Annotated in this window: 91 protein-coding genes and 7 pseudogenes (1 of these 98 running past the window's edge); 41 read left to right on the top strand and 57 right to left on the bottom strand. The window is 71.7% G+C overall.

Annotated elements, in window-relative coordinates; all coding sequences use genetic code 11:
* From DDW44_RS00500 to DDW44_RS00490, 3 genes are all read left to right on the top strand, one after another.
* Window positions 1-286: the final stretch of an NAD-dependent formate dehydrogenase gene (locus DDW44_RS00500; protein WP_108905174.1), read on the top strand. Its footprint begins 878 nt before the window's first position; 286 of the gene's 1,164 nt are visible here — the last part of the coding sequence; its start codon lies beyond the left edge, outside the window; its stop codon occupies window positions 284-286.
* A 241-nt stretch (window positions 287-527) separates the two neighbouring features.
* Complete coding sequence (locus DDW44_RS00495) at window positions 528-950, top strand: hypothetical protein (RefSeq protein ID WP_017946964.1); 423 nt, start codon at window positions 528-530, stop codon at window positions 948-950.
* 255 nt (window positions 951-1,205) lie between these two features.
* Window positions 1,206-2,549: a flavin monoamine oxidase family protein gene (locus DDW44_RS00490; RefSeq protein WP_108905173.1), complete on the top strand. Its 1,344-nt coding sequence runs from the start codon at window positions 1,206-1,208 to the stop codon at window positions 2,547-2,549.
* A 409-nt stretch (window positions 2,550-2,958) separates the two neighbouring features.
* On the opposite strand, the gene DDW44_RS00485 is transcribed toward DDW44_RS00490, so the two are convergent.
* The 3 genes from DDW44_RS00485 to DDW44_RS00475 form a co-directional block, all read right to left on the bottom strand.
* Complete coding sequence (locus DDW44_RS00485) at window positions 2,959-3,303, bottom strand: VOC family protein (RefSeq protein ID WP_018890622.1); 345 nt, start codon at window positions 3,301-3,303, stop codon at window positions 2,959-2,961.
* A gap of 302 nt (window positions 3,304-3,605) precedes the next feature.
* Window positions 3,606-4,265, bottom strand: a complete 660-nt coding sequence (locus DDW44_RS00480) for a response regulator (RefSeq protein ID WP_108905172.1) — start codon at window positions 4,263-4,265, stop codon at window positions 3,606-3,608.
* Window positions 4,262-5,452, bottom strand: a complete 1,191-nt coding sequence (locus DDW44_RS00475; RefSeq protein ID WP_240800496.1) for a sensor histidine kinase — start codon at window positions 5,450-5,452, stop codon at window positions 4,262-4,264. Before DDW44_RS00475 ends, DDW44_RS00480 begins: the two co-directional genes overlap by 4 nt.
* 183 nt (window positions 5,453-5,635) lie before the next feature.
* Here DDW44_RS00475 and DDW44_RS00470 point away from each other — a divergent pair, with 183 nt between their 5' ends.
* The 3 genes from DDW44_RS00470 to DDW44_RS00460 all read left to right on the top strand — a co-directional run bounded on the left by DDW44_RS00470 (window position 5,636) and on the right by DDW44_RS00460 (window position 10,274).
* Complete coding sequence (locus DDW44_RS00470; RefSeq protein ID WP_108905171.1) at window positions 5,636-7,876, top strand: MMPL family transporter; 2,241 nt, start codon at window positions 5,636-5,638, stop codon at window positions 7,874-7,876.
* 37 nt (window positions 7,877-7,913) lie between these two features.
* Entirely contained in the window at window positions 7,914-8,933 is a 1,020-nt protein-coding gene (locus DDW44_RS00465) for an NAD(P)-dependent alcohol dehydrogenase (protein ID WP_018890626.1), read from the top strand.
* Window positions 8,934-9,086: 153 nt separating this feature from the next.
* Window positions 9,087-10,274: an amidase gene (locus DDW44_RS00460; protein ID WP_108905170.1), complete on the top strand. Its 1,188-nt coding sequence runs from the start codon at window positions 9,087-9,089 to the stop codon at window positions 10,272-10,274.
* 185 nt (window positions 10,275-10,459) lie between these two features.
* Here DDW44_RS00460 and DDW44_RS00455 read toward each other — a convergent pair whose 3' ends face one another.
* Entirely contained in the window at window positions 10,460-12,013 is a 1,554-nt protein-coding gene (locus DDW44_RS00455; protein WP_244223936.1) for a MauE/DoxX family redox-associated membrane protein, read from the bottom strand.
* Between the two features lie 800 nt (window positions 12,014-12,813).
* Window positions 12,814-13,269: a DUF2000 domain-containing protein gene (locus DDW44_RS00450; RefSeq protein ID WP_108905168.1), complete on the bottom strand. Its 456-nt coding sequence runs from the start codon at window positions 13,267-13,269 to the stop codon at window positions 12,814-12,816.
* Between the two features lie 49 nt (window positions 13,270-13,318).
* On the opposite strand from DDW44_RS00450, the gene DDW44_RS00445 reads away from it, so the two are divergent.
* Window positions 13,319-14,122 (top strand): helix-turn-helix transcriptional regulator, encoded by an 804-nt coding sequence (locus DDW44_RS00445; protein ID WP_108905167.1) that lies wholly within the window; start codon window positions 13,319-13,321, stop codon window positions 14,120-14,122.
* Between the two features lie 183 nt (window positions 14,123-14,305).
* Here DDW44_RS00445 and DDW44_RS00440 read toward each other — a convergent pair whose 3' ends face one another.
* The 4 genes from DDW44_RS00440 to DDW44_RS00425 form a co-directional block, all read right to left on the bottom strand.
* The gene (locus DDW44_RS00440; protein WP_244223935.1) at window positions 14,306-17,014 is read right to left on the bottom strand and encodes a LuxR C-terminal-related transcriptional regulator; all 2,709 of its coding nucleotides are present in this window, start codon (window positions 17,012-17,014) and stop codon (window positions 14,306-14,308) included.
* Between the two features lie 238 nt (window positions 17,015-17,252).
* Complete coding sequence (locus DDW44_RS00435; protein WP_108905166.1) at window positions 17,253-17,840, bottom strand: DUF1349 domain-containing protein; 588 nt, start codon at window positions 17,838-17,840, stop codon at window positions 17,253-17,255.
* Window positions 17,841-18,087: 247 nt separating this feature from the next.
* Complete coding sequence (locus DDW44_RS00430) at window positions 18,088-19,278, bottom strand: aminotransferase-like domain-containing protein (RefSeq protein WP_167455466.1); 1,191 nt, start codon at window positions 19,276-19,278, stop codon at window positions 18,088-18,090.
* Window positions 19,275-19,880: a DUF998 domain-containing protein gene (locus tag DDW44_RS00425; protein WP_108905164.1), complete on the bottom strand. Its 606-nt coding sequence runs from the start codon at window positions 19,878-19,880 to the stop codon at window positions 19,275-19,277. The genes DDW44_RS00430 and DDW44_RS00425 overlap by 4 nt, the downstream gene beginning before the upstream one ends.
* A 343-nt stretch (window positions 19,881-20,223) precedes the next feature.
* Here DDW44_RS00425 and DDW44_RS00420 point away from each other — a divergent pair, with 343 nt between their 5' ends.
* A complete protein-coding gene (locus DDW44_RS00420) occupies window positions 20,224-20,898 on the top strand; it encodes an enoyl-CoA hydratase-related protein (protein WP_017946947.1) in 675 nt (224 codons plus the stop codon).
* Between the two features lie 379 nt (window positions 20,899-21,277).
* Here DDW44_RS00420 and DDW44_RS00415 read toward each other — a convergent pair whose 3' ends face one another.
* Complete coding sequence (locus DDW44_RS00415; RefSeq protein WP_108905163.1) at window positions 21,278-22,219, bottom strand: LysR family transcriptional regulator; 942 nt, start codon at window positions 22,217-22,219, stop codon at window positions 21,278-21,280.
* A 104-nt stretch (window positions 22,220-22,323) separates the two neighbouring features.
* On the opposite strand from DDW44_RS00415, the gene DDW44_RS00410 reads away from it, so the two are divergent.
* The gene (locus DDW44_RS00410) at window positions 22,324-23,241 is read left to right on the top strand and encodes an EamA family transporter (protein ID WP_108905162.1); all 918 of its coding nucleotides are present in this window, start codon (window positions 22,324-22,326) and stop codon (window positions 23,239-23,241) included.
* A gap of 238 nt (window positions 23,242-23,479) precedes the next feature.
* On the opposite strand, the gene DDW44_RS00405 is transcribed toward DDW44_RS00410, so the two are convergent.
* From DDW44_RS00405 to DDW44_RS00400, 3 genes are all read right to left on the bottom strand, one after another.
* Entirely contained in the window at window positions 23,480-24,100 is a 621-nt protein-coding gene (locus DDW44_RS00405) for a LysE family translocator (protein WP_108908688.1), read from the bottom strand.
* Between the two features lie 46 nt (window positions 24,101-24,146).
* Window positions 24,147-24,299, bottom strand: coding sequence for a hypothetical protein (locus DDW44_RS31875; protein WP_167455465.1), 153 nt, complete (start codon window positions 24,297-24,299; stop codon window positions 24,147-24,149).
* Between the two features lie 117 nt (window positions 24,300-24,416).
* Window positions 24,417-25,379, bottom strand: a complete 963-nt coding sequence (locus DDW44_RS00400) for a proline dehydrogenase family protein (RefSeq protein WP_108905161.1) — start codon at window positions 25,377-25,379, stop codon at window positions 24,417-24,419.
* A gap of 132 nt (window positions 25,380-25,511) precedes the next feature.
* Here DDW44_RS00400 and DDW44_RS00395 point away from each other — a divergent pair, with 132 nt between their 5' ends.
* Window positions 25,512-26,510 carry a GlxA family transcriptional regulator gene (locus DDW44_RS00395; protein ID WP_108905160.1) on the top strand — a complete coding sequence of 333 codons (999 nt, stop codon included), beginning with the start codon at window positions 25,512-25,514 and terminating at the stop codon, window positions 26,508-26,510.
* A 193-nt stretch (window positions 26,511-26,703) separates the two neighbouring features.
* Here DDW44_RS00395 and DDW44_RS33125 read toward each other — a convergent pair whose 3' ends face one another.
* Entirely contained in the window at window positions 26,704-29,382 is a 2,679-nt protein-coding gene (locus tag DDW44_RS33125) for an ATP-binding protein (protein ID WP_108905159.1), read from the bottom strand.
* A gap of 330 nt (window positions 29,383-29,712) precedes the next feature.
* On the opposite strand from DDW44_RS33125, the gene DDW44_RS00385 reads away from it, so the two are divergent.
* From DDW44_RS00385 to DDW44_RS00370, 4 genes are all read left to right on the top strand, one after another.
* Window positions 29,713-31,554, top strand: coding sequence for a serine/threonine-protein kinase (locus DDW44_RS00385; protein WP_108905158.1), 1,842 nt, complete (start codon window positions 29,713-29,715; stop codon window positions 31,552-31,554).
* Between the two features lie 14 nt (window positions 31,555-31,568).
* Window positions 31,569-32,315 carry a hypothetical protein gene (locus DDW44_RS00380; RefSeq protein ID WP_244223934.1) on the top strand — a complete coding sequence of 249 codons (747 nt, stop codon included), beginning with the start codon at window positions 31,569-31,571 and terminating at the stop codon, window positions 32,313-32,315.
* Between the two features lie 300 nt (window positions 32,316-32,615).
* A complete protein-coding gene (locus tag DDW44_RS00375) occupies window positions 32,616-33,419 on the top strand; it encodes an SDR family oxidoreductase (RefSeq protein ID WP_108905156.1) in 804 nt (267 codons plus the stop codon).
* 228 nt (window positions 33,420-33,647) lie between these two features.
* Complete coding sequence (locus tag DDW44_RS00370; RefSeq protein ID WP_108905155.1) at window positions 33,648-34,964, top strand: ferredoxin reductase family protein; 1,317 nt, start codon at window positions 33,648-33,650, stop codon at window positions 34,962-34,964.
* A 203-nt stretch (window positions 34,965-35,167) separates the two neighbouring features.
* Here the strand turns inward: DDW44_RS00370 and tatA are convergent, their stop codons facing one another.
* From tatA to DDW44_RS00325, 9 genes are all read right to left on the bottom strand, one after another.
* Entirely contained in the window at window positions 35,168-35,467 is a 300-nt protein-coding gene (gene tatA, locus DDW44_RS00365; RefSeq protein WP_108905154.1) for a Sec-independent protein translocase subunit TatA, read from the bottom strand.
* Window positions 35,468-35,555: 88 nt separating this feature from the next.
* Window positions 35,556-39,569 (bottom strand): hypothetical protein, encoded by a 4,014-nt coding sequence (locus DDW44_RS00360; protein ID WP_108905153.1) that lies wholly within the window; start codon window positions 39,567-39,569, stop codon window positions 35,556-35,558.
* A 1-nt stretch (window position 39,570) separates the two neighbouring features.
* A complete protein-coding gene (locus DDW44_RS00355; RefSeq protein ID WP_244223933.1) occupies window positions 39,571-43,032 on the bottom strand; it encodes a hypothetical protein in 3,462 nt (1,153 codons plus the stop codon).
* Window positions 43,033-43,238: 206 nt separating this feature from the next.
* A complete protein-coding gene (locus DDW44_RS00350) occupies window positions 43,239-43,553 on the bottom strand; it encodes a hypothetical protein (protein ID WP_240800492.1) in 315 nt (104 codons plus the stop codon).
* A 518-nt stretch (window positions 43,554-44,071) separates the two neighbouring features.
* Window positions 44,072-44,557 (bottom strand): hypothetical protein, encoded by a 486-nt coding sequence (locus tag DDW44_RS00345; RefSeq protein ID WP_208648033.1) that lies wholly within the window; start codon window positions 44,555-44,557, stop codon window positions 44,072-44,074.
* Between the two features lie 639 nt (window positions 44,558-45,196).
* Window positions 45,197-46,573 carry an aminotransferase family protein gene (locus DDW44_RS00335; protein WP_108905151.1) on the bottom strand — a complete coding sequence of 459 codons (1,377 nt, stop codon included), beginning with the start codon at window positions 46,571-46,573 and terminating at the stop codon, window positions 45,197-45,199.
* A gap of 78 nt (window positions 46,574-46,651) precedes the next feature.
* Window positions 46,652-46,804, bottom strand: a complete 153-nt coding sequence (locus tag DDW44_RS31870; protein ID WP_017946927.1) for a hypothetical protein — start codon at window positions 46,802-46,804, stop codon at window positions 46,652-46,654.
* A gap of 147 nt (window positions 46,805-46,951) precedes the next feature.
* Window positions 46,952-47,809 (bottom strand): hypothetical protein, encoded by an 858-nt coding sequence (locus DDW44_RS00330; protein WP_108905150.1) that lies wholly within the window; start codon window positions 47,807-47,809, stop codon window positions 46,952-46,954.
* A complete protein-coding gene (locus DDW44_RS00325; protein WP_108905149.1) occupies window positions 47,809-48,660 on the bottom strand; it encodes an MbnB/TglH/ChrH family RiPP precursor modification enzyme in 852 nt (283 codons plus the stop codon). Before DDW44_RS00325 ends, DDW44_RS00330 begins: the two co-directional genes overlap by 1 nt.
* 941 nt (window positions 48,661-49,601) lie before the next feature.
* Here DDW44_RS00325 and lxmK point away from each other — a divergent pair.
* The 6 genes from lxmK (at window position 49,602) to DDW44_RS00300 (ending at window position 56,459) form a co-directional block, all read left to right on the top strand.
* Window positions 49,602-50,633, top strand: a complete 1,032-nt coding sequence (gene lxmK, locus DDW44_RS00320) for a class V lanthionine synthetase subunit LxmK (RefSeq protein ID WP_240800491.1) — start codon at window positions 49,602-49,604, stop codon at window positions 50,631-50,633.
* Window positions 50,633-51,613, top strand: a complete 981-nt coding sequence (locus DDW44_RS00315) for a T3SS effector HopA1 family protein (protein ID WP_208647922.1) — start codon at window positions 50,633-50,635, stop codon at window positions 51,611-51,613. Before lxmK ends, DDW44_RS00315 begins: the two co-directional genes overlap by 1 nt.
* An 86-nt stretch (window positions 51,614-51,699) precedes the next feature.
* On the top strand, window positions 51,700-51,876 hold the full coding sequence (locus DDW44_RS31865; RefSeq protein ID WP_017946921.1) for an LxmA leader domain family RiPP: 177 nt from the start codon (window positions 51,700-51,702) through the stop codon (window positions 51,874-51,876).
* A gap of 442 nt (window positions 51,877-52,318) precedes the next feature.
* A complete protein-coding gene (locus DDW44_RS00310; RefSeq protein ID WP_108905147.1) occupies window positions 52,319-52,966 on the top strand; it encodes a response regulator transcription factor in 648 nt (215 codons plus the stop codon).
* A gap of 532 nt (window positions 52,967-53,498) precedes the next feature.
* Window positions 53,499-54,719, top strand: a complete 1,221-nt coding sequence (locus DDW44_RS00305; protein WP_108905146.1) for a sensor histidine kinase — start codon at window positions 53,499-53,501, stop codon at window positions 54,717-54,719.
* Between the two features lie 453 nt (window positions 54,720-55,172).
* Entirely contained in the window at window positions 55,173-56,459 is a 1,287-nt protein-coding gene (locus DDW44_RS00300; protein ID WP_108905145.1) for an MFS transporter, read from the top strand.
* Between the two features lie 11 nt (window positions 56,460-56,470).
* Here DDW44_RS00300 and DDW44_RS00295 read toward each other — a convergent pair whose 3' ends face one another.
* The 8 genes from DDW44_RS00295 to DDW44_RS00255 all read right to left on the bottom strand — a co-directional run bounded on the left by DDW44_RS00295 (window position 56,471) and on the right by DDW44_RS00255 (window position 65,027).
* On the bottom strand, window positions 56,471-57,082 hold the full coding sequence (locus tag DDW44_RS00295; RefSeq protein WP_017946914.1) for a TetR/AcrR family transcriptional regulator: 612 nt from the start codon (window positions 57,080-57,082) through the stop codon (window positions 56,471-56,473).
* A gap of 141 nt (window positions 57,083-57,223) precedes the next feature.
* Window positions 57,224-58,096, bottom strand: coding sequence for a 3-hydroxybutyryl-CoA dehydrogenase (locus tag DDW44_RS00290; protein WP_108905144.1), 873 nt, complete (start codon window positions 58,094-58,096; stop codon window positions 57,224-57,226).
* 107 nt (window positions 58,097-58,203) lie between these two features.
* The gene (locus DDW44_RS00285; RefSeq protein WP_108905143.1) at window positions 58,204-59,376 is read right to left on the bottom strand and encodes an acyl-CoA dehydrogenase family protein; all 1,173 of its coding nucleotides are present in this window, start codon (window positions 59,374-59,376) and stop codon (window positions 58,204-58,206) included.
* Between the two features lie 41 nt (window positions 59,377-59,417).
* Window positions 59,418-60,590: an acyl-CoA dehydrogenase family protein gene (locus DDW44_RS00280; RefSeq protein ID WP_108905142.1), complete on the bottom strand. Its 1,173-nt coding sequence runs from the start codon at window positions 60,588-60,590 to the stop codon at window positions 59,418-59,420.
* A 149-nt stretch (window positions 60,591-60,739) separates the two neighbouring features.
* Entirely contained in the window at window positions 60,740-62,800 is a 2,061-nt protein-coding gene (locus tag DDW44_RS00270) for an acetate--CoA ligase family protein (RefSeq protein WP_108905140.1), read from the bottom strand.
* 1 nt (window position 62,801) lies between these two features.
* A complete protein-coding gene (locus DDW44_RS00265; RefSeq protein ID WP_018892783.1) occupies window positions 62,802-62,993 on the bottom strand; it encodes a ferredoxin in 192 nt (63 codons plus the stop codon).
* A gap of 127 nt (window positions 62,994-63,120) precedes the next feature.
* Window positions 63,121-64,413 carry an NADH-ubiquinone oxidoreductase-F iron-sulfur binding region domain-containing protein gene (locus DDW44_RS00260; RefSeq protein WP_108905139.1) on the bottom strand — a complete coding sequence of 431 codons (1,293 nt, stop codon included), beginning with the start codon at window positions 64,411-64,413 and terminating at the stop codon, window positions 63,121-63,123.
* Entirely contained in the window at window positions 64,410-65,027 is a 618-nt protein-coding gene (locus DDW44_RS00255) for a hypothetical protein (RefSeq protein WP_108905138.1), read from the bottom strand. The genes DDW44_RS00260 and DDW44_RS00255 overlap by 4 nt, the downstream gene beginning before the upstream one ends.
* 538 nt (window positions 65,028-65,565) lie before the next feature.
* Here DDW44_RS00255 and DDW44_RS00250 point away from each other — a divergent pair.
* The 7 genes from DDW44_RS00250 to DDW44_RS00220 all read left to right on the top strand — a co-directional run bounded on the left by DDW44_RS00250 (window position 65,566) and on the right by DDW44_RS00220 (window position 74,202).
* Window positions 65,566-66,942, top strand: a complete 1,377-nt coding sequence (locus DDW44_RS00250; protein WP_108905137.1) for an aromatic ring-hydroxylating oxygenase subunit alpha — start codon at window positions 65,566-65,568, stop codon at window positions 66,940-66,942.
* Between the two features lie 250 nt (window positions 66,943-67,192).
* Complete coding sequence (locus DDW44_RS00245) at window positions 67,193-68,383, top strand: polyamine ABC transporter substrate-binding protein (protein WP_108905136.1); 1,191 nt, start codon at window positions 67,193-67,195, stop codon at window positions 68,381-68,383.
* A 1-nt stretch (window position 68,384) separates the two neighbouring features.
* Window positions 68,385-69,302: an ABC transporter permease gene (locus tag DDW44_RS00240; protein WP_108905135.1), complete on the top strand. Its 918-nt coding sequence runs from the start codon at window positions 68,385-68,387 to the stop codon at window positions 69,300-69,302.
* Window positions 69,299-70,243 (top strand): ABC transporter permease, encoded by a 945-nt coding sequence (locus tag DDW44_RS00235; protein ID WP_017946904.1) that lies wholly within the window; start codon window positions 69,299-69,301, stop codon window positions 70,241-70,243. Before DDW44_RS00240 ends, DDW44_RS00235 begins: the two co-directional genes overlap by 4 nt.
* 4 nt (window positions 70,244-70,247) lie before the next feature.
* The gene (locus DDW44_RS00230; protein ID WP_108905134.1) at window positions 70,248-71,390 is read left to right on the top strand and encodes an ABC transporter ATP-binding protein; all 1,143 of its coding nucleotides are present in this window, start codon (window positions 70,248-70,250) and stop codon (window positions 71,388-71,390) included.
* A gap of 87 nt (window positions 71,391-71,477) precedes the next feature.
* A complete protein-coding gene (locus DDW44_RS00225) occupies window positions 71,478-72,800 on the top strand; it encodes a flavin monoamine oxidase family protein (RefSeq protein WP_108905133.1) in 1,323 nt (440 codons plus the stop codon).
* A gap of 7 nt (window positions 72,801-72,807) precedes the next feature.
* Window positions 72,808-74,202, top strand: a complete 1,395-nt coding sequence (locus DDW44_RS00220; protein ID WP_108905132.1) for an aldehyde dehydrogenase family protein — start codon at window positions 72,808-72,810, stop codon at window positions 74,200-74,202.
* An 84-nt stretch (window positions 74,203-74,286) separates the two neighbouring features.
* Here the strand turns inward: DDW44_RS00220 and DDW44_RS00215 are convergent, their stop codons facing one another.
* The 12 genes from DDW44_RS00215 to pdxR all read right to left on the bottom strand — a co-directional run bounded on the left by DDW44_RS00215 (window position 74,287) and on the right by pdxR (window position 89,428).
* A complete protein-coding gene (locus tag DDW44_RS00215; RefSeq protein ID WP_108905131.1) occupies window positions 74,287-76,056 on the bottom strand; it encodes a lysyl oxidase family protein in 1,770 nt (589 codons plus the stop codon).
* A gap of 271 nt (window positions 76,057-76,327) precedes the next feature.
* Window positions 76,328-77,011 (bottom strand): formyltransferase family protein, encoded by a 684-nt coding sequence (locus DDW44_RS00210; protein WP_108905130.1) that lies wholly within the window; start codon window positions 77,009-77,011, stop codon window positions 76,328-76,330.
* A complete protein-coding gene (locus tag DDW44_RS00205; RefSeq protein WP_108905129.1) occupies window positions 77,008-80,166 on the bottom strand; it encodes a non-ribosomal peptide synthetase in 3,159 nt (1,052 codons plus the stop codon). The genes DDW44_RS00210 and DDW44_RS00205 overlap by 4 nt, the downstream gene beginning before the upstream one ends.
* 2 nt (window positions 80,167-80,168) lie before the next feature.
* Window positions 80,169-81,203: an NAD-dependent epimerase/dehydratase family protein gene (locus DDW44_RS00200; RefSeq protein WP_240800537.1), complete on the bottom strand. Its 1,035-nt coding sequence runs from the start codon at window positions 81,201-81,203 to the stop codon at window positions 80,169-80,171.
* On the bottom strand, window positions 81,200-83,158 hold the full coding sequence (locus DDW44_RS00195; protein ID WP_108905128.1) for a fatty acid CoA ligase family protein: 1,959 nt from the start codon (window positions 83,156-83,158) through the stop codon (window positions 81,200-81,202). The genes DDW44_RS00200 and DDW44_RS00195 overlap by 4 nt, the downstream gene beginning before the upstream one ends.
* Window positions 83,158-84,105: a beta-ketoacyl-[acyl-carrier-protein] synthase family protein gene (locus DDW44_RS00190; protein WP_240800538.1), complete on the bottom strand. Its 948-nt coding sequence runs from the start codon at window positions 84,103-84,105 to the stop codon at window positions 83,158-83,160. Before DDW44_RS00190 ends, DDW44_RS00195 begins: the two co-directional genes overlap by 1 nt.
* A gap of 2 nt (window positions 84,106-84,107) precedes the next feature.
* Window positions 84,108-85,106, bottom strand: coding sequence for a 3-oxoacyl-ACP synthase III family protein (locus tag DDW44_RS00185; RefSeq protein ID WP_244223932.1), 999 nt, complete (start codon window positions 85,104-85,106; stop codon window positions 84,108-84,110).
* A gap of 76 nt (window positions 85,107-85,182) precedes the next feature.
* Window positions 85,183-85,338, bottom strand: a complete 156-nt coding sequence (locus tag DDW44_RS31860; protein WP_166802783.1) for a hypothetical protein — start codon at window positions 85,336-85,338, stop codon at window positions 85,183-85,185.
* Between the two features lie 622 nt (window positions 85,339-85,960).
* On the bottom strand, window positions 85,961-86,626 hold the full coding sequence (locus DDW44_RS00180) for a TMEM175 family protein (protein WP_244223931.1): 666 nt from the start codon (window positions 86,624-86,626) through the stop codon (window positions 85,961-85,963).
* Between the two features lie 387 nt (window positions 86,627-87,013).
* Complete coding sequence (locus DDW44_RS00175) at window positions 87,014-87,409, bottom strand: toxin Fic (RefSeq protein ID WP_017946892.1); 396 nt, start codon at window positions 87,407-87,409, stop codon at window positions 87,014-87,016.
* Window positions 87,406-87,684, bottom strand: coding sequence for a type II toxin -antitoxin system TacA 1-like antitoxin (locus DDW44_RS00170; RefSeq protein WP_027735072.1), 279 nt, complete (start codon window positions 87,682-87,684; stop codon window positions 87,406-87,408). Before DDW44_RS00170 ends, DDW44_RS00175 begins: the two co-directional genes overlap by 4 nt.
* Before the next feature lie 253 nt (window positions 87,685-87,937).
* Complete coding sequence (gene pdxR, locus DDW44_RS00165; protein ID WP_108905125.1) at window positions 87,938-89,428, bottom strand: MocR-like pyridoxine biosynthesis transcription factor PdxR; 1,491 nt, start codon at window positions 89,426-89,428, stop codon at window positions 87,938-87,940.
* Between the two features lie 28 nt (window positions 89,429-89,456).
* On the opposite strand from pdxR, the gene DDW44_RS00160 reads away from it, so the two are divergent.
* Window positions 89,457-90,329, top strand: a complete 873-nt coding sequence (locus tag DDW44_RS00160; RefSeq protein WP_108905124.1) for a methyltransferase domain-containing protein — start codon at window positions 89,457-89,459, stop codon at window positions 90,327-90,329.
* Between the two features lie 289 nt (window positions 90,330-90,618).
* Here DDW44_RS00160 and DDW44_RS33430 read toward each other — a convergent pair whose 3' ends face one another.
* Window positions 90,619-90,882 (bottom strand): DUF4303 domain-containing protein, encoded by a 264-nt coding sequence (locus tag DDW44_RS33430; protein ID WP_108905123.1) that lies wholly within the window; start codon window positions 90,880-90,882, stop codon window positions 90,619-90,621.
* 102 nt (window positions 90,883-90,984) lie between these two features.
* Between DDW44_RS33430 and DDW44_RS00140 the strand changes: the two genes are divergently transcribed.
* Window positions 90,985-91,419: a hypothetical protein gene (locus DDW44_RS00140; RefSeq protein ID WP_244223930.1), complete on the top strand. Its 435-nt coding sequence runs from the start codon at window positions 90,985-90,987 to the stop codon at window positions 91,417-91,419.
* A gap of 72 nt (window positions 91,420-91,491) precedes the next feature.
* Here the strand turns inward: DDW44_RS00140 and DDW44_RS00135 are convergent.
* Window positions 91,492-91,782 (bottom strand): annotated as a pseudogene (locus tag DDW44_RS00135) (NAD(P)-binding domain-containing protein); the annotation flags it as partial.
* A 173-nt stretch (window positions 91,783-91,955) separates the two neighbouring features.
* On the opposite strand from DDW44_RS00135, the gene DDW44_RS00130 reads away from it, so the two are divergent.
* From DDW44_RS00130 to DDW44_RS00100, 5 genes and pseudogenes are all read left to right on the top strand, one after another.
* On the top strand, window positions 91,956-92,318 hold the full coding sequence (locus DDW44_RS00130) for a hypothetical protein (RefSeq protein ID WP_108905121.1): 363 nt from the start codon (window positions 91,956-91,958) through the stop codon (window positions 92,316-92,318).
* Between the two features lie 7 nt (window positions 92,319-92,325).
* A complete protein-coding gene (locus DDW44_RS00125; RefSeq protein WP_108905120.1) occupies window positions 92,326-95,061 on the top strand; it encodes a substrate-binding domain-containing protein in 2,736 nt (911 codons plus the stop codon).
* Complete coding sequence (locus DDW44_RS00120) at window positions 95,061-96,470, top strand: extracellular solute-binding protein (protein WP_108905119.1); 1,410 nt, start codon at window positions 95,061-95,063, stop codon at window positions 96,468-96,470. Before DDW44_RS00125 ends, DDW44_RS00120 begins: the two co-directional genes overlap by 1 nt.
* Window positions 96,471-96,902: 432 nt before the next feature.
* Window positions 96,903-97,267: pseudogene (locus DDW44_RS00105) on the top strand (transposase); the annotation flags it as partial.
* Window positions 97,268-97,372: 105 nt separating this feature from the next.
* Window positions 97,373-98,626, top strand: coding sequence for an IS256 family transposase (locus DDW44_RS00100; protein WP_244223929.1), 1,254 nt, complete (start codon window positions 97,373-97,375; stop codon window positions 98,624-98,626).
* Here DDW44_RS00100 and DDW44_RS00095 read toward each other — a convergent pair.
* The 5 genes and pseudogenes from DDW44_RS00095 to DDW44_RS00075 all read right to left on the bottom strand — a co-directional run.
* Window positions 98,619-98,859: pseudogene (locus DDW44_RS00095) on the bottom strand (transposase); the annotation flags it as partial. The gene DDW44_RS00100 and the pseudogene DDW44_RS00095 overlap by 8 nt on opposite strands.
* Before the next feature lie 34 nt (window positions 98,860-98,893).
* Window positions 98,894-99,187, bottom strand: a pseudogene (locus DDW44_RS00090) (integrase core domain-containing protein); the annotation flags it as partial.
* Window positions 99,188-99,230: 43 nt separating this feature from the next.
* Entirely contained in the window at window positions 99,231-100,589 is a 1,359-nt protein-coding gene (locus tag DDW44_RS00085; protein ID WP_167455462.1) for an IS30 family transposase, read from the bottom strand.
* A 49-nt stretch (window positions 100,590-100,638) separates the two neighbouring features.
* Window positions 100,639-101,203, bottom strand: a pseudogene (locus tag DDW44_RS00080) (IS3 family transposase); the annotation flags it as partial.
* 32 nt (window positions 101,204-101,235) lie between these two features.
* Window positions 101,236-102,435, bottom strand: a pseudogene (locus tag DDW44_RS00075) (IS256 family transposase); the annotation flags it as partial.
* 112 nt (window positions 102,436-102,547) lie between these two features.
* Between DDW44_RS00075 and DDW44_RS00070 the strand changes: the two are divergent.
* Window positions 102,548-102,859: pseudogene (locus DDW44_RS00070) on the top strand (transposase); the annotation flags it as partial.
* A 35-nt stretch (window positions 102,860-102,894) separates the two neighbouring features.
* Here DDW44_RS00070 and DDW44_RS00065 read toward each other — a convergent pair.
* Window positions 102,895-103,644: an NAD-dependent epimerase/dehydratase family protein gene (locus DDW44_RS00065; protein ID WP_244224175.1), complete on the bottom strand. Its 750-nt coding sequence runs from the start codon at window positions 103,642-103,644 to the stop codon at window positions 102,895-102,897.
* A 449-nt stretch (window positions 103,645-104,093) separates the two neighbouring features.
* On the opposite strand from DDW44_RS00065, the gene DDW44_RS00060 reads away from it, so the two are divergent.
* The gene (locus DDW44_RS00060) at window positions 104,094-106,151 is read left to right on the top strand and encodes an AlbA family DNA-binding domain-containing protein (protein ID WP_167455461.1); all 2,058 of its coding nucleotides are present in this window, start codon (window positions 104,094-104,096) and stop codon (window positions 106,149-106,151) included.
* A 655-nt stretch (window positions 106,152-106,806) separates the two neighbouring features.
* Complete coding sequence (locus DDW44_RS00055; RefSeq protein ID WP_108905114.1) at window positions 106,807-107,349, top strand: hypothetical protein; 543 nt, start codon at window positions 106,807-106,809, stop codon at window positions 107,347-107,349.
* Between the two features lie 179 nt (window positions 107,350-107,528).
* On the opposite strand, the gene DDW44_RS00050 is transcribed toward DDW44_RS00055, so the two are convergent.
* From DDW44_RS00050 to DDW44_RS00040, 3 genes are all read right to left on the bottom strand, one after another.
* Window positions 107,529-107,903 carry a toxin Doc gene (locus DDW44_RS00050; protein ID WP_108905113.1) on the bottom strand — a complete coding sequence of 125 codons (375 nt, stop codon included), beginning with the start codon at window positions 107,901-107,903 and terminating at the stop codon, window positions 107,529-107,531.
* Window positions 107,904-107,906: 3 nt separating this feature from the next.
* Window positions 107,907-108,149 carry a hypothetical protein gene (locus DDW44_RS00045; protein WP_017950107.1) on the bottom strand — a complete coding sequence of 81 codons (243 nt, stop codon included), beginning with the start codon at window positions 108,147-108,149 and terminating at the stop codon, window positions 107,907-107,909.
* 565 nt (window positions 108,150-108,714) lie between these two features.
* Entirely contained in the window at window positions 108,715-109,302 is a 588-nt protein-coding gene (locus DDW44_RS00040; protein ID WP_108905112.1) for a hypothetical protein, read from the bottom strand.
* Window positions 109,303-109,453: 151 nt separating this feature from the next.
* On the opposite strand from DDW44_RS00040, the gene DDW44_RS00035 reads away from it, so the two are divergent.
* Together DDW44_RS00035 and DDW44_RS00030 are read left to right on the top strand one after the other, a co-directional pair.
* Entirely contained in the window at window positions 109,454-110,431 is a 978-nt protein-coding gene (locus tag DDW44_RS00035; RefSeq protein ID WP_167455460.1) for an ATP-binding protein, read from the top strand.
* 177 nt (window positions 110,432-110,608) lie between these two features.
* Window positions 110,609-111,469 carry a hypothetical protein gene (locus DDW44_RS00030; RefSeq protein WP_108905110.1) on the top strand — a complete coding sequence of 287 codons (861 nt, stop codon included), beginning with the start codon at window positions 110,609-110,611 and terminating at the stop codon, window positions 111,467-111,469.
* Between the two features lie 230 nt (window positions 111,470-111,699).
* Here DDW44_RS00030 and DDW44_RS31555 read toward each other — a convergent pair whose 3' ends face one another.
* Entirely contained in the window at window positions 111,700-112,146 is a 447-nt protein-coding gene (locus DDW44_RS31555) for a hypothetical protein (protein WP_146206987.1), read from the bottom strand.
* Window positions 112,147-112,220: 74 nt separating this feature from the next.
* Between DDW44_RS31555 and DDW44_RS00020 the strand changes: the two genes are divergently transcribed.
* On the top strand, window positions 112,221-112,532 hold the full coding sequence (locus tag DDW44_RS00020; protein WP_146206986.1) for a hypothetical protein: 312 nt from the start codon (window positions 112,221-112,223) through the stop codon (window positions 112,530-112,532).
* Window positions 112,533-112,884: 352 nt separating this feature from the next.
* On the opposite strand, the gene DDW44_RS00015 is transcribed toward DDW44_RS00020, so the two are convergent.
* Both DDW44_RS00015 and DDW44_RS00010 read right to left on the bottom strand, forming a co-directional pair.
* Window positions 112,885-113,760: a hypothetical protein gene (locus DDW44_RS00015; protein WP_108905107.1), complete on the bottom strand. Its 876-nt coding sequence runs from the start codon at window positions 113,758-113,760 to the stop codon at window positions 112,885-112,887.
* Window positions 113,760-113,999, bottom strand: a complete 240-nt coding sequence (locus DDW44_RS00010) for a hypothetical protein (RefSeq protein ID WP_108905106.1) — start codon at window positions 113,997-113,999, stop codon at window positions 113,760-113,762. The genes DDW44_RS00015 and DDW44_RS00010 overlap by 1 nt, the downstream gene beginning before the upstream one ends.
* 313 nt (window positions 114,000-114,312) lie before the next feature.
* On the opposite strand from DDW44_RS00010, the gene DDW44_RS31855 reads away from it, so the two are divergent.
* Window positions 114,313-114,726, top strand: a complete 414-nt coding sequence (locus tag DDW44_RS31855) for a hypothetical protein (protein WP_167455459.1) — start codon at window positions 114,313-114,315, stop codon at window positions 114,724-114,726.
* Window positions 114,727-115,343 lie beyond the last annotated feature (617 nt).

The following is a 115,343-nucleotide window of genomic DNA, read 5'->3' as shown; positions in this document are numbered from 1 at the left end:
CGCCGTGGTGCGGGCCCTGGACAGCGGCCGGCTGGCCGGTTACGCGGGTGACGTGTGGTACCCGCAGCCGCCACCACCCGACCACCCCTGGCGCACCATGCCGCACGAGGCGATGACGCCGCACGTGTCCGGTTCGACCCTCTCGGCGCAGGCCCGCTACGCGGCCGGCACCCGGGAGATCCTGGAGTGCTGGTTCGACGGACGCCCCATCCGCCAGGAGTACCTGATCGTCGACGGCGGTGGTCTCGCCGGAACCGGTGCGCAGTCGTACACGGTCGCCGGATAACGAATAGAAGCCGCGGACAACAAATCATCAGCAGATTCCGCGGAGGATCGACGTATGCCGCCGCGATTCCCTGTTCCTGCTGTGAGCGGACTCACGCCGAATTCACTGGACGGATACAAGCAGGGGGCTTTAGCGTCCTTGAATAGTCTGATTTTCGCTATGCGAAGGCACCGGCGCCGCGCATACTGTTTCGCAGGAATAGAAGGCGAAGGAACGCCGGGAAGGTGGATCAGTGAGCAGCATGGACGCCGTGTGGGTACGGGGCGTGAACGGCATTCAGTTGCATCACGTGACCGATCTGCAGGATGCCGGCAGATTTCTCGGCAACGCGGCAATGGCACTGCGCGCCGCACATGTGAGGACGGGCGCCGACCACTACGCCGGACTCGCCACCGAGCTCAAGGCCCTGGTCCAGCGGGTACGGGAGCTGGAGGACGAGGCGCGGTCGCGCATGCACGAACTGCACTCCAGCGACCCCGACCGGTTCGCCCGCTGCCGGGACGGCCACGAGCCGTGGCCCGGAGAGATCCCGGCGGGATTCATCCCGCGCCACACCTGCAAGGACGAGTGCCTGTACCACGACCGCGACGTCCTCGACGCGATCATGCAGTGCACCTGCGGCCGGCCGCCGTGCCAGGCCTGCGAGATCGGCGGACCGCTCTGACGCCCTGACGATCCCCGGAGATTCCGACGCTCCCGGCGTTCGGCGATCCCGGATCGTCGTCCGGAACCCGACGCGGCCCGTGCCGGCTCCCCTTCCCCCGGGGGAGCCGGCACGGGCCGTCGCCGTCAGCGCCGACGCGGGGCCGGCCGGCCTCCCGTGCAGCACCCCGGACCCCGGGCCCCGGAACCAAACGTGTCATGACCCCGTCTTGCAGGCGGCCACGGCTTACGCTGACCGGGAAAGGACCTCCTCGCCATGACGTCACCGGACCACGACCCGGCGCGCCGCCGACTGCTGGGCTCCGCTCTTGCGATGGCCGCCACCGGCGCACTGGCATCCTGTGCGCCGGGCTCCGTGTCCCGGCCCGGCAGACCGCGCACCGTCCCGGATCCGGTGGCCTACCTGCGCACTTCCTGGTCGGCCGACCCCTTCGCCCGCTGCTCCTACTCCTACCTCGCGCCGAGCGGGCTCGGCGCACGGGCACGCGCCGTACTGGCCGCGCCGGTGGCCGAACGCCTGTTCTTCGCCGGTGAGGCGACCTCCTCCGAGGCACCCGCCACCACCCACGGCGCCCTGGAGAGCGGACGGCGGGCGGCCGCTCAAGTCACCGACGTCGCCGAGGAAGGGGAGCGCGTCGCGATCGTCGGGTCCGGATTCGCCGGAATCGGCTGCGCCCGTGCCCTCGTCGACGAGGGCTACCGGGTGACGGTACTGGAAGGCCGGGACCGAGTCGGCGGCCGCGTGTGGACTCGCCGGATAGCCGGAGCGCCGGCGGAGATGGGCGCCTCCTGGATCCACGGTTCCTCGGGCAACGTCCTCACCGGCATCCTCGAGCACACCGGCGACCCCCGCCACACCTTCGACTACGACAACTCCACCGGCGGGAACGACGAAGCGATGCGTGAACTCGCCCGGTACGAAAGGAAGCTGGACGACGTGGAGGACCCGGACGAAGCCACCGTCGCCTCGGTGACACCTCAGCGCCCCTCCGCCGCACTGCGCACCGCGCTCACCATCAACTACCCGCTGGAGTACGCCGCCGAGCCCCGCCAGCTCTCCGTGACGGCCACGCTCGAGGGCCGCAGCCCCGAGGGCCCCGACCTCCTGCTGCCCCTCGGCTACGACCGCCTTCTCGCCCACATCCGCGGCGACATCCCGGTGCGCACCCGGCAGGTCGTCACCGGCATCCGGTACGGGCCGGAGGGGGTGACGGTGGCCCTGCGGGACGGGAGCACCGTGCGGGCGGACCGTGTCGTGGTGACCGTCCCGATCGGGGTCCTCAAGGCCTCGGCGATCGACTTCGAGCCGGCGCTGCCCGACGGCAAGCAGGAGGCCGTCCGCGCACTCGGAGCGGGTCTCCTGGACAAGCTGTGGCTCGCGTTCCCCAGGCCCTTCTGGGACGAGGACGCCGATGTCATCGAATGGTTCGACCCCGACGATCCCGGCCTGTGGTCCTGGTGGGTGAACGGGTACAAGGCCTTCGGCGAGCCCGTACTGCTCGGCCTCAACGGCGGCGACCACGCCCGCCGGCTCGCCGGTGCCGGCGACGAGGAGTGCGTCGCCGGTGCGATGAGAGCCCTGCACCGGATGCACCGTTGACCCGTTGCGCGGGGCCGGCGGTGCCGACTCGGCACGGTGTGCGCCCCGGCTTCCCGCCGCCCCCGGCCCCCTCCGCGGACCGGCGCCGCCGCGCTGCTGACGCCCGCCCGCGGACGGCGCCCGCAGGCGACGACTCCCGCGGACTGCGCCCGCGGGCAAGACGCGTGGCCGGCCCGCCTCTTGCCCGCGGCACCGGCCAGAGCCGCGGGGTGCCCGGTGTCATCGTCCGGGGTCGCCGACCCGGCCCGGAGAGGCGCTCGCCGCGTCCGACGCGTGACCGCCGCGTCCGGTGCGTGATCGTTCGCGTGCTCGCGTGCCGCGGAGGGCAGCCGGGCAGGATCCGGCAGAGTGCCCACGGCGGTGGCGCCACACGGGCCCAGCGGTGGCTGCGGAGCGGGCCGTCGGACGGTCAGCCGGAGCTCAGGCAGAACGGGTGACCGGCGGGGTCGAGGAGCACCCGCCACCGCTCGCCGCCGGGCTGGTGGTCCGGCTTCACCGCGCCGAGCCCCAGCGCCAGCGCCTCGGCCGCATCGAGGTCTTCGACGCGGAAGTCCAGATGGGACTGCTGGGGTACGTCCTGACCGGGCCAGGACGGCGCCCGGTACTCCTCGACCCGCTGGAAACCCAGGTCGCAGCCATCGCCGGTCAAGGCGACGAACTCGGCCGTGCTGAAGGCGATCGGCATACCGGTCAGCTCCTGGTAGAAGCGGGCCAGCACCCCCGGGTCGGAACAGTCCAGCGTGACGCCCCGCATTGTGGCCTTCGGCATCGTGCGCCCCCTCCTCGTCCATGCGCGGTCTCTTCGTCCATGCGCGGTGAGCGGGCCGGCCCTTCGACAGCGCGGCAGCCCCGGACGGCAGGGGCCGGCGTGACCGGCACGGCCGGTTCGCGGACACCGCCCCGAACCGCCGACACGGTACCCATCCCGCTGCCCTCGGCGGTACCGGTTTTCTCCGCGCACGAAGCCGGGCACCGGGGCACCGCCAGGCCGGGCCACCGCCGCGCGCGACGCGGACCGTCACCGCCCGTGGCCGGCCGCCCGGGCGGCGGGAGGGGTCAACCCCCGGCGCGGTTCGTCTCGTAGGCCCACATCGCGATCTCGACGCGGTTGCGGGCGCCGAGCTTGTCCATCAGGCGAGCGACATGGGTCTTGACCGTACTGAGACTGATGTGCAGCTCGGCGGCGATCTCGGCGTTGGTCCGCCCCCGGGCCACCGCGGCGAGTACCGCCTCCTCGCGGTGGGTCAGCGCCTCGACCGGCTGCGGCGGCGCCGTCGAGGCCTCCCCGGTGTGGGCGAACGCCGCGAGCAGACGCGCCGTGATGCTCGGCGCGATCAGCGCGTCCCCGCGCGCCGCCGCATGAACGGCCTGCGCGAGCATGTCGGGTCCGGCGTCCTTGAGGAGGAAGCCGCGGGCGCCCGCCTTGAGGGCGGCGTGGACGTACTCGTCGAGATCGAAGGTGGTGATCACCACCACCGCCGGCGGGTCGGCGGCCCCGCCACCGGTGAGCCGCCGGGTCGCCTCGATGCCGTCGATCCCCGGCATGCGGATGTCGAACAGACAGACCTCGGGGCGCAGCGAGCGGGCGAGTTCGACGGCGCGGTGGCCGTCGGCGGCCTGGCCGACGACCGTGATGCCGGGCTGCGCGTTCAGGATCATGGTGAGCCCGGTCCGTACGATCTCCTGATCGTCGGCGACCACCACACGCACGCTCACGATGCCGATCCGTTCCTCGGAAGCACGGCGGTCACGGTCCATCCGCGGCCGGGGTTCGGGCCGGCGCTGAGCGAACCGCCGAGCAGACCCGCCCGTTCCGCCATCCCCAGGAGACCATAGCCGGGCGAGCTGCCCGACCGCGGGTGAACGGCGTCGCCGTCGTCGCTCACCCGCAGGTGCACCGACTGCTCGCCGGCCGCGACCCGCACCTCGATGCGCGAGGCGTGGCGTGCGTGCCGGCGGGCGTTGGTGACCGACTCCTGAACGAGCCGGTAGACCGCCGTCGACAGCGCGGGAGCGAGACCGGCGACATCACCGGTGATCTCGACGTCGACCGCGGGTCCCGCGCCGACGCCGCGGAGGTCGTGCAGATCGGCGACCAGCGGCAGCGGGGCCAGGCCGGCGCGCTCGTCGGCGCGGCGCAGGACGCGGACCATCGAGCGCATCTCGGCCAGGGTGAGTGACGCCTCCGTCTCGATCACCCGTAGCGCCTCGCCGGCGGCGGCGGGGTCGGTCGCCGACACGGCCAGCCCCGCCTGGGCCCGGATCGCGATGGCCGACACATGGTGGGCGACCGTGTCGTGCAGATCGCGAGCCAGTTGCTCGCGCTCGACCAGTTTGACCTGTTCGAGCTGCCGGGCGCGGGCGTACGCCCGGAACCGCAGCGCCTCGCCCAACGCCATCGAGGCGAAGAGAATGGCCAGCCCGGCGATCGCGTCGCCCGGGCCGGTACTGGTGAGCGGGACCGAGAGCACGGCAGGCACCAGTATCACCGGCAACCCGAGCATCGCCTCGCGCTTCGATCCCCAGCGGAACAGCGCGTAGGGCAGCAGCAGCATGTAGACCATCATGTTGAGCCCTGGCTGCCCGCCGCCCAACACCAGCATCCACACCTGGGTGAACAGCAGCGTGCCGAACGCGATCGCGACCATGAGCAGCGGCTTCGTCCGCCGCCACAGCAGCGTCGGGATGAGGCCGACCCCGACGACCAACGACAGGGCCCGCGACGGGACATCCGGCCGGAGGACCCCCTCCAGCACGGCCGCGGGCACCAGCACCCCGACCAGCGCCCAGTCGCGCCAGCCGGGGCGGGGCGAGGCCGGCGCACTGGTCTCGCCCCACAGGGCGCGGCCCTTGTCCCACAGGGCGCGGGTCTCGCCCCACAGAGCGCGCATGAGGTGTCGCACGCGACCCATCGTAGAGGCCCCCGCGCACCGCCGGATCGGCCGAAAGTACGGCGCCGGCTTCGTGCTTTCGGCGCCGGTTCCCGGCCCCTGGGCCGAGGTGCACGGACAGGGCCGACCGACACCATGGCGAAGCCAGGCGTGCACACCGGCGCCGGGTACACCCATTCACCGAGGAGAAGTGACGTGTCGTCCCTGCTGTTCCGGCTCGGCCGGTTCGCCGCCCGGCACCCCTGGCGCGCGATCGGCGCCTGGGTCCTGGCCGCCGTCGTCGTCATCACCGCCTCGGCGGCGGTCGGCCGCGACCTCGAGGACACCTTCGACGCCCCCGGGCTCGACTCGCAGCGCGCGGTCGAGCTGCTGTCCGCCGCGGGTTCGGGCGATGCCGGACTGACCGCCCGCGTCGCGGCCACACCGCGGGACGCCGGCGTGACGTTCTTCGACAGCCCTGCCGCCCGCCGGGCACTCGCCGACGTCCAGGCCGAGCTCTCCGAACTGCCGGCGGTGCTGGCGGCTTCCGACCCGGCCGGCGGTCTGCGCGACGGGGGGAGAGCGGCCGTGGCCGGGGGCACCGTCTCGCCCGACGGGCGCGTGGCGCTGGTGACCCTGCGGTATCCGGTGCTGGAGAAGCTCGACGCCGGTGATCTGGAGGACCTGAAGGAGGTCGTCGCCGCGCACGCGGACGACACCGTGCTGCGCGTCGAGGCGGGCGGCGATCTGTTCGTCTCCTTCGAGGAACCGGAGACCGGCACCGGTGAGGTGATCGGGCTGCTGGCCGCCGTCGTCATCCTGCTCGTCGCCTTCGGGTCGCTGATCGCCATGGGCCTGCCGATCGGCATGGCGCTCTTCGGCCTGGCCCTGGGCGTGAGCGCCATGCCGCTCGTCACCTACCTGGTGGAGATACCGAGCTGGGCGCCGGTGGTCGCCTCCATGGTCGGACTCGGGGCGGGCATCGACTACGCGCTCTTCCTGGTCACCCGCCATCGCGAGCAGTTGGCCGCCGGGATGGGCGTCGAGGAGTCGGCCGGGCGCGCCGTCGCGACCGCCGGCCAGGCCGTCGTCTTCGCGGGCGGCACGGTGGTCGTCTCGATCATGGGGCTCGCCGTCGCCGGCATTCCCTTCATCGCCGCGGCCGGTATCGCCATCGCCGCCGTGGTGCTCATCATGGTGGCGGCCTCGATCACCCTGCTGCCCGCGTTCCTCGGACTCGCCGGGCACTCGATCGACCGGTTCGGCCTGCCCCGGCGCCGCGCCCCGCGCGACGGCCGCGCCCTGAGCACCCGGCGCCGCTGGCAGCGCTGGGGCGCGCACGTCTCCCGCCACGCCGCCGCCTACGCCGTCGGTACGACGGTGCTCCTGCTCGCGCTGGCCGCGCCCGTGCTCGCGCTGCGCCTGGGCTTCCCCGACGAGGGCACGCTGCCCGCCTCCCGGACCGAGCGGCAGGCGTACGACCTGGTCGCCGAGGGCTTCGGGCCGGGCGCCAACGGCCCGCTCGCCATCGCGGTCGACCTCGGCGGCGACGCCTCGGTGGTCGAGCCGCTCCACGACGCCGTCAGCGGGGACCCGGGGATCGCCTCGGTGGCACCACCGCGGATCGACACCGGCGCGGGCGTGGCCGTGCTCCTGGCCGTGGCGAACACCGCTCCCCAGGACGACGCGACGCGGGAGACGGTCGAGCGGCTGCGCTCCGAGGTCTTCCCCGCGGTGCTCGAGGGCAGCCGGGCCCGCGCCCATGTCGGCGGGCAGACGGCCGCCTTCGCCGACCTCGGTGACCGGGTGAAGGACCGGCTGCTGCTCTTCGTCACCGCGGTGGTCGTGCTGTCGCTGCTGCTGCTGGCGGTGGTGTTCCGCTCGGTTCTGGTGCCACTCAAGGCCGCCGTGCTGAACCTGCTGAGCATCGGCGCGGCGTACGGCGTGCTGGTGATGGTGTTCCAGTGGGGGTGGGGGGCCTCACTGATCGGTCTCGAGTCCTCCGTGCCGATCGTGTCGTTCATTCCGATGTTCATGTTCGCCATCGTGTTCGGGCTGTCGATGGACTACGAGGTGTTCCTGCTGTCCCGGGTGCGCGAGCACTATCTCGCGACCGGCGACAACGACGGCTCCGTGGTGCGCGGTCTGGCCGGAACCGCCCGGGTGATCACCTCGGCCGCGCTCATCATGGTGTCGGTGTTCCTCGGGTTCGTCCTCGGTGAGGATCCGACCACCAAGATGCTGGGACTCGGTCTGGCGACCGCCATCGCCGTCGACGCGACGGTCGTGCGCATGGTGCTCGTCCCCGCCACGATGAAGCTGCTGGGCGATGCCTGCTGGTGGCTTCCGGCGTGGCTCGACCGCCTCCTGCCGTCCCTCGACATCGACGGCGGCACCGCCGGCGACGTCGGCGAAGAAGCGCGCAAGGACCGGGAAGCCACCCTGCCCACCCGCTGAACCCCTCGGCGCGCAACCCGAAGGAAAGGAGAGTGCCATGAAGCCCGTGACCCCCGGAGCACCCGGCACGCCGATGCGAGCGTTCGTCCAACGTGCCTACGGCGCACCCGGCGACGTCCTGCGGCTCGAGGAGGTCGAGCGGCCGGTGGCCGATGACGACGGGGTGCTGGTGCGGGTGCACGCTGCGTCCGCCAACCCCGCCGACTGGCACCTGGTGAGGGGCGAGCCCTATGTCGCGCGGCTCCAGTTGGGCCTGCGCCGGCCGTCGAACCCGGTCCCGGGCTGCGATCTCGCCGGACGGGTCGTGGCCGTGGGAGCCCGTGTGACCACCGTGCGGCCGGGCGACGAGGTGTACGGGTCACCGTTCGGCAGCGGACTGGGCGCCTTCGCCGAGTACGCGTCCGTACCCGAGCGGCAACTGGCCCGCAAGCCGCGGAACCTCACCTTCGAGCAGGCGGCGGCCGTCCCGCTCGCCGCGCAGACCGCCCTGCAGGCGCTGCGCGACCGGGGACGGATCGAGCCGGGGCAACGGGTCCTGATCGCCGGTGCGTCGGGAGGCGTCGGTACCTTCGCCGTGCAGATCGCCAAGGCTCTGGGCGCCGACGTCACCGGTGTGTGCAGCACGCGGAACACCGACCTGGTCCGGTCGATCGGCGCCGACCACGTCATCGACTACACGCACGAGGACTTCACCACGCACGGCCGGCGCTACGACCTGGTGCTGTACCTGGCCGGGACGCAGACCCCGCGGGCCTGCCGCCGGGTCCTCACGCCGAAGGGCACCCTCGTCGTCATCAGCGGAGATGCCGAGGGCCGCTGGGTGGGAGCCGTCGGCCGGATCGCCAGGGCACTCGCGATGTCACCGTTCGTGAGCCAGCGGATGGTGGCCTTCACGATGCGGCCCGAGCGGGCCGATCTGGAGTTCCTGACGGAACTCGTCGAGTCGGGCAGGGTGACGCCGGTGATCGGCGCCACCCGTACGCTGGCTGACGTCCCCGAGACCATCGGCCAGTTGGAAAGCGGACACACGCGAGGCAAGATCGTCATCACCGTCTGAGCCGTCTGAGCCGTCCGGGTCGTACGGGCCGTCTGAGCGGAAGAAGACAGGGCCGGGTCCGGTGGCCGCCGGATCCGGCCCGGCTCACGCCCGGCGGAGAGCGACAGCGGACGGAGCGGCGGGCACTCGCGCCGAAGCCCGAGGAGGACGACGGTGATCGACCCGACCGACTACGCGGCACTGTCCGCCCTGGACATCGCCCGCCGTGTGCGGCGCGGCGAGTTCACGGCCGTGGAGGTCGTCACGGCCGCGCTGGGCGCCATCGGTGAACGCGACGACGAGCTGAACGCGTTCACCGAGGTGTGGACGGAGGAGGCCCTCGACCGTGCCGCCGGCGTCGACGCGCAGCTCGCCCGCGGCGCCCGGCTGCCGCTCGCGGGCGTGCCGATCGGTGTGAAGGCGAGCGAGGGCCCCGGCTCCCACCAGAACAGGCGGCTGGCGGCTGCCGGATGCGTGCCGGTCGGCGCCACCTCGGTGCCGCGTGGTGGCCGGGGCTGGCAGACGTACGGGACGACCGGACGGGGCCCCACCCTCAATCCCCTCGATCCGGCGTGGTCACCCGGCGGCTCCTCGGCGGGGTCGGCAGCCGCCGTCGCGGCCGGCCTCATTCCGCTGGCCAGCGGATCCGACGGCGCAGGATCGGTGCGCATCCCCGCAGCGTGGTGCGGGATCACCGGCTTCAAGCCCACCAACGGCCGACTCCCCGCACGAGACCGAGCGGGCCTGAACTCGCCCGGCGTCCTGGTCCGTGACCCTCGGGACGCCCGCGCCTACCTCGAAGCCGTCGACGAGTCGCCCATGACGGCCTTCCGTTCGCCGTACCCGATGACAGCGACCTGGTCGGCCACTCTGGGATACGCGGACACCGATCCCGCGGTCGCCGCCGTGGCCCGTCGAGCGGCCGAACGGCTCGCCGGCGCGCAGCTCGTCACGCTGGTCGAATGCCCCGATCTCAGGCTTCTCGACCCCGCCCCCGTCTGGACGGCCCTTCGTGACAGGACACCGCTCTCCGGCGACGCAGACAGCGTCACGGCCGTCAACGAGGCGCGGCTGCACGCCTGTTTCGAGCAGGCCGACCTCGTCCTCACGCCGACCACTCCCAACCCACCGCACGGCCACGACGGCCCGGGGCGGCGGATGAGCGTCGCTCTGACGTGGGCATTCAACATCAGCGGACACCCTGCGCTGAGCCTGCCGGCGGGAACCACCGCCCGGGGTGAACCCGTTGGACTCCAGCTCGTGGCCCACCGTCACCGGGATGGACCGCTCCTGGACATCGCCGGCCACGCCACGCGGCTCGGCATCGTCCCGTGCGGCAGGCCCGGCAGCCCACGCACGTAGTCACGCATCCGGCGATGCGGCTCGACCCGCCTGCAGAGGTGCCCGCCGCACAGCAGGAGTTCGTCGTTCCGGATCTCGACTGCCCGCTCACCGTACCCGAGCCGAGACCGAGACCCCGAGCCATGGGGGAGGGGAGGGGACGGGGGCCGGGCGGGGGACGGACGGCACCTCCGGCAGCTTCCCGCTCACGGCCCGGGCGGGTCGATCGCCCGAGGTGTACCGCTGGGACACGCGTCCGGGAAGGTCACCGGGGAACCGATGCTCCGCATGGCGCTCTTGTACTCGGCGACGCCCGGCAACTGCCGTGTCGCCGCGGACCAGATGACCGTAGTGCAGGTGCCGGTGTCGCAGTCGCCGCCGAACGTCAGGAAGTCCTCGCTCTCCACCGACTGGCACCGGCACAGCGCCCGGTGAGGGTCGTGCGGATCGACCCGGCAGGTCACATCGAGGCAGTTCGCCCATCGGGCACGGCCGGTGCAGGTCATCGCGTGCGTTCGGCTGGTGGTGTGCTGCACCGAGAACGTCGAGACCAGCCTGTCGCCCCGCGGCGCTCGCTCGGCACACGAGGTGAACCCGTAGGAGTAGCCGTCCTCGACCACACAGCGGCAGAGGACGACGTTCGGATCGTCCGGCGACGGCTCGCACGCCGCCGAGGTGCACAGCGCGTAGCGCTGGTCGCACAGCCATCCGTCGCCCGACTTGACCTGCTTCGGCTGCTTCCCGGAGGGGGCGATGCCTTTGATGTCCCGGGCCGCAGCGCAGGCCGAGGCGAGAGCGGGTGCCAGAGCCGCCGACGCGAACAGCACCGCCCGCCGCGCGATCGTCGGGCCGCCGGGGGTCCGCAGTGCCTTGCCGACCAGTTCGCCGATCTGCGCCGCGCCGACCGCCGTGGCGGCCAGCACGACCCGTTCGGCGTCGATCAGCACGGCGGAGGGGGTGGCGGTGATCCCGTACTCAGCCGTCACCCTGCGGTCCGGGTCGGCCAGCAGCCTGCGGGGAGCGGCCCCGGGTGCTCCACCTGTGCCGTCCGGCGCGCCGGCCGCGGCGACGGCGCCCGCGCGTTGTGGACCCCCGCTGACAACGGCGATGGTGATGCGTTCGCCGTGGGTCTCCTGCCACCGGGCCACCTGCGGGAGCAAGGCGCTGCAGGCGCCGCAGGCCTGATCGCTGAAGACGAGGAGAAGCGGCCGGTGCGCCGCCAGCAGGCGGTCCATGCTCCACGTCCGGCCGGTCTCGTCCGGCAGCGAGAAGCCGGGTGCGGCCATGCCCGGCCGCACTTTCCCACCACGTCCGCGCCGCATCCCCATCCAGGCGAGCGCTGCGGTGACGGCAAGCCCCGCGAAGAGCCAGGGGTAGCGTCCGCCGACGGCGACGAACGCCGCCAGGGACGCGAGGAGCCCGTTGCGCGCGACGGTCGACCAGCCGACCGGGGTGGCGTCGAGTCCTCCGAAGCAACGGCACGCGGGGGTCCGCCCGCGCGACACGTTCAGTGCGACGGCGACGCTGAAACCGATCAGCAGCACGAGCGCCCCCAGCGCGCCACCGCGTTCCCACGGCGGGACGGCGAGGGCCACCGCGACGCCGAGTTCGCAGATCACGAGAAGCCCTCCGAGAGGCGCCGCGGCCCGGGCCGGAAGCCCGAAGTCGACGATGGCCCGACGCAGTCCGCTGCGGTCAGCCGCCTTGGCGATGGCCGCAAGCCCGAAGACCGCCGCGAGCACGTGTCCCACCACAACCATCGTGCGCACCTCACGGCTCTCGACGTCTGACACGGAGGCAGGCCCGCCCCGGCCGCCGGTCGCGGTGCAGCGCCCGCGCCCCAGTCATACCGGTCAGCGGGCGGGGAGGAAGCCACCGGCGCCCCGGGCTGCACCCGGATGGCCCTGCTCCGGCCACACCCGCACGTTCCCAGGCGCCCACCCGGGAACGTCCGCCGCTGAGCGTGAGCAGCTTGGTGACGGTCCGTCAGTGCATCGGAGGCGGCTGGTAGGCGATGTGGGCACTCGGGGCACTACCCCTCCCGTCGTGACGGGCAAGGCTCACGACTCCGGACGGCGGGTGGCACGGCCGCGGTGCGGCCGTCGCAGGTGCCGAGGCGGGGCCGGGGGCCCGCTCGTGCCGTCCGGGCCCGCTCGTGCCGTCCGGGGCACGGCGAGCGGCCGCCGCGCGGCGGCAGCCGGGTTCGGCCGCTGAGGCGCTGGGCGGGCTGTGCCCGCGAGATCTCCCGCGCCGCCGCGGCCTCCCAGGAGCCGCCGCCGTCGCCCGAGTCGGCGCGCAGGCCGGGGCGGGGCCCGCGGAGATGCACGAGGTGGAGAGAGTGCGCTGTCGCGCCCATCAGCGTGCGGCGCGCGACCGGCTGGTGCGCGAGAACGGCCTGTTCAGGACCGGGCCGGGGATGACCGCTGCGCCGGCAACTCCGGCCGGCGCGGGGCATCCCCGGCCGGGCCGCGGGTCAGAGTCCCGGCCTGGGCAGGGGTGCCCCGGAAGGATGCCGCGTCGGGGTGCGGCCGTCGTGAGTTGCGGTACGATCCGGCGTCGTTCAGGGGTGCATGCGTGCGCCCTTGAGGACCTTGTCCACCGCGTTGCGCGGCCCGTAGGTGGCCAGCCCCACCAGATCGAGGAGGTCCTTCCCCACGGCCCGTACCGCCGCCCGGTTGTCGCGGTCGTTGCCCGTGCCGAACAGGTCCGACGTGAACACGGCGCGGGGCAGGGAGCGCGACAGCGCGCGGCCGTGTGCGGCGGCCAGAGTCTCCTTCGTCCCCTCGAAGACGAGTACCGGCTGGCGGAACATCGGCAGATACGCGGTGCCGTCCGCGTCCGCGTACGGCTCGCCGATCACCTCGGGTGACGCCGTGCCGAGCCCACTGACCAGGAAGGCGGTCACGTTCAGGCGCTGCCAGGACTCGAGGTCGTCCCGCAGCAGAACGGCGATCTTGGTGGGGAAGCGGACGGGTGCGCTCTCGCACCCGATACCGGTCTCCTTCTCGTCTCTCATGCGCCGAGACTCCCGGATGCCCGCGTTCCGCGTCTTGTATGTTCCTTGCATGACGCCCCAGCGGGAGATCCGCGCCTGGCGCCCGCCGGTGGCGGGTGTCGTCGAGGTCTTCCACGCCCGCTTCACCGAGCACGCGTACCCCATGCACGTCCACGACGCCTGGACCTTGCTGATCGTCGACGACGGCGCGGTCCGCTACGACCTGGACCGCCATGAACGGGCCACTCCGAGCGACACGGTCAGCCTTCTCCCGCCGAAGGTCCCGCACAACGGCTCACCCGCCACCTCTCACGGCTTCCGCAAGCGCGTGCTCTACCTCGACATGACACAGCTGGACGAGCGCTTCATCGGACCGGCGGTGGACGGCCCGGACCTCACCGATCCCGTCCTGCGTACACGCGTCGGGCAGTTGCACGCGGCCCTGGCGAACCGGGGCGACGAGTTCGAGGCGGAGAGCCGCCTGGCCCTCATCGGCGAACGGCTGCGCATGCACCTGCGCCCCAGGCTGGTCCCGGGCCGTACGGGGCCGGGCCGAGGCGTCGCCCAGAGCCTGCGGGACCTTCTCGACGAGCGGCTGCGTGAGGGCATCACCCTGGACGAGGCCGCACGCCTCCTGCACGCCCACCCCGCGCACCTCGTCCGCGCGTTCGGCAGGGCTTTCGGGATCGCCCCCCACCAGTACATGACGTCGCGCCGCGTCGACCTGGCCCGCCGTCTGCTGCTCGACGGCCAGCCGCCGGGCGAGGTGGCGAGCGTGGCCGGCTTCTACGACCAGTCCCATCTCACCCGGCACTTCAAGCGGGTCGTGGGCACCACCCCGGGCCGGTACGCCCGTACCGGGGCCGTCAACTGAGCACGGGCGAACCGGCGTTCTGCCATCGGCCCGGTGCCCGCCGTCGTACCCGGCTCTCGGAAGTCGTCGTTCGTCCGGGACCGATGGGTGCGTTTCCACTGGCCAGGCCCCCCGGGACTGCTTCGTCCAGGACGTCTTGATCCACTGCGTGCGATGTGAGCTCGCTCGGGCTGCCAGCCGGAGTCAGCGTGTACCGAGGGCGCGCGCCAGATCGCGGCGGCCCGTCACGCCCAGCTTGCCGTAGACCTGCGCCAAGTGGTTGTCCACCGTGCGTATGGACAGCACCAGCCGGTCGGCGATTTCCTGGCTGGTGGCGCCGGCTGCGGCGAGCCGGGCGATTTCGCTCTGTCGGCGGGTGAGCGGCACCGTGACGTCCACGGTTGCCAGAAGTGGGGTGTGCGCGCCTTCGCAGCGCTCGGCGAGACCGCGGCAACGGAGGGCGGCTGCCGTCGCCCTGCGCGAAAGTCGCTGCCTGCGGAAGAGACCGGCCGCCGCGGCGGCGGCCTCCGCGGCCGCGAGGTCGCTGCCGGTGTCCTCCAGCCTCTGCGAGGTCCGCATCAGCCACTCGGGGTCGTCGCCGTCGAGCGCTGCGGCGAAGTCGGCGTGAACCGTGGCCAGTGCACCCTCGGACCGGGCTGCGATGCGGGCCAGGCGATCGGCGACGTCGCGTGCTCCGCCGAGCCGGGCCACGTCCACGAGCAACATGCCCTCCGCCGAGAGGTTGCCGCTGTCCCCGAGGCCTTCGGCTGCGTGCAGCAGCCTCGCCCGAGCTTGCGCGAGGTGTCCGGTCGCCGCCAGGTGCCAGGCCTCTCCCAGAGCCCGTCCAGGGGAGACGGCCAGGCCCATGAACTCGAGTTCGGCCATGTCGGCATCCGCGCGGTCGAGGGCGGACAACTCCGCCGCGGCCGGACCGGTGTCGCCGACCAGGGCCATGGACGCGGCGAGCGACCCCATGGCGTCGCGCATGGGCCGTGTCCCATGGTGAGAGCGGGCGATCGCGACACATTCGGCGTTCCAGCGGCGCGCGCCGGCGGCATGCCCCGCCAGCCACTCCACGCGCGCCAGGAAGTAGGCGACCCACATCCGGGGAAGCCCCGCTTCCGAGCGGACGAGCTCACCGAACAGCCGCCGGCCCAGCGCGCGAGCCTCGTGGATGTCCCCTGCCTCCGCCGTGGCCAGGACGGCCGGGGCCCGCTGGATCGCCGGGTGGGGCGCCGATGTCGCCAGACGGCTCACCCGCCGATGTGTGGCATGAGCCCGCTCCGCCCAGTTCTGCGCCTCGCGCAGTCGGCCGGTCATCTGCAGCGCTCGGGTGCGTACCGCCGCGGCGAACAGCCACACGCTCATGTCCGAGGTCGCGCCGGCGTCGTCCTCCAGGACGTCGAGGAAGGCGAGCCCTGCCGTGGGCTGGCCGCAGGCGGCCAGGATGCAGCCCTCGTTGATCGCGAGCACGGCGAGTGACTCGGGCGACTGCAGCTCCCCGCGGCCGGCGTCGATCATGCGCAGTGCCTTGGACGCCTGTGCCATGCCCCACAGAGCGTTGACGCAGTAGGCAGCGACGACGGCCAACCGCTCATGCTCCGTGGTGGAAAGGCTGCTGGCCCGCTCGAGCTCGTTCTCCGCCTCCTCGGGCCTGCCGAGCTCGAACAGCGCGTCGGCGAGCAGCAGCCGGTCGCGGACGGTGTGCGCGCTCGCCGGCAGGGCCTGGATCAGCCGGACGACCTGCGGATAGTCGTGGCTGTGGCGGGCGAGGGCAGCGGCCTCGTGGAGTCGCCGCGGATCCGCGGTGCCGGTCGCGGTCAGGCGCCATGACGTGACGTGCAGCGCGTCGTCCTGACGGCGGGCGCCGCGGGCCTCGAGACGGGCCGCCTGGTCGAGCAGGATCGTTCTGCGGCGGAGTTCGGCGATCCCTTCTCGTACGACTTCGCCGTACAAGGGGTGTGCCAGCATCACGAGATGCCGACGACCCTCCTTGACGACCTTGAGGCAGCCAAGACGTTCGAGCTCGACAAGGTCGTGGAGTCGGGCAACGGCCTGGGCATCGGCCAGTGCCACCGGCTCGCACAGGGCCAGCAGTTCGAGGACCGCGGTGCCGGCCTCGGACACCCGGCTCAGGCGGGCTGCGATGAGCTCCCTGAGCCTGGGGGTTCCGGTGCGCGGGCCCGGGGCCAGCTGCCACACCTCGCCGTCGCTGTTCAGAGCCCCGCTGCTCAGCGCGCCGAGCACCAGTTCTCGCAGGTAGAGAGCGTTTCCGGCGCTGGCCGCGTACATTTCGTGGGATGTCCGGGCGCTCACCGATCCGCCCAGCACGGACGCCAGCACCTGCGCCACCTGCTCCTCGGTGAAGGCTTCGACGTCGACCCGGTGGATCGCGTCGCCGGTGCCGAAGGCCGCCGCCATGGGGTACGGCTCCCCCGTGCGCACGGTGCCGATGAGCAGCGCGGAGCCCGAGTCCATCAACTGACGCACCAGCATCACCGACGTCGCGTCGAGGAGATGGAGATCGTCGATCAGCAGGACCACACGGTCCTCGCCACCCCGGCCGAGGGCGGCGGCAACGGCGGCGAAGCCGGCAACCGGATCCGACAGATCGACCCCTGGTGGGATCACGTGGCCGACGGCGCCCAGGGGCACGGCGGCCGCCGCCGCCGTGGCGACCACCCAGTGGGTGGTGAGACCGGCCTTCTCGGCCCGGTCTCGGCACGCTTCGGCGAGCCGTGTCTTCCCCACCCCGGCGGGCCCGTGTATGAGAACGCCCTGGACGCGGCGATGGCGTACGGCCTGGGTGAAGAGGTCCAGAATCCGGTCCCTCCCCACCAGGGGCCAGGGCCTTTCCCAGACCTCGTGGCGGGTCGGCATGGCCTGGGGCACGCCGACTCTCCTGTTGCGCATCGGCATCTCCTGTGTACGGTGCCCGCCTCCCGGCGGCGTCGATCACTCTGACGTGTGCGCGGCTCCCGGCGAGGCGTGAGGGTTGGGGCGCGGCCCACTGCGATGGCGCAGGGACGTGAGAACCCGCGGGCGATCGGGTTCATACGGGTCGACGACCCGAGTGACGACCCGAGTGCGTACTCGGCGCGGTTTCGGCGGCTCGCATCGGCGGTCGCCGGCGGCGCGTTCGGCTCGCCGGTCACGGGATGGCGTGGAGACCCGGATCGGCCGGTCCCATGGCGAAGCGGCTGAAGCGGACGTCGAGCCCGCTCCGTCCCGGCGAACAGCAGTACGGTCCCGCTGTCGACGCGGCGCCGGCCGGCCAAGGGGCGACACGCACCAGCCGCCACGGCTCCGCCTCACACCGTGCCCGCACGGTCACCGTGTCGGCCACCCGGCTCACCCGGACGGTGACCGGTCGGTCGGCCCAGGCCGGAACGGGCGACAGCGACCAGTCCGAAACGCCCCGCGTCACCACCGCTCCGACATGAGGCACACCGTCGGTGAACTCCACTCCGGCCTTGATCCATGTCTCCCGGTCGGCTCGGATCATGGCCCCGGCCTGATCGTAGCGAGTACGGAAGCGTGCCTCGAAGGAGACCTCGACGGCTGTCGCCTCCTCCATGGGGGTCAACAGAGCGTGGCCGTCGTCGCGTACGAAGCCGTAGGCGGTGTGGCGCCAGAAGTCGCTGCCCGCGGCAGTGGAGACAACCAGGTCGTCCGGCCCGGTATCGCAGACCGGAGGGGGATTGAGCCACGCGGCTTCGCGCCAGGCGACCCTCCGCATGCCAGAGGAACGGGTAGAGGCCACGTCGTCCTCTCCTCTCGGCTGCACTGCGACGTCGGCACGTCGGCTTGCTTGTCTCCGCATTCTCGGACAAGCCAGGTGGTGGATCCCTGAGTACTCGCTACTCAGCCTGTGCCGGCGGTCGTCGACCGCGTGCCCGCCCCGGGCCGGCTCCCGAGCAGGGGAGCGGGTCGACGTCCCCGTCCACCTCGGCGACGGCATCGGATCGCGCCACGACGCGAAGCCCCTACCGCGCGCCCTGAAGGACTGCGCCGAGACGGGCCAGACCATCCGCGATCCGCTCCGGAGGATGGGCGGTGAACGACAGCCGCATACAGGCGGGGTCGGATCTGCCGGTGAAGAAGTGGGAACCGGGCACATAGGCGACGTTGTGGCGCAGCGCCGCCGGCAGAACCGCCTCGGCGTCCATGTGCTCGGGCAGGCGCACCCAGAGGAACATGCCTCCGTCCGGTGTGCTCCAGGTGCTTCCGTCCGGCAGAGCGTTCGCGAGGCCCTCCAGCATGGCCTGCATCCTCGACGCGTACGCCTGGCGCAACCCGGCGATGTGTCCGTCGATGCGGCCGCCCGCCAGATACGCGGCGACCGCGGCCTGGTCGAGTGTGGAGGTGTGCAGGTCGGCGGTCTGCTTGGCGATGTGCAGGGCCCGGCGCGCGCCGTGCGGCGCGCGGAGCCAGCCGATGCGCAGGCCGGGAGCGAGGATCTTGGAGAAACTGCCCACCAGTATGGTGCGGTCCTCCGCTCCGGGACACGCGGCCACCGCGGGAGCCGGCTCGCCGCGGTAGCGCAGCTCCCCGTAGGGGTCGTCCTCGACGATCCAGAGACCGTGGTCCGCGGCCACCCGCGCCACCTCGTACCGCAGGTGAGCCGTCATGGTGCGGCCGGTGGGATTCTGGAAGTTCGGTATCAGGTACAGCAGCTTGGGGCGTTCACGGCGCACCAGCTCTCCGAGCAGATCGGGGTCGAGGGGGCCCGCCGCCGGTAGCGGCACCACTCGGGCCCCCGCCAGCCCGAAGCACTGGAGCGCGGCCAGATAGCAGGGCTCTTCGACGAGCACGGTGTCCCCCGGATCCAGCAGGGCCGCGGCGGTCAGGGCGAGTGCCTGCTGTGATCCAGTGGTGATCAGCAGGTCGTCGGGAGCGGTCGGCAGCCCCCGCCGGCCGAGGCGTCCGGCTATCGCCGCACGCAGCTCCGGATCGCCCTCGGTCCGCGAGTACTGGAAGACATGGCGAGCCCCCGGCGCCAGTACCCGTTCGAACGCGAGGCGCAGCCCCTCGTGGTCGAACAGTTCGGGATCGGGAAGTCCGCCGGCGAAGGACACGACCCGGCTATGCGAGGTCAGGGCCAGGATCTCCCGCAGCGCCGACGGCTCGACGCCGGACACCAGAGCGGCGAGCCGTGGTGGGGGAGCGGGACTCATCGGCTCGGCCCCCCGGTGCGCAGATGGCGCGCCGTCATGCCGATCCAGCACATCCCGGCCACGATCAGGATGCGCTCCGTGAGTCCCGGCCACAGGTCCAGCAGCATCGGCACCAGGCTCACGGCCATGACCCCGGCGCACACGAAGCTCGACGGAGCGAGTCGACTCCACCGCGGGAGCGTCCGGAAGCGCAGCGCGAGAGCGAGTATCGCCACCGTGAGCGACGTCATGGACAGCAGAGCGGCGACCAGGTGGATCGTTCCGTGGGTCGACGAGGGCGGCGACTGGGGGTCCGTCACGAAGAACGGCAGGACGGCCGCGCCGAGTGCCGTGACCACGAGTCCGGCCAGTCCCGTCAGGGCCGCGGGGCCCCCGGGCAGGACGCCGCGCAGGCTCACGGCGAGCGTGAGGGCGGCAAGGGCGATCGCCAGGAACGAGGTGTCGGCCAGTAGGGGAAACCTCCCCAACGCGTACTCGCTGACCATGTCGGTCACCGGGCTGAGAGGTGTGGGCAGCACGTGCAGCAGCGACACCAGCAGGGCGGACAGCCAGATCGCGGCCTCCGCCGTCGCCGCGTATGCCGGGGACGGAGAGCTTCTCATCGGGTTCTTTCCTGAACTGGGCCGGCGAGGAGCCGGCCGGTGGCCGCCCGCTCCGGGTTCGGCGTCCGTGACGGACGACTTCCGCGGACGAGGCAGAAGCTACGGCCCGCTTCGCCCCCGTTGATGAGCAGTTGGTACTCAGCCGGCGGCGCCCGGCTGAGCGCAGGGCCCTGCGACGACGCTGAGTAGCGGCTGCTCACGTCGCCGCCGTCACGTCCGTGACCTGATGGGGCCCATGCCGCGGCGAGTGGGCCGCACGGTGTGGCCGGACCGCCGGCACCCGGGCCCGTTCGGCCGCGGCCGCGCACCGCCACACGAAGCACACAGCGGAAGGACTCCCCACATGCCCGTCCTCGAGCAGGCCGACGACGTCACCTTCATCCTGCGTCTCGGCGACGGAGAGAACCGGTTCACCCCGGACTGGATCGCGGCCTGCAACCATGCCCTCGACCGGCTCGAGGCCGTGGAGGCGCCACGGGCGCTGATCACCGTGGCCGACGGCACGTTCTGGTCCACCGGGCTCGACCTGGACTGGATCGGTGCCAACCCGGCGCGCCTCGACGAACTCGTGATCGCCACTCACCGGCTGTTCGCGCGCGTCCTGTCGCTCCCGGTCGTGACCGTCGCCGCCATCCAGGGCCACGCCTTCGCTGCCGGCGCCATGCTGGCCCTCGCGCACGACTTCCGCGTCATGCGCGAGGACCGTGGGTTCTTCTGCCTGCCGGAAGTGGATCTGCACCTCCCCTTCACTCCGGGTATGAACGCGCTGATCACCGCCCGTCTCCCCGGGGCCGCAGCGCATGAGGCCATGATCAGCGGACGGCGGTACGGCGGGGAGCAGGCCGCGAGGGTCGGCCTGGTCACCAGGGCCACCGCACAGGACGCCGTGCTGTCCTCCGCGAGGGACCTGGCGGACGACATGGGACGCAAGGACGGCAGGACGCTCGGCGCCATCAAGACCCGCCTGTTCGCGCAGACGCTGGACGCGCTCGCCGACGACTCCCTGAACACTCCGTGAGCAGCGGTTACGGTGTCACCTCCAGGGCGGCCGCCGGGCCGGGCGGGCAGGCGCCGAGGGCAGCACCCGAGGCAGTGCACGCCGGTTCGTCACCCCGTGCTCCCGTGGACGTCGCTCAAGGGGTCGTCGACCGCGCGGTGTCGGCACCAGCGCGTCGGCGATCTCCCGGCCGGCCGCCCCGTCGGCGGCCGATCGGGAGATCCCGGTTTACCCCCGGGTGAGTGGCACCGCCCCATCCGCCGTGCCCGGCCCGAGTGCGCGCGTCCCGCCGCGGCGGTCCGTGACCGTGCTCGATCCCCTGGCGGCCGCGGTGGCGTCCCGAACCCGCCGATCGCGTCGCCGTCCTGCACGGTGAGGTGAGCATCGACGCGCGCGGCGTTCAGTCCGGGCACGGGACGCGAGCCGCCGGACGACTCGGTCGGGCCGCGCTGGGCCAGTGTTTCCGCAGGGTGCGGACGGTCTCGGTGATCGCGGGGCGCTGGGCTGCCCCGGTGCGCCACAGTGCGTACAGCCGCCGCACCGGCGTGGGTTCGAGCGCGACCTCCACCACCCCGGCGGGTAGCGGACCACGCCCCAGGCGTGGGATGAGGCAGATGCCGAGGCCGGCGGCGACCAGCGCCACCAGGGTCGGGTTCTCGTCCGCCTGGTGAACGATCTCCGGCCGGTGCCCGGCCGCCCGCAGGGTCCGCACCAGCCATTCGTGGCACACCCGGCCCGGCGGTTGGCATACCCACCGCTCACCGCCGAGGTCCTCGCGCCGCACCGCATCGCGCCCCGCGAACGGATGCCCTTGGGGCACCAGCAGCGTGCACCGGTCCTCTCCGATCACCGCCTGTTCCACCCCCGGCGGCAGCGATAGGGGCGCGACGTCCCAGTCGTGAACCACGCTCAGATCGACCGCTCCCTTGGCGACCATGCCGACCGACAGATGCGGGTCGACCTCGCTGAGCCGTGCATCCATCGCCGGATGCCGTACGGCCAGGTCGGCGAGGACCTCGGGCAGCAGTCCGCGCGCCGCCGACGCGAAGGCGGCGATGGTGAGTCGCCCGGCCGGTTTCCCGCGCCGCTGTTCCAACTCGGTCTCCGCCCGCTCCACGATGGCCAGCAACTCCCGGGCGACGGCCACGAGCTGCCGTGCCTCCGGGGTCAGCCGGACACCGCGCCCCTCGCGTTCGAGCAGCACGGTCCTGGTCTCCCGCTCCAGCTTGGCGATCTGCTGGGACACCGCGGACGGCGTGAAGCCCAGGGCGGAGGCGGCGGCGCCGACGCTGCCGTGCACGGAGACGGCGTGCAGGGCGCGCAGGCGCTGCAGGTCGAGCATGAGAGCCTCCCGTCACAAGCGGCGCCACCGATTAGCGTCCCTTCATCCAACCATGCAGCAATCATCGCTGGTACTTCATGGTCCCTCGGTGTGATCCTCGGCCCATGCGTCCTGCACACCTCGCCCTCGCCGTCCTCGTCGCCGCCGTCTGGGGCGTCAACTTCACCGTCATCGAGATCGGCCTCGACCACTTCCCGCCCCTGCTCTTCTCCGCACTGCGCTTCCTCGCGGCCGCGATTCCCGCGGTGTTCCTGGTGGGCCGCCCCAGGGTCGCGTGGAGGTGGATCATCGCGGTCGGGCTGGTCCTCGGCGTGGCCAAGTTCGGGCTGCTGTTCGTGGCGATGGACACCGGGATGCCGGCCGGCCTCTCCTCCCTGGTCCTCCAGATCCAGGCGGTGTTCACGGCCGTGATCGCCTTCGCCGCCCTGGGGGAACGCCCCTCGCGGCTGGGCGCCCTGGGCATGGTCGTGGCCTTGGCCGGGATCGCCGTCGCGGCCGTGGACGAGGGCGAGTCCGGACCGCTCGGGGCGTTCGCCCTGTGCGTCGCGGCGGCCGCCTGCTGGGGCGTCTCCAACGTCCTCACCCGCAAAGCGGCCCCGCCGGACGCGCTGAACTTCATGGTCTGGGTCAGCACCGTCCCCGTGCTGCCGCTGCTAACCCTGTCCCTGGTGATCGAGGGCCCGTCGCGCGACCTCGCGGCGCTGAGCACCCTTGACTGGCAGGGTGCGAGCACGGTCCTCTACGTCGCCTGGGCCACGACCGTCTTCGGCTTCGGTGCCTGGGGCTGGCTGCTGCGCCGCCACCCGGCGTCCACGGTGGCCCCCTTCTCCCTGCTCGTCCCGGTCTTCGGGATGTCGGCGGCGGCCCTCTTCCTCGGTGAGCCGGTGAGCGGGCTGCGCTGGTGGGCCGGGGTCCTGCTGGTCGGCGGTGTGGCCTTGACCTCGCTCGCTCCCCGCCGCCCGGCCCCCGTGACCCGCCGCGTGGACACCCCGGTGGCGACGGAGGCCGTCGGCCGCTCATGAGGGGCGGAACCGAAGCGGTCCCGTCCCGGCGCCCGCCTCGAGTCGATCTCGCCGGTACCGTCTCGCGATCCGCCGGTCCGGACCTCGGCGAACTCCAGCGCCGACACCACGCGCCGACACGGCACTTCACGATCCGGTGGTCACGTTTCGCATCGCCGCGGCGGGAACCGCCGGGCGCGAGAGGGGAGCCGACCGCGTGCTCGGTCATTCCACCCGCTTCCGCGCCAAGCGGGGATCGTCAGCTCTCGACGGCCATCCGGATGCCCAGAACGAGCAGCACACCGCCGGAGACCTGCTCGAGGCGCCGGCGCACTTCGGCTCGGGAGATGATCGCCCTCAGCCGGCCGACGAACCATACGTACAGTCCGAAGTAGCCGATCTCGAACACCGCCCAGACGGTCGACAGCCCGATCATGGTGGCCAGATGAGGCGCGCCCGCCGGCACGAACTGCGGCAGGAAGGACATCGCGAAGACCGCGGCCTTGGGATTGGCGAGGTTGAGCAGCAGACCCGAGCGGTACGCACTCCATCCCGAGCGCACTGCCGCAGGTCCGTGCTCGGCTGCCCCGTCCCGCACTCGGCGCGCGTTCACCAGCGCCCTGACGCCGAACACGATCAGAACCGCCGCGCCGACGATTCGCATGACGTCGTAGGCCAGTTGGGAGGCGGCAAGCAGCGCCGTGAGCCCGAGCGAGGCGGTGACACCCCAGAGAAAGACGCCGGTCTCGTTGCCCAGCACGGTGAGGAAACCCGCGCGCCTGCTACGCAGGGACTGCTGCACGATCAGCATGGTGCTCGGGCCGGGCGATGCCGCAACCAGGGTGCAGGCGCCGAGGAAGGCGAGAAGAGTACCCAACATGCGCACATCGTGGACTTCGAGGCCGAACGTGTCCACGGGTTTGCGGTCACGGCTCGTGGGCGGTGTGAGCGGTGAGTCGTACGCCGGTGCGTGGAGTCGCCGATGCCGGGGCCACGATCGCGGCGAAGGAGATCCACCGGCACCACGACAGCGTCCCCGTGAACACCCGGACGAACTCCGCGAGCACGCGGGTCGTCAAGGCCGGCCTGCACCGGACCGTCGGGCCCGTCGCACGGGATCTCGGCATCCACCCCGTCTGTCGGGTGCCGGACCTGCGGCGTTCCGCGATCGTCGAACGAACCGCACGAGCATCGGATCACCGGGCAGCGGCGTCGACGAGTGCTTGGAGCAGGCGCCCAGGGTCCTCGGCGAGTCGGTTGCAGACGTAGAGCCACCATTCGGTGCCGAAGACGACGTACTCGCGAGTGGGGTGGCCTTGTCCGGCCATGGCGTCGAGGCGGTCCGGTCCGAGCCCCAGGAGGGTTTCGAACTCCCAGGGAGCGGTCTCGTGGCCCGCTCCGCCGAGGTGTTGGTCGATGCGGTGGATCAGGTCCCAGTCGTGGGTGGCGAAGGAACACCGGTGGCCCGAGTCGGCCAGTTGTTCCGCGTAGGCGAGGTAGGCGGCGGCCAGAGCGGGGTCCTCGCGGGTGTAGGCGATACTCCGAGGTTCGAGGAAGGCACCCTTGACCAGGCGGATACGCCCGGGGAGCGCGAGAAGCCCTCGCAGGTCTTCGGCCGTCCGGTGCAGTCGCGCCTGGACGGTGACACCCACGTGATCGAAGCGTTCGCACAGCGCCCGGTGCAGGGCCAGCACCGCATCGGTGCGGTCGGAGCCTTCGGCCGAGATCATCAGCTCCCGGCCGGTCTCGGCGGTGGCCCGTGCGATGCGGGAGGCGTTCCTCAGCGCGACTTCCCCGTCGACGGCGAGGCCTATGTGGGAGAGATCGAGGGAGACCGAGCAGCCGGGCGGCAGGAGTCGCGCGGCGTCGACGAACACGTCCGTCTCCGTCGTGGCCCGCCGCGGGTCGCGGCAGCTCTCGCCCAGGTACTCGACGCTCACCCGGTGGCCCTCGGCGAGGACGCGCCGCGCGCGGTCCCGAGCGTCGGTGAGGCCTTCGCCGGCCACGAAGCGCCGGGCGACCCTGCGGGCCAGGGGACCGAGAACCGGGTCTTTCGGGACGTGCCACTTCAGCTCCTCGTCGAGCGCGAGTCCGCGTAGGACCTGCGCGGCCCGTGACGAGAGCGCCGTGGTGTCCGCGGTGGGGGGTGGCTTGATCATCTGCAGCCCAACTGCCGTGCCGTGCGGGGAACGGCCACAAGCCTTTCAGGGCCGGCCGCGCGGCGGCAGTGGCAGAAATGACAGGTAGGCTGAAGTTCCCGCCATCACCAGCAGACCGGGGGCCGGGAGCCGATGATTCACGATGTCGCCGTCTTGGCCCTCGAAGGCAGCCATGCCTTCGAGGTGGGGGTGTTCTGCGAGGTCTTCGGCATCGACCGAGGCGAGGATGGTCTGCCCGTCTACGACTTCGCCCTCGTGTCGGCCGCCGCCGGCGCCGTGCCCACCCGGCACGGCTTCGAGATACGAGCACCCCATGGCCCGGAACGGCTCTCCTCCGCGGATCTCGTCTGCGTCCCCGCATACGATCTCCGGGTGCGGCAGCCGGACCGCCTGGCCGAAGAGCTGCGTGCCGCCGTCGATCGAGGGGCCTGTGTCCTGAGCATCTGCACCGGGGCATTCCTCCTGGGCGAGGCGGGCCTGCTGGACGGCCGGCGCTGCACCACCCACTGGCGCTACACCGGGGAACTCGCTCGCCGCCATCCACGTGCCCATGTCGAGTCGGACGTGCTGTATGTCGACGAGAACCCGATCATCACGGGGGCCGGTACCGCCGCCGGCGTGGATACCTGCCTCCACCTGATCCGCAGGGAGCACGGCAGCACCGTCGCCAACGCCGTCGCCCGTCGCATGGTCGCGCCGCCGCACCGCGAAGGCGGCCAGCGCCAGTACCGGGAGCGCCCCCAGCCTCGGGACGGAAGCACCCTTCTCACCCCCGTCCTGAGCTGGATCGAAGCCAACCTCGACCGGGAACTGACCGTCGAGGCGATGGCCCGCGAAGCGCATCTGTCCCCGCGTACCTTCGCCCGCCGCTTCCGGCAGGAGACCGGGACCACCCCGCTGCAGTGGCTGACGGGACAACGAGTCCTGCTCGCACAGCACCACCTGGAGACCACCGACGACCCGATCACCGTCATCGCCAGGCGAAGCGGCTTCGGCACCGTCGACACCCTGCGCCACCACTTCGCCCGCCGGCTGGGAATCACACCGCACGGTTACCGGCGGGCCTTCCGCGCCCCGCACGGCGGCCCCCGACCCCTCGGGCAGCCCCAGCCGGGCCCAGGCCCCGGGTGAGACCGGGCGCATGCCACCGGTTCAGTGCGGCCCCACGGCCGGCCACGTACCGAGTCCGACGAGCGCGCACCCCGTGACCCTCTCGTGCGCCGGCCAACACGACCGTGAGGTTGGCGCCGGGGGTTGCGGCGAGAAGCAGGCACAGCACCATGAACGAGCCCAGCTGGGCCCAGCCGATTCCTGGCACGTCGCCTCAACCCCCGTGCGTACCCGTCGGTTCGTTGCCGGGTCGGGGCAGTTGCCGCCGGTCGGTGATCCCGAGCTTGGCGTACACGCGCTGGAGGTGGTTGTCGACCGTACGGACGGAGATGGTCAGCCGGGCCGCGACATCCCTGCTCGTCATACCTCGGGAGGCGAGGAACGCGATCTCCCGCTCGCGGGGGGTGAGCGGTGCAGACGTCGGTGTGGGAACGAGGAGCGCCGGGGTGCTCGCCCCCTCGCAGCGGTCCGCGTTCGCCGAGGAGCGCGCGGCGGCGGCAGCGGCCCGCCGTGGGTCTCCGGCCTTCGACCACACCGCAGCGGCGGTGTTCGCGGCTTCGGCGGCGAGCAGATGCGCGCCCATGCCCTCCAGCAGGTCGCACACCGCGAGGAGCTCGTCCGCGTCCCGTGAGGCCAGGGCCGCGGTGAACCGTGACTGGGCCGACACGAGGGAGCCGTCGCCGCACCGGGACGCCAGTTCGGCGAGGCGGGGCGCGGCCTCCCGTGCCCGGCCGAGCCTGGCGAGGTCGGTGAGGAGGACCGCCTCGGAGCCCGTGTGCCCGCGCTCCCTCGCCTCGGCGGCCGCGGAGCGGAGAGCGTCGCGCGCCTGGCTCAGCTCACCGCGGGCCACCAGCAGCCACGCCTCCCCGAACCGTTCATGAGGCAGGCGCACCGGCGTGGGCGTACGGTCGAACTCCTCCAACGCGGCCTCGGCAGCGGGAACGTCGCCGAGCAGCGCCGCGGAGGCGGCGAGGCCGGCGAGCGACATGGCGCGCCCGCTCCGGGAGGGCGTGCGGGCGGCACGGGTCACCTCGGCGAACCAGCGGCGGGCGGACGCGGGATGCCCGGCCGTCCAGGCGGTGCACCCCAACTGGTAGGCCAGGAGCATGCGTTCCGGATTGGCGTAGGTCCCGGCGAGTTCGGCGTAGGCGGCCTCGCCGACGGCCCGTGCCTCGTCCAGCCGGCCGCTCCAGGTGAGCGCCCAGACGAGGACGGAGTTGGCCGCTCCCTGGAAGGTGATCGTTGTGTACATGTCGAGGTCGGCGCCCGAGCAGGCGGCGACCGCGCGCTCCGCCCAGGCGGTCGCCTCGGCGCCACGGCCGAGGAACGCCAGCGACACCGACTTCGTCGTCGCCCCCATCAGCCACATCTGCACGTCCGGCGCCTGCTGGGCGTCCTGCTCCAGATCGGCGAGCAGGCGCAGGCTCTCCGCGAGGTCGCCCACGCTGAACCGGATGGCAGCCTCGTTGATCCGGAGGACGCGCAGGCCGAGCGGGCTGGTGACCCGGTCACGGGCGCGGTCGGCGAGCGCGATCGCCTCCTCGGCGGTGACGCCCTTTCCCCAGATCTGATTCTGCGTGCGCACCAGCGCCACGGCCAGTGCCTCTGCTTCGTCCACGGCCAGGGCGTCTGCCCGGGCCAGAGTGCTCTCCGCGGGCTCGGTTTCCCCCATCTCGTACAGTGACTTGCCGAGCAGGAGCAGGACCGGCACGGTCTGCTTGGCCTCGGGCACGGCGTGCAGGAACTCGAGCGCCCGGGGGTGGTCGCGGGCGTACGAGGCGAGGGCGGCGGCCTCGGTGAGCAGCGCGGGATCGGCGGTGCCGGTGGCGGCGAGCTGGTACGAGGCCAGGTGCAGGGCGTCCTCCCTGCGACGGGCGCCCGACTGCTCCAGCACGGCGGCCTGGGCCAGCAGAATCCCCCGACGGCGCAGGACCGGCAGATCCGCCCGCAGCACCTCTCCGTACAGCGGGTGCGCCAGCCGTACCGTGGTGCGCCGCCGGTCCCGGACGATGGTGATCAGCTCGGCGCGCTCCAGGGCGTTCAGGACACCGGGCCCGTCACCGGCCTCCAGGTGCGCCAGGGCCATGGGCTCGCACAGCGCCAGGGTCTCCAGCACCAGCCTGCTGGAGGCGTCGGCGGCCGACAGCCGGTGCCGGATCACATCGGTCAGCCGGCGGGTGACGGGCAGACGGTCCTCCGCCACCAGCTCCCACAGTTCTTGGTCGCCGGCCAGCGCCCCCGTGGCGAGCGCACCCTGCACCAGCTCCCTCAGATACAGCGGGTTGCCGCTGCTCGCGGTGTACAGCTCGTGTGTCGTCCGGCGGTTCACCGGCCCACCGAGCACCTGCTGCAGCAGCGTCTCGACCTCCTGAAGCGTGAACTCCGCGAGATCCAACTGGTGGACGCCGTCACCCTGCCCCAGTGACGCGACCGCCTCGCTCGCCGGCTCACCCGTGCGCACGGTGCCCACCAGGAACACCGCCCGCGCGTCCATCAGCTGGCGCAGCAGCATCACGGAGGTGGAATCGAGCAGATGCAGATCGTCCACCAGGACGACGGAGCGCTGGTGCCGGTCCCGGCTTCCGGCCATCTTCGTGAAGACGGCCGAGAACCCGGAGACCGGGTCGGACATGTCCACTCCGTCCGGCAGCAGATGGGCCACCGCTCCCAACGGCACCTGCGCCGCGGCGGTCGTCGCCACCGCACGGCTCACCGATCGTCCGGCGACCGGCCGGCTCAGGACCTCCTCGGCCAGCCGTGACTTGCCGACCCCGGCCGCACCGAAGATCAGCAGCGCGGAACGCCGGGGATCCGACAGGACCTCCTCACAGACCGCCAGCTGTGCCGCCCGCCCCACGAGCGGCCACCGGCGCAGCGGTGCCCCCTCCCTCATGGTTCGCTCCATTGTGTGCGCATTCCCCCCGTCTCGCCGTGGGTGAGACATATGACGACAGCGAGCCATTATGCAGGGCGACCGGGAACGGGGCCGCGGCGTTTCCGGGGCGTGAGACGACCCCCAGAACAGCGCCACCGGGCCTTCCGTACACGTGCAATGGGCCCCCGTACACGCGCACCGGTTCCTCGTACACGCGCACCGGGTCCCCCGTACACGCGCCTCTGCGGAAATGAGTAGTGACCACTCATGTGCGGCCGCAGCCGGGCAGCCAGGCTGACGGGCGGGCCCGAACACCGGCCCGGTGGAGAGGAAAGGCAGAGGGAAACCGTGAGCACCTGGTCAGTCCCCGGCTACATCGAGGCACGAGAGCTGGGTTCCGGAGGCAGCGGACGCGTGGTGAGGGCCGTCGACGCCGGCACCGGCACGCCCGTGGCGATCAAGTACCTGAACGAACGGCTGTCCGCGGACCCGCGCTTCCGCCGGGAGTTCCGGGCCGAGGCCGCACTGCTCAGGGAACTCGACTCCCCCCACGTGGCTCGCTTCCACCGGTACGTGGAGAACGAGAACGGCGCCGCCATCGTCGTGGAACTGGTCGACGGCCCGTCGCTGCGGGCACTGCTGGGGCGCGAGGGCGCCACCACGCCGGAAGCGGCGCTGACCGTGCTCAAGGGCTCGCTGCTGGGGCTGTCCGAGGCGCACCGCGCCGGCGTCGTGCACCGCGACTACAAGCCCGAGAACGTGCTGGTCACCGCCGACGCGGTCTCCAAGCTGATCGACTTCGGTATCGCGGCCCGGGAGGGGAGCTCTCCAGCCCAGGCGGGGACGCCGATGTACATGGCACCCGAGCAGTGGCAGGGCGGCCCCGCCTCGCCCGCCACCGACGTCTACGCGGCCGCCGCCACCTTCTTCGAGTGCGTGACGGGTGCACGGCCCTTCGCCGGGGAGAGCCTGGCGGAGATCGCCGTACAGCACCTCTCGGCGGAAGTGGACGCCGAAGCCGCCCCGGCACCGGTGCGCCCGCTCGTTCTCCGCGGGATGGCCAAGGACGCCCGGGACAGGCCCGCTTCGGCGGCCGCGTTCCTCACCGAACTGGAGCGGGCGGCGATCGACGGCTACGGGCCGGGCTGGGAGGAGCGGGGCCGCCGCACCCTGGCCGTTCTCGCGGCCGGACTGCTCCTGCCGACCGGCGGTCCGGCGCACCGCGGCACGGACGCGACGACGGCGCTGGCCACGACCGCACTGGAGGATCCGGGCCGTCCGGGAACCCGTCGATTCCCTCGTACGCCGACGACCGGCGGCCGGGCGGCGGCGCGCAGCGGCTCGCCGGGTGCGGGAGGCGGCCAGGTCGCGAAGCGCTCCCTCAGGGCTCCGGCGCTCGCCGGCGCGGGGCTGCTGCTGGGCGTCACCGCACTGACCGGTGTCCTGATCACCGACGACTCCCTCAGCCACCCGGCCTCCGCGGCCTCGCCGGTGACCGGTGCGAGCGGGCGCGAGGCCGGCGCCGGCTTCGCGCCCCCGTCACGGCAGTCGGCCTCCCCGCCCGTTTCCTCCGCCTCCTCCCCTTCACCGGCGCCAGGGTTCACAGGCGCCGCCCGCCCCCCGGCCGGGGATGCTGGCACCGACCGCTCCCCGGCGGCGGGGGCGGACGCCGCCGCCTCCTCGACCGGAGGGGCCGGCGCCGTTCCGGTCGGCGGCGCCGCCGGAGGGTCGGGGACCACGTCACCGGGAGAGCCGGGACCGGCCCCCGCAGCCGGAGTGCAGGAAGCGGGAGATGCCCGCGGCACCGGCGGGCCGGACCCCGTGCCGCAGGACGTCCCGGGGCCGGTCGCGGTCGGCTCGGTGGACATCGCCTCGCTGGAGGAGTCGACGCAGGTGCGCGGCGCCGACGCGGACCTGATCGTCACCACGACGAGCACGGACCCGGTCACTCTTGAACTGACCTGGTACAACAGCGAGAAGGCCGGAATCCCCGGGCAGCAGGACGGGGCCACCGAGACCTACCGCCTCAGCGGCCGCACCACCTACCGCCTGTCGTACCGCCACGCCTTCACCACGTGCCCGGGCTACTGGGGCCTTCGGGTGGTCACCACACCCGGCGCCGCGGCGGGCGGGTCCTACCGGGACATGCCCTCCCTGGCGTGCATCGTCACGTGGCCGGAACGCGGATGAGGGAACGGGACGCCGTGCACGAGCCCTCGGACCCCCCGACGACTCGCCTGAAGCGCATCCCCGGCCCGGACGGGGACGGCGGCCCCGAGTACCTGACGACGGGCTGGAGCGACTACCCCGCGGTGGACGCCGCACCGGAACCTGCCGGACCGCCCCCGCACCGCGGCCCCCACCGCGGCCCCCACGCGTCGGACGTGACCGTGTGGAACACCGCCGTACATGTGCTGAACCCCCTCACCACCGGTGACCCGACGATGCGCCTGCCCGACCACGACCCGGCACAGGACCGGCTCAGAGCGGCCTGGCACGGCGGCGGCCCGGCCCGTTCCACGGCCCGTTCCCGGCGCCCGACGCGCCGATGCGCCCGGTGGCCGGTGCCGGCCGTCCTGGTCGTGGCGGCCGTCGCCGTCCTCCTCTGGCCGCGACCGTCACCGGAGCTGGCGGTCACCGGCGTCACCGCGAGCGCCGGCGCCGCCGAGGTGCCGTGCGGTGGCAGCGCCACGGTCGTCGCCACGGTCACGACCAACGGGGGCACCGGGACGATCCGCTACCGCTGGATCCGCAGTGACGGTACCGACTCAGGCGTGCTGGAGCAGCCCGTTCCGCTCGGCCGGGAGAAGGTCGGACTCCCTCTGGCCTGGACCTTCCACGGCCGCGGCGTCCACCAGGCCCGCGCGGTCGTGGACGTCCTCGCCCCGACCTCGCACACCGCGTCGGTCTCCTTCACCTACCGCTGCGATGGAGGCGGGACCCGGCCGTGACGGCATGGCGGCGGCGTCTTGAGCAGTCGTCGCTCATTGCCTGGGGGCACCCGTACACCGAGAGTAGGACTGTCCGGAGCATGTCCTCGCGGCCCTGGTCCGGACGCGCGCGGCCCCTCGCCCGGCGCACGGGTGCGTCGGCGACGGCGGTCACGGGCGGCCGGCGGATGTGCCCGACGGGACCGTCGCGAGAGTTGCGTCGACCGCCGGGCTCCCGACCCGCCGCCCGCGCAGTCCACCACCCGCGCAGTCCACCACCCCCGCAGTCCACCGCCCGCCCCGCAGGAGAGGAATCACCACATGAACGAGGTCACCCTGGTAACGGGCGCCACGGGCAACCTGGGAGGTCATGTCCTGGCGCAACTGCTCGCACGGGGACGGCGGGTACGCGCCCTGTCCCGCCGCCCGCCCGCCACCGGCGTCTCCGCCGTCGACTGGTGCCAGGCCGACCTTTCGTCGGGGCAGGGCCTGGCACGCGCGCTGTCGGGCGTGGGAACCGTCGTGCACTGCGCCACGGACGGCCGCACCCGCGACGGCGACGTCATGGCCGCCCAGCACCTGATCAAGGCCGCGGCGAAGGCCGGGGCACCGCATCTGCTGTTCGTGTCCATCATCGGCGTCGACCGTCACCCGCTGGACTACTACCGGGCCAAGTACGACACCGAACGCCTCATCGAAACCTCCGGACTGCCGTACACCATCCTGCGCGCCGCCCAGTTCCACGACATGCTGCACTACGCCCTCGACCGGGCGTCCCGTCTCCCGGTCATGCCCGTGCTGGCCCGCACCAGCTTCCAGAGCGTCGACACTCCGCACGTGGCCGCACGGGCAGTGGAGCTCAGCGCCGTGGGCCCGTCCGGACGTGTCGCCGATCTGCCCGGTCCCGACACCCTGACGATGGCCGACATGGCCCGGATCCTTCTGCGGGTCACCGGGCGGCGGCGGCCGATCCTGCCCCTGGTCCTGCCGGGCCGCGTGCCCGGGGCCTACCGGCAGGGCCTGCATCTGGCCCCCGCTGCCCAGCCGGGCAGCCGCTCCTTCGAGGACTTCCTCAAGGAGGGCCCGGCCGTCAAGGTGCCCGCTGCGGTGCGAAGGAGCCGGTGAACGCCGCCGGACGTCCCGCGGGCCGCGGCGCCGTGTTCCCGTCCGTGCGACAGCCCCCTGGCACGCGGGGAGTCAGCGGTACCGTGAACGTGACCGGGCCCGCTGCCGTACAACCGATCGGGGCCTCACGGCAGGCTGGAAGCCGTCGGTGCCGCGACATCGCGGAGGTGGGGCCCGGAGGGATGCAGCGCGGCGATTGAGGGGGCGAGGGTGGCGACGGGTCATCACATGCAGCGGGGTACGGTTCTTCCGGTAGTCGCGGCGCAGTGGGCGCTGTGGACGTTCGTGGTCGTCAACGTGGTGATCGTCGAGGCGCTGTTCCTCACCGCCGGTACCGGCAAGAACGGGACGCTCACGGTCGCCAAGTTCTTCGGCCTGCACGCCGCGCTGCTGATGCTGTTCCAGCTGCTGCTGGTGGCGCGCGTGCCGTGGCTGGATCGCCGCATCGGCATGGACCGGTTGACGGTGTGGCACCGGTGGGTCGGCTTCACCCTGCTGTGGACCCTGCTCACCCACGCCACCCTGGTCGTGCTCGGATACGCGAGGCTCGACGGCGCGTCGATGCCGACGACGTTCCTCGCGCTCAGCGGGGTGCCGGCTTCCCTGCTGGGCATGCTCGCCGCTGCCCTGGTGGTCCTGATCGCCGTGGTCTCCACCCGGAGCCTGCGCAGGCGGCTGCGGTACGAGACCTGGCACGGCCTGCACCTGCTGCTGTACCCGGCCATAGGCCTGTCGTTCGTCCACCAGCTGCTGGAGACCACGACCTTCAGCGCATCCGGGTTCGCGCAGTTCTACTGGTGGGCGATGTGGCTGCTCGCGTTCGGTGCGTTCGTGGCCGGGCGGTTCGTGGTGCCGGTGTGGCGCAACTCCTACCACCGGTTCCGGGTCGCGGCCGTGGTGCCCGAGTCGGACACGGTGGTGTCGGTGTACGTCACCGGACACCGCCTCGACCGGCTCCCGGCCCGGGCGGGCCAGTTCTCCATCTGGCGCTTCCCCGGGCACAACCACTGGTGGCTGGCGAACCCGTTCTCACTGTCCGCGGCGCCCGACGGCCGCTCGCTGCGCCTGACGGCGAGGGCGGTCGGCACGGCGAGTGCGGGTCTGCGGCAGCTCGCTGTCGGGACCCGCGTCTTCATGGAGGGCCCGTACGGGGCATTCACCTCACTGCACCGCACACGGCCGGGCGCCCTGCTGATCGCCGGCGGTGTGGGGATCACACCCATCCGAGCCCTCCTGGAGGAGCACCCGGCCGGTGACGTCGTGGTGCTCTACCGGGTGCGCAGCGCGGACGACGCCGTGCTGGTCGACGAGGTGCGAGAACTGCTCGCCGGCCGCGGCGGCCGGCTGCACCTGCTCACCGGGCCGACCGCCGCGGGGGCGCGGCCGTTCGAGCCGGACAACCTCCAAGCTCTGGTCTCCGACATCGTGGAACGCGATGTGTACGTCTGCGGGCCGCCGGCCATGACCTCGGCCGTGCTCGGCGCGCTGCGGACACTGAACGTTCCCAACCGGCAGGTGCATGCGGAGAAGTTCAGCCTGGCCTGACGTGCGCCCGTCGATGCCTTCGCTGACACCGTCGGTGACGTCCTCGCTGACGTCTTCGCTGACGCCATCGGTGACATCGCCGCCGACGCCCCCGCTGACGCCATCGGTGAGGCCACCGGTGACGTCTTCGGGGGAGGCCTTCGCCGGCGCCCGGGCCTGACGCCGGCTGTCCGACGCCCATCGCGGCGTCGGCCCCCTCCGCGTCATGCCACAAGATCGTCCTGGCTGTGGCCGCCGTCTGCGGAGCGCGTCCCGGTGGGCTGCTCGGTGGGCTTCCCGGAGGGCTCGGCCCGGGCGGACGGCAGGGCGCTCTGCCCGTGCGGCCGGACGGGATCGTCGGGTACGTCGGGGGCGTCGGATCTCATGGCTCTGGCCTCGCTCTTGAGGATGCGGGCCGACCTGCCCAGAGAGCGCGCGATCTCAGGGAGCTTCCTCGCGCCGAACAGCAGGAAGACAACGAGGACGACGAGAAGCATTTCGGCGGGACCGATATGGGGGAGCATGGTGTTCCAGCCTCCTTGCCGGTGAAATGGCCCGCACCTCCCCTGGAGCCGCCCGCCCGGCGGCTCCAGGGGAGGTGCGGGCAGGCGGTCAGACGGGCAGTGTGGCGAGGTAGACGGTGCGCTTGGACATGATGTCGGTGCCGCGCCCGGGGGCGATCGGGTTGGGCACGGTCAGGCCCGTGGGGTGGGTCTCCAGTTCACGCAGCGTCAGGCGCAGCGACTCGGCAGGCGTGTCCGCCGGCAGGGTGACCGTGCCGGTCCATGTCACGAGGTTCCCCCCGCCGACCGAGGACGTCAGCGTCCGTGGCGGGTCGGAGACCGGCTGCCACCTCAGGTCGGGGTCGCTCACCCCGGGTGTCGCCCGTTCCACCTGGACCTGGAGGACGGACGGGCCCGAGGCTGCGGCCGTGGCGGTGTAGGACCGGCCGGTCACGGTCACCGTCCGCGAGGCGCCGGTGCCGCTGACGGTCGCGGTGCGCTCCGGGGCGATCTGCGCGAAGCCCGCCGTCACCACCGGGGAGAGGTGGCATCCGCCGATCGAGGCGGACTGGTACCTCGCGAAGGCCAGCCGGATGAAGGGGAAGTAGGAGGTGTGCCGCTCGCCTCGCGGAAGGGTCACCTCGATGTCGGCGTACCACAGACCGCGGCCGGCATCGTAGGCGACGTCGTACCCGACGGCGTTGACCTGCGCCCCTCCCGCCTCGGCCAGGGGCAGGTCGAAGCCGGTGAGGGGAGCGCCGGGGAAGGACGTGTTGGTGGGCGTCGCGGGCAACTCCCCGGTGGCGAACGCCGGGTCGCGGCCCCACATGGTCACATAGGGTTCGAGCCGGGGCGAGGGGTCGGCCGTATCGCCCTTCCACAGCACGATCCCCAGCCGCTCGTCGGGGCCGGAGGACCACCAGGGCCGTTCCAGGTAGACCCGCAGCCCTCCCTTGCGGACGGTCTGCTGTCCGGTGCGGTTCCACGAGAACGTCGGCACGATCGAATGGATCCGGGGAGCGGCCGGGCGGGCGGTGCTGTGCACGATCCGGGCGCCGAGGGCGGCGGAGGTCCTGGTGGTCGTGGGCGGCACATAGCTCATGACCAGCGTGCCGTTCTCCGGCATGCTGCCACCCGCGGTGCGCAGGACGGTCCTGCCGCCCGGGTCCAGCAGATAGTCGCCGTCCGCGGTCTGCGGGTCGGTGGCGCTCGCCGGGGCGGGCTGCAGAAGGTCGCCGGTGGCCCTGTCGCGGATCTTGATGCCGGCGGGCTCGGCGTCGACGGTGTAGGACGCCTTGCCGCCGGTCAGGGCGAGTTCGGTCTCGGCCCGGAAGTACTCGGTGAAGGGACTGGTGGCGACTGCCCGGTAGACGACGCGCCGGTGGCGGGTGTCACCGAACTCGTGGCGGACGTCGAAGGGCAGGGCGTCGGGGCCGGGCGAGGCTCCCTGCGCCCGCTCCACCCGGAGCGTGGCCACCGGGGCGCGGAAGATCCTGGCGGACTCGGGTGCGGGGCCTCCGGGGCCCTCGTCGACGGGCATGCTCCACTCACCCACCAGGTCGACCGTGCCGGTGCTCTTGCGGCTGATGTCCACGGCCCCGTGCAGACGTGCCCACGTAGACGACGCGCCCCCGGCCCGGTCGGCGCTGAGGGCCGTGACGGTGGGAGCCTTGAGCGGGGTGCGCACGGCGTGGACGAGGGTGAGCTCCCGGTGGGGCGTGAACATCGTGTGGCGTCCCCCGGCGATCAGGCTCCGCAGCGCGGCGAGGTCCGTACCGGGTGCGGACCGGGCGGCCCAGTCCCGGATCCACTCCCACACGCCCATGAGGTCGACGTCGCCGTCGTCGAAGCGGCTGCTCACGCGCAGCGTGTAGACGTCGCCCGGCGCGAGGCGGACTTCCAGGAGGCGGTTCTTCTCGTCCCGCGTCCAGCCGGCGGTGCCGCCCCGGGTGAGCCTGATCCGCCAGGCCCGATGGGTGGGCCAGTCACCGGAGGACGCCTCGAACGGCAGCGTGCTGGAGTTGCCGGCGGCGTCGGGCAGGCCGGTCACCAGGATCCGGCGTGCCAGGGGGTCGGGAAGGTACGGCACGGGCAGCGAGTCGGTGTCGTAGTAGAACGACTCCTCGTACGGGGCGGGTTCCGCACGCGCCGCCGCGAGTTGCTCCAGGGTCGCCGCGTCCCGCGTCGTGATCATGTCGTACACGTCGCGCATGGGGCGGCCCGCGCCGGTGGCGTCGAAGCAGCCGTGCTGCTCCGCCATCAGCTGGGAGGTACGCGGGGGTACCAGGTGGCGAACGGACTCCTGCCCGGTGGTGTCCGATCCGGTGGTGCTTCGGATGACGAGGCGTTCCAGGCCCTCGGCCTGGGTGCGGGGCTGGCGCAGCAGCACCTCGGGCGGGTTGACGGGTTCGAAGCGCCGATGCACCACGGTGGCGGTCCGCAGTTCGTCCCGGTCCTCCAGCTCGCCGGTCGCCGGGGGGCGGCTGTTTCCGGCCAGGTCGACCACGCGGGCCCGCAGCCGGTAGGAGTGGCCGAACCTGAGCCGCGGCAGGCTGCCCGGCGGTACGCCGAAGTCGCCGACGAAGGGGAAGTCCTCGCGCACCGCCGGCTTCACCCGGTGGGGGCTGCCGTCGGGCCCGACCACCGCACCGGGGCGGACGTTGCCGAGGCTCCATCCGGTCCACTGGACCAGTTGCTCCTGCAGGTACAGATCGGTGTCCCCGGGCACTCCCGAACCGGTGGGCGCGGTGGTGACCACTCCTTCCTCGGTCACCGCGACGGCGGTGCCGGGGCCGTCGGCGAGGAAACGGTAGTGGCCGGTGCGCCCCATCAGCGTGCGCCAGGCGGTGTCGGCGGTGTCCCGCACGTCCCACCGGTATCCCTGGACGAGGTCGTCCAGGTAGAGCTGGAGCGTTCCGGCCCTCTTGTCGCCGGTCTTGGTGAACGCGGTGTCGTTCAGCTCCTCGCCGCGGGCGAGCCCCCGGGCCAGGCCGGACGCCCGTCCCGTACGGGCCACCGCGAACCCTGCGGTACGCAGCGCGGGCAGCGGATGCCCGTCCGCGACGTCGCGGGCCCGCGCGACGTTGTCGGCGAACTGCCGGGCCAGTAGCGCGGCTCCGTCGATGTCCACCGGGATGGTGAGGAAGGAGCCGGAGCGGCCCAGGCAGAGCAGACCGCGGTCCCAGTCGGCGGTGTTGGGGTCGCGTGGACGCGCCTCGAAGCGGTTGCCGCCGATCAGGCACGCCGTATGGGGGGTGACGTCCACGTCGACGGGAGTGCCCAGGGCCGGGTTCCACTTCGGGGTCACGGTGACCCAGCCGTTCCTGACCGGCCCTTGCAGCAGCGCCAGGACCCGGGGGTCGGTGATGCGCAGATCCACCACCAGGCCCAGCATGCGCTGCAGCGCCGGGTACTGCCGCGTCGTGGCGACCGCCTGATGGAAGTCGAACTCGGGTTCCGGCAGCGGCGGCAGGGTACCGCTGCCGCTCGGGCGGCGCCGGTGGAACCGGGTCAGCTGGAGGAAGCTGCGGGCGATGCCGTCCGCGCCGGTGTCGCCGGCGTCGTAGGGGATGGCCCAGTCGGCGGGTGTGGAGTTCGCGCCGGTGTCGAAGTGCTCCTCCAGTCGGCCGGCCAGCAGCCCTCGGCGTTTGGCGCCGCCCGCGTCCGCCTCGAAGCCGAGGGGTCCGAAGGCGCCGCTGCCGACCAGCTCGGCACGGCTGGGGTGCTCGTCGGGCGAGAGGGCGCCGAACCTGCCCCAGCGGCCGGCGACGAAGCCGAGCAGATGGGCCGTGGGGTACGAGCGGATCCGTCTGCGGGTCGCCCCGGCGGCGACGTGCCCGCGCACGGTCGTCTTGGGGGTGAACAGGGCGCGCCATCTGGCGGAGTCGGGGGTGGAGACCCGTACCGCTTCGACGGGTGCCCCGGTGATGCCCAGATCGGGGAATCCGACGGCGAACGACATACCGGACACGATCCTCGGCCAGTCGGACCAGTCGGGGAACGCCGACAGCGGCTGTGACGCCCCGTCCGTCCGGAGCCGGGGCGCGATCAGCACCGACAGGCGGACGGCTCCCGGGGCGGCGCCCGCCGGAAGAGCGGTCCAGGTGATGGTCTGGAATGGCATGTCAGGCTCCCACGGGGGCGAAGGCGGCGCAGTACTGGTCGAGCCATTCCTGCCGGGTGAGGGTGTCGCCGAAGGACATCCGGGCGGTTCCCGCGGCGGCCGGCGCTGCGGCGAGTGCGCTGCGGGCACCGGAGCGGCGGTCGGCCCGGGCGGAGGCGCCGTCGCTGCGGCCCGACCCCTTGATCAGCTCGCGCCGCACGGTGTAGCTGTTGGAGAAGCTGAAGAAGAACAGGTCGACCGAGACGCTCACGGTCGCCTCGCCGACCAGCCGCTCGGGCGTGTCGTAGTAGCTCAGGGCGAGGTAGGCGACGAGGGACAGCGTGACCAGCCCCAGGACGCTGACGGCACCGGAGAACTGCAGATAGGCGGTGAGCTCGCAGGCCTGGTCGCCGTTCTCGGCGGACTCGACGGAGAAGTAGACGCCGGCCTTGGCCTCGACGGCACCACTGACGACGCTGCCGATGGCGAAGGAGTAGGAGGCCTTCACCTCGAAGGAGAACTCCAGCATCTCCACGCCGCCCAAACCGAGTTCCACGGCGGCGAATCCGCCGCCGCCGAGGAACGAGAGGACCACGGAGAAGGGCTTGTCCCGGGAACTGAAGGCGAAGCGCACCCGGATCGGCTTGCCGTCGAAGGGGATCACGACGCCCGCGTAGACCGACAGCCCGGTCAGCGCGAACGCGCCGAGCTGGATCTCGGGGACGGCGAAGGTCCTGTTGAGCGCCACGCCCTGGGGTGACACATCGACATACCGGTCGCCCTGGCCCGCGCTCGGATGCTCGTCCGCGGCCGCCGCAGCGGCGGCGGGCGCCCCGGCGGCCCTTCGGAAGGACGCCGTCCGGGCCGAGCTGCCGCCGCCGGTGGGCGGACCCGTCGGAGGCTCCCAGCCGAGGAAGGTGCAGTACCGGGAGAGCGCGTCGACGAACTTCAGGGCACCGTGGTACGAGACCGTGCGGATGTCGCAGTCGACCTCCGTCTTCGCGTCCTTGCGCTCCACGAACCGGAAGCGGGCGACGTCGAGGGTGACGAAGCGAGTGGCGCCGGTGCCCCACAGATTGATGGTGAAGTTCTTCAGCTCTCCCTTGACCACACGGTCGACCACCTCGGTCGGCGCGTCCGTCCGCGAGGTCACGCGAGTGTCGACCGTCAGGCACTTCTTCGGGTCCGCGGGGACGAACAGGTTGACGCCGGACGGCCACGCCCGCAGTTCGGGGGTCGTCTTCGACCGCAGCTCGGTCATGACCGGCCGCCCGTCGGCGTCCGCTTCCTGCCGCGCGGTCAACTCGAAGGCCTGCTCGGGGTTGGGCGTGGCGCCCTGGGGCTTCAGCAGGTCCTTCAGCTCGAGCCCTCCGGCGAGCCTGGCCTCGGAGCGCGGATACATCTTCCGCGGGTCGAAGAGGTTGCGGGCGGCGTCATGGGCGTCACCCGCCACCGGTCCGCGCGACCTGGAGACGCCGGCGATCGCGAACACCGCGGTGACCACGCCGCCCGACCGGTCGGCGGGGAAGCCGACCTGGACCGGGTCGACGCCCGGGGTGGCGGCCAGGAACACCTCTCCGGGGTTCTGGGCACCGAACCCGCCCAGCACATAGCTGCTTCCCGCGGCGTCGTGGTAGGAGAAGGTGCCGGGACCCGGATCGTCGCCGCTCAGTTCCCGCACCACCGGCAGAGTGGCCGTCAGCCGGTCCAGCGCCGGGTAGAACGGCGCCCGCCCCGCGTCGACCATGGCCGCCGTGTCCGCACCGGACCGCGGTGCCTCGCCCGTGAACACCATCGACTCCACCGGCAGTTCGGTGTCACCCGGGTGCGCGCCGGGCTGCGCCAGCGCGACCGTACGGCCGCCGAATCCGGCCGTACGCAGGGGGTCGTCGGTGTGGTAGGCCGCGTGCAGTGCCTGCAGATGCGCGGAACTGCGCGCCCCGGCGTCCGACACGAAGACCAGCGGCGCGACGAAGTCGACGTCCCTGCCGGCCCAGTCGGTGCCCCGCAGATGGAACCGGTACGCGCTGCCGCCGACCCGCGGCACATACGAGTTGCCGGCCGGCCCTCCGCCGACGTACCCGGTGGCGGGCTCCAGGGGAGGAGTCCGGGCGGTCAGCAACCGCACCCGCCGGAAGGGGAACCTGCGGCCGGCGTTGCGCACGTCGGCGTCGTCCGAGTAGGACCTCACCGGCTGACGGACGACGAGGATCAGGCGCTTGCGAAGGAAGGCGGCGCGCGCCTCGCTCGACGCGCTCGGGCGTTGCGACGTGCGCTCCGTCAGGCTCAGCACGGCGGCCCGGTGACCGAACGGATACAGGAAACCGGTGCTCACGACCCGCACATGGTGATCCCGCCCGAGGGCTCCCCGGTGCGTCCACTCCCGCGTCGTGCTGCTGTAGTTCGCGGTGACGACCGGGTCCCATTCGCCGCGCATGTCGTAGCCGGCTCCCAGCGCACCCAGGGCGAGCCGCTCGACCTCGATGGGGGCGGGACCGCGTCCGCCGACCGTACGGAGGGAGTAGTCACCGGAGAGCCGCACGATGTCGTAGCGGTCGCGCGGTACGAGAGCGGTGCGCAGCCCGTCGGTCGTGTCCCCGGTGGGGACCGATGCCGGAGTGGTGAGCCAGTTCTCGAAGCCCGGGTCACTCGCCCAGACCGCCCGGACGAACGGCTCGGCATCGGGTGCCTCGGCCACCCGCCAGTCCCCGTCCTCCTGACGCTCCCTGACCCCCAGACGGGTCTCCCAGACCTCGGTCCACGAGCCGTGCGTGACGGGGTCCGCGCTGTGCGCCCAGCCTCCGCTCTCGGCCGGGGAGAGCTGAAGCCGCCACGGCAGCTCCAGGGACGTCTCCGTGGAGTCGGGCCGGCGCGGCAGGCTCCGGAAGGTGCCGGGCGCCGTACGAGGCAGGGCGTTGGGCACCAGTCGCGGAGTGAAGCGGGCCCAGTCCAACAGTTCGTCGACCGTGAAGTCGAGCGGCAGGACACCGGTGACGTCGAAGGCCAGCCGGCTGGTCCCGGAGATCCGCGTGGGCACGGGAGCCGCGGTGGGCGGCTCGTTGCCGCCGCCGGACGCCTCCAGGAACGCCCTCTCGGTGACGGCCTGCGGGCCGAAGTGGACGACGACGAAGGCTGCAAGGGCCTCGTCGACCCGGACCAGTCGGGCCTGGCCGCCACCGGTCTCGACCGAGCAGTTCCACAGGGCGAGCGTCAAATCGACCATGTCGGACTGGCGCACCAGCGACACCACACGCACGGGCCCGTCCGCGGCGGTGGGTTCTCCGAGGAGGTCCTCCCGCGGGCGTCCCCCCAGACCTGCCTGCGAGACCGCCAGCAGCACGCCGGCCGCCCCGGCGGCGGCGATCACACCGCGCCGGGTCACTCCGCTCCCTCGGTCCGCCGGTCCCGCCTCGCCCCGCGCGGACTCCTCCCGAGCCGCCTCCGACGGCCGCTGCCGGTCCTCCGCCGATTCCCCCTGTGACACCGATCTCTCCCCTCATCCCTACGGCAAAGGGCTGCCCGCGTTCCACGGACGCCCTCTCGGAACATGTGTGCTGCGTGTCCTGCCGCGCGGCCCTCGCCGGGCAGGCCGGACGATCCGCCGGCAGCGCCCGGACGGCGCCGCGGCAGACGCGTCCACCGGTGGGGCGGACGCACCTGCCGCGGCCGGGTTCCTGCCGGATCAGCGGATCAGTACTCCACGATCCGCACCGACTCCACGCCGAAGGCGCAGGAGTCCGTCCACTTGGTGACCGTTCCGTCGGTCCACCCTCCGGCACTGACGGAATACAGCGGGCTCCAGGCACATTCGGCCCGGACGACCCATCGTCCGGTTCCGGTGCAGGTGCCCCAGCCCTTGTTGCCCCAGACACCGGTCGTGCAGTTCATGTGGTACACGGGTGTCGCCGCCGAGGCGGCCGGCGCCGCCAGGACCCCCAGCCCGGTGGTGACCAGGGCGAGCGCTCCGACGAGGGACACCTTCTTCAACCGTGATCGCAAGGTCATGTGGATCCGTTCCTCGATGTCGACATCGATGCCGTGGCCGATGCCGACGTGACGTCAGTGACCCGTGAAAACTACGAGCTGCCGCCGATCACGGTCGTGAGCATGTGCTACTCACTCGTCCCGCCCCGGCTTGCGCACGGACTCTCGAGGTCGTGTGATGCGAACACCGGACAGCGACCGCTCATGACCCCGGCGCCGTCGCCGTCGCCGTCGCCGTCGCCGTGTGAGGCTGCGTCGGATGCCGGCCGCAGCAGGGCGTACGCGCATGGCGACTCCGCACCATCGCAGAGCCGTCGAGACCGGAAACATCAGCAGCGCGGGCCTGCCGACCGCCTCACCACCGACGACGAGTGCGGCGTAGCCACCGGCCACCCGCGTGGCCGTGAGCTCGGCCTCGTGGCGCCCCCGCCGCGGCGGATGACCCGGGTCGCCTCGCCGCACGGAGGCCGCGGCGCCCGATCACCGCTCGCCGAACGCCCGACGGCCGCGCCGGTCCCGTCGGTCGGTCGCCCTGGCCGTCAAGGGCGGGACGGGTCTGCCAGGAGAACGACTCGGTCCTCCTCGACATTGAAGCCGAGCATTGGATGCCCGCAGTCGCCTTCCGGGTACATCAGCACCGGCTTGCCCAGCCGCCGTCCGATCTCCCGAAGGAAGCCGCAGAACGCGTCAAGCCGCTCCTGGCCCTGCAACTCCCGCAGATCGACGTCGAAGTCGACTTCATCGTCGGCATGGAAGCGGAAGATCGCGAGCACATCGTCCGCCGGCCAGACCCGCAGGTTCGGGCACTCGGCGTCCGCCGGGCGGGACAGCACGGCCTCCGCCGCGGGTACCGGAAGCACCGACTCACCCTCGGTGTAGTGAGACTTCCAGCCCTTCTCCGCGACGAGATCGAGAACCGCCTGCCAGTCCGCCACCGAGGCGTTCGGAACACACACGTCCGGCAACGTTCCCATCGCCTCCGGGTCGAAGAAGGAACTCACGTCGTCCCACAGCAGATCAGCCACCCCGCCATGCTGCCCCGCCGACCGGCCCAGCGCACCCCGGTAAGCCGTACCCGGAGTGCCCTGCCGCGCAGGAGCGCAGCTGCTTTCGGTCCGCGGCGGGGCCCCGAAGCTGCGGGCCGCGCCGGAAGAGCACGGCACCGGCTCCATGGGAGCGATCGTCACGACGTGTGGATGAGCTGAAGGAAAATCGGGTTGCCGTCCCCGCGTGCAGGCCGAACGATTGCGCCTTGTGACGACTGCTGATGAGAAGCCGCTGTTCGATGCCGCCAGGCCGGCCGTGTTGGTGACGGGCGTCGGCCGGTCCATCGGAATCGGTGCCGGGATCGCACGCCATCGGGCCTGGGCGGACTCCAGGAGGTCGAACACCATCGCGAGGTCTGCAGCCCGAGTGCCGACTCCGCGGGTGACGCTCGAGTGCGCCCGGCCGAGACGGACCTTCGGGTGCACCCGTCGGCCGACACATGGACGAAGTCCCGGTCGGACCGGTCCCGCTCCTGGAAGGCGTCGTGGTCGTCGCTCCACTGCCTCGTCAGGCGGGTCACGGTCGCGGGCGGCAGCCCGGCCGTGCCGCCCGGAAGCCGCTTCAGCGCGGGCCGGAGGGCGCGACCCCGGTCACGCTCGCCCACGGACTTCTCGCCGTCATCCGGGCCGACGCACACTCCCGCCCTCCCTCTCGGTCACGGCCCTTGGGGAGCGCGCACGCCCCAGAGCGCGGACTTCCGCGGTGATGACGTCGATGGTGTGTTGTGCCTGTGCGTCGGTGATGACCAAGGGGGGCGTGAGGCAGATGTTGTGGGGGGAGTTGCGCAGAAGAACGCCCGATGCGGCTGCGCGGGCGGGAAGATCGCGAGCAGCGGCTGCCGCGTGGGGGGTGAGCTCCACGGCCAGCATCAGTCCGGTGCCGCGTACCTCTTCGACCCAGGGGAGTTCTTCCAGGGGTTCGAGCTGCCGGAGCAGGTGCGTACCCAGCTTGGCGGCCCGGTCGGTGAGGTGCTCCTGCTCGATGACGTCGAGGTTGGCGAGCGCTACGGCGGCCGCGGCGGCGTGGCCGCCGAAGGTGAAACCGTGGGGCAGCCGTGTTCCGTGCAGCATGTCGATGACGGCGTCACTGAACAGGACCGCGCCCATGGGGACGTAGCCGCTGGTGAGTGCCTTGGCGGTCACCATGATGTCGGGCTCGATGCCCTGTTGCGGGCAGGCGAACCAATCTCCCGTGCGGCCGTAGCCGGTGGCGACTTCGTCGGCGATCAGCAGAATCCGGTGCCGTTTGAGCACCTGCTGGAGACGGGGCCAGTATCCGGGGGGCGCAGGGATCATTCCACTGACGCCGAGAACGGGCTCGCCGATGAACGCGGCGATGCGCTCACCGCCGATCGCCGCGATCGTCCGCTCCAGTTCGTTGATCAGCATGTCCGTGGCATCGGGGCCCAGCGGCCTGGCGTGGGGCAGGGACAGCGGAACGCTCTGCTGCCGCGATCCCCTCAGCCCGAGGTGGAAGGCGTCGATGTCCGTCACGGCCAACGCCCCCGCGGTCGTCCCGTGGTAGGCCCCCTTGCGGGTGAGGATCAATGTGCGCTCGGACGCGCCGGTGCTGAAGTGGGCGATGCGGACGAACTTCAGTGCTGTTTCCACCCCTTCGCTTCCGCCGCTGGTGTAGAAGGTCTTCGAGAGCCCGATCGGCGCGATGGCCCGCAGACGGTCGGCGAGGCTGATGGCCGGTTCGCTGACGCTTCCCGCGAACATGGGGAAGGAGGCGAGGCGCTGCATCTGCAGGGCGGCGGCCTGGACCAGTTGTGGGTGGCCGTATCCGACCGCGCACTGGCCGAGCCCGGCCGTGGCATCGATGTACTGGCGGCCGCTGCCGTCCCACAGCAGTGCGCCGCGTCCGCCGACCATGCACCGGGGGCTGGCGGGGCCGCCCACCACCGTGTTCGGCAGGAGCAGCGACGAGACGTCGCCGGTGACGGCGTCGGCCGATGCGCGGGAGCGACGGCGGCGGCTGGTTCGAGGGTCCATGGCAGAGCTCCGGTCGATGTGGTGCCGGGGAGTGGGTCGGCCGCCGGCCGTAGGCGGTAGCCGGCGACCGACCCCCGTTCAGCGGCGCTCGCGCGGCGAGACCGTGAAGCACTTGTGGCAGATCGCGTCCTGCCGGTGGATGCCGACATCGTCGGTGGAGAGGTGAGGGACGGCCTCGAACTCGAGCAGTTCCTCCACCGGCGCCTTCCGGGCGAGAGTTGCATCGGACATGGTGTTCTCCTTCTCAAGACGGTGACGCCGCTGGTGCGGTGCCACAGGGAACCGGCTCGTTCTCGGGCCGGGCTTCGCGCTCGGGTGGGAACGGCGGTGCTCCCATGCGAGGCGCGAGATCGAGGGGCGGGGTGGTCCGGGGCGGCGTCATCGGGAGCACGCCGCCCCGCCCGTACCGGCGGCGCCGCTCTCCGGCCGGGATCGGTGCCGGAAAGGGATCACCACACCGCCGTCGGCGAGCTGCTGCAGCGTGGCCATCGCCGCACCGGTTTCGATCCCGGAAGCATCAGCCACCTCACGACCGGTCCTGGTCCCGTCGCACAGGCTCAGCAGGAGCCCCGTCCCCGCGCCGATCCGGTGGATCTGGGGCGGCTGTTTCCACCTGCGGCGCAGCACCACCTGAACGGGCTGCCCGGGCAGGTTCCGCGGTGCGCCCACGGCGGTGATGTCATGGTCGTAGATGCCCAGACGTACCGTCGCCGACAGGCTGAGACGGCCGTGGGCGACCTGCTCCGAGCCGACCGCGCGGCTCCCCGGTGCGCCGCGACCCGCGCGCGCCCAGTTCCTCGCGGCCTCGGCCGCTGCCGGGTCATGCACAAGCCGGTTGCTCAGGAGCTCGAACCGGCCGAACTGCACGAGCCCTTCCGGTACCTGCCCGTCCATCGAAGCCAGGAACGTGTCGCCCAGCGCGAACCACCCGGCCTCCTTGTCGACGAACGGCCGGCGCACGGTGCGGCGTACGAATTCCTCCACTACGGCGCCATGGCGGGCGTCTGCCTCTGCGACCGTGCGCGGCAAGGCACACTCCAGCGCGATGCGCAGCTTGGCACTCACCTCATCGGCGGTCACCCGCCATCCGGCGTGGGCCGCGGCGGCGAGCAGCATGTCAGTCTCCACCTGCGACAGCCGGTGACGATCCCGTACCGACCGCGGATGCTCGCGCAGTTCGGCCAGCGCGACTGCCGGCGTGGCCAGAACCTCGGCCAGCGCTTCCCGGACACCCATCACACCACCCCCGCACGGGTACCGGGCGCCCCGAGCAGGACCGCGCGGGCCCGGTCGAGGTCGGCCTGCAGTTCCGCGAAGTCCTCGGGGAACAGCGCATCCCGCTCCAGCAGCGTCGTGCGAACAGGAGCCCGCTTCACCAGCTCACTCAGCAGCGTCCACACCTGCTCGGGCACCGGAGCGGCATGCGTGTCCAGCGCCATGGCGCCGGCCGGGTCGTCCTCGCCGCCTGCCAGATGGACCTGGACAACGCGCTCCAGCGGGATGGAGTCCAGGAACTCTTCCGGGCTGTAGCCGTGATTGCGTGCGTTGACGTCCAGGTTGGTCAGGTCGAGCAGCAAGCCGCACTCGCAGTGCTCCATCACCTCGGTGATGAACTGCGCCTCCGTCAAAGGTGCAGGCAAGTCCAGGTAGTAGGTGATGTTCTCCAGCAGGAGGGGGACACCGACGGCCTCTTGCGCGGCCTGGGCGCGGTGGCCCACCTCACGGGCCACCTCCCGCGCGCGAGGCAGGGGAACGAGGGTACCCAGTGCCACGTCACCGGCTCGCGTGAAGGACAAGTGGTCACTGAACCATGGCGCTCCGACGTCCGCGACAAGCTGGGCAAGGGCGTCGAGATACCGGCCGGCGGTCTCCTCGGGCGCCCCGAGCGAGAGCTCCACACCGTGCGGCACGATCGGGCAGCGGCGCCGCAGGTCCAGCAAGGTCTCCCGCTGGTCACCCGGCTCGAAGAGGTAGTGCTCGGTGATGACCTCGAGCCAGTCGATCCGGTCGCTGTGATCCCCGATGGCTGCGGCCAGCTCAGGGCGGTAACCGAGGCCGGAGCCCAGGCAGGGAAGTCCAGACAACATCACAACTCCACTCGGCGACAATGGGTAGCAGCGGCAGAACGTGCTGGTCAGGGCCACTACGAGGGGCGCGCCGTGCTCGTCCCGCTGCTCTGCCCCCAACGCTAGGCACCTGGCGGGCCCATGCGTTCATACGACCGGCCACTGCACGGGAGGAAGGAGCCGTCCCCTGACCGGTGAGCGCGGCTCTCCCGGATGCGCGGTCACCTCACCCCACCGGGGTTCCGGCCACCCGCCGGGCCCCGGTACCGCAGCCGGTGTCGTCACGGTGGGTGGTCTCGTCGGCGGTGGTCGCTGATCCGGGCTCGTGTCCGGTGGCGGCGTCAGCGGCTGTTCCCGTACGGGGCGAGCCTGGCCCACGTTGCCGACGGGGGCCAGGACGATCCGCTCCCGCCATGAGGCGGATCTCATGCGGGAGCGAACCGCACAGCAGGCCTGCCGTTCGGGCTCGGCGCGGGTACGGGCTGCCCCGCGATCCCCGTGGGCCGTCGCGCGGCGTCCGATGCGATGCAGCGCGAGACGGGGAGTCCTCCTCCTACCGAGTGTGTTCGGGCAAGCGGGTACGGTCACCGCCGAGCCGGACGGTCATGGACCGGGCACGTCGTGGGTCGGGTCGCCATGGGGGTTCACCACCGGGAGACCTGTCCGTCTCACCCAGGCCGCCACCCCAGGGCGTCCAGCCCCTCGCGGCATGAGCTCCTCGAGGCGTAAGCGGGCTCGTATGCGCGGCCCGCACCGGCCTCACCCGTGCGTACGCGTCCGGAGACGAGGCGGGGCACGGGGCCGATCGGGGGACAGGGCCGTCCTCCGCCGGACCCACCGGCCGACGGATATCCGGCACGGGTGAATTCGGGCACTTTTGATTTGCAAGGCTTTACAGCGCATAGGTATTGGAGCGGCATATGTCAGTCGTTGCGGAGTTCTCTCCCTCTGACCTGAAGGCTGTGCCCGAGATCGGATCCGTGATGGAGCGGCACGGTTGGGGCTCCCTGACATCCGACGTGGTGGCATTTCCGGGCCGCAATGACAACTGGGCAGGAACGACCTCCGCGGGGATCGGGGTCTTCGTGAAGAAGATCGACGGTCCTGACGCGGCTGCGCGGTTTCGCCGGGCGCTGTCATTCGCCGGAATGGGCCAGGCGGCGGCGAAAATCGCCTCTCCTGCGTGCCTCGCATCTGACGAGGCCACTCGTGTGCTGGTCTTCGAGCTCCTGGAGGGAGCCCGCAACGGAAACACCCTGGAGCAGGACGGGTTGTTCACCCAGGCCCTGGCGGGCGAGGCGGGTCGGATGGTCGGCAGGCTGCACCGCATGCCCGTGGCGGACGGAACCCTGGACACGACGGTTCCTTCCTGGCCGCGCTTGGGCGGGCTGCAGGCTCTGACCATGGGCGAATTCGCTTCTCGTTCCGGCGCGCAGCTGGAGCTGTTCGGGCTCCTGCAGAAGGACGCGCCTCTGGTGAGCGCCATCGCAGGGTTGGGTGAGCTCTCCCGGCAGGTGTGCCGAGTTCCCACACACTGCGATCTGCGTCTTGACCAGTTTCTGATACACCAAGGGAAGCTCTACCTGGCCGACTGGGAAGAGCTGCGCGTGGAGGACCCTGCGCGGGACGTGGGGGCCTTCCTCGGAGAGTGGGTTGCCCGTTCCGTTCATGCCATCGGGCACACCGCCCAGGTGACCGCGGAGGCGATCATCTCCTCGGGCGTTCGAGAACTCGAGAGCAGGCGCCCTTTCCTGCAGGCGTTCTGGAGCGGCTACCAGGAGACAGGAGAGGTCACCGATCCCGGCCTGGCTCCCAGGTCCGCCGCGTTCGCCGGCTGGCACCTGCTGGATCGCGTCCTGGCAGCGAGCACCGAGCGCGCACGACTGAGCGCGCTGGACCGCGCAGGGATCGGTATCGCCCGCAGGCTGCTGTGCTCACCCGACCTCTTCTGTGACGTTCTGGGACTGCCCGTTGCCCCGAAGGGAGCACGCTGATGACCTCCATATGCCCCCACGGACGGCTGTCGGCGCGGCTGTGCGAGAGCCTGGAAGACGTCCGCATCCAGCCGGGTCGTCGATGGAGTGCGACCGTGCGGGACCGGACGATCACGCAGGAAAGCGCCGCGGCGCTTCGCGCACCGCTGATCCGCACGCTGTACGACGTACTGCACGCAGGTCGCCGGGAAGACACCTCAAGGAGCAGGTCGCTGCGCGACGCGCGCTTGGAAGCGCAGTTCGCCGACGCCACCCCGCACCGCACCACCATCGCCCAGGCACGCATCGTCGAGGCCGCAAACGGCCCGCGAGAGGCAATCGTGGAAGTCTCCGGCGTACGCGTCTCGGCTCCCGCCGGAACGATCGGTGGCCCCGAAGGGGCATCGAGGGCCGGCGCCACGGTAACCGTCGCACTTCCCGCCGCCCGCCCCGCGGTGTCCCCGGGATTCTTCCTCGCCGACGGCTCCCTCGGCCGGCCCGGACACTCGCCGCTCCTGCGCGTGTACGTCAACATCGCCGACCCCGACAACGCTCCGGCTGCCTGGCATCAGGCTCTGAGCCGGCTGGAGGAGAAGCGGATACGCTACCGCGCCAAGATCCTCTCCACTCCCCGGTCGTACCCGCGCACCGACTCCATGGTGATCTACCTCGGCGCAGACGCGTGGCACCTCGCGGCGGACCTGCCGCGGATGCTGGGGAGACTGCCCGGCACGGGCTCGGCCACGTCGGTCTTCGCTCGTCAGCTCGCGCCCGGAATCGCCATGGCCTGGGAACCGGCAGACGACCGGCTCGGCCACACGCACCTGAGCTACGGCCAACACCGGTCCGCCGCCCTCACCGACGCACTCATCCGCCATGCGGACACCCAGGGCACACCATCCCTGGACGCCCTGGTCCATGAAGCCCTCATCGAGGCCGGTGTCGATCCGCTCGCACCGGAACGCAACACCGACTCTCCGGAACTGGAACTCGCCCGATGACAAGGACGCTCTCTGCCTGCCGATCACCGCCCTGGTCTGCGTTCCCCCCAACCCACTCGATCCATCAAGGACTAAGGAAGATCATCATGAACATTCGGGACCTTTTCGCCGGTTACAGCGCTCATGTCGATGCGGAGGAGATCGCTGCTGAAGTCGCGCTTGCGGGCGGGGACTTCGATGCGGGTGTCACTGGCCTCATCACTGGTGTCACCGGTCTGAACGGTGCGGTCACGGGCGTGGACGCGGCCATCACCATGCGGTAGTCGGCTCTGCCGGTCGGCTGTCTGCGGGCGGAGCCGCGATGTGCGGCTCCGCCCGCAACCCATGCAACGTCCGGCCTCGCCGCACCCCGGAGAACCGCACCCGCGCCGAGGGCGCCCGGCACCGGCCCTGGACCCGTCACATCATCACCACTCCCGCACGGCCCCCCAGCCTTGCCGTCCCAGCGCGCAGCACCACCCACCCGGGGCAGCTGAACCGGCACCCACCCGATGCGGAACTCGGGCCACCGGCCCGGCTCGCCCCCAGTCGCAGAAGGTGAATCCGCCCACCGACCTCGCGGCGAAACTCCATGCATGATCGAGCCGAATATCCTGCGCGATCTTCCAGGCCCATGTGCTCGCCGGGCGAAGAATTCTTCGAAGCGCGCCGGCGTTTTCAGAGGCGTAAGGTGGGTGTGCGGTTCACCTGCCCAGGGAGTGACCGATGAGAGACTCCGAGTCACGGGTCCGGGTGGTCGTTGCCGATGATCACCCGGTGTTCAGAGACGGTATGGTCCGCGCCTTGAACAGCACCGGCTATACCGAGGTGGTGGCGGCGGTAGGGGACGGCTGGGCCGCGCTGGAAGCAATTCGTGAGCACAGCCCGGATGTGGCTCTCCTGGACTACCGGATGCCCTCCATCGACGGACTTGGAGTGGCTCACGCCGTACAGCGGGACGACCTCCCCACCAGAATGCTCATCCTCTCCGCATTCACCGAGAGCTCGGCCGTGTACGAGGCTTTGCGGGAAGGGGCCTCCGGTTACATCAGCAAGGACGCCAGTCGCGACGAAATCGTGTCAGCGGTTCTCTCCTGCGCGAAGGGGGAGTGCGTGCTGCCGCCGGATCTCGTCCCCGGGCTGGCGTCGGAGGTCAGGCAGCGCGCTCAATCGGACGCTCCTGTTCTGAGTGAACGGGAGGGCCAGGTGCTGCGCATGATCGCTGAAGGGCAATCGGTCCCGACCATGGCAAAGAATCTGTTTCTCGCGCCTACGACGGTCAAGACGCATGTGCAGCGACTCTACGAGAAGCTCGGTGTTTCGGACCGGGGCGCAGCAGTGGCCGAGGCCATGCGGCGAGGCATGCTCGAATGAGGAGACCACCGGCGGCCGGCAGGTTGCCGATGGGTTGTCGACATGCCAGGTGCGGTGGCCGATCCACCGGGTGGCTGGACACGGGGGAAGTCTGCATGGCCCGGCAGACGGCACAACGTTCCGACGGGCGCTCGTCGGTCAAGGCGTTCTCCGCACAGTCCCCCGGAGCGGCCGCAGGAGGACGCTTGACGTGCCGTCGAGCGCGACGTCCAAACGGTCAGGGCGTGAGACCCGTCTCGGCGTCCGTCTCGACGCATTCCGCCCGGCTGCACCGCCACGGCAACCCGGTGCCGTCATTCCCGCGCGGACAACGCAGTTGCCTCGCCTGCGGCATGACACTCAAGGCTGCGCCGACCGTTCTGGCCCCTCACCCGTGTCCAGGATCCCGGGTCGGGTTCGGCATCACACCGGCGCTGGTGAACGTGATCGCCATGCCACACACTGAGAACCAAGCCACACGCTGAGAACCAAGCCACACGCTGAGAACCAAGCCACACACTGAGAACGCGGTGTCCCTCGTAGGGAGTCCCGGATGGCCCTGCTCACCAAGTTTCTGCGGACGACACTCGCTGACCCGGCAGGCGGCATGGGTTTCGCGGCTGCCCCGTACCAACGGCGCGCACAGATCACCCAGGGAATTCTGCGACTCATCATCGTGGTCGACGTGTTCGCCGACCTCTTCTATCCACCGACCGAGAACTTTGCGATATCGTTCGTCATCATCTTCGGTTACGCCGTGTGGAGCGTCGCGCTTCTGTTTGCGAACACCAGGAGGTGGCACACGAGTACCGCGATATGGATCGCATTCCTGATCGACCTCACCACGGTGACGACCCTCACGGCGATCACGGGTGGTTTCACGGACCCCCAAGTCCAGCCTCACAACATATTCCTTCTTGTGCCCATCCTCGCGGCCTTCCAATACCGTCCGGCAGTGACCGTGGCCGCCACGGTGGCGTCGGCTGCGTCCTTCGTGGTCGGGGTGGCCATCGGCCAAAGCGGCAGTAACCCGGAATGGGAGCACACGCTGCTCTTCAGCCAGGTCATCTTGATAGTCGGTGCCGCTTGCGTACTCCTCTCATGGATTCAGCGGGATCATATGCTGAACATCGTTCGGCTGGCCGAGGATCGAAGCGCCCTGGTCGCCCGCGTCATGTCGGCGGAGGACCGAGAGCGCGGCGCACTGGCGGAGGCATTGCACGATGGTGCCCTGCAGAACATCCTCGCGGCACGCCAAGATCTTGACGAACTGCTGAAAGACCCCGGTGCTGCGGAGAATCTCGGCCGTACCCGCAGGACTCTCACGGATACCGTCGAGCAGCTCCGTACCTCGGTCAGCACGCTGCATCCGGCGGTCCTCGAGAATATCGGCCTGGCGCCCGCCCTGAGGGCCCTCATCGCGGAAACGGCTGAGCGAGGGGGATTCTCCGCGACCTTCGATTGCCGGATCAAGGGAACCGGAACGGCGGATCACCTGCTGTATCGAACGGCAAGGGAACTGCTCATGAACGTCGTGAAGCACGCCCGCGCCGGAAAGGTATCCGTGCGGATCTGGATGAACGGCGGAATGGTGCACCTCGAGGTCGCCGACGACGGTGTGGGAATGTCCCGGGGCGCACTGGAAAAGAGTGTGGCCGAAGGGCATATCGGTCTGGCCTCGCATCGCATCAGGATCGAAGAGGCCGGAGGTCGATTCGACATTCGCTCGAACGCCCCCACGGGTACGGTCGTCTCCGTCAGTCTTCCCTGCTGATCCTCTCGACCGTCCGGCTCACGAGCGCGCAGGCCCGTACACGCCGGGCTCGATGGCCGCGCATGCCCCCACTCGCCCGCGCGGTGCGACAGGCATCCGCAGAGTACGTGCTCCTGGACGGCACCCGCCCTCCCACCGGTGGACGCCGGATTCCTCCGGCCGGTCCTCCGGTCGGACTCTCCACCGCGGTGTGGATGCCTTGCAGCATGGAGGGAACGTCCCGAAGCCATCCGGACGGCGAGTGAGGCGGACGAGCGCGCTGCCTCCTGTCCGAGCGGGCCGTGCGACGGCCGCTCCGTGCGGGCCCACGGGTGACGACCGCACCGGACACACCCCCATTGATCTGCGGCTTCCTTGCACGTTGTGCCCACAGTGACGACCGCGGGGGCCGTACTCTCCCGGATCCGGCCGCCTTCGTACGCTCCCGCACCGCATCGTCCGCCCAGGAGAGCCATGGCCATCACCCACCTTCCCGCCACCGCCGTACCGGCCTCCACCGGCCCGTCCACCCGCACCGTCGTCGCCGCGCTGATCGGCGGGACCGCGCTGCTGAAGGCGGGAGGCTTCGCCTGGAACTTCCTGGGCTTCTACATCTCCGACGGGGCCGGACACGGTACGACCGCGGCCGGCACCGGCCTGACCCTCTTCGGCATCGGCTGGTGCATCGGACAGGCGTGCTCGGGAGCGCTGACCGACCGGCTCGGCCAGCGCACCGCCCTGACGATTCTGATGGCCGTTTCCGCGCTCGCCTGCTTCGCGCTCGCTCTCACCCGCTCCCTGCCCGCGCTGATGGCCGTCTCCGTCCTGCTGGGATTCAGCATGGAGGTCCACCGCCCGGCCGTCTCCGCTCAGATCAACGACACCATCAGCAGCGAGGCCGGCCGTACCCGCGCCCAGGGCTGGATCTACTGGTCGATGAACGTCGGCATCGCCGTCTGCGGCGGTCTCGGGGGCTTCCTCGCCCACCATTACGGCTACCAGGCGCTCTTCATCGCCAACGGCATCGTCTGTGTGGCGTTCGCGCTCATCGCCCGCCGCGTCCTGACCCCTCGCCCGCACGCGGCCACCGTGCCCGCAACGGTCACCTACCGGCAGGTTCTGTCCGACCCGAGCCTGCGCTGGATCAGCGTGGCCGCGGTCGGCACCATGATCTGCGCCTACGGACTCGTCAGCGTCCTGCCGCTGTTGATGGCCGGCGACCTCCCACCCACGACCTACGGCGTCGCCATGATCGCCAACGCCGTCGCCGTCCTCGTCCTGAGTCCTCCGCTGATGCGGTTCCTGGTCGGCGGCAACGAGCAGATGCGGTTCCCCCTCGTCTCCGTCCTGGCCGCGGGCAGCCTCATCCTCGGCGCCGGCATGGCCTTCGCGGCACTGCAGCACACCCTGCCCGGCTACGCCACCGCCGCCGTCCTGATCGTCCCCGGCGAGATCTGCTACAGCGTGGCCGTCGGCGCCTACATCTCCAAGGCCGCACCCGCCGGAGCGACAGGCCGCTACCAGGCCGTCCTCAGCGGAGCATCCGCCGTGGCCTCCCTGCCTCCGCTGGGTATCGCCCTGGCCCTGGAACTCGGCGGCCGCCCGCTGGTCGCCGCCCTGCTGTCCGCGAGCGGAGTGACCGCGGCCGCGGCCTGCCTCCCACTCGCCCGCGCCCTGCGAAGCCGCGGGACGGGCCGCCTCACGCGGGCCCCGGCCCCGAATCCCGGACCAGGTCCCCACGGCTCGGGCCTAAGGAGCTGACGGTCCGTCCGTCACACCGCCGGGAACTCGGGAGCGACTCCGAGCGTCCGCGCGACCGTGCCCCAGATCGACGCCTGGGCCGTGTCCAGGCCGACCCTGGGGTCCGCCAGCATCAGCCGGATCCCGTAGCCGTCGCACAGCGCGAGCAGCAGGGTGCTCGTCGCGTCGACGTCGCAGGGGGCGAACTCCCCGGAGTCGACGCCCCGCCTCAGCGCGCCGGTGACCCAGTCGTGGAGCTGGTCGTACAGGTCGACGGCGAGGCGCTGGGCCGTCTCGTCGCGCAGCGCACGCACCCACAGCTCCTGCCAGAGCCGCCAGTCCTGCCGCAGCTCGGGGTCGGTGGGGAGCAGGGCGCGCAGGATGCGCGCGAGGATCACCGCGGCGGGAACCGAGCCCGCGTCCTTCTCCAGCTCGGTACCGGTCTGGGCGAACGAGTGCGTCATGGCCTCGGCGAACAGCTTCTCGCGGGTGTCGAAGTGGTAGTGCAGCAGCGCGGTCGACACCCCGGCGCGCTCGGCCACCATCCGCATGCGGATCTTCTCGAAGCCGACCTCGGCGATCACTTCGCACGCGGCGGAGAGGATCCGCACCCGGGTCTCTCGGGTGCGTTCGGCCTTGGTCACGTGTGTGCTCCCCGGTTCGGTCGTTGCCGGTGCTGACGGTGCGGGACGACCCGTCCCGCCGCGGTCCATCTTGGCGCATCCTCGCCGTACGCGGGGTCCCGGCCACCGGCCGTCCGGTATCCCGCGCACGGCCTCGGCCGGTCATCGGTAGGTGTGGAACCCGCGTCCCGACTTCCGCCCCAGCAGCCCCGCGTCCACCATCCGCGCCAGCAGCGGCGGAGGCGCGTACTGCGGTTCGCGGAACTCCGCGTACATCGACGTCGCGATGGCCTGCGTGGTGTCGAGGCCGATCAGGTCCGTGAGCGCGAGCGGCCCGAGCGGATGGGCGCAGCCGAGGACCATCCCCCGGTCGACGTCCTCGACGGAGGCGGCGCCCGACTCGACCATCCGCACGGCCGCCAGCAGATACGGCACCAGCAGCGCGTTCACCACGAACCCGGCCCGGTCGCGGGCGCGGACGACCTCCTTGCCGAGCACCCCGGAGGCGAAGGCCTCCGTCCGGCGCACGGTGCTCTCGCCGGTCAGCAGTGACGGCACGACCTCGACGAGCGGCAGTACCGGCACGGGGTTGAAGAAGTGCAGTCCCACCACCTGTTCGGGGCGCCCGGTCGCGGCCGCGATCCGGATGACCGGGATGGACGAGGTGTTGGTCGCCAGGATCGCGTCCTCGCGGCGCACGGTCCGGTCGAGGCGGGCGAACACCAGGCTCTTCGCGTCCTCCCGCTCGGCCACGGCCTCCACCACGAGGTCCCTGTCGGCCAGCCCCTCCATGTCCGCCGTGACCACGATCCGCGCCACGGCGGCGTCCCGGTCCGCGCCCGTGAGCCTGCCCGCGGCCACGGCCCGGTCCAGCGACGCCGTGATCCGGCCGCGGCCGTCCCGCACCGCCGCCGCGCCGGCCTCGACCACGACGACGTCCCGGCCCGCCCGGGCACACACCTCGGCGATGCCGGAACCCATCAGGCCGCAGCCGACGACCCCGATCCGCGCGCAGTCCCGCTCTCCGTCAGCCACCGCTTCCTCCGGTTCAGGTCGGTCTCGTCCACTCGGGACCGTGTGCCGCCGGGGCATGCCGTCCCTTCCGTGTCCCGGCGGCTCCGCCGGGACACGGACCACCGGCCTCAGCCGGCGGACGGCATCCCCAGCACGCCCACGCCCCGCTTGATCAGTTCGTTGGCGACGATCAGCCGCTGGATCTCGGAGGTGCCCTCCCAGATGCGGTCCACGCGCAGCTCGCGGTAGAGGCGTTCGACGGGGTAGGAGCGGTCGTAGCCGCGCCCGCCGAAGATCTGCACGCAGCGGTCGACGACCCGGCCCGCCGCCTCGCTCGCCGACAGCTTGGCGATGGCCGCCTTCGCGTGCAGGGTCTTGCGGTCGGACAGGCCCGCGTCCACCTCCCAGGCGACCTGGTGGGTGTAGGCGCGGTTGACGGCGATGTCGACGGCGCAGTCGGCGAGCATGCCCTGGACGAGCTGGAAGTCGGCGATGGGGGAGCCGAACTGGCGGCGCTCGACGGCCCAGTCCCGGGCGAGTTCCAGGGCGCGCTCGGCGGCCCCGGTCGTCCGCGCCGCGATCATCAGCCGCTCCTCGGTGAACCAGGACCGCGTGATGTCGTATCCGTTGCCGATCCCGCCGAGCACCGCGTCGTCGCCGACCCGGACATCGGTGAACGTGAACTCGGGGTGCTCGTAGACGAAGGTGTGCGTGAAGCGCGGCACCCGGGTCATCTCGATCCCCGGTGTCTCCTTGTCGACCAGGAACAGCGTCGGCGCACGTTCCGCGCCGGCGACCGCCAGCACGATCATGAAGTCGGCGTGGTCCCCGACGGTGACGAACCACTTCTCGCCGTTGAGCGCCCAGCCGTCCGAGGTGCGGGTCGCCGTCGTCGCGATGCCCTGGGGGTCCGACCCGGCTCCCCGCTCGGTCACCGCGTAGCAGTCCCGCCGCCGTCCGCCGATGACGGGGAGGAGAAACCGCTCGCGCTGCTGCGGAGTGCAGAAGCGCAGGGCGTTCGCCGGCCGCCACACGGTGTCCCACAGGGCGCCCGTCAGCCTGCCGAGCTCCTCCTGCACGATCACCTGCTCCAGGATGCCGAGCCCCGCACCGCCCCACTCGGCGGGCATGTTGACGGCCTGGAGGCCGCTCGCGAGCACGGCGTCCCGGATCTCGTGGTGGGCCTGCGGCGGCAGGCCGTTGTTCTCCTCGCAGTCGAGTTCGTACTTCATGATGAAGTCGGTGAGCCCGCGGGCCGCGTCCTTGAGTTCCTTCTGGCGGGCGGTGAGACGGAAGTCCATGGCGGTTCCCTAAGAGTGTGCGGCGGTCCGGGAGGACCGGGTCAGGAGTGGGGCAGCGCGAGGGCTCTGGTGCCCCGCTTGATCAGTTCGTTGGCGACGATCAGCCGCTGGATCTCGGAGGTGCCCTCCCAGATGCGGTCCACGCGCAGCTCGCGGTAGAGGCGTTCGACGGGGTAGGAGCGGTCGTAGCCGCGCCCGCCGAAGATCTGCACGCAGCGGTCGACGACCCGGCCCGCCGCCTCGCTCGCCGCGAGCTTCGCCGTCGACGCCTTGGCGTGCAGCGCCTTGCGGTCGGTGCCCGGCTGATCGGCCTCCCAGGCGACCTGGTGGGTGTAGGCGCGGTTGACGGCGATGTCGACGGCGCAGTCGGCGAGCATGCCCTGGACGAGCTGGAAGTCGGCGATGCGGGAGCCGAACTGGCGGCGCTCGACGGCCCAGTCCCGGGCGAGTTCCAGGGCGCGCTCGGCGGCCCCGGTCGTCCGCGCCGCGATCATCAGCCGCTCGTCCGTGAACCACTCCTTCGTCAGCTCGTAGCCGTTGCCGACCCCGCCGAGCACGTCCTCGTCGGAGACGAACACATCGGTGAACGTGAACTCGGGATGGCCGTTGACCGCCGAGTGCATGAAGCGCGGCACCCGAGTCATCTCCACCCCCGGCGCCTGCTTGTCGACGAAGAACAGCGTCGCGGCCCGCTCCGGGCCGGCGTCCGCCTGCACCAGCAGGAAGTCGGCGATGTCGCCGCAGGTGACGAACCACTTCTCGCCGTTCAGCAGCCAGCCGCCGTCCGTACGGGTCGCGGTGCTGGTCCCCGAGGAGGGGTCCGAGCCGGCCCCCGGCTCGGTCACCGCGAAGGCGTCGAACTTCTCGCCCCGGACCACCGGCAGCAGGTACTTCTCCCGCTGCGCCCGGGTGCCGTACGCCAGGACGTTCGCGGGCCGCCACGGGATGTCCCACAGGCAGTTGGTGACCTTGCCGAACTCCTCCTCCACGATCACCTGGTCCAGCAGGGACAGCCCGGCACCACCCCACTCGGCGGGCATGTTGATGGCGTACACGCCGGCGTCGATGGCGGCCCGGGTGAGGTCGCGGACCGTGTCGGCCGGCAGCGGTCCGCCCGCCTCCTCGGACCGGTCCTCGTACTGCATGAGCAGCCGGGAGTAGGCGGCGGCCCGGGCCTTGAGGTCCGCCTGTTCGGGGGTGTAGCGGAAGTCCATGGGTGTTCCTCCGGAGGATCGTCGAGGGCAGGGCAGGGCAGGGCAGGGCAGGGGAGGGAGGGGGAGGGAGGGGAGGGGACGCGGCGCGCCGGGGATCGGGAGGTGGGGGACACCGGGCCCGCGCGGCCCGGTGGTGGGGGAGGAGGCAGTCAGGCCGGTACGGCCCGGCAGTCGAGGGCCAGGGCGCCGTCCGGCCGCACCAGCAGGGGGTTGACCTCCAGTTCGGCGATCTCCGGATGCGCGGCCGCGACGGTGGTGATGCGCTCGACCACCTCCGCCGCGGCGTCCACGTCCACCGCCGGGCGGCCGCGGACGCCGGAGAGCAGGGCCGCGGTGCGCAGCCCCCGCAGCAGCCGCCCGGCGCGCCCCGCCGGCACCGGTGCGAGCGAGAAGGCGACGTCGTGCAGCGTCTCCGTCAGGACGCCCCCGAGCCCGACCATGGCGACCGGACCGAACCGCGGATCACGGTTGACCCCCACGATCAGCTCCACGCCGTCCGAGAGGTCCGCCATGGCCTCGACCGAGTAGGAGGGGGCGCCGAGCCTGGCGTGCATCTCCCGGTACGCGGCGAGCAGGTCGTCACGGCCGGCCAGTCGCAGCGCCACCCCGCCCGCGTCCGACTTGTGCAGCAGGTGAAGCGCCTTGAGGACGTACGGCCCCGGGAACTCAGCGGCGGCGGCGAGCAGTTCCGCCTCTCCGGTGATCTCCCGGGCGGCCGGGAACGGCACACCGGCGGCCGCGAGCAGGCCGCGGACCGCGTGGTACCCGGGATCGCGCAGCGCCGGGGCGGCCGGCGGCAGCGGGGACGGCCCGGGCCGTCCGCCCGGGCGTTGCGAGGCCATCGCGGCCAGCGCCCGCGAGGCGTCCTCGGTCGAGGAGAACACCGGTATGCCCGCGTCGGCCAGGGTCCGGCAGCTCGGCGACGCCGGGTACATCGACTGGACCACCAGCGGCTTCGGCCGCGCCCGCCAGTGCCCGACGATCTCACCGGCCGCACGGCCCTCTCCCGCGGCGAGCGTCGCGCCCCCGCCGCCCAGGCCGCCGCCCGCTGCCGCGTAGCCGCCGAAGTAGCCGGTCATCAGTACGGCGTCCACCTCGTCGGCGCCGAGCAGCGCCCCGATCGCCGCGGAGTACGAGCGCGGGTCCTGTTCCCCCATCCCGGCCAGGTCCACCGGGTTGCCGACCGCGGACTGCTCCCACAGCACCGACCGCAGCTCCCGCCGGGTGGCGCCGCCGAGTTCGGGGACCTCGAGCCCGGCGGCCTCCGCCGCGTCGGCCGCGACGACTCCGTGCCCGCCGCCGTCGGTGAACACCGCGGTACGGCGGCCGCCGGCCCGGACCCGGGTGCCGAGCGCCGCGAGGACCACGGTCATCTCCCGCGGAGTGGCGACGAGTTCCACTCCGGCCTCCCGGCACGCGGCGGCCACCACGTCGGCCGAGGTGGTCAGCGCCCCGGTGTGGGACTGCGCGCTGCGCGCGGACGCGAGGCCACGGCCCGCGGTGAGGAGCACCACCGGCTTGCCGGCCGCGGCGGCCGCCCGGGCGAAGGCGCGGCCGTCGCCGAAGTCCTCCGCGTACACGGCGATGGCGGAGGTCCCGGCGTGCCCCGCGCAGTCCTCGACGAGGTCGACGAGGGTGATGTCGGACTGGTTGCCGAGCGAGACGAACCGGGAGAAGCCCAGCCCGTGCGGCGCCAGCCGCAGTTGCAGTTCCAGCGCGAGGTTGCCGCTCTGGCTGAGCAGGGCGACGCCGCCGGGTGCGAACGTGTCGGAGGCGAGGTACAGCTCGGTCGTGTTGTCGGCGATGCCGAGGGAGTTGGGGCCCACCAGCACGGCTCCCGCCTCCCTCACCCGCTCCGCGACGGCTCGCTGCCGGGCGAGCCCGGCGGCGCCCGTCTCGGCGAAGCCGGCGGTGATGGCGACGATGGCGCGGGCACCACACTCCAGGGCGGAGTCGACGGCCTCCTCGAAACCGGTGCCGGGGACGGAGACCACCACCAGCTCCACCGGTTCGCCGATCTCCGCGAGGCTCCTCGCGGCGGGGCGCCCGAGGACCGTGCCGCCGCGGCGGTTCACCAGATGCACGGGTCTGCGCAGGGGAGCGCGGAGGGCCTGCGCGGCCACCGCGTGGCCGTACTTCGCGGGGTCGTCGCTGGCGCCGACGACGGCGACGGACTTCGGGGCGAACAGCGCGCTCAGGTCACGGGCCATCTCACTTCTCCAAGCGCAGTGCGGAGTTGGGGCAGCTGTCGGCGCACGCGCGGGCCGCGTCCTCACAGGAGGGCGGCACGTCTGCGGCGATGACCGACGCATAGCCCCATTCGTCGAGTTCGATCAGCTGGGGGGCGTGCTCCCGGCAGAGCCCGTAGCCCTGGCAGCGGGTGGAGTCAAGGAGGAGTTTCACGCGGCGTTCCTTTCGGCGAGGGCGGGGCGGAGGTGACGGCCGGCGCGGGACGCCGGGGCCGGGTGGGTGGAGGGGCCGGTGGGCGGGGCGGAGTCGGTGGACGGGCGGGGTGGGGGACGAGTCGGGGTCAGCGGGCGGGATCGGGCTCCGGGCGGATGCCGGCGACGTCCGGAACGTGCACGGCCAGGCGGCGGCCACCGGAGGCCGGGCAGCGGGCGCACACCGGACACACGGTGGCGAGGTGGTCGCGTACGGCGTCGGGGAAGGCACGCAGCAGGCTTCCCGCGGTGCCCGCGGCGGCGTCGAGCAGCCCGCACGCGCCGCGCCCCGGCAGGCCCGCGGCCCAGCGTTCGAGCCGTTCGGCGGCGTCCGGCCCGGCCGAGCCGGTGGCCAGTCGCCGGAGCGTGTCGCGGATCGCGGCCGTGCCCGACACGCACACGCCGCACTGCCGTGCGCTCTCGGCGGCGAGCCGGTCCGCCGCGTCACGGGCGACGGCGACGGGGCACCCGCCCGGTACGAGGAAGTGGATCGCCCCGCAGCCGAGGGAGGTGCCGGCCGCGGCCAGCGCACCGGGGTCAAGCCGCAGCGCCAGCGCGCCGGAGCCGACGAGCCCGCCGAACAGCCCGCCCATCAGCGCACCGTACGCGTCGCCGGAGCCCTGGCCGCCGGCGACCTCACGCAGCCGTGCGCCGTAGGGGGCCTCGACGAGCAGGGGGGCGTCCCGCCGGGACGAGAGGGTGAGCAGGGTGGTGCGGGCGATCGCGTCACCCAGGTCCGGCCGCGCGGCGATCAGCGCCATCCGGGCGAGCGTCTCGACGTTGGCGACCAGGGTGGGCCGGCCGGCGACTCCGCGCTGGTACGGCCGGGGCGGCTTGGCGGCCGGCAGCGCGGGGCCACCGTTGATGCGCCGCACCACCGAGGTCTCCTCCCCGGCGACGTAGGTGTGCGCGGTCTCGACGACCTCCACCGGGATCGGCGGCGGCCGTTCGGCGAGCGCGCGGCGGATCCTCGTCGCCGCGCAGGGGTCGGACAGGTACACACAGCCCCGCGTGGCACCGGTGATCTCGGCGGCGCGGGAGAGCCCGTCCAGGACGAGGTGCGGCCTGGCCCGCAGCAGCCAGCGGTCCTTCACGGATCCGGGCTCGCCCTCCTCGCCGTTGGCCACGACGACGGGCACACCGCCTCCGTCGCGCACCGCGCGGAGCTTCACCGCGGCCGGGAACCCGGCACCGCCCCGGCCGCGGAGGCCCGAGCGGGCGATGGCCTCCAGCAGCCGGTCCGGAGAGGCGGCTCTCGCGTATCCGCCCGAGCGGGCGTACGCCTCGGCGCTCTCGGCCTCACCGGGCTCCGCGCCGAGCACGGAGCCCGCCGGATCGGCCAGGAGCGAGCGCACGGCGGTCGGGGCGGTCGCGACGGTCATGTCCGGTCTCCGTCCGGGGTGGGGGTGCGGTGCGTGGGTGCGTCCGGTGAACCGGTCGCCCAGGGACGGCCGGCGCGTCGCCGGGCCGGGGCCGTCGCCGGGGGTGGGCCGCTGCCCCGCTCGGCCCGGTTCGCCGCTGCGGGGGAGACTCGGCGGCGCTCCGCCGAAGCCGCGGTCTCCGGTGCGGCGGCGGCCGCGGACGGGGCGGTGCCGGGACGCCCGGCCGCGGAGGCCCGCAGCGTGCGGACCGCCGTCTCGAGGGCGGAGCGGTCCCGTGCCGTGCGGTCGTAGCCGGATCCCGGCAGGCCGATGAGCATGCGGTGGTGGTCCAGGACGACCTCGCCCGCGGCCAGCGCGGCGCGAGGGTCGCCGGGCGAGGTCCCCGCCGCCACGGAGGTCACGAGGTCGGCGACCTCCGCCAGGTAGCGCAGCCAGCCGCGTTCGGTGCCGTGCAGGATCAGCCTCTCCACCCGGCGGCGCTCGGCGGCGGCCGGCTCCCGGGCCAGGGCGCCGGCGTCCGGTGCGCGGGTGCGCAGCGCGGCCACGGCGGACGGAAGTTCCCGCTCCGGTTCGGGCGTGAGCCCGAGCCAGACGAGACTCCGACGACCGCTCATGTGTGCCTCCGGGAGAGAAGAGGGGACTTCGGGGATCTGGCCGCAGCGGGGGAGCGCGGGGTGTGGAGCCGGGGGTCCGGCTCCGTACCGGGCGGGGTGTGGGCCCGGGCACGGCACGAGGACGGGGCGGTCGAGGCGTGGACGGCGAACGCCGTGACGTCCGGGGCGCGTGGCGCGATGTGCGGGGCCGGGCGGGTGCCGGCCTCTGCCTCCCGGCTGTCGCCGTACCGCCGGGCGGGGGCTCTGGAGTGCGGATCGCCGGGAGCTGCGATGCCCACTACACTAACTAACCAATTAGTCAGTCCACAAGTCTTGACTTCGCCGAAGCGCGTCATCACTCTGACTGACTAATTAGTCAGCTCGGTCACGGCTCCCTCGCCGAACCCCGCCGACCGCCCCTGGGCCGCCTCAACACCGATCGCCGCCAACGGCGGCATGGAGGAGTCAGCCGATGCAGCCCGAAGCCACCGCCCAAACACCGAACGGAGCCCCTGCCACCGGGAGTGGCGAACGTCCCCCCGCCGCACCGGGCGCCGCCGTGCGCACATCCGACACCCCGCCCGCCACCGCGCCCGTGGAGTCCGCCACCGGCAGCTCCCGAAGGCCCGCCCCCGGCGCCTCCGGCGACCGCACGGGCACCCTTCCCGCCGCTCCCGAAACCCCGGCGGCCACGCTACCGCCCCTCCCACAGGACGACACGGGCCTCCGGGCCTCCGCCGCCGGGAACGGGGCCGGGGCCTCCGCCACCGGGACCGCGACGGGAGCCCTGGCTGCTCCCGGGAACCGGCCCGAAGCCCCGGCCGCCCCCGGCCCGGCGCTCGCGGCCCGCTACTACACCGACCCGGCCGTCGCCGAAGCCGAGACCCGGCACCTCTTCGCCCGGTCGTGGCAGCTCGTCTGCCACGAGTCCGACCTCCCCGGCACGGGCGCCCGCCTCGCCGCCGCGGTCGCCGGGCAGGAGGTCGTCGTCGTACGCACCGAGGACGGCACCCTCGCCGGGCACCTCAACGTCTGCCGCCATCGCGGAACCCGTCTGGTCACCCGGCCCGAACCGGACGGCAAGGCCATCCGCTGCCCCTACCACGGCTGGACGTACAAGCTGGACGGGCGGCTCGTCGGGGCGCCCGAGGCCCGGCAGATCCCCTGCCTGGACAAGCCCCGTCTCGGGCTCTTCCCCGTCCGGGTCGAGTCCTTTCTCGGCTTCGTCTTCGCCAACCTGGACCCGGACGCCACCCCGCTCGCCGAGAGTTGCGCGGGTCTGGCGAAGGCCGTCGGCCATTACGCCGGGGCCGATCTCGTGCCGGTCGGCCGAAGCCGCATCCACGACCTCGACTCCGCCGAGGTGCAGCACGCCAACTGGAAGGTCGCCGTCGACAACTACCTCGAGGGCTACCACGTACCCGTCGCCCACCCCGGGCTGATGCGCCTGCTCGACTACCAGCGCTACACCTGCGAGATCGACGAGGCGTACGCCCTGTTCGCCTCGCCGCTGCGCGACAAGCCGTCGTCGAACTGGACCGAACGCCTCTATCAGCGCCTCGCCGCCCCCATGCCCGGACTGGCTGAGGCGGACCGCCGTGTCTGGCGGTACGCCGTGATCTACCCCAACACGCTCATCGACTTCTACCCCGACCATGTGCTTGCCTGGACCGCGATCCCGACGGCGGTGGACCGGGTGGCCGTGCCAGGCGCGTTCTACACCCGGCGTGGCACCGGGCTGCGCACCCGGATCGCCCGGCGGCTGAACGTCCACATCGGCTGGATCACCAACGACGAGGACGTCGAACTGGTGGCCCGTGTGCAGAAAGGACTGACGACTCCGGGCTTCGAGCCCGGCCCGCTGTCCCGCCGCGAGGCGGCGGTCGGCTGGTTCGCCGGACGCGTCCGGGCCGACCTCGACGGCGCGGAGCACTGAGCCGACCGGGCCCCACGGGCGCCCGGCGGTACCCCTGCCGCCCCCACGGCACGGGGGAGTGACCCGCGCAGACCGGCGTCCCGGATCGACGAGCCGCATCCGCCCGCCACGTACCCTGTCGAGCCGCACTCGGCGGTGCACCCCGGCACCGCGCAGGCTCCCCGGCCGGTGCACGGAACCAGATCACCGTGCACCCGCGACCGCACCCGCGGCAGTGCCGCCACCGCAACGCCCCCATGGAGAGACCCCGATGCCCTCCGAGGAACCCTCATCCCCGCGCCATCCCACCGTCCCCACCGTCCCGACCGTCCCGGCCGCCCCGTCCCGCCGCTCCGTCCTGCGCGCCGGCGCCGCCGCGGCCGCCGGTCTCGGCCTCGGCCCGACCGCGGCCGGATGCGGATTCCTCTCGCCGGGTCCCGCGGCACACGAGGACGGCCGGGAACCGATCGACGTCAAGGTCGACGGCGACCTGGTCTACTTCAACTGGGCCGACTTCGTCGCTCCCGACGTCTTCGCCGGATTCGAGAAGGAGTACGGCGTCAAGGTCATCCAGTCGAACTTCGACTCGATGGAGGGCATGGTCGCCAAGCTCAACGCCGGCAACCGCTACGACATCATCTTCCCCACGGCCAAATGGGCCCAGCGGCTGGCCGCCGGAAACCGGCTGCACCGCATCGACCACAGCAAGGTCGGGAACGCCGAGTCGATCCTCGGGTCGTACGCCTACTTCGCGGACCCCTGGTACGACGCCGGTTCCCGGCACACCCTCCCGTTCACCATGTACAAGACCGGCATCGGCTGGCGGAAGGACAAGATCGGCGACGACCTCGGCGGCTCCTGGGACGACCTGTGGAACGCCCGCGCCAAGGGCCGGGTCTTCGTACTCGACGACCGGGACGAGGTCCTCGGCCTCGCCGCACTCAAGCTCGGCCTCGACGTCTCCACCACCGAGGAGGACGACCTCGGGCGCATCACCGAGACCCTCCGCTCCCTCCGCCCCCACCTGCGCGGCTTCTCCAGCGACAGCTACAACAACCTCCTCAACGGCAACGCGGCCATGACCCAGGCCTGGAGCGGGGACATGGCCGCCATGCTGGGCCAGGCCGAGGACCCCTCCGTCTTCGGATTCCAAGTCGCCAGGGAAGGCGCCCCGGTCAACTCGGACTGCTACGCCATCCCCTCCAACGCCCGCCACCCCGGTACCGCGATGCTCTTCATCGACTACATGCTCCGACCGGAGAACGTGAAGAGGAACATCGCGTACATCGGCTACCCGATGCCGGTCGGCGGCACCGAGGACACCTACGCCGCGCTCGTGGAGCCCTTCCCCGAGTGCCTGGTCTCCGCGGACGACCTCAAGGACGACCTCTACTTCCGCAACGGAACCGCGAAGGGCGAGCAGGCACGGGACAGCGCCTGGACCCGTGTGAAGGCGGGATGACATGGCACCGCACACCCCCGACCCGAGAACCCGCACCTCCGCGAAGCGGGGCCCCTCCGCGAGGAGCAACCTGCTGTGGACCTGGCTGATGGTCCCCGGCACCCTCTGGATGGCCACGTTCCTCCTCGCCTCGCTCCTGCTGGTCGCCACCCTCGCGCTCGGCACCACCGATCCGCTCGGCAATCCGCAGTTCGGCCTCAACTTCCAGAACTTCGCCGCGCTGGCTGATCCGGCCTACCGCGCGGTGCTGCTCCGCTCCCTCGGCTACGCCCTGCTGACCTGCCTGATCTCCCTGGTCGTGGCCTACCCGGTGGCCTATGTCATCGCCCTGCACGGCGGACGGTTCAAGAACCTCCTGATCGCCGCCATCGTCGTGCCGTTCTTCGCGAACTACCTGGTCCGGATGTACGGCTGGTCCGTCGTCCTCTCCGACGACGGGCCCCTGCTGAAGGCGCTGCGCGGCATCGGGATCGCCGACGGCGACACCAGGATCCTCCAGACCGGCGCGGGCGTCGTCGCCGGACTCGTCTACGGCTTCATCGTGTTCATGATCATCCCGCTGTACGCGGCGCTCGAGCGGATGGACGTCTCGCTGATCGAAGCCGGACGCGACCTCTACGGCGGACCGCTGCGAACCTTCCTCCACGTCACCCTGCCGGCCACCCGCCAGGGCGCCGCAGCCGGCTGCGTCCTCGTCTTCCTGCCCGCCATGGGCGACTTCGTCAGTGCCCAGCTGATGGGAGGTCCCGACCAGATCATGATCGGCAACCTGATCCAGGACAAGTTCTTCCAGGGCCAGAACTGGCCGCTGGGCTCGGCGCTCACCATGCTGATGATGGCCGTGCTGTTCCTCGGCATGCTGGGCTATCTGCGGCGGGCCCGCAAGGACGAGGCGGACCACGCGGAGGCGGCCCGATGACACTCCGCCCGGCCCTCAGGCCCAAGCCCCGTCCCGCGGCCGAGACGGCGCGTACGCCCGGCCCCCGCAAGCACGGCACCCGACCGGGAACCGGCGGGCGCTCCCGGCCGGCCCGCCGCCGGGGCCGCCGCGGCACCGGCCGCAAGCCACGCCTCGCCATCGCCGTGACCGCCGCCTTCTTCGCGCTGCTCTATCTGCCGATCGGCGTCGTCGTCCTGTTCTCCTTCAACTCCCAGAAGTCCCTGACGGTGTTCAAGGACTTCAGCCTCCGCTGGTACGAAGCCTTCCTCCGCGACGACCATCTGCTCGCGTCACTCGACATGAGCCTGCGGGTCTCGCTGGTGGCCATGGCCGGCTCGCTGGTGCTGGGGGTGACGCTGGCCCTCGGACTGGTGCGCTGCCGAAGCCGGCTCGGCTCCCTCGCCGGACTGATCATGCTCATCCCCCTGATCACCCCGGAGATCGTCACCGGGGTCGCGGCCATGCTGCTCTTCAAGGGCGTGGGCATCACCCTGTCCACCACGACGGTGATGCTCGCCGAGATCACATTCTCCATCTCCTATGTGACGGTCGTCCTGCGCTCCCGGATCGCCGCACTCAACCCGGAGACCGAGGAAGCGGCGATGGACCTGGGCGCCACCCGCCGGCAGACCCTGCGGCTGGTCACCCTGCCCGCGCTGCTGCCCAGCATCCTGGCATCGGGGGTCCTGGTCTTCGCCCTGGTCTTCGACGACTTCGTCCTCGCCTACTTCACCACCGGAGTCGACCCGCAGCCGCTGTCCGTGCGGATCTACTCGGCGATCCGCTTCGGGGTCCAGCCCACCATCAACGCCGTGGGCACCCTGATGCTCGCCGGCTCGATCGCCCTCATCGTCCTCGCCCTCTTCATCCCGCGCCTGTTCGGTCGTCGCGGCGGCCTCGATCTGCTCTCCGGGAAGTGACACCGTGACGCCCACCGCCTCCTCGCACCACACCACCCCCGCCGACTCCACCCCCACCTCCACCACCGCGCCGACAAAGACCCCCGCACCCGCCGTCCGGCTCGACGGGATCAGCAAGAGCTACGGCGACTCCCATGCCGTGCACGAGCTCTCCCTGGACATCGCCCCCGGCGAGTTCTTCTCGCTCCTCGGCCCCTCCGGCTGCGGCAAGACCACCACGCTGCGGATGATCGGCGGCTTCACCGACCCCACCGACGGCACCGTCCTGCTCGGCGGAGAGGACGTCACCGCCCTCCCGCCGAACAAGCGCGACGTCAACACCGTCTTCCAGAGCTACGCCCTGTTCGACCATCTCTCGGTCGCGGACAACGTGGCCTTCGGCCTCAAGCGCAAGGGCGTCGGACGCGCCGAGATCCGTGAGCGGGTCGGCACCATGCTGGAGCGGGTGCAGCTCGGCGGTCTCGGCGACCGCAAACCCCGGACGCTCTCCGGCGGCCAGCGCCAGCGCGTCGCCCTCGCCCGGGCCCTGGTCAACCGCCCGCAGGTGCTGCTCCTCGACGAGCCGCTCGCGGCCCTCGACCTCAAGCTCCGCCGCCGGATGCAGGTCGAGCTCAAGCAGATCCAGCGCGAGGTCGGCATCACCTTCGTCTTCGTCACCCACGACCAGGACGAGGCGTTGACCATGTCCGACCGGATCGCGGTGATGAACGAGGGACACGTCGAGCAGTGCGGAACCCCCGAGGACGTCTACGAGCGCCCGTCCGGCAGCTTCGTCGCGTCCTTCATGGGCACCTCCAACCTGGTCCCGGGCACCTATCGCGCCGGCCGGATCGCCGTCGACGAGGGACCTTCGCTGCCCGTCGGCACCCGGGCCGGCATCGCCGACGGCAGCCGCGTCCACCTCTCCGTGCGCCCCGAGAAGATCTGGCTGTCCGACTTCGAACCGGGCATGGTCCTGGCCACCGGCGTCGTCCGCGAGACCGTCTACTCGGGCGCCACCACCACGTACCTCATCGAACTCGCCCCCGGCATCACGCTCTCCGTACTGGAGCAGAACACCGCCCGCTCGCGCATGGAGGACCGCTGGGCCGGCGGAGAACGCGTCGAGGTCGGCTGGAAGCCCGAACACTGCCTCGTCCTGGACTGACCCCAGCCGCCCCCACCCGGCCCCCAGCCGCCCCCACGCGGCCCGCGGCAGCGGCCGTCGCCCCATCCAGCGGAGGAACCCACGCCCATGAACCACGACGTCATCGTGCTCGGCGCCGGCCTCGCCGGCCTCGCCGCCGCACGGGACCTGGCGGCCGGCGGCGCCGACGTGCTCGTCCTGGAGGCCCGGGACCGCGTCGGCGGACGCGTCGAGCAGACCGCACTCCCCGACGGCCGGCTCGTCCAGCTCGGCGGAGAGGTCGTCGGCCGCGCCCACACCGCCTACCGCGAACTCGCCGCCGAACTCGGACTGACCCTGGTCCCCAGCTATGTCGCCGAACCCGGCCGCATGGCCAGGGCCACCCCGGAAGGCGTCTGCGCGGGCGATCCGCCCCACTGGTTCGGCCCCGGCGACGAAGCCCGTCACCGGCGCCTCACCGCCGCCTTCACCGCCCTCGCCGAGGGCGTCGACCCCGACGACCCGTGGTCCCACCCCGAAGCCGGTGCCCTCGACGCCCTGTCGGTCGCCGGCTGGCTCCGCATGGAAGGCGCGGGTCCGGCCGTCGTCCGCCTCTGGGAGATCGGGCAACTCGCCCTCGCCAGCGGCTCGTACGAGCGCACCTCGCTGCTGTCGGCCCTGCGCAAGCACGCCGCCGTCCCCGGCACCGGCGCACGCGAACACTACGACTACGAGGACTGGGAGGGACTGCGGGTCGCGGAGGGTTCCGCCACCGTCGCCCTCCGCATGGCGGCGGACCTCGGCCCCCGTGTCCGCACCGGCGCGCCCGTGGACCGGCTCGCCGTACGCCCCGGCGGCTGCACCGTACGGCTCGCCGGCGGCGAGACGCTCACCGCGGGCGCCGTCGTCTGCGCACTGCCCGTGGGCCCGCTGCGCGCGGTCGCCGTCAGCGGCGTCTCCGACGCGCGGCTCTCCTCGCTGCACCGGCAGCGCCAGGCCGTCGCCGCCAAGTTCACCGCCGCCTACGACAAGCCCTTCTGGCGCGACAGCGGCCTCAGCGGCCTCTCCGAATGCGAGGGCGTACTGGGCTCCACCTGGCCGCAGAACGAGGGCGTCCTCTCCGCCCTGGTACCCCCCGAACGCTACGGAGTGCTCCTCGGCATGCCCGACGCCCTGCGCACCCGCGAACTGCTCGCCGACATCGCCCGCCTCTACGGCGAGGAGGCCCGCACCCCGCTGAGCACCCACATCCGGATGTGGGGCACCGACCCCTGGACCCGGGGATACGTCACCCAGTGGCTTCCCGGTGACGTGACGGCCGTCGGCCCTCTGCACGGCACCCACGAACCGCCCTTCTACGTCTGCGGATCCGACCAGTGGGTCGCCGGCTACATGGAAGGCGCGGTGCGCACCGGCCGCGCGGCCGCGAAGGAGGCGCTGCGCCGTGGCTGACGCATGCGTGACCGTCCTCAACCACATCGGGGGAGCGGACGTCCCCGCCGCGTGCGGTGCGGCGACACGGCTCGTCGACCCCACCAGCGGCCTGACCCGGGGCACCGCACCGCTGTCCGGCACCGCCGACGCCGACGCCGCCTGCGCCGCGGCGGCCGCAGCGTACGACCGCTGGTCGCTGACCACCCCGGCCCAGCGGCAGCGTGCCCTGCTGCGCATCGCCGAGGCCATGGAGGACCACGCCGACGCACTCGTGGCCGCCGAGACGGGCGACACGGGAAAGCCCGCCGGCCTCTTCCGCGCCGACGAACTGCCCGCCGCCGTCGACACCGTCCGCTACTTCGCCGGCGCCGCACGGAACCTGCCGGGATCCGCCGCCGGCGAGTACACCGAGGGGCGCACCTCGCTGCTCCGGCGCGAGCCCGTCGGCGTCTGCGCCCAGATCACTCCGTGGAACTACCCGCTGATGATGGCCGTGTGGAAGGTCGCCCCCGCGATCGCCGCCGGGAACACCGTCGTCCTCAAACCCGCCGACACCACGCCTTCGTCGTCCGCCCTGCTCGCCGGCCTCGCCGCCGAGCATCTGCCGCCCGGCGTCCTCAACGTGGTCTGCGGCGACCGCGACACCGGCCGCGCGCTCGTCCACCAGCCCGCCGTCCGGATGGTCGCCGTCACCGGCAGCGTCCGCGCCGGCCGGGAGATAGCCGCGGCGGCGGCCGCCGACCTCAAGCGCGTCCACCTGGAACTCGGCGGCAACGCCCCCGTCATCGTCCACCACGACGCCGACATCGAGACCACCGCCGCGGAACTCGCCGCCGTCGCGTACTACAACGCGGGCCAGGACTGCACCGCCCCCACCCGCATCCTGGTGCACACCGCCGTCCACGACGCCTTCCTCACCGCGTTCGCGGCGCAGGCGGAGAAGCGGCGCCCGGCGGCCGACTTCGGCCCCCTCAACAACGCCGCCCAACTCGCCTCGGTCGAAGGGCTGCTGGAGCGGCTGCCGGCCCGCGCGGAGATCGTCGCCGGAGGCGCGCGGGCCCCGCGCCCCGGCTACTACCACGAGGCCACCGTCGTCACCGGAGTCCAGCAGGACGACGAGATCGTCCAGCAGGAGGTGTTCGGCCCGGTCGTCACGGTGCAGCCCTTCGCCGACGAGACCGAGGCGTTCCGGCTCGCCAACGGGGTACGGCTCGGACTCGCCGCCGGTGTCTGGACCACCGACCACGACCGGGCCATGCGGGCGACGCGTGCGCTCCACACGGGGATCGTGTGGGTCAACACCCACGGCACCACCGTGTCGGAGATGCCGCACGGCGGTGTCAAGCACTCGGGCTACGGCAGCGATCTGTCCCTCGCCGGACTGCTCGACTACACCCAGGTCAAGCATGTGATGCTGTGACGGTGCGGGCGCCGGTGGATCACGGCCGCCGTGGGATCACTTGCGGTGGCGCCACGGGCGGCCGTGATGGTGCGGACGTACGCGTCAGTTGGCGTTCACCAGCTCGTGCGCCGGCACCGTCACCGTCCGCTTGCCCGGCTTGCCGCCGAGGACGACCTTCCGCAGCGCGCTGTTGTTGGCGGTACTGGTCTCCTTCAGCCGGTTCTCCGGGTTCGCCAGCACCTGGATGTAGTACGTGCCGTTGGGCAGGCTGGTGATGTCGAAGGACTGACCGGGCAGATCCTGGGTGTAGGTGTCACCGGAGCCGACGTCCAGCACCTCCCGGACGGAGATCGAGTTCTCCTGGCCGCACGCGGTGGCCAGATCGGTGTTGAACGGGTGCCAGTTGGCGTTCTTCACCGTGTAGTCGACCGCGTCGGTGTTGGCCAGGCAGAAGGCCTCCTTGCCGCTGCGCACGGTCTCCTTCTTGTCCGCCTTCAGCAGCCGGTAGCTGGCGAAGTCGGTGAAGTGCCAGTGCATGTGGCCCGGCCGCGGGTCCCACTCCATGGTGCCGGTCGGGGTGTAGCCGACCTGCTTGCCCTTGGCGTCGTAGAAGTACTGGTAGGCGTCCATCGTGGCCTTGCCGGGCGAGCGGAATCCGTCCACCACGAGCTGCGCCGGGCCGGCGTTCCAGACATTGGCGCTGAAGGCCAGGTAGTCCTTGCCGGGGACGTCCTCTCCGCCGTCGCTGATGGTGATGCCGTAGGCCGGCAGCGACCGCAGGTCCGGCTTGGGGACGTTCGGGACGGAGGGCTTGCCGGCGGGCCGCTTGGCCAGCGGCCCCAGGGCCGGTGCCTTGCGCGAGCCGTCGGTCTGGCCTTCGGTGTCGCCGACCCTGGCCGAACGTGCCGTCTGCTGCTTCTTCAGCGCCCACGGCAGAGCGGGAGGCGCGGCCTTCAGCGGCCCGTGACCGACGTTGTACGAGGGCCCGGCGCCGCTCGTCACCGCGGCGGCGGCCTGGGCGGGCGTCGGGGCGTGCCCCGGCCCGTGGCCGGCGTGGGCGGCGCCGGCTGCCGACGGCGCCGGGTGGGCGGCGCCGTGTCCGGCGTGCTCACCGGAGCCGGCCGTCCGGGCCGCGGCGCCCCGGCCGTCCTCGAAGCTGCGCTCCTGCACGGTCACCTTCACCGTGGCGGGCCTGTTCGCGATGCCGAACAGGTCACGGTACTTCTTGGCGACCGAGACCTTGGCGGTGTAGGTACCGGCGGCCAGCTCGACCGGCCTGGTGTACGACCCCGCGTACGTGTTGGCGGCCCAGCCCTTCTCCACGCCCCACACGGAACCGAGGGTGAAGGGGTTGGTGGGGCAGCTCTCCGGATACTTCGAGGTGGCGGGCGCGTCGGGCCGCACGCGCCCACTGGCGTTGTTCGGGCAGAAGCTCTCGGCACGTCTGAGGACCTGCTTGCCGGCCTTGTCGGTGACCGTGATCTCCGCGAAGCCCGGCAGCCCGGAGAAGTCCTTCACGGTGCCGTTGGGCAGTGCCTTCGCCCTGGCCTTGCCGCCCTCGTAGACGGTCTGGGTGATGGTCACCGGGTCCCGGTAGGACTTCCGGGTCACCTTCAGCTCCAGCGGAGTCCCCTCCGCGGTGAGGTAGGTTCCGAGATCCAGGTAGACGCCCGGGTCCTCCTTCCAGGAGGTGAGCGTGATCGAGCTGCTCGCCGCGATGAGCCGCAGGTCGGGCCCGGCCGCCGCGGCCTTCGCCGAATCCGATGCGGTGGCCGCGAATCCTGCCGTCACGGTCACGGCGGCGATGGCGGCGATGGCCGTGGTGCCCGCGATCAGCGGACGCCGCAGCCGGGTGGTGCGCGTGGTGGTCATCGTTCCCTCGTCCTCCGGGATGCTGTGGGAAGCAGACAGCGGGCGACACGGCTCGACGACGTACGACGGCCGGCTGCCCGCGTGGTGAGAGGAACGGACCGGGCGCTCGGTTCCGCAGCGCCGAAAACGCTGCGAGGTTGGCCGGAAAGGGCCGTTGCGGACGGCGGCCGGCCGCTGCCGCGGGTACGGCCTCACCGGGTGACGCCCCCCAGCCGATCGTTTCGAGGGCGCGGACGCCGCACCATGTCCTCGCGCACGACCCGGGGTCGCCTCATCCCAGGACCGCGGCGAGCTCCGGGAGGTAGCCCGCCAGGAAGCCCAGGTCGGTGGCCCGGCCGAAGTTGGGGTGGTCCCGGTACCGCGGTAGACGGGCCAGTTCCCTGCGGCCGAAGTAGCCACCGGGGCCGGCGCCGCCGGGCCGGTCCGGCCCGCCGTTCCAGGCGGGGTCGGCCGCCACCAGCGGCAGGCATCGCTCGAAGAGCCCATGGCAGATCTGCAGCCCGCGGCGCAGAACCGTGTGGAACGGCTCGTCGGGCCCGATCGGATAGCGGTCGGCGGCCAGCACGGGCCCGGTGTCGATTCCCGCGTCCACCTGGTGGAGGGTCGCGGCGAACTCCCGCTCGCCACGCAGCATCGCGTAGACCAGGGCCACTGCCGGCAGCCCCCGGTAGGCGGGCAGCGGACCGTGGTGGACGTTGAGGACGCGCAGCCCGCTGGACAGCACCGGCGCACGGAAGATCATCCGGTTGTTCAGCGACCAGACGACGCCGTCCGTGCTGGCGGCGACCAGTTCGGCCGCCACGGAGTTGACGTCCGTGGCGGCACGGAAGGGGACATCGGGCCGGGCGGCGTTCACGGCCGGGGGAGGACCGCAGACCAGGTCCACGGGCAGGCCGCTGTCGAGGGTGTGCCGAACGGCGCGCCACAGGAGGGCGCCCTCTCCGACGAAGATCACGACTCGCTCCGCAGCGCCTCGACGGCCTCGACCACCCGGCCGAGCGTCAGGGTGTCGCTCAGAGGGCCGAGCCGGGTCAGGAACCGCTGCTCCGCGTCCCTCCCCGGCAGCTCCCGGCCCAGCGCTGCCAGCATCTCCAGGACGAGGAGCGAGTCGCCGCCCAGCGCGTGGAAGTCGGACGAGGCATCGAGGTCCGCGGCATCGCAGCGCAGGACACGGGCCCAGATCCCGGCCGTCACCGCGGCCACACCGGGGTCCGGCTCGTCTGCCGCCCCCTCGGGACGCGGTCCGGTGGCGGGGTCCGGCACGTCGGGCGCCTCCGTGGGTGCGGGTGCTCCGTCGAAGGGGTTCGGCAGCGCGCCGCGGTCGGTCTTGCCGCTGGTCGTCTCCGGCAGCCGGGTGACCGTACACACCACCGTCGGCACCAGGTGGGACGGCAGCGAGCGCCCGAGATCCGCCCGTACGGCCGCCTCGTCGAAGACGGCGGAGCCGCGGACCGGCACCACGAAAGCGCACAGCGCCTGCGCGCCGGTGTCGTTCCTGCGGCGGGCGACCACCGCGGCCTGCGCGATGTCCGGCAGAGCGGTGAGCGCGGCCTCGACCTCGCCCGGCTCGACACGGTGACCGCGGATCTTCACCTGGGAGTCGATCCGTCCGGCGTACTCCAGTTGCCCGTCGGGCAGGCGGAGCACCAGGTCACCCGTGCGGTAGGCGCGCCGGCCGTCCGGGAGGTACACGAAGCGTTCGGCCGTCAGGTCGGGGCGGCCGAGGTAGCCGCGGGCCAACTGCACTCCCGTCACGTGGAGTTCACCCGGCTCGCCGTCCGGGACTTCCTGGCCCCGCTCGTCGAGTACGGCCAGCGACGTGCGGTGCACCGGCACTCCGATCGGTGCGGACGGGCGCCCGGTGCCGTCGCCGTCGCCGACGACGGCGACGGTGCAGGCCACCGTGGCCTCGGTGGGGCCGTAGACGTTCACGAAGAGGCAGTCGGGCCCGAAGGACGCGCGTGCCCGGTCGCTGGTCGCCGTGGTGAGGTTCTCGCCGCCGGACTGGAGCGCGCGGATGTGCGTGGCGCGGACTCCGAGGCGCCACGCGAGATCGAGATGGGTCGGCGTCATCCCGAGGGTGTTGGCCAGGCGTCCGGAGAACAACTCGCGCAGCTTGACGTGGTCGAGCTCACCGGGCACCGGCACGACGGCACCGCCGTGCACGAGGGGCGCGAAGATCTGCATGACCGAGAGGTCGAATCCGGGGGAGAAGGAGTACGCGGCCCGGGTCTCCTCGTCGCAGCGCATGAAGGGGGCGATCCACCCGACGACGTTGGTCAGGCTGCGGTGCTCGATCTGGACGCCCTTGGGCCTGCCGGTGGAGCCCGAGGTGTAGATGACGTACGCCAGATCGTCGGGGCCCGGAGCGGCGGCGGCGAGGGCCGCGCGGCCGCGCTCGTCGGCGGTCGCTCCGTCGCCCGCGACGTGCTCGAGGAGGAGCGTCGTGCAACCGCTGCCCTGAGCCCGGTCGCACCAGGCCCTCTCCGCCAGGCAGATGCGGGCTTCCGCGTCGCACAGCAGTTCCTCGACCCGCCGCGCCGGATTGCGTACGTCGACGGGCAGGAAGGCGGCGCCCGCCTTCAGTACGCCCCAGACCCCGGCCAGGCCCAGCGCCGAACGGTCCGCCAGGACCCCGACGACCTCGCCGCGCCGGACGCCGCGGGCGAGCAGTGCGGCCGCGACGGCGTCGGAGCGGCGGTCCAGTTCCGCGTACGACCACCGCAGGCCGTCGCCGAGCACCGCGGGCGCGTCCGGCCGGCGGGCGACCTGCGCCCGGAACTGCTGCACCACCGAGTCGTCCAGTGAGGGAAGGCCGCCGGGCCCGGGCGCGAGCAGCAGCTCGGCGGCGCCGGGCTCCCGCGGCGCCGCCGGGGGCGGCGGGCACGAGGCCGGCGCGTCCGCGCCCAGCGCGGAGCCGATGCGATCCAGCAGGGCCTCGCAGCGCTCGCCGACGTCAGCGGCCCCACGGGCGGAGACCACCAGCTCGATGTGCTCGGGCAGTTCCAGCAGCGCGATGCTGACCGGTACCAGGGGAGCGTGCACGGGCAGGGCGTACACGGTCCTCGCGGTGAACCCCCCGGCCTGGAAGTCGGCCGGCGTCAGTCGGCCGGCGTTCGACACGATGGCCGATGCCGGGTACCGGTGCCGTGCCCGGGTGGCGGCGCGTGACGCGCCCAGCAGGGCCGCCGCCGCGGGAAGCGGAAGGCGCGCCAGGGCCGATTCCGCGCCGCCCGCCAGTTCCCGCCGGGAGGCCAGCGCGCCCAGCAGCCGCCGCTGCACGGCGTTCGCGCTCTGGCCGGACGGGACGTCCAGGAAGACCGGCAGGGCCAGATTGGCCGTCGACGACACACCCGGGGCGTGACGCCGCAGGTCCACGGGCACCATGATCCGGGCCGCCGGGCCGGGTACGCCCTCCGCGACCGCGGCCGCCACCTTGGCGGCCAGCGCCGGATGGCGGCCCGGCACCGTACGCCGCCGCCACACCGCACCGCTGCCGGGCCGGCCGCCGAGCGGTGAGCGCCGGTCGAGCCCGAGTCGGGGCCGCTGCCCGGTCCTGCCCACCGCGTCCAGGAGCGCGTGGTCGGTCAGCGGGTCCGCGGCGCCCCGCGGGGGTTCACCCCGCAGGGCCCGGAACACCTCCGCGGCCCAGACCGACACGCCCTTGAGGTCCATCACGGCGTGGGACGCCCTGAAGACCACGGTGCCGGGTTCGCCGGTGAGCAGCAGCACTTCGCAGGCCGGGCGGCCCTCCGCGTGGGCGAGCGGCGCGACGAGCTCCGGCGCTCCCGTGAGCGCGGTGCGGTCCAGCGGCGTTCCTTCGGCGACCACGACCCGTGGCGGAGTTCCGCTGTCGGCCCACATCCTGCCGCGGCGCACCAGCCGCGAGCCGGGGCATGACGCCGAGGCCTCGGCCACGGCACGGCCGAGGGCCAGGGCGTCGATCGGCCCGGTGCCCTCGACCACCAGCTGCAGCACCAGCAGTTCGCCGCCCAGCCGGGCGGCGGCAAGGTAGGACCACTCGGTGGGGGAGACGGGGCGGCGGAAGACCGCCCGGCCAAGGGACCCGGTACCGGCACCGCCGCTCACCGCGGCGTGCTGCCTGCTCATGACTACCGCACCTTCCTGATGTACTCGTTGACGCCGCCGATGCCGTCGATCCAGGCCTCGAGCCGGGCCATCCCCACGTCGTGGGCGACCGGCGGCGGGGCCAGGTCCCGCCGTGCGGCCGACGTGTCGTACGTCGCCGAACGCGTCAGCAGGGCCAGCGTGTACCGGGAGAGCGGCGGGGAGGAGTGCCTGGCCAGCGGCGGCAGCTTCCAGAGCGTGTCCGCCGTGGCGGCGAGCGCCCGCAGCAGACCGAGGGAGACCTGCCGGGTGGGGGGCTTGCCCCCGAACCTTCCGGCGAGGACGGCGAGCATGCTCCACACCTCCACCGGCTCCCGGTCGGCGATGAAGTACGCCCGGCCGCCGACCCCGTCGGCACGCGCCGCCCGTACACAGGCGTCGGCGGCGTTCTCGCAGTAGCACAGCGAGGCGTACACCGGCCTGCCGCCGGAGAGGTCGGGCAGACGTCCCGTCATCATCTTCGCGATCAGCCGGGGCATGAAACCGGAAGTGTCGCGCGGGCCCCACACGGCCCGCGGGCGCAGTGCGACGGTGGTGAACTCCCTGCGGTCCGCGGCCAGGACCAGGCGCTCCGCTTCGGCCTTGGTCTCCGAGTAGAGGTTGAGGTGGCGTGCGGGGTAGGGCTCGCTCTCGTCGATGCCGAGCTGGTCTCCGCCGCGGACGCCCATCAGCGCGCTGGGGCTGCTGATGAACACGAAGCGCCGTGCCCCGGCCCGCCGGGCCGCCGCCATCAGGCGTTCGGTGCCCCGGACGTTCTCGTCCCGGAACTGGGCGCGGGTGCCGCGGTCGGTGACCCGGGCCGCGCTGTGGTGCACGACGTCGACGCCTGCCGTCGCCCTTCGCAGGGACGCGGTGTCACGCAGATCCCCGTACGCGAACTCGACGCCCGCGACGGTGCGCAGATGGCCGAGGTCGCTCTCCTCGCGGACGAGGACCCGCACCGTGTCTCCCGCGCGCAGGCAGGCGTCGACGATGTGGCTGCCCAGGAACCCCGACGCGCCCGTCACCAGTACCTTCACGCGGCCGCCCCCTTCGGCCGGCCGCCGCGCCGGCGCCACCAGGTCGCACCGAACAGCATCGTCAGCGCGGCCGTCGCCCAGGGCCTTCGCCCGGTGGCCAGCTCCTGCTCCATGCGCAGGGCGGACGGTATCTGGAGCGCATGGACGACGACGCTCAGAAAGGCGTCGATCCACCACAACGCGGTCAGTGCCACGTGGTCCCAGGGCAGCAGCGGCCAGGCGGCCAGATAGGCCCAGCCGAGCAGCGGGACGGCGCGCAGCGCCCGGTCCGCGGCGGCCGGGCGGCGACTGCCGGTGAGCCGGTCCTCGGCCCAGCCGGCCAGCAGCTCCCGGCGGATCTTGGCGTTGTGGCGGATGTCCACGGGGAAGGCGGGGTGCGGCAGGAAGTCGTCGATCCCCTTGGTCACCGGGTTGCCGGCGCCCAGAGCGCGCAACTCGCGCTCGATCCGCGGCCAGTGCCCCGGACCCGCGTCCGCTTCGAGCTCCACGCACAGTACGGGCCGCTGCTCGCCGTGCGGGCCGAAGCCCACCAGCGCTGTGCGTCTGACCTGCGGGTGGGCGTTGAAGACCCCTTCGCAGCGCACGGTGTGCAGGTCGCCGTTGGCCGTGCGGACCCGGTGGCTCTTGCGTCCGCAGAACCAGATGCGGCCCTCGCCGTCGATCCATCCGACGTCACCGGTGCGGTGCCAGCGACGCCCGCCGTCCTGGATCTTGTGCGCGGCATCGGCCCCGGGGGAGCGGAAGTAGCGCGGGCTGACCGCCTGGCCGCTGACCACGATCTCGCCGATCTCGCCTTCGGCGACGGGAAGCCCGGGCGTCCAGAAGGGAACCGGACCGTCGCTGACCTCGATGGTGCGGACCGTCGCGCCGGGTGCGGGCCGCCCCACGCAGACACCGAGGGCGGCGGCCGGGCCGTCCGCGGGTCCGGCCAGTGCCTCCCTGCTCTCGACCAGCGCCATCGGCAGCGCCTCGGTCGACCCGTAGGTGCTGAACACGTCCGCGTCGTGGGGCAGTACGGCGCGCAGCGCGCTCATCAGCCCGGGACTCACCGGGGCTCCACCGGAGACGATCAGACGCAGGGACGGCACCCGGGCGCCGGTTTCCGCCAGATGGGCCGAGAGCGGTCCCAGCAGGGCGGGCGAGGCGAACATGGCGTTCACCCCGAAGCGACGGATCGCGTCGGTGAGCACAACCGGGTCGGCGGCGCCGACGCGGCCCATGTTCATCCTCGGCACCACCACCGTGCGGCCCGCCGCGAGGTCGAACACACCCATCAGCGGCATGGTGACCAGGGTGCTGGTCATGTCGGCGGTGAAGTGGCCGGCCTCGACGCCGTGCGCCATCCCCCGCAGCATGCCGACGGTGATCTCGACCGGCTTGGCCGGACCCGTACTGCCGGTGGTGTAGCCGATCAGTGCGATGTCGTCCGGCCCGGACGCCTGCGGGGGAAGGTGCGGCCGGCCCGCGCCGAGCGCGGCCAGCTCCCCGAGCCCGTCTTCCCGGGGCAGCGTGATCACGCTCTTCACTCCGGCGAAGGCACGCGGCCGAAGGCGCCGCAGCAGGTGCGCGGACGGTACGCCGATGAAGGCCTGGACTCCCACCCGGCGGATGCAGTCCAGCATGCGGCCCAGTCCCATGCCGGGGTCGACCACCACGGGCACCGCGCCCGTGTGCATCAGGGCGAAGACCAGCACGAGCAGATCGGCGCCGGGAGTCACCAGCAGGGCCGTACGGGTGCCGCGGCCGATGCCCCGAGCGCGGAGACCGGCGGCGCATGCGGTGACCCGGGCGGCGAAGTCGCCGTAGCCGACCGAGGTGTAGGCGGGTGGCCCGGACGAGCCCTGCCTCCTGGCGGGATGGACGACGGCCGTCCTGCCGGGGGTACGGGCGGCGTGCCGGGCGAGCAGCTCGGCCAGGGACGCGTTCCGGGTCGTCCCGGTCACGGTGCCGGACATCAGCGGGCGGCTCCCTCGGTGTCGCCGGTCAGCCGGTACAGCGACACCGCCGAGCTCAGGCCCGCGCCGACGGCGAGGAAGAGGATCCGGTCGTGGCCCGTGAGCCGTCCCGAGTCCCGGGCCTGTGTGAAGCCGTAGGTGAGCGCGGAGGTGTGCGGGTCGCCGGTGAGCCCTTCGACGGTCACCGCTGCATCGGATGCCAGGCCCAGGCGCTTGGACAGGCGGGAGGCGAAGTCGTGCGACGGCTGAGAGGTGATCAGCAGCGTGCGGTCCAGGACCGTCGGCGCCTGGGCCGCTTCCGTACCGTACTCGGCTGCCAGCGCGCCGCGCACCGAGTCGACGGCGAGATCGAGCATCCGCTCCACCACGCCGCCGTCGCGGTCGACGGCTATGGTGCTGCGGCCTTCGGAGCCTGCCTCGTACAGCGGCAGATATCCGTTGACGCCATGGGCGCCCCGCGGCGAGCGGTGGTGCACCCGCCCGAAGCCCCGGGTGCCGTGCTCGCGCTCCAGCAGCAGAGCCGCGCCGGTGCTCGCATACGGGAACTCAGCCGTCCCCGCTCTGGCCGGGTCCATCGACGGGTGGGTGTCGGCCGAGACCACCAGGACCCGGCGGGCGCTGCCGGCCGCCAGCAGCGAACCTCCGGCCTGGACGGCGTTCAGCACGCCGCAGGCACCGTTCATCAGGTCGAACGAGAACGCGGCACGCCTGTCGGCGGCGTGGAGATAGTCCAGGTTGATGCCGATGCGCTTCTGGATGAGCGCGGCGACCGAGGGCTCGGAGACGTTGGAGTCGCGGTAGACGCCGACGTTGATCAGCACGTCGATGTCCCCGGGGGTGAGCCCCGCTCGCCGCAGACACGCACGACCGGCGGATGCCGCGTATCCGATGGCGCTGCCGGTCTCGTCGGCCGGGCTGAGCGCCGTCGAGGTGATGACGGTGGCCATGGTCATACCTCCAGGGAGGAGACGGTCGCGGACAGGAACCCGGTCACCACGCCGGAGGCGGCGGGCACCATGAGGATCTTCGAGCCCCTGGGTATGCGGCGCTCCACGAGTGCCTGGTGCAGCACCAGGTAGTGGGATGTGGTCGCGGTGTTGGCGAACTTCTCGACGACCGAGAGCGATTCGGGCATCGGTGTGCCGAAGATGTTCTCGCCCACGCGGTTCATGAAGTCGATGAAGCGGCTGCCGACCTGGTGCTGGATCACGAAGTCGTACCCCTCGTCGGCGAACCGGCGGCCGTCGTCGGCGAGCCTGTCGCGGTGGAAGGCCGGCCACAGCGAGAGACGGTCCTCGGCGTGCATCTCCTTGTTGTCGGTGTACATGGCCAGGTCGCCGGTGTCGTCGCTGGGCATGCCCAGGCACAGGTGCGAGTACTCCGAGCAGGTCATCAGCTCGATGTCGTGGATGACGTCGGCGTCGTCGGCGGCGCGGTCGACGATGACGGCGACGGCGGAGTCGCCGACGGAGAGCGAGGCGAACTGAGGGTCCCGGCTGTCCGCCATCTCGCGCGCGGCGGTGAAGGCGATCGGCGTGATGTGCTCTCCGCTGAGCACCAGACCGTTGCGCACCTCACCGGTGCGGATCATCCGGTCCAGGAGATGGACGCCGGTCATCATGCCTGCGCAGGCGTTGGACACATCGAAGTGGATCGCGCTGTGCGCGCCGAGTTCCCCGGCGATGCGCCGGGCGAACGAAGGCTCGAACTGGTGGCGCCGGCCGTCCGTCGTGCGGCTGATGGAGCACGAGATCACGACGTCGATCTGCTCTGCGGCGTAGCGCGAGCGACCGAGGCACGCGCGGGCCGCCGAGAGGGCCATGGTGCGGCAGTCCTCGGGGGTGCCGGCGGTGTCGTCCGCGACCCGGCGCTCGGCCATTCCGGTAATTCTCAGAAGGTCGAACTCAGGCGCCTTCTCCATGCGGGCGAGGAGTTCCGGAGTGCTCATGGAAGCCGGTGGCAGATAAGCTCCGATGGACTCTAATCGACTGTTGTACACAAACCTCTCCCCGGTGGTTTCTCGTTCACGCAGCGCGGCGTCGCGGTGAATCGTGAACAGACGTCAGGACATCTTTGTCCGCGTCATGTTCTCGTTCGGTGAAGCCGTCGAAAAATTCCGGTTTCACCGTCGGCGGGACGTCGTCCGGCGGCAGGAAATCCCTGACGCCGGTGCGCTGCACGTCGACGTTATCGCACCGATCCGGGAGGTCTCACGCTGCGGGTCTGTGACGATCACCACTCGTCGTTTGCCCAGCGTTGCTCTGTGTGATGGCGGAAACCGTGCGGCCGCTTATGACGGAACGATGACGGCGCATGGTCGGAACAATTGATTCCGTTGAATTCGGAAACTTCTCACCGGGCTGTTTCCGCCGCTGACCGAACGGCGCCGCAGCCGGAATGCCACCTCGTTGTATCCATCGGTCCGGTGGCTCGGGAAGAACGTCATCCTGGGCCGATCGTTCACCATCCGCCCACGCGTCTGGCTGGATTTCGACCGGGCCTGATGCCGGCGTCACGACCCGCTTCGGACGGGGGAGGAGACGCCGGTGGACGGGGCGGAGCAGTCCCGGCCATCGCGGCGCATGCAGCCGGGGCGGTCCCCCGCATCAGGCGTGTCGCGATGGTGCCGTGGGCGGCGCATCGGTCTCCCGTGTTCCGTGTGCGCCCGGGCGGGGTCCATGAAGAAGGCGGGCGCCGCGCCCGGTTCGGGGGCCGGGTTCGACGGCCCGCCCGCCATCCGGGCCGCCGCGGCCAACCGCCGGCCCGGGGACTCCGCAGTGGTGCCGAGCCGCTCTCGCTCGCTCACGTCGTGCCGGATGCGCGGCGGGTTCGGCTGCGCCAGCGGATCGCGTGCTTGAGGGGGAGGGACAGAAGCCAGGTCCCCAGCGCCACCTGAGGGGACACGGCGAAGGCGATCACCACTGAGGCCGCGCAGAGCAGGGCGACCGCGCCCTGCTCCGTAACCGTGGTCCAGCCGACACGGTCGGGGATCGGCCGGGCCTGAAGGCGTTCGCGCCGCCAGATGCTGGTGAACAGCGCGAGGTGCAGCAGGCTGATCACGGCGATGGTGGCTACGTAGCAGGACACGGCCAGCGGCTGCTCGCCTCCGTACTCGGACAGCAACGCGGTGGGAAAGGGCAGCGGCGCGGCCGCGCCCAGGCTGGCCAGGGTCAGGCGTACCGTGAGGATGTCGGCACGCCGCACCTGATGGAGGATCTGGCGCTGGTCGCGCCAGAAGGCGCCGAGGACGGCGAAACTGAGCGCGTAGGCACCGAGCTTGGGCCAGACCTGGCTCATCTCGTACCGGAAGCCCGCGGCGTCCAAGCCCTCGGGGATGGAGACGTCGAGCACCAGGAGCGTCATGGCGATGGCGTAGATCCCGTCGGAGAGAGCGACCAGCCGCGCCGGGCTCTCCGGGTAGGGCGATTCACGTGCGTCCCCCGTGCTGCCCGTACCGATCACAGTCATGACCGCACGCTAGACCGCGATGAGCCGGGCGACGGGCAATCGCGGTCCGTGTCCCGCGGACACGGCTTCGAGCACATGGAGAGGCGGTACGGAACCCGGCGCGCGGTACCCGCTACCGGTGGTGGTGACGCCCGGTGCGCAGGGTGCGCCGACGGCGTCGGCACAGGCGTCGTACCCGGCGCCGGAAGAGCTCACCGTGCCGTGAAGAACGCCGGGGCCGACCGCAGTCCGGGCTCGTGGAACCGGTTCACTGCCGGCATGGCGGTACGTAGCCGGTGGTGAACGCGCACGGCCGAACCCCCTCTTGGCGAGCCTGAGCGCCGCCTCCTGGAGGGCGGCGCCCCGTTCCGGCCCTCGCTGCCCGGTGCGGCCCCGGGAACACCCGGGTCAGGGGGTGGTCCAGTCGCGGAGCTGGCGGGCGATGCGGGGGACGCCGAGGGCGCCGGTGGCGGCGTCGCGGACGAGGGCGAGAGCGTCCTTGGGGTCGTAGGCGAGGCGGCGGCCGCCCAGGGCGAGGTAGGCCTCGGTGCAGTGCCAGGCGAAGGCCTCGTTGGAGTGCTCGAGGCAGGGGAGTTTGGCCAGGGTCTGCAGCAGGGCGGCGGCCTTGAGGTTCAGTGTGCCGTAGATGTCGCGTTCCATGGCGCGGGCGTTGACCCGGGCCACCGCCGCGTACAGCGGGCCGAGGTCGTCGACCTGCGGGTCCCCGGGCAGGAGCTCGGCGGCGTGGAGGAGGTAGGCGACGTCGAGCGGATGGGCTGCGGGGCCGGGCTCGGGCTGGGTCACGCGGCCCGGCCCGCTTCCGGCTGCTCCAGTTCGGCGAGGGCCCGCTGCTCGGCGGCCCGCTGCTCCGCTGACGGGTCCGTCGTGCCGGGCTCGGCGGCGAACACGTCGCCGCTGCGCGTCATCGACTCCCGGAAAGCGTCGAGGAACGTGTTCTCGACCGCGGTGGCACGGGCGTAGGCGGCGGAGAGGATGTACTCCTGCATGCTCACCCCTTCCTGCCGGGCGGCGGCGGCGATCGCGGCCCGCTGCTCGGGGTCGGGGAAACGCAGGCTCATGGCCTTCTGCTCCTTCATGACACCAACGGTACCAGTGATACCACTCCGGGCCCAGGGCCTGCCCCGGGTGGGTGGTGCCGTCGTCCGGGTGGTGCCGCCTCCCCGAGGACCGGGCCACCGCAGAGCCTGCAGCAGGTCCGCGGCGTTCGCCGCCCATCTGCCCGGGAACTGCGGCCACCTCGCCCACGCGGAGCTGCGGCGCGAGATCGACGACGGGCTTCAGTTCAGCAGCGCACGACCCCTGATCTGCCCGTCAGGCCATCCGCCTGAGTACGTCGCCGAGTGTCGCCACTCCCTCGTCGATGTCGGTCGGCGGACTCGCGGCGTAGCCCAGGACCAGTCCCGGCCGGCGGGGGCGCTGGCAGTGCCAGGACAAGGGGTGCACTTTCACATCCCGCGCGAGTGCCGCGGCCGCGACGTCCGTGTCGGCGAACCCGGCCTCGAAGGTGATCGTCAGATGCAGGCCCGCTGCGGCACCGTGCACGATCGCGCCCGGCAGGTGAGCAGCGACGGCCTTCACCATGGCGTCCCGTCGGCGGCGGTGGTGCCTGCGCAGGTGACGCAACTGACGTTCCATCGCGCCCGATTCCATGAACTGGGCCAGGACGAGTTGCGGCAGGGCCGCGTTGCCGAGATCGGCGAACCGCTTGGCATCCACGAGGGCGTCACGGTACTTCGGCGGGGCGAGAAGCCACCCGATGCGCAGGGCCGGGGCGAGGAGCTTCGACACGCTCCCGGCGTAGAAGACGTTCTCGGCGAGCACGGACCGTAGGGCCGGCACCGGCGTCCGGTCGTAGCGGTGCTCGGCGTCGTAGTCGTCCTCGATGATCAGCCCGCCGCTCTCACGTGCCCAGTGTGTCAGTTCGCTGCGCCGGCTGCCGCGAAGGACGACACCGGTGGGGAACTGGTGGGCGGGTGTCAGCAGGACGGCCGCCGCGCCCGTGGCACGCAGTTCGTCGACACGCACTCCTTCCGAGTCGACCGCGACGGGCGGGGTGCCCAACCGGCAGTTGTGCAAGTGCTGACGGGCTCCCAGGGAGCCGGGGTCCTCCATGGCCACGGTGGAGACGCCGTCGCTGTGCAGCACCTGCCCCACGAGGGTGAGCGTCTGGGCGGTGCCCGCGACGATGAGGACGTCGCCGGGGTCCGCCCGGATACCGCGGTTGCGGGCGATCCAGTTCGCCACGGCCACGCGGAGCGCCGGCGCACCGCGTGGATCTCCGTATCCGAGGTCGGATGCCGCAAGGTGATCCAGGACGCGGCGTTCGGCGCGCAGCCACGCCGCTCGCGGGAACGCGGCGAGATCGGGAACTCCTGGGGAGAAGTCGATCCGGGACCGAGCCGCGCGCATCGCGTCGAAGACGTCTGCAGGGGGCGCGGCGGTGAACAATGAGCGAGGTGACGGCGGACTGGCGCGGGTGGGTGGCCTGGCTGCTGCTGCCGTCGCGGGTGCGGCGACGACGACCGTTCCGTTGCGCCCTCGTCCGGCGAGGCATCCGTCCTCGATCAGGCGCTGGTAGGCCTCGGTGACCACGCCGCGCGATACGCCCAGTTCGCCGGCCAGGACCCGGGTGGCCGGCAGCCTGCTTCCCACCGGCAGTCGCCCGTCCGCCAGCGCGAGCCGGATCTGCTGGGCCAGCCACTCGCACTTCCCGCCGCTCGGCGCCTCGTCGACGGCCAGATGAAGGAAGTCGGCCCCAGGCGCTATGGACCGGTGAGAAGTGCCCTCATTGGATCTGTTCACCGGACCATAGTGGCAGCAGGGTGGACCCATGGACATCGCCACAACACCTTCCGCCCTTGTCCCGGCGGTCGGCTACGTACACGGATACTCACAGCGTGAGGGCCGTCGGCTGGGGGACCAGGCGGACACGCTCGCGCAGCTGCTGCATGCCGGCACCACCTACCCCGCAGGCAGTCGAGTGCTGGAGCTCGGCTGCGGGGTCGGCGCTCAGACGGTCCATCTGCTCCGTTCCAGTCCTGGGGCGCACCTTGTCGCGGTCGACCAGTCCGAGGAGTCGCTCGCGCAGGCCCGCACGCACGTCGCCCACATCGCGCCAGAGGCGCAAGTGGAATGGTGCCGCGCGGACGTGTTCGACCTTCCCTTCGCCGACGCGGAGTTCGACCACGCCTTCGTGTGCTTCGTCCTGGAACACGTGACGGATCCCCGGCGGGCGCTGGCCCGACTACGGCGCGTGCTGCGGCCCGGGGGCACCGTCACCGTCATCGAGGGGGACCACGGATCGGCGGTCCTCCACCCCGACAGCGCGCATGCCCGGGCAGTGATCGACTGCCAGATCCGCCTCCAGTCGGCAGCCGGAGGCAATGCGCTGCTCGGCCGGCAACTGCAGCCGTTGCTGGCCGGCGCCGGATACGGCGGCGTTGAAGTCCGTCCGCGCACGGTCTACGCCGACCGGACCCGGCCCGGGTGGGTCGACGGATTCACCCGCAGCACCTTCATCGCGATGGTCGAATCCGTTCGGGACAACGCGCTGGCCGCCGCCCTGATCACTCCGGCTGACTGGGACCGGGGGATCGCAGACCTGCACCGGACGGCCCACGACGGAACCTTCCACTACACGTTCTTCAAAGCCGTCGCCGTGAATGTGCCCGCAGGCCACGTGAGGTCCCCTCGGCTCTCATGACCGGTCCACGCCGCTGCCACGGCCTCCAGCCGCCGCACCGGTCAGCAGACTGCTGCTGGCTCGGCATTTCCAGCGCGGGCGGTGAAGGCCCCGGCACTGCTGGACGTGCCAGAACGGCTCGACTTCGCCGAGCGGGCCCGCAAGGAGTCCTGGACACATGCCGAACACCTCGTCGCCTGCCTCCAGCGGAAGGCAAGTGCCCGCGGTCCCCCGGCGGCGTCCTCCTCAGCTTCGAGGGCTTCCTCCACTGACAACCCTGGTGGCCACCGCAGCATGTGCATGCCGTAGCTCATGATCGCGATGCTACGGCGTCTGCCCAGACATCACGGCTCCGGCTCGGCAGGTTGAGGCGGCGGATCCACTCCACCTCCCGCACCGGATCCTCGACGTCGGAAACGGCGAACACCGCGACCCTGATACGGGCCGTGCCGAAGACGCCCTCCTCGACGAGGGATTCCAGTGCGGTTACGCATGCTTCGTACACCGCTTCACGTCGGCGCTCGCGTTCGGTTGCTCCGCCGGTGGCGGACGAGGCGGCCTCAGCGAGTACCAGCGGCCCCGCCTCGCACGCGGGTTGGGCACCAACTCCAGGAAAGGCCGCAGGTCAGCGATCTGGCCGAGGTCCAGCGGACCCAGCCTCACCAACACCGGCGGGATGAGAGAGGATACAGCGGCAGGCACGGGCCACCTCGTGATCGTTGAGCTACGACACCCCAATGATCACGAAGCCCGTAATGCCGCCCGGGCCCTGGCCGACGATCTCCGCGCACAGATCGGCGGCCTGCAGACCAGGTTGCGGGAGGCGGAGACACACCTGGAGCACCTCGCGATCACTCGCAAGACCGTCACCGGCCTCGCCGACCGGCTCCCCGCCGTCGCGCCGGAGCTGCCCGAGCACCCGGACTACCCCCGCATCCTCGCCGCCTTCAACCACGCGACCGGGCCGCTGCGGGCCAAGGACGTCTGCGAAGCCCTCGGTCACGAACTGCTGCCGAAGAACGTCGAAGGCACCCGCGCCAAGCTGAAACGCCTGGTCAAACTCGGGATCCTCACCGAGGCCGACACCGGCAACTTCGCCAGGAAGCAATAGCCGACGCAATCCCCACCAGCGACCTTGCTCCAACCACAGCCGGAAACGGACATCGCCTTACGAACCGTCCACTGAGAGCTCGGTGAAGTCGTCGGAGAGGCCGACCCCCACATCGATCAGCACGGTGCCGGCCAGCGCCGGCGCGCCGATGGAGCGCAGCAGTTCCACGGAAACGGCCCCTGGGGTGGCGTTGACCAGAACCTCTGCGTGGGCGGCTGTCTCACTCAGGTCCGCCACGGGGAGACCAAGGTCTGTCCGATCCTCGGGCCGACGCGAACCGAGGAGCACGTCGTGTCCTGCGTCCCTCCATCCGGGGGCCAGTGCTCGGGCGACGTTGCCGGTGCCAAGTAGTCCTATACGCATGGTGGGACGCTAACTGTCGTCGGTGCCCGGCTGGTCGGACCACGGTCCCGGGTGGACAGGCTCCAAAGGCGTAGTCCCGGGGGCAAGGACGGCGTGCGCTCCCCGCGTGGACGGCACGGCAGCGGTGTACGGACCCTAGCCTGCGCGCAACAGCGGTGTCATGATGGTGAGTTATGGCTGAGGGGGACGGTGTGGTGACGCGCGGTATCCGGATCCGGCTCGACGGAACCGAGAGGGCGACTGACATCGTCGCCCTGCACAAGTGGCTGGAACGGGAGAAACCGCTCGCCGACCTGGCCCGGATCGACCAGCTCCGCATCACCGAACAGAGCCGGACCGACGAGGCCGGTACCCCTATGGGCACCGGCATGGACATCGTCGTGGCGGTGCTCGGGGGCGCCGCGGGCGCGCTGTTCCAGGGCGTGGTGGACCAGGTCAGACGATCCGTGGAGGCCTGGCAGGCCAACCGCCGTGCGGTGGAGGAAGGCGATCCGCCCCAGGTGCGCGTCGAGCCGGTGCAGCCCGACGACAGGTAGGCGTCCGGTGACCGGTTACGACCCGCGGGGGAAGGCGAACCGGGCGCTTTTGGTCGGAGTGTCCGAGTACGACAACACGGCACCGCCGGACGGCGTGCCCGGCGACCTTCCCGCGGTCAAACACAACCTGAACCGGCTGGCGGAGGCGCTGCGGCACGGCGGTGTGTTCGGTGAGCGGGAGATCACGGTGTGCCGCTCTCCCGACCAGGGCACCTTCGACCAGGAGCTCTGGAAGGCCGCAAACGAGGCGGACGGCGTCCTGCTGCTGTACTTCGCCGGGCACGGGGCGATACCGAACGCGGGCGACGAGCTGTTCCTGCAGATGCGCAACGCACGCGTGGTCGCGGGCGGGCACGCGGTCTTCCCGGGCGCGGTGCTGTTCAGCCTGGCGCAAGCGATGCTCACCGCGAGTTCGGCCGGGCGGATCGTGGTCGTCCTCGACTGCTGCTTCGCCGGCAACGCCGCCTGGGTCCGCCCTCAGACCCCCGACAAACGGCGGCTGCTGCTGATGAGCGTGCAGCCCAATCACCGCATCGACGCGGGTGATCCCGACATGCCGACGCCGTTCACCGCCGAACTGGTGAAGCTGTTGGAAGCGGGCGGCGACGTGTCGTTCGGCGACCTCGTGGACGGTCTGCGGGCTCGGATGTCCGCCGCGGGTCACCGGACGGTACGGGGTGACGCCTGGGAACCGGAGAGCCGCGCCGAGCCCGGCATGGACGTGCTGCTCGCCGCCGGGGCTGGGAGGACCGGAAGCCCGCCTGCGCCTGACGCCCCCGTCCCTCGCCCCGCGCCTGATCCCGCCCCCGTCCCTGGGCCCGGGTCTCCCGACCCCGACCCCGGGCTCGTCCGCCGGGTCGGCGCGGTTCTGGCCGGACGGCTGGGCGGGATGGACTCAGCGTGGGGCGCGTTGATCCGTCGTAGGGGTGGGTCCGGGTTCCGGGAGGACCCGGGCGTCGGCGGAAAAGCCGGTGTGCGGGCGGGTGACACGGGAGACGAGGACGGAACGAGGCGGGAGTGGCGGCGGACGCGGCGGCTCGTGGCCGGGGGCGTCGTCATGCTGGTCTTGGTCGTGACCGCCCTCGGTATCGGTGTCTACCGTCATCTCGTTCCGACCGGCGGCCCCTCCTCCTGCGCGCCACCCCTGGAACTGCGGGTGCTCACCGACCCCGACCTAGAGCCGACCGTCCGGGCCGCAGCCGACGCGTACCTGACGTCGGAGGCGAACACCACCGGCGACGACTGCCGCCGCAGCGGCATCACCGTCTACAGCGCGGGCGCCGCCGACGCGGTCACCGCCCTGCGCAAGCAGACCGGTGCCTGGCAGGAACCCCGCGAGGCCGACACCAACCCGCAGCGCGACGTCGGCCCGCAGCCCGACGTGTGGATACCCGCTTCCCCCGCCGACGCCGCCCGGGCCATCGCGGGGCAGGACACCGACGCCGTGGCCGAACTGGACGCCGACCAGGAGCCCTTCGCGTACTCTCCCGTCGTGCTCGCCGTCCCGCAGGGCATCGCCGTCGATGAGCTGGACGACCGTACCGGCCCCCCGCTCACCCGGATGATCGACAACCTGCGCGCACGGCACGCGGGCGCGGCGGTGCGCCGCCCCGACCCGGAGTTCACCGACACCGGACTGCTGGCCACGATCGCCCTGTACGGCACCCAGGGCGCGGCTGGCGCCCCTGACCCCCGCCGCGCCGAGGACCGGGTCGCCCAGTCCGGGCCGCCCGCTCCGACCGCCGCCGAGTTGCTGTGCACGCTGCCCGACGACGACGCCGTCGACAACCGCACCGCGGCCCTCGTCCCCGAGTTCCTCCTGAAGAGCGGCGTCGGCTGCGACAGCGCGCGCCGCACCCCGCGCATGGCCCAGTACCCGGGTGACGTTCCGGGGCTGGAGCCGGTCTTCGTCCGCGTCCGCTGGCAGGGCGCCGACCGCGACGAGACCGACCGGGACCGTGAGGCGGAGGCCTTCCGGGAGTGGCTCACCGGCGAGGGCGGCCGGGTGGCCTTCGCCCAAGACGGCTTCCGCGCGGCCACCGGCAACCGGGCCCTGCTGGATTCCACCGAGGTCGCCGAAGGGGTGCTGAGGGCACCGTCGCCGCTGACGGAGTCCGCCGGACGGGACGCGATGGAGGCGTCGTTGGAGGACTACCGGGGCGCCAATGGGCCCGGCCGCGTGCTGTTCCTGCTCGACAGTTCCGGCTCCATGGTCGGCCAGTGGGAGGGACCCAGCGGTGGGCCGGGCCTGCTGAAACAGTCGCTGGGCGGGCTCGGCGACCGGGACGAGTACGCCGTGTGGGCAGTGTCGGACGCAGGTGAGGACACGTACGACACTCTGCTCCCCTTCGGCGCGCACTCCCGCAAGGACGCCGAGCGCGCCATCGACCGCGAGGCCCAGGTCCGGGACGCCGAGGCGAACCCGCTCGGGGCGCTGCGGGCCGCGCTCGACGCCATGGAGGTCCGGGACGCCGACGACGAACGCCCCGGCCTGATCGTCTTCGTCACCGACGACGAGGACGCGGACCGGCTCGCCGGCGACGGCTTCGGCAGCCTCCTGGACATCGCCCGCGCGAGAGGGCTGCCGGTCGCGATGGTCTCCCTCAAGGGCGGCGGCTGCGACGCGGGGAAGCCGGACGCCCGGATCTCGGAGGCCAGCGGCGGCCGGTGCCTGGACGCCGACGACGATCTCGGCGCCGCCCTCCACGACGAGGTCGCGCGCACCGGAACGGGGGAGACCTGATGCGCGGAGCAGAGCTGCGACGACAGTCCCGGCGGCACCTGGCGGCGCTGCCGGCAGCGCTCTGCCTGCTCCTGCCGACCGCGTGCAGTGGTGGCGGCGACGGCGGAAGCGGACCCGCGACGCCGCCCTCCGCCGACGTGCCCGGCGACATCGTGGTCGCCAGCGGCCGGGACGTCACCGGCAAGAACGGCGTCCGCCAGCGGCTCATCGACGCCTGGAACGCCGAGCAGGAGAAGGCCGGCACCGGCTACCGGGCCCGACTGGTCGAACTCCCCGGCAGCGCCGACGAGCAGCGTAGCCAACTGCTCGGCGCGCTCCAGTCCGGCAGCGCCGCCTACGACGTGGTCAACCTCGACGTCACCTGGGTCCCGGAGTTCGCCGCCGCGGACCTGATCAGCCCACTGCCCGAGTCGCTGCTCGACGACGACGTCATCGCACCCGTCGCGAGCACCGCCCGCTGGGACGGCAACGTGTACGCCGCTCCCTTCAACAGCGATGTCGGCCTGCTCTACTACCGCCGCGACCACCTGAGCCAGGCGGACGTCGAGCAGACCGACCTGACGGGCGGCCTGGACTGGCCGGAACTGAAGACGCTGATCAACGCCGTCGGCGACCACAAGCCCGACGGCTACGACAAGGGCTGGACGACCCAGCTCGCCGCGTACGAGGGGCGGACGGTCAACGCCGTGGAGGCGTTCGCGTCCGCCGTACCGGACCTCACGCTCACCGGCGGAGACGGCCACTACACCGCCACCGTCGAGGAGTTGACCGAGGGCATCAGCGAGCTGCGCCGTCGCACCGAGGCCTCGTACGTGCTCCCGGACGCCTTCCACTCCGACGAGGCGGCCTCCCTCGGTGACTTCGCCTCGGGCCGCACCACCTTCCTGCGCCACTGGCCGTATGTGTATCCCGCCCTGCACCAGTCGTTCCCCGACGACGACCGGCTCGGTGTGACCGCGTTGCCGGGGCGGGCCGTCCTCGGCGGCCAGAACCTCGCCGTGACCGCGGCGTCCCAGCGCAGGACCAAGGCGACCGACCTGATCGAGTACCTGACCGGCAAGGAGAGCGAACGCTGCCTGCTGGACGCCGGTTTCGCGGCGACGCGCACCTCCGCCTACACGGACGACGCCGTGACGTGCACGGTGGGCGCCGCGACGCCCTCGGCGGCGCCGACCGGGGAGAGCGCCGACACCGTGCCCCGCGACGCGGCCGGCCGCCCGGAGTACGCCGGCGCCATCCTGCTCCCCGCCCTCCAGCAGGCGGTGCACCGCCCCCGCACCCCGCTGTACGGCGCCTTCACCCAGACCTTCACCACCGAGCTGGGCGCCCTCTTCACAGACAACCCGCCCAGTGACGGGGAACTGGCGCGGCGTTTGGACGAAGCGCTCAGAGACGCCCTGCCGGACTGAGGGCCGGCCGCGCCGGGCGAGGGCGTCAGAAGAGCGCGGACGCCTTGCACCTACGCTCCGGCGATCTGCGCCCGGCACCGCAGCGAGGCCCTCATGGAGATCTTGGACGAAGCACTCCAGAACGTTCTGCTGACGGCCCCAAAAGCCCCGGTCGGCGCACAGTCGGCTTGGAAGCGCCCCTTCGACCTCGGTGCGAAGGGCAGCCGAGAGAGCCTCGTCGCGGCCATGTTCGACGAAGCCGAGGCACGTTGCTTTCCCGGTGCCGTTGCCCCGCCGTTGGCACGGTAGTCGGCGGCAGGCCCGGATGTGGGCGCACTGCTGCGGTTGACTCGGAAGAGACCAGGGTTGCGGGCGGTCTGGCTGCAGTGAGGCTGATCCTTTGGAGTGGACACCCTGACAATGGATCTTGATGGTCCAGGGAGGGATGCCCAGGTGGGACGCAGGTCTCCGTATCCGGAGGAGTTCAGGAAGGACGCCGTCGCGCTCTACCGCGCCGCGGTCGGCAAGCGGACGTATGCCTCGGTAGCCGCTGATCTCGGCATCACCGCGGAGTCGCAGCGGACGTGGGTCCGCAAGGACGAGGCCCAGGCCATGCCCGGGCTCCGTGACGCGGGCGGGAGTGAGGCGGATGAGCTGGCCCGGCTGCGGGCGGAGAATGCCCGGCTGCTGAAGGCGGAGAAGGAGTGGCAACTCGAGCGCGAGATCTTGCGTCGGGCAGCCGCCCATTTCGCCCGGGAGGTGAAGTGAGACCCTGCCGCTGGGACTTCATCTCCGCCAACCGCGCCCACTTCGGGATGGTGTCCCGTCGAGTGGTGTAGCAGCGATCTCCGCATAGCCCCTGGTCATGAGGCGGCCATCGCGCAACTCTCCGAGTAGCGAAGCTCGTTGAGAGAGGTGACGCGATGGCCTTGTCCCAGCATGACTTACTCCGGCTGATGGAGTCACTGCGTACGGCGGACGGAATCGAGTTGATCAGGGTCCTGGCCCAGCGGATCCTGCAGGAACTCATCGAGGCCGAGGCCACCACCCACATCGGCGCGGAGCCCGGCGAGCACGCCGAGACCCGTACGACCTGGCGCAACGGTCACCGCGACAAAGTGCTGACCACGCAGGCCGCAGACCTGGACCTGGCCATCCCCAAGGTCCGCACCGGCACCTTCTTCCCCAGCCTGCTCGAACGCCGCCGCCGTATCGACCGGGCCCTTTACGCCGTCATCGTTGAGGCATACGTCCACGGAGTGTCCACCCGCAGCGTGGACGACCTGGTCAGGGCCCTGGGCGCGGACACCGGGATCTCCAATAGCGAGGTCTCCCGGCTCTGCGCCGGACTGGACGCCGAACTCACCGCCTTCCGCACCCGCCCGCTGGACCACACCCGATTCCCCTACATCTACCTGGACGCGACGTACTGCAAGGCGCGGGTGAACCACCAGATCGTGTCCCAGGCCGTGGTGATCGCCACCGGCATCACCGAGGACGGCGGACGCGAAGTGCTGGGACTGATGGTCGGCGACAGCGAGACCGAGGCGTTCTGGAGCGAGTTCCTGCGCTCCCTGCGCGAACGGGGCCTGAACGGGGTCCGCCTGGTCATCGCCGACCACCACTCGGGTCTGGTCAAGGCCGTGCGCAAAGTCATACTCGGCGCCGGCTACCAAAGATGCCGCGTTCACTTCCTGCGCAACGTCTTCGCGATGATCCCGAAGGACTCCGCGGAAATGGTGGCCGCGACCATCCGCACGATCTTCGCCCAGCCTGACGCCGCAGCCGTCCGGGCCCAGCTCGACACCGTCGCCGACATGCTCGGCCGCCAGTTCCCCAAGGTCAGGGCCCTGCTCCTGGAGGCGAAGGAGGACCTGACCGCGTTCGCGGACTTCCCTGATCGGCACTGGAAGAAGATCCAGTCGACCAACCCGCTGGAGCGGATCAACCGCGAGATCAAACGCCGGACCGACGTCGTGCAGATCTTCCCCAACCCCGACGCCCTCGAACGACTCACCACCGCCGTGCTCATCGAGATGCACGACGAGTGGATCGCCTTCCCACGCCGCTACCTCCCCGAAGGCAGCATGGACAAGATCTACCCCAACAACGACCAGATCGGTCCGACTACACCACCACAGGGGGCACGACCCTCGATAGGAGACCGGCCATCATAGGTTTCAGTCCGAGACTGTCGTGCGTGTTGGCGGCGGAGACGCCGACGACGAGGGGCAGTCCGTTCGCGTCCGACAGGACGTGCATCTTGGAACCCGCCTTGCCCCGGTCCACGGGGCTCGGACTTGTGAGTTCGCCCCCCTTTGGCCCGCACGTGCGCAGAGTCGAGGACCGTGCGGGACAGATCCAGCAAGCCACACTCGTCGATCCTGTCGAGGACCGCTTCGTGCGACCGTCTGAGTTTGATCCCCGGGAGTGGACACCGGGTTTCACGCGACGAGTGTCAGCGTACGTGACGTGATCAGTTGCTGTTCGAACTCGGCTGGTGTGAGGTAGCCGAGCGCGGAATGCCGACGGCGCCGGTTGTAGTACGACAGCCAGCGGAACAGCTCGAGCCGGGCCTGTGCCGTGGAGACCCAGCGCCTTTCGTGGAGCAACTCGCGCTTGAGGCCCTGGAAGAACGACTCGGCGAGGGCGTTGTCGTAGCTCGAGCCGACCCGGCCCATGCTGCGGCGGATGCCGTGCCGGCGGCAGACCTCGGCGAAGGCGGCCGCGCTGTACTGCTCAGGTTCAACCGGTCGTTGCAACACCAGCTTGTTGGATCGACTATAGCTGCTCGTTGAGGGCTTCGGCCGGAGTCTTCCAGCCGAGGGTCTTGCGTGGTCGGCCGTTCAGGGTGGTGGCGACGGCGTCGAGCTCGCGGCGGTCGTAGCGGGAGAGGTCGGTTCCCTTGGGGAAATACTGCCGCAGCAGTCCGTTGGTGTTCTCGTTCGTGCCGCGCTGCCAGGGGCTGTGCGGGTTCGCGAAGTAGATCTCCAGCCCGCTGTCGATGCGCAGTTGGGCGTGCTCGGCCATCTCCGAGCCCTGGTCCCACGTGAGTGTCCTGCGCAGCTGCTCGGGCAGTGAGCTGATCGTGGTGGCGATGGCATCCCGCACCGCTGTGGCCCCGTGTCCGGCCAGTGCCGGGCCGTTCTTCTCCCGGGGCCCGCCGTGGCCGGGCATCGGCGGCAGGTGCAGCAACATCGTGAACCGGGTGGTGCGTTCGACCAGCGTGCCGATCGCCGAGCTGTTCAGCCCGATGATCAAGTCGCCTTCCCAGTGTCCAGGGACCGCCCGGTCCTCCGCCTCGGCCGGCCGCTCGCTGATCTTCACCTCATCGGTGACGAACTTCTTGCCCCGCCCCTGGGTTCGGGCCCGGGGAACCCGCAGGGCACGTCCGGTGCGCAGGCAGGCGGACAGCTCGCGCCGCAGCCCGCCCCGGCCCTGGATGAACAATGCCTGGTAGATGGCCTCGTGCGAGATGCGCATCGTGTCGTCCTTGGGGAAGTCGAGCGGCAGTCGGCGGGCGATCTGCTCGGGGCTCCATGCCGTCCCCCACCGTCGGTCCGCCCTGCGGCCGTGCCGCCGCTTCTTCCACGGTACTTCCGGGCTGGCCACCTCGCTGCCGTCCTCCGTACGCACGGTCCCGGCCAGCCGGTCCTGCACCCACTCCCGCAACCGCGGATTCTGCTTGAGCTTGCAGGACTTGGGGCGGCGAGCCTGCCGGTCCGCGTGCCATTGGGCGACCGAAGCCCGATAGTCCAACCTCCCTCCACGGGTGGCGGCATTGCGCCGCAGCTCGCGCGAGATGGTCGACGGCGAGCGTCCGAGCTCGCGGGCGATCTCCCGCACCCCGCGGTCCTTCGCGCGCAACAGCGCGATCTCCTCACGCTCGGCAAACGACAGGTAGCGGCCCGAGGGCTCGTCCATGCTGATCGGCGGCATGCCGCCACCCTCGCGAAACCACCGCGGCCCCAGCGGCTGCGACACACCGCAGGCGATGGCGGCGTCCTCGCTGGACACCCCCTCGGCGATCTTTCGCCAGAACTGCCGCTTCTCGCGTGTCCGGTTTACCGGCGGGCGCCCCGGTGACCGCAACGGTGGACGGCCTGCCCGAAGTGCTGCACGAGCTCGTCCTTGTGCCACAACATCCTCCCAGGTCAGTGAGGTGTTGCGACGACCAGTTGAATCTGCCCTGGGCACCCCTGTCCGTGTGGAACACGACGCCGTGGACCCGCCCTCCGCGGGCGGCCACGGCCATTTCGATCGCGTCGGGTGACCAGGGAGGTGCGCATGTGGTCGGCGATCGACCAGCCCACCACCTTCCTCGAGCAGATGTCGATCACCGTGGCGAGGTAGAGCCACGCCGATCCGACGGCTATGTAGGTGATGTCGCCGCACCACCTGGTGTTGAGTGTGTCCGCGGTGAAGTCGCGCATCACCAGGTCCGGCGCGGGCGGCGCGGTCCGGTCCGCGATCGTTGTCCGCTTCTTCTTGCGTAGGTGCCGCCCGACGATGTGGTTGATACGCATCAGCCGAGTGACGCGCTTGCGGTTGATCCTGCGCCCGCGGGCCCGGAACTCAGCATGGACGCGCGGGGCGCCGTAGGCACTATGGTGCTCGGCGTGGATGGCGCGGATCTCGCTCACGGTCCGCTTCCCCTCAGCCTGGCGCTCTGCGCGGGCCTGCTCGGTGGCCAGGTGCCGGTAGTAGCCGGCGCGGGACGCTCCGAGCACCCGGCAGATCCGCTGCACGCCGAAGTGGGTCGTGCCCCCTGTGGTGGTGTAGTCGGACCGATCTGGTCGTTGTTGGGGTAGATCTTGTCCATGCTGCCTTCGGGGAGGTAGCGGCGTGGGAAGGCGATCCACTCGTCGTGCATCTCGATGAGCACGGCGGTGGTGAGTCGTTCGAGGGCGTCGGGGTTGGGGAAGATCTGCACGACGTCGGTCCGGCGTTTGATCTCGCGGTTGATCCGCTCCAGCGGGTTGGTCGACTGGATCTTCTTCCAGTGCCGATCAGGGAAGTCCGCGAACGCGGTCAGGTCCTCCTTCGCCTCCAGGAGCAGGGCCCTGACCTTGGGGAACTGGCGGCCGAGCATGTCGGCGACGGTGTCGAGCTGGGCCCGGACGGCTGCGGCGTCAGGCTGGGCGAAGATCGTGCGGATGGTCGCGGCCACCATTTCCGCGGAGTCCTTCGGGATCATCGCGAAGACGTTGCGCAGGAAGTGAACGCGGCATCTTTGGTAGCCGGCGCCGAGTATGACTTTGCGCACGGCCTTGACCAGACCCGAGTGGTGGTCGGCGATGACCAGGCGGACCCCGTTCAGGCCCCGTTCGCGCAGGGAGCGCAGGAACTCGCTCCAGAACGCCTCGGTCTCGCTGTCGCCGACCATCAGTCCCAGCACTTCGCGTCCGCCGTCCTCGGTGATGCCGGTGGCGATCACCACGGCCTGGGACACGATCTGGTGGTTCACCCGCGCCTTGCAGTACGTCGCGTCCAGGTAGATGTAGGGGAATCGGGTGTGGTCCAGCGGGCGGGTGCGGAAGGCGGTGAGTTCGGCGTCCAGTCCGGCGCAGAGCCGGGAGACCTCGCTCTTGGAGATCCCGGTGTCCGCGCCCAGGGCCCTGACCAGGTCGTCCACGCTGCGGGTGGACACTCCGTGGACGTATGCCTCAACGATGACGGCGTAAAGGGCCCGGTCGATACGGCGGCGGCGTTCGAGCAGGCTGGGGAAGAAGGTGCCGGTGCGGACCTTGGGGATGGCCAGGTCCAGGTCTGCGGCCTGCGTGGTCAGCACTTTGTCGCGGTGACCGTTGCGCCAGGTCGTACGGGTCTCGGCGTGCTCGCCGGGCTCCGCGCCGATGTGGGTGGTGGCCTCGGCCTCGATGAGTTCCTGCAGGATCCGCTGGGCCAGGACCCTGATCAACTCGATTCCGTCCGCCGTACGCAGTGACTCCATCAGCCGGAGTAAGTCATGCTGGGACAAGGCCATCGCGTCACCTCTCTCAACGAGCTTCGCTACTCGGAGAGTTGCGCGATGGCCGCCTCATGACCAGGGGCTATGCGGAGATCGCTGCTACAGCACTCGACGGGACACCATCCTATCGAGACACGACCCCCACCGCGGCTGGCACTACAAGCCCCGAAAATTGCACGCCGACAAGGCATACGACATACCTCAACTGCGGAAATGGTTACGCGGCAAGCGCATCGCAGTCCGGATCGCCCGCAATGGCATCGAGTCCAGCGAACGACTCGGCCGACGTCGTTGGGTCATCGAATGCACCATGTCCTGGCTCACCGGCTACCGCAGACTCAACCACCGCTACGAGCGCCATCCCCACAACTACCTGGCCTTCCTCGGCCTCGCCGCCGCCCTCTGCTGCTACAAACGACTCATCCGCCTCACCACATAGGACACGGTGGGTGTTACTCATGTGCGGTTGAGTGGTCAGGACCGGAGATGTGGGAGGGTGAACTCGGGCGAGGCATAAGGGCCGGCCTGGGGTGACGTAGGGTCGGCCGGGAGCTCGGCTCCGGGAACGTCGACGGCGTGGCATTCGGCGTTGTCGACGGGTGTGTAGTCCAGTACCGCTGAATCCGGGACCTCCCAGAAACGGCGGGTGTTGGCGGAGACGGCGTACACGGTGGCAAACCGGGTGGAGGACGGGGCGGTCAGGGCAGCCCGAACGTAGCCGACGGCGTCGCGCGGGCTGAGCCACGTTGCCAGATGTCGGGGCTCGGTCGGGACGGGTTCGAAGCTGCCGATGCGCAGGCAGATGACGGACAGGCCGAATTTGTCGGCGTAGAGCTGGCCGAGGGCCTCAATGGCTGCCTTGCTCACGCCGTACAGGCCGTCAGGCCGTACGGGCTCTTGCGGCCTCGTGAAATGCCCGATGGGGTAGAAGCCGGCCACGCGGTTACTGCTGGCCAGCACCACCCGTTCGATGCCCGTTCGTCGTGCCGCCTCCAGCACGTGGTGGGTGCCGAGCACGTTGACATCGAGTAGATCCTCGAGCGGCGCTTCATCCGGCATACCGCCCAGATGGAGCACCTGGTCAGCGCCCGCGAGGGCCGATTCCACGGCGGCCGCGTCGCGCAGGTCGATGGTGTGCACGTCCTCGTTGTCGGCTTCCGGCCGCAGCGTCACCCGGTCGAGCAGGATCACACGCGTCGCTTCGCTCTGAAGTGCCCTGCGCACGACGGCCCCGATGTTCCCCGCCGCGCCCGTCACCGCCACCGTCCCCAGACGCACTGTGCCTCCCCAAGGCGATCTCGCCCTACGTATCCTCGGCGCTGGATTTCCACCGATCAAGTGACGGGACGCAAGAACAAGCCGTTGTCTGGCGATCGCCACGGCCGAGTACCAGCAGCGCTGCGAGGCGCTGCAGTTGTGCACGTCGAGTTGTACCTACTGGTGCACGTCAGGTGTACGCCGACACCTGCCCGAGTGGGGGTTGCCGGATGCGCGTTCCGGTTCCGGGCGGTGTCCTTGAGCAGGTGCTGGCGGATGTCGCTCTGCACGCCCAGCCCGGCGGCGCCCCATGTGAGAGGAGCGGCCCAACTAGGCTGGCCGCGCCGTGGGTTGTCTCCTGCGCCCGGCGGTGGATCGGTGCCGGGGTGTCGGTGCCGGGTCGTAGGGTCTTCTGCATGGCTCGTTCCTGGACGCGACTGCACGAGTACCTCGGAGCCCCGCCCGGCCCGGTGACCTTCGACATGGTGAAGAGGGCCGCAGGGGCCAACCTCGCCGAGTCCGACGATCTGGACTGGAAAGAGCAGCTGCCGCAGCCGCCGCGCGACGGTCGCTGGAACGAGCTGGCCAAGGACGTCGCCGCGATGGCCAGCACCCGCGGCGGCCTGCTCGTCTTCGGCGTGCGGGACAGGACCACCGAGCCCGTCGGTATCGACCCCGACGAGGTCAACAGCCAGCAGTACGCGCAGTGGATCCGCAACCACGTCCAGCCCTACCTGCCCGACGTCACCTTCACCACCCTCACCTCGCCCGACCGCGCCCTGAGCTTCCTGGTCATCGACATCCCTCCCAGCCCGATGGCGCCGCACCACGTCTACGGCACCGCGGCCAAGGACAAGGACCAGCAGGCCGCCGTCGTCCCCTACCGGGACGCCGACCACACCGCCTGGATGGCCGAGCACCAGATCGAACGCGCCTACCGCGACCGCTTCACCCGCACCCAGCATGCCCAGGACGAGCTCGAGTGGCTCATCGCCCACACCCGGGAGAACGTCCTTGCCGAGCAGGCCGAACCCTCGGCCTGGTTCCTCGCCGTCGCCCGCCCGGAGCGGCCGCTGCCGCGCACTGCCCCGCCGCTCGCGAGGGAGAACGCCGCCGAGGTCTGCGCTACCGCCCTCGCCTGCTCCCGGGACATGTCCCGCAACTACCACGTCGTCGGTCCCCTGACGGCGCTCAACGTCGTCATGTCCTACCCTCGGCCGGGGCTGCGCCGCTGGGTCTTCAGCACCCTGCCCCTGCGCACGGGCCGGGGGGTCCTCGCCGAGCTGCACCACGACGGCAGTATCGTCCTGGCCGCCAACCTGTCCTGGAAGGCCTTGCGCGGCGACCACGCCGACCCGGACACGGAGGGGATCGTGGTCGACGCGGATGTCACCGGCGCATCCTGCCGCGACGTCCTCGCGCTCGCCCGCGAACTCGGCCGCCGCCTGGGCGTGGACAGCACCGTCCACGTCACGGCCACCATCACCACCGCCCAACCGGCACCCCTGACCCCGGTCGTCACCGAGTACGCGAGCTTCAAAACGATTCCCGACCACGCACGCCGGCCGCGCCGCATCCAGCCGGTGACCGCCCTGGTGACCCTGGCCGACACCGACGACGTACTGCGCGAGAGCGCGCAGGAATCCTTCACCGACCTGATGAACCAGTTCGGCCTCACCGCCCGCCTGCAGCCGGGCTGCCCCGGGCTGCCCCGGGCTGCCCCGGGCTGCCCCGGGCCGGCTACGTCGCCGAAGCCTGGTGTCGTCCCCTGTTCGGGGGTTCGCCTCTCGCGGGGTGTCCGGTTCGGGCAGGCTCGCCTCGGCGGCCCCTTGCACTGCGCGGCCGCCGGAGGGACCGCAGTAACCGAGGTGAAGGGGAGCGGTGATGGTGGTGTGGGCGTCGGAGGAGTTCGGGGACCGGCATCAGGGTTTCGCGGGGGCGGTGCTGGCCGACGGCAGCGAACCGGCCCCGGTTATCTGGACGCCGGCAGCGGCAGTCACATGCCCAGCACGAGGGAGTGGTGGGCCTACGACGGCACCCTGGGCAGCCCGCGGCCTTCTCACCTGCGCGCGGTGTGCTCCTGCGGCTGGCGGTGCGAGCACCTGTACCGGATCGACTGGGGCACGGCCGCGGACGACCCGGAGACGGTCGACACCTCCGCCGCCCGCACGGACTTCGACGGCCACCTCCACGACCTCGAGGCCCGCTCGCTCCCGCTGCCCGCCGCGATGACGGATCTCGTGGAGCGCCTCGACGAGCAGCTGCACGACCTGGCCGCCGACTCCCCGCTGGCCGCCCTGAAGGCCATCGCCGCCCTGGAGCGCATCACCCTGCGCATCGCCCGGCACGCCGCGGCCGACGCCCAGGCGAGCGCGGACGAGGACGAGCTGTCCTGGGAAACCGTCGCCCGGACCTTCGGAACGGACCACGAGTACGCCCGCGCTCGCCTGATGCACTACCAGCTCCGCGTCTGACCCCGCAGACGTCCCCCGACCACGGTGGAGCACCAGCCTGGCGCCCACCCGAGAGGGGGGCCTGCCCACCGACTGCCGGCCCGTGAGGCCGCTGCGGCGGGCCTGCTGCCCGCCCGGCTGGATGCCGAAGGACGGGCGGCAGCCGTCCGGATGCTCGTCGACTCCCCGGCCCGGCGCCCCGCCGGACCCGGAGGGGCGGAGCGCGGGGTGTGCACGCTGCCCCCGGCAGAGGGCCGGTGATCTGGCACGGCTCGCACCGGGCACGGCGACGGCCGTGGTGTCGCTGCCGACGGCCGACCGGCCGACCCTCCGCTGAACAGCGCCCTGCGCAACGCCGAGCAGGGCTGGCCCGCCGTCTTCACCTCGGGGAAGATCACCCTGCGAGGCGCTGCAGCGGAAGGTCATCGCCGCCCGGTAGGGTCCCGCGGGTGCCGACCCTAGATCCGCGCACGCCCACGCACCGACGGGGCGTGACGGGAACGCAGAAGTGTCGTTGTCCGGGTGGTGCCGCCCTTCTGCTTGCGCTGTGACGGTGCCCGGCCGAGTGCCGCATCCGCCCGTGCCGGATGCGGACGGGTAGGCCCAAGGCGCGCCGCGTCGCTCACAGCGCCCCCGCGATGATCGCCGCTGCCTGAGGGGCGGCCGGAGACGACCCATGAGCAGTACCCCTTACCCGCGCAGGCGTCCGCAGCGGCGCAGCAAGATCCCGCGAGGACCGGAGCACACGAAGGGCCTGCAGCAGGTCCGCGATGTCCTGCCGCCCGCTCTCGGGGCCCGCACCATCCCACCCACTCCCAATCCGGTGCCGTCGCGGGCCGGGGACGACGCGGTGCCGCCGGAACTCCCGGCCCTGGTCGCCCACCACTGCCGGCACATCACCACCTACCTCGCCCGCGCGCAGAGCCACGGGCACCTGCACCACGGCAGCATGGGGGAGTGGCAGCGCCTGGTCCTCTACGCCCTGACCGACGCCCTCGCCCAGACCCACCTCCTCGTCGGCACCCTCGCCGCCCACCTCGAGCGCCAGGGCCTCGATCCCGACCTGCTGCGCCGCTACCTCCAGTCCCCCGACCCCGACCGCTACATCACCGCCCACGCCGTCGAGCACCTCGACGGGCTCACAGGCGCCGTGCCCGAGGAGCCGGCCGAGCCGGTCTGGACCGCGATCGGCCGGCAGATCGCCGCCCGAAGCACCTGACGACCGGCCCGGCTCGTGACGGGTGTCCTCGGGCGGGGGCCCGGCGGTCCGCCCGTCCGGTGGGCGTGACGCCGGGCCGTGGGACGCTCGCCGCACCGGCTGCGCGGTGACGATGCCGCCGCCCGGCCGCGCCCCGGTGTGGTTCCGGCTCTGTGGCGGCGAGGTCGTGTTCCGCCGGGTCAGAGAATGCGCCAGGAGCGCAGGCGGTCGGCGATGTCGTAGACGTCCAGGCGGAGCGCGCGGATGTCGTTGATCAGGTCCCGCCAGTGCTCGTAGGCGGCTTCCACGGTCTGCCCGGAGGCCCGGATGTAGGCGACGGCGACGCCGTAGCCGAAGAACTCGTTGCGGGCCGGTAGCGGGCGCAGCAGCACGATCTCCTCGAGCAGCACGGCGGCGCGCCAGTAGGCGTCCGGGTTGTAGCCGAGCCGCGGGGTGTTGACCCGGTGCCTGGCCGCGGCAGCGGCCAGGACGGAGAAGTCGTTGACGGTGAGTTCCTTGCCGAGCAGCTCTTCCTGGCGGTCCAGGAGCCACCGGTGGTCGATCAGCAGCTCCACGGGTCAGGCCGCCGCCTGCCGCGTGCTGTGCGGGAGCCCGCCGAAGTCGCGGTCGAACGCCTCGGCGATGCCGGGCTCGGTGATGGCGCGGCGGAAGGCGGCTGTGGCCGAGTCCAGGAGTTTGGCGTGCTCCTCCTTCTCGGCGAGCTCGGCGAGGTAGTCGCGCATGGTCAGCCCGCGCTCTGCGGCCAGGGCCTTGAACCGGTCCCGGGTCGCTGTGTCGATCTTGACGCTGGTGTCCTCCATACCTTGGAGTATGCCAAACGGCATGCCGGAAGGAATACCGTTTGAGGGAAACAGTCCGGCACCTCCGCATGGGCGGCCCGGTCCAGGGTGCAGCGGCCTGCACGCACCGGGCGCATCCCCGCTGTGCCCTCTGGATCGCAAGTTCGCCTCGATCGAGCGTCTGGGATATCAAGGCAAACGCACCCACAAGGCGCCTGTTTCGCAGACCCGGGCTGAGGCCTGCGCAGTAGCAAGCCCTTCTCCCGCTCGGATCCGGGTTCCGGCTGGCCGAGGCACCAGGCCGGAGTCACCGCTGCTCACCGCCATCGGCGACTACGACCCGAGCCGACAGCGCGGCACTCCCGGCACCGTGCTAACCCCCGCGGGCGCGGTGCGGTGTGCAGGCCATCGGTGGCCGGGTAGCCACGCGGTGGGAGCGGTGGGGTTCGTAGCGAGCCTGCTCAGATGGCTGCACGGTCGTACACGCGCAGCGGATGTGGTGCCGCAGCTGTCCGCCGACGGGGCGGGGGAGCCTGCCGCTGTGGCGTTCGTGTTCACCGACACCACGTCCGGGAAGAGCGGCGGGCTACATGCGTTTCGAGGAGACGGCAGGCTCGTCCAGATCTGGGTCACCGGGCGTGCCGAAGTAGTGGGCGTCCCAGGCGATCAGTTTGTCCCGCAGCCGGGCGAACTCGCCGGCCAGGTCCCATACGTCCTCGCTGGAGACTAGGCCGATCTCTGGACGGCTGAGGCCCTTCGTTCCCTTCACAGTTCGCCACCCGTGAGTCTCCTCGTCGTACGCCCAGCAACTGTGGATGTACCGGTTGCGCTCGTTGAAGCCAGCCGTGCACAGGTCCAGGTCGTGCAGCAGCGCTGAACGCTCTTGGGCGGGAATCCGATCCTCGGAGATCTGGTCCAGTCGGGACTTGGCCTTCTTGATGAAGTACGTCACCGATTCGTGAGGCTCGTCTGTGTAGGGCCGTTCGACATCACCGAGGTGGGCATACAGGCCGTGCAGGATGTACTCGACTTCCGCGGCGCGCTGCACGAGCACCCCGAGGCCGAGAGTCAGCGCCGCATGTTCCTCGCTCATCCCTTCAAGCAGTTCGGCTGTGTGGGGATGGATCTGCGGCGCCTCGGACTGGGGGAGGTCGGCGGGCGAGGGGAGGGGCATGTCAGGTCTTTCGGCGCTGTGAGAAGGGGGCAGACAGTCCGACTGCCGCCGACGCGCAACGGTTGTAGCGGAATCCCGAAGACCTGCAGTCGTTACGGGCGGTTGATGCGGCATGGACAATGTGTTCCGGCCTGCTGGAGGATGCCCTGTTATGGCGGATCACGTTCTTCTGGAAGCCGGGGACGACCTGGTGCGGCAGCTCTCTCACGAGCGGGAGGCGGTCAAGGCCGTTCTGGAACTGGTGTGGAACTCCCTCGATGCCGATGCGACCCAGGTCGATGTGATCGTCGAGCGATCCGCCATGGAAGGGGTGGACAAGGTCGTCGTGACCGACAACGGCGACGGCATCACCCCGGAGAAGGCGCGATCGGCGTTCAAGCGGGTCGGTAACTCCGACAAGCGCATGGGCGGGACGACCGATCGGCTGCTGCGGCCGCTGCACGGGAAGGCCGGCCGCGGACGACTGCGCGCCTTCGCCCTGGGCGATTCAACGCGGTGGACGAGCACGGCCCGTGCAGTGGACGGCCGGCTGATGCGCACCACGATCGAGTCCGAGATCCGCCGACGGACGACGTGGCGCATCGACTCGCAGCCGGCAGGCGAGACGGACCGGCCCGGCACAACGGTCGAGCTGTGGGGGAAGCAGTCCCGCCACCTCCTGCGGCTCCTGGAGACCAAAGCCGCCACCCAGATCACGGCAGCTCTCGCGCCCTATCTCCTGACCTGGACCGATGTCCGGGTCACCTACGACGGCCAGCGCATCGACCCGCGCACCCAGATCCAGGACGAAGACCACTCCAAAGACCTGACCTTCGAGCATGACGGGCAGACGCACCCCTTCACCGTCCGCCTGATCCACTGGCGCAGCAGCACGGAACGCACCATCGCCCTCTGCGACGCCGCCAGCGCTCCCGTGGAGACGATCGACGCCTCCGCCGAGCACGCCGACTTCTCCTACACCGCCTATGTGCTGTGGGAGCCCATGCCCCGGCACCGCAACGAGATCCCCCTGATCATGCTGGGCGGCGACACGCCCCTGACACCGCTGCTGCGTGCCGCCCGCGACTGGATCGCAACCCGGCTCGAGGAACGGCGCCGACGCCAGCGCCGACAGCTCGTGGACAGGTAAATCGCGGAAGGCGTCTACCCCTACCCGCGCCGCGCGGAAGGGGACCAGGCCCGTGCCGAACAGGCGACGTTCGACCTGGTCGCCACATCCATCAACCGCCACATCCCGGGCGACAGGACCAAGAAGCGCCTCACGCTCTCCCTGCTGAAGAACTCCCTTCGCCACGACCCGGACGAGATGGTCGAGATCCTGGAGAAGGTGCTGCGCCTGGGCAGGGACGACGTCAGCCACCTGCACGGACTTCTCCAGCAGACCAGCCTGTCCAACATCATCCGCGCATCGTCCATCGTCACCTCCCGGCTCCAGTTCCTGACCGCCCTCGAGCACCTGGTCTTCGACGAAGAGACCTACGGGCTGGTCAAGGAACGCGACCACCTCCACAAGATCCTCGAACGCGAACTGTGGGTGTTCGGCGAAGAGTTCAACATGATGCGCAGCAGCGAGATCGGCCTGACCCGCATGCTCGAACATCACCGGCGCACCGTGGGCTGGGACCCCACCCCCGACGGGTCCGTGCGCGCGGTCGACGGTGGCGCCCGGCGAGTCGACCTCATGCTCTCCGCCGAAAGCCACGAGCACGACCGCGTACGGCACCTCGTCGTCGAGCTCAAGGCTCCCTCCGTCGATGCGGACCGCGCACAGGCCGATCAGGTCGACGACTACATGCAGGCCGTCCTCAACGACCCCCGCTTCGCCAACGTCGATACCACCTGGGACTTCTACCTCGTCGTCCGTTCGATCAAAGACCGGCTGATGCCGCGCGTCCGCCAGGCCGGCCATCCGGAGGGCCTGTACAGCGAGCCCACGAGTTTCGAACACGCACGCGTCCGGGTCTGGGTGCGGACGTGGTCCGAGATCCTGAGGGAGGCCAAGCAGCGGCTGGAGTTCGTCAAGAACGGCATCGACCACAACCCCTCCCTGGAACAGGCCCTCGAGTACCTCCGGCACCGTCACGGGGACCTCATCCCCGACCTGCTGCGCCGGCCGGCGGCCATTCCCACACCGCGCTCCGGGGCAGCGCGCAATCCGGCCGTCTGATTCAGCCGGCGTCGGGCGCCGGAGACGGTTCCCGGTGCCGGACCGTCCGGGAGCGGGCCGCACGGCGGCTGCCGCTCGGGATGCTGGCACCGAGCTCCTGGTGGCGCCGACGTCTGTGCGCACCATCTGGTCCCGATGCCCGGGATCAGCAGATGGCTGCCGGCCCTTGGATGCTCCTCGGCATGCCCGCGCACCGCTCGGGTCGCCTCGCGCCGGGTTCGCACAGCTGATCAGTAGAGGAGGAGAGCTCGGTAGCGCCTTCCGGTCTCCTGGTCGACGAAGTCGATGGCTTCCGACGGCCCGGCATCCACGATCTCGACCCGAATCCGTGAACCTTGCATGCGCAGCTTCTGATTGATCGGAGAGACCTGGCTGTCCAGCTCTGTTCGAATCTTGAGTTCTTCTTCCGGGTCGCGCGGCGGAGGCCGGTCGTCCTTGAGCAGGCGGACGATCGGCTCACGGCCGTACCGCTCGAAGATGCGGGTCTCCACGAAACCTCGCGACTCCAGTGTTCTGACGGCTCGCGCTGTGGACTGGAAGTCCGACCGCTCGGCCTTCTGCCCTTCCTTCGGGGTGACGAGTGCCCAGCGCAGTACCCACGCCCCAGGGCATGCCTGCTCGATGCGCTCCAGCGTCCCCAGGATCCGCCGCTGAACGGATCCAAGCCCTCGACTCATGAGTTAAGTGTTCCAGAGCGTCAACACGGAAGCCCGGATACAACACATAGACCGGGATCGGGATGCTCGTCGTCATGAAGTACTCGATCGCGGCAGACGCCGCCTCCCTTCAACTCCTCCCCGTCCCGGGCGAGTTCTTGATCAGTCACATCACGTTCGTCTGCTTCGTCGTTGTATTTGCCGCTTTCGCGGCCTTCGCGCTGGTGCTCCTGTACCGGAAGACCGGGACGAGCGGGACGAGTGCGAGTTCTCCGTCCCGCGTGCCCGACTCGACGGTGGCGCCGACCGGTCGGCCGAGTTCGATGAACCGGTGGACGATCGCCGGAGTTGTCGTCGCCGCGCTCGCACTCGTTATCGCCGCTGTGCAGCTGGCCCACAGCTGGTGACGCTTCGCCGGAGCCCTGTCCGAGGGCTCCAGCGTCGCTTGTCCAGGCCGCCGAGTATCTCGACGGCCTGGATGCGGCCCCAGCTGCTGGTTGTGAGTCCTGAGCTGCAGGGAATGGCCCTGGCCCCGACAGTGGGGGACCCCCGCGTCGGGCGATCTGTTCCGTCCGATCCGACAGGGGCGTGCGACGCGACGCGCCGGCCCCGAACCCTACCGAGCACACCATCGCCGCAACCGCCTCTGGACGCCCCGGCCCGCCGCGGACATCGCCACGCGCTACTCGGCCCGCGGCGGGGTCGTATGCCGCGCACGGTGAATCGCCGGAGCTGCGCTGCCCTGCGCCCACGCGGGGTTCACGGGCGCGTCGCCCGGTTCTGTGCGGTGAGGTCGCGGAGCCGGATGCGAAGGTCGCCCGGCTTCGCGCTGTCCGCGGCCTGCTGCTGCAGCGCCTTGAGCTCGTCGTCGGTGAGCTGGTCGACCCAGGCGACGTCGCGTCGGTGCTCGGCTTCTTCCTCGTCGCGCAGTTGCTGGTCGTACCAGTCGAGCTCGGGTTCGGCGAGCCAGTGCCGGGCGGCCTCGTCTTGCTGGCGCCGCTCCTCGGCCCGCTCGGCGATGTCGCACGGGTAGACGGCCGGGGGCCGCGGTCCGGCCAGGATCCGTCGGCGGGCGGCGAGCAGCGCGGTGGTGGTTTCCTCGCTCGCGCCGCAGGCGTCCGCGAAGCCGGTCAGTAGCAGCTCGTTGGGCAACTGCTCGCCATGCAGGGCGCGGCGGAGCGTGCTGCGCGAGAACCGGCCCTGGCCTCGGGCGGTGAGCTCCTCCAGGGTGGGATCGCCGGCCTCGGCGCGTATGCGGTTCATGGCCTTGGCCAGCCCGGCCTGGGTGGTGATGAGGCCCGGTACGTAGCGCATGCGAGGTGTGGGCCGGGGCGGCCGTGCGGCGCTCGCGGCCGCCTCCCACAGTGCTTCGCCGGCCTGCTCGGCAGCCTGCACCGCGTGCCTGTCGGCGGTGCCCCGGGCGTGGGCGTGGACAGTTCCCCGGGCGAACGCCAGGACGGTGTTCTTGGTGGGCAGCCGGCCGTCCAGGGCGCGGCGCAGCGTGCACGTGGAGACGGGCCGTCCGCTCGCGTGCGCCCAGCGGGCGATGCTGTCGAAGGTCAGCGACCCTTTGCTGGCGCGCAACCAGCCCCGCAGCTGGGCCAGTTCGACCGGTTCACCGGGCGGGCGGCTCATCAGCGGCCGCCGGTGAGTGCGGCGAGCAGGCGGCCCGATCGGCCGGTCACCAGCAGGAGGCCGGCCGCTGCGGCGAGCGCGGTCAGCACGGCGGGGATCGGGCGCTCGAGGGCCGCGAGCACCGTCACCGCGGCGATGGCGGCGACGATGACCGTCGTCTCGCCCGCGGCCAGGTGCCCGGACACAGCGGGGGCGGCGGGCGAGATGTCGCAGGGCTCGGAGGGCGGGACAGTGGGCATGACGGTGTCTCCACGTGGGATGTGCGGGTGCTGGACGGCCGCGGAACTGCCGGGAGTTCGCTGGCGCAGTGAGCCGATGGTGACAGCGTCCGCACCCCGAATGCGAGCCGATCGACGCAGGGCCCGCAGCCGACGTACCTTCCGCACCCTGCACATATGCACAGGTCAAGGGCAAGAAGCGAGCAACGAGCCGTCCACGCCGCTCCCGGCGCAGAAGCAGTCCCTGCTCCCGCTCGGACCCGGGCTCCGGCTGACCAATGCGCACCGGCATATTGCGATCAACGCAATTCTTTGCGATGATCACAATATGAATGTGTTCAGTGACATTGCGGCGATCCGCTTCCCGCTCCCCCCGCCGGGCTCGGTCACTCCACCGGATCTCTACTTCGACGCCTATGAAGAGGCCGAGCGCCTGCGTGCCGAGGAGGCGGAGAACCTCCAAGCCGCGAGCGAGGGTCTCGATGCCGACCCGCTGCTCCTGGCCCTGCAGGACGCCCGGGCCCGCAAGGCCGCGGCGGATGCCGAGATCCGCCAGCTCCTCGCCTACGGCCGGGAGTTCCACGGCGCCCGCCCCTACCGGCTGGAGACCCTGTCGGAGGCCAGCGGCATGACGACCTCCGGCATCCGCACCGCCTACGGGAAGGACGAGATCAAGCAAGTCGAGCACACCATCGGCCGGGAGCCGAACCGGCGCACCGCCAAGTCGCCCACCAAGGAGGCCCATTGACCCAAGACCAGGACACCTGCCTCTGCCCCACGCCCTGGCCCCGTCTGGCCGCCGTCATCGAGCAGTGCGAGTACACCGTCACACCCGCCCCCGCGCACAGCCCGACCTCCGCGCTCTACCTCGCCCACTGCGCCGTGTGCCAGACCCCCTACACGCGCCCCTGGAGGCGGATCCCGCCCACGGGACCGGCAGACATCCAAGCCGCGGGACTCATCGAGCACCCCGAGAGGCACCGCGCGAGATCCGAATCCACCAAAAATCTTGGCACAAGAAAGTACCCACAACAGGGGTAGAAGACCCTGAGACAAGACCTCATCCCGCTGCATTTTGATGCAGCATCAGCAACCAGCGCCCCACCCTCGCTGCTGCCGGCCCGCGAAGCGGGCCCAAAAAGGGCTCGAAGGCGAAGCCGGAGAGCCCCCAGGCAGGGAAGCGCAGCGCCCTGCCCCATGTTGTTGGAGCGAAACGGAAACAACACAACTCGGCGAAGCCGAGTACAGCACAACGCGAAGCGTTGTGCCTGTCACTTCACAACGCCCGCGCGAAGCACGGGCGTTGCCCTGGGAAGGTGCGCAGCACCTTCTTACCCATGGAGGACGGCCATGGCAAAGATCCTT

It is taken from the genome of Streptomyces tirandamycinicus, assembly GCF_003097515.1.
In the GTDB taxonomy this organism is placed as follows: Bacteria; Actinomycetota; Actinomycetes; order Streptomycetales; family Streptomycetaceae; genus Streptomyces; species Streptomyces tirandamycinicus.
Note: the sequence above shows the minus strand (reverse complement) of the source record. Positions and strands in the feature narration are given on the sequence as shown.

What these genes read in the sequence shown, in the direction of transcription:
- DDW44_RS00130 (WP_108905121.1), top strand. Translation starts at nt 91,956, where the DNA reads ATGGCTGAGGGGGACGGTGTGGTGACGCGCGGTATCCGGATCCGGCTC.
- DDW44_RS00495 (WP_017946964.1), top strand. Translation starts at nt 528, where the DNA reads ATGGACGCCGTGTGGGTACGGGGCGTGAACGGCATTCAGTTGCATCAC.
- DDW44_RS00185 (WP_244223932.1), bottom strand. Translation starts at nt 85,106, where the DNA reads ATGAGCACTCCGGAACTCCTCGCCCGCATGGAGAAGGCGCCTGAGTTC.
- DDW44_RS00240 (WP_108905135.1), top strand. Translation starts at nt 68,385, where the DNA reads ATGGCACCGCACACCCCCGACCCGAGAACCCGCACCTCCGCGAAGCGG.
- DDW44_RS00030 (WP_108905110.1), top strand. Translation starts at nt 110,609, where the DNA reads ATGGTCGAGATCCTGGAGAAGGTGCTGCGCCTGGGCAGGGACGACGTC.
- DDW44_RS31555 (WP_146206987.1), bottom strand. Translation starts at nt 112,146, where the DNA reads ATGAGTCGAGGGCTTGGATCCGTTCAGCGGCGGATCCTGGGGACGCTG.
- DDW44_RS00060 (WP_167455461.1), top strand. Translation starts at nt 104,094, where the DNA reads ATGGCTCGTTCCTGGACGCGACTGCACGAGTACCTCGGAGCCCCGCCC.
- DDW44_RS00370 (WP_108905155.1), top strand. Translation starts at nt 33,648, where the DNA reads ATGCAGCGGGGTACGGTTCTTCCGGTAGTCGCGGCGCAGTGGGCGCTG.
- DDW44_RS00120 (WP_108905119.1), top strand. Translation starts at nt 95,061, where the DNA reads ATGCGCGGAGCAGAGCTGCGACGACAGTCCCGGCGGCACCTGGCGGCG.
- DDW44_RS00325 (WP_108905149.1), bottom strand. Translation starts at nt 48,660, where the DNA reads ATGTTGTCTGGACTTCCCTGCCTGGGCTCCGGCCTCGGTTACCGCCCT.
- DDW44_RS00300 (WP_108905145.1), top strand. Translation starts at nt 55,173, where the DNA reads ATGGCCATCACCCACCTTCCCGCCACCGCCGTACCGGCCTCCACCGGC.
- DDW44_RS00180 (WP_244223931.1), bottom strand. Translation starts at nt 86,626, where the DNA reads ATGACTGTGATCGGTACGGGCAGCACGGGGGACGCACGTGAATCGCCC.
- DDW44_RS00350 (WP_240800492.1), bottom strand. Translation starts at nt 43,553, where the DNA reads ATGACCTTGCGATCACGGTTGAAGAAGGTGTCCCTCGTCGGAGCGCTC.
- DDW44_RS31870 (WP_017946927.1), bottom strand. Translation starts at nt 46,804, where the DNA reads ATGTCCGATGCAACTCTCGCCCGGAAGGCGCCGGTGGAGGAACTGCTC.
- DDW44_RS00245 (WP_108905136.1), top strand. Translation starts at nt 67,193, where the DNA reads ATGCCCTCCGAGGAACCCTCATCCCCGCGCCATCCCACCGTCCCCACC.
- DDW44_RS00435 (WP_108905166.1), bottom strand. Translation starts at nt 17,840, where the DNA reads ATGCGGAGGGTCGCCTGGCGCGAAGCCGCGTGGCTCAATCCCCCTCCG.
- DDW44_RS00445 (WP_108905167.1), top strand. Translation starts at nt 13,319, where the DNA reads ATGACGCCCCAGCGGGAGATCCGCGCCTGGCGCCCGCCGGTGGCGGGT.
- DDW44_RS00055 (WP_108905114.1), top strand. Translation starts at nt 106,807, where the DNA reads ATGAGCAGTACCCCTTACCCGCGCAGGCGTCCGCAGCGGCGCAGCAAG.
- DDW44_RS00315 (WP_208647922.1), top strand. Translation starts at nt 50,633, where the DNA reads ATGACCTCCATATGCCCCCACGGACGGCTGTCGGCGCGGCTGTGCGAG.
- DDW44_RS00020 (WP_146206986.1), top strand. Translation starts at nt 112,221, where the DNA reads ATGAAGTACTCGATCGCGGCAGACGCCGCCTCCCTTCAACTCCTCCCC.
- DDW44_RS00100 (WP_244223929.1), top strand. Translation starts at nt 97,373, where the DNA reads ATGGCCTTGTCCCAGCATGACTTACTCCGGCTGATGGAGTCACTGCGT.
- DDW44_RS00330 (WP_108905150.1), bottom strand. Translation starts at nt 47,809, where the DNA reads ATGGGTGTCCGGGAAGCGCTGGCCGAGGTTCTGGCCACGCCGGCAGTC.
- DDW44_RS00415 (WP_108905163.1), bottom strand. Translation starts at nt 22,219, where the DNA reads ATGCTCGACCTGCAGCGCCTGCGCGCCCTGCACGCCGTCTCCGTGCAC.
- DDW44_RS00430 (WP_167455466.1), bottom strand. Translation starts at nt 19,278, where the DNA reads ATGAGTCCCGCTCCCCCACCACGGCTCGCCGCTCTGGTGTCCGGCGTC.
- DDW44_RS00425 (WP_108905164.1), bottom strand. Translation starts at nt 19,880, where the DNA reads ATGAGAAGCTCTCCGTCCCCGGCATACGCGGCGACGGCGGAGGCCGCG.
- DDW44_RS00235 (WP_017946904.1), top strand. Translation starts at nt 69,299, where the DNA reads ATGACACTCCGCCCGGCCCTCAGGCCCAAGCCCCGTCCCGCGGCCGAG.
- DDW44_RS00280 (WP_108905142.1), bottom strand. Translation starts at nt 60,590, where the DNA reads ATGGACTTCCGCTACACCCCCGAACAGGCGGACCTCAAGGCCCGGGCC.
- tatA (WP_108905154.1), bottom strand. Translation starts at nt 35,467, where the DNA reads ATGCTCCCCCATATCGGTCCCGCCGAAATGCTTCTCGTCGTCCTCGTT.
- DDW44_RS00455 (WP_244223936.1), bottom strand. Translation starts at nt 12,013, where the DNA reads ATGGTTGTGGTGGGACACGTGCTCGCGGCGGTCTTCGGGCTTGCGGCC.
- DDW44_RS00190 (WP_240800538.1), bottom strand. Translation starts at nt 84,105, where the DNA reads ATGGCCACCGTCATCACCTCGACGGCGCTCAGCCCGGCCGACGAGACC.
- DDW44_RS00010 (WP_108905106.1), bottom strand. Translation starts at nt 113,999, where the DNA reads ATGCCCACTGTCCCGCCCTCCGAGCCCTGCGACATCTCGCCCGCCGCC.
- DDW44_RS00015 (WP_108905107.1), bottom strand. Translation starts at nt 113,760, where the DNA reads ATGAGCCGCCCGCCCGGTGAACCGGTCGAACTGGCCCAGCTGCGGGGC.
- DDW44_RS00270 (WP_108905140.1), bottom strand. Translation starts at nt 62,800, where the DNA reads ATGGCCCGTGACCTGAGCGCGCTGTTCGCCCCGAAGTCCGTCGCCGTC.
- DDW44_RS00360 (WP_108905153.1), bottom strand. Translation starts at nt 39,569, where the DNA reads ATGCCATTCCAGACCATCACCTGGACCGCTCTTCCGGCGGGCGCCGCC.
- DDW44_RS00205 (WP_108905129.1), bottom strand. Translation starts at nt 80,166, where the DNA reads ATGAGCAGGCAGCACGCCGCGGTGAGCGGCGGTGCCGGTACCGGGTCC.
- DDW44_RS00260 (WP_108905139.1), bottom strand. Translation starts at nt 64,413, where the DNA reads ATGACCGTCGCGACCGCCCCGACCGCCGTGCGCTCGCTCCTGGCCGAT.
- DDW44_RS00485 (WP_018890622.1), bottom strand. Translation starts at nt 3,303, where the DNA reads ATGCGGGGCGTCACGCTGGACTGTTCCGACCCGGGGGTGCTGGCCCGC.
- DDW44_RS00465 (WP_018890626.1), top strand. Translation starts at nt 7,914, where the DNA reads ATGAAGCCCGTGACCCCCGGAGCACCCGGCACGCCGATGCGAGCGTTC.
- DDW44_RS00335 (WP_108905151.1), bottom strand. Translation starts at nt 46,573, where the DNA reads ATGGACCCTCGAACCAGCCGCCGCCGTCGCTCCCGCGCATCGGCCGAC.
- DDW44_RS00410 (WP_108905162.1), top strand. Translation starts at nt 22,324, where the DNA reads ATGCGTCCTGCACACCTCGCCCTCGCCGTCCTCGTCGCCGCCGTCTGG.
- DDW44_RS00170 (WP_027735072.1), bottom strand. Translation starts at nt 87,684, where the DNA reads ATGAGCCTGCGTTTCCCCGACCCCGAGCAGCGGGCCGCGATCGCCGCC.
- DDW44_RS00195 (WP_108905128.1), bottom strand. Translation starts at nt 83,158, where the DNA reads ATGTCCGGCACCGTGACCGGGACGACCCGGAACGCGTCCCTGGCCGAG.
- DDW44_RS00305 (WP_108905146.1), top strand. Translation starts at nt 53,499, where the DNA reads ATGGCCCTGCTCACCAAGTTTCTGCGGACGACACTCGCTGACCCGGCA.
- DDW44_RS00160 (WP_108905124.1), top strand. Translation starts at nt 89,457, where the DNA reads ATGGACATCGCCACAACACCTTCCGCCCTTGTCCCGGCGGTCGGCTAC.
- DDW44_RS00450 (WP_108905168.1), bottom strand. Translation starts at nt 13,269, where the DNA reads ATGAGAGACGAGAAGGAGACCGGTATCGGGTGCGAGAGCGCACCCGTC.
- DDW44_RS00405 (WP_108908688.1), bottom strand. Translation starts at nt 24,100, where the DNA reads ATGTTGGGTACTCTTCTCGCCTTCCTCGGCGCCTGCACCCTGGTTGCG.
- DDW44_RS00420 (WP_017946947.1), top strand. Translation starts at nt 20,224, where the DNA reads ATGCCCGTCCTCGAGCAGGCCGACGACGTCACCTTCATCCTGCGTCTC.
- DDW44_RS00310 (WP_108905147.1), top strand. Translation starts at nt 52,319, where the DNA reads ATGAGAGACTCCGAGTCACGGGTCCGGGTGGTCGTTGCCGATGATCAC.
- DDW44_RS00440 (WP_244223935.1), bottom strand. Translation starts at nt 17,014, where the DNA reads ATGCGCAACAGGAGAGTCGGCGTGCCCCAGGCCATGCCGACCCGCCAC.
- DDW44_RS00215 (WP_108905131.1), bottom strand. Translation starts at nt 76,056, where the DNA reads ATGACCACCACGCGCACCACCCGGCTGCGGCGTCCGCTGATCGCGGGC.
- DDW44_RS00225 (WP_108905133.1), top strand. Translation starts at nt 71,478, where the DNA reads ATGAACCACGACGTCATCGTGCTCGGCGCCGGCCTCGCCGGCCTCGCC.
- DDW44_RS33125 (WP_108905159.1), bottom strand. Translation starts at nt 29,382, where the DNA reads ATGAGGGAGGGGGCACCGCTGCGCCGGTGGCCGCTCGTGGGGCGGGCG.
- DDW44_RS00035 (WP_167455460.1), top strand. Translation starts at nt 109,454, where the DNA reads ATGGCGGATCACGTTCTTCTGGAAGCCGGGGACGACCTGGTGCGGCAG.
- DDW44_RS00040 (WP_108905112.1), bottom strand. Translation starts at nt 109,302, where the DNA reads ATGCCCCTCCCCTCGCCCGCCGACCTCCCCCAGTCCGAGGCGCCGCAG.
- DDW44_RS00255 (WP_108905138.1), bottom strand. Translation starts at nt 65,027, where the DNA reads ATGAGCGGTCGTCGGAGTCTCGTCTGGCTCGGGCTCACGCCCGAACCG.
- DDW44_RS00140 (WP_244223930.1), top strand. Translation starts at nt 90,985, where the DNA reads ATGAGAGAGGATACAGCGGCAGGCACGGGCCACCTCGTGATCGTTGAG.
- DDW44_RS00490 (WP_108905173.1), top strand. Translation starts at nt 1,206, where the DNA reads ATGACGTCACCGGACCACGACCCGGCGCGCCGCCGACTGCTGGGCTCC.
- DDW44_RS00375 (WP_108905156.1), top strand. Translation starts at nt 32,616, where the DNA reads ATGAACGAGGTCACCCTGGTAACGGGCGCCACGGGCAACCTGGGAGGT.
- DDW44_RS00400 (WP_108905161.1), bottom strand. Translation starts at nt 25,379, where the DNA reads ATGATCAAGCCACCCCCCACCGCGGACACCACGGCGCTCTCGTCACGG.
- DDW44_RS31865 (WP_017946921.1), top strand. Translation starts at nt 51,700, where the DNA reads ATGAACATTCGGGACCTTTTCGCCGGTTACAGCGCTCATGTCGATGCG.
- DDW44_RS00285 (WP_108905143.1), bottom strand. Translation starts at nt 59,376, where the DNA reads ATGGACTTCCGTCTCACCGCCCGCCAGAAGGAACTCAAGGACGCGGCC.
- DDW44_RS00395 (WP_108905160.1), top strand. Translation starts at nt 25,512, where the DNA reads ATGATTCACGATGTCGCCGTCTTGGCCCTCGAAGGCAGCCATGCCTTC.
- DDW44_RS00045 (WP_017950107.1), bottom strand. Translation starts at nt 108,149, where the DNA reads ATGGAGGACACCAGCGTCAAGATCGACACAGCGACCCGGGACCGGTTC.